General features: G+C 66.0%; 66 protein-coding genes and 2 pseudogenes. 31 read left to right on the top strand and 37 right to left on the bottom strand.

Features of this window, described 5'->3' with window-relative positions; translation table 11 throughout:
* A pseudogene (locus QOL82_RS24150) lies at nucleotides 1-291 on the top strand (hypothetical protein); the annotation flags it as partial.
* 308 nt (nucleotides 292-599) lie between these two features.
* Here QOL82_RS24150 and QOL82_RS24145 read toward each other — a convergent pair.
* The 7 genes from QOL82_RS24145 to QOL82_RS24115 all read right to left on the bottom strand — a co-directional run bounded on the left by QOL82_RS24145 (nucleotide 600) and on the right by QOL82_RS24115 (nucleotide 12,315).
* Complete coding sequence (locus QOL82_RS24145; protein ID WP_283444867.1) at nucleotides 600-2,969, bottom strand: PAS domain-containing hybrid sensor histidine kinase/response regulator; 2,370 nt, start codon at nucleotides 2,967-2,969, stop codon at nucleotides 600-602.
* Nucleotides 2,970-3,077: 108 nt separating this feature from the next.
* Nucleotides 3,078-5,054 carry a S9 family peptidase gene (locus QOL82_RS24140; RefSeq protein WP_283444866.1) on the bottom strand — a complete coding sequence of 659 codons (1,977 nt, stop codon included), beginning with the start codon at nucleotides 5,052-5,054 and terminating at the stop codon, nucleotides 3,078-3,080.
* Between the two features lie 703 nt (nucleotides 5,055-5,757).
* Nucleotides 5,758-6,288 carry a hypothetical protein gene (locus QOL82_RS24135; protein WP_283444865.1) on the bottom strand — a complete coding sequence of 177 codons (531 nt, stop codon included), beginning with the start codon at nucleotides 6,286-6,288 and terminating at the stop codon, nucleotides 5,758-5,760.
* 56 nt (nucleotides 6,289-6,344) lie between these two features.
* Entirely contained in the window at nucleotides 6,345-7,493 is a 1,149-nt protein-coding gene (locus QOL82_RS24130) for a zinc-dependent alcohol dehydrogenase (RefSeq protein ID WP_283444864.1), read from the bottom strand.
* 304 nt (nucleotides 7,494-7,797) lie between these two features.
* Nucleotides 7,798-10,098 carry a molybdopterin oxidoreductase family protein gene (locus QOL82_RS24125; protein WP_283444863.1) on the bottom strand — a complete coding sequence of 767 codons (2,301 nt, stop codon included), beginning with the start codon at nucleotides 10,096-10,098 and terminating at the stop codon, nucleotides 7,798-7,800.
* A 35-nt stretch (nucleotides 10,099-10,133) separates the two neighbouring features.
* On the bottom strand, nucleotides 10,134-11,885 hold the full coding sequence (locus QOL82_RS24120; protein ID WP_283444862.1) for a chloride channel protein: 1,752 nt from the start codon (nucleotides 11,883-11,885) through the stop codon (nucleotides 10,134-10,136).
* The gene (locus tag QOL82_RS24115; protein WP_283444861.1) at nucleotides 11,866-12,315 is read right to left on the bottom strand and encodes a MarR family winged helix-turn-helix transcriptional regulator; all 450 of its coding nucleotides are present in this window, start codon (nucleotides 12,313-12,315) and stop codon (nucleotides 11,866-11,868) included. The genes QOL82_RS24120 and QOL82_RS24115 overlap by 20 nt, the downstream gene beginning before the upstream one ends.
* Before the next feature lie 337 nt (nucleotides 12,316-12,652).
* Between QOL82_RS24115 and hmpA the strand changes: the two genes are divergently transcribed.
* Entirely contained in the window at nucleotides 12,653-13,921 is a 1,269-nt protein-coding gene (gene hmpA / locus QOL82_RS24110) for an NO-inducible flavohemoprotein (protein WP_283444860.1), read from the top strand.
* Between the two features lie 41 nt (nucleotides 13,922-13,962).
* Here the strand turns inward: hmpA and QOL82_RS24105 are convergent, their stop codons facing one another.
* The 13 genes from QOL82_RS24105 to QOL82_RS24045 all read right to left on the bottom strand — a co-directional run bounded on the left by QOL82_RS24105 (nucleotide 13,963) and on the right by QOL82_RS24045 (nucleotide 38,877).
* Nucleotides 13,963-15,018: a glycine zipper 2TM domain-containing protein gene (locus QOL82_RS24105; protein WP_283444859.1), complete on the bottom strand. Its 1,056-nt coding sequence runs from the start codon at nucleotides 15,016-15,018 to the stop codon at nucleotides 13,963-13,965.
* A gap of 306 nt (nucleotides 15,019-15,324) precedes the next feature.
* On the bottom strand, nucleotides 15,325-15,792 hold the full coding sequence (locus QOL82_RS24100) for a hypothetical protein (RefSeq protein ID WP_283444858.1): 468 nt from the start codon (nucleotides 15,790-15,792) through the stop codon (nucleotides 15,325-15,327).
* A 229-nt stretch (nucleotides 15,793-16,021) separates the two neighbouring features.
* Nucleotides 16,022-16,777, bottom strand: coding sequence for a hypothetical protein (locus QOL82_RS24095; RefSeq protein WP_283444857.1), 756 nt, complete (start codon nucleotides 16,775-16,777; stop codon nucleotides 16,022-16,024).
* Between the two features lie 82 nt (nucleotides 16,778-16,859).
* The gene (locus tag QOL82_RS24090; RefSeq protein ID WP_283444856.1) at nucleotides 16,860-19,292 is read right to left on the bottom strand and encodes a two-partner secretion domain-containing protein; all 2,433 of its coding nucleotides are present in this window, start codon (nucleotides 19,290-19,292) and stop codon (nucleotides 16,860-16,862) included.
* A 64-nt stretch (nucleotides 19,293-19,356) separates the two neighbouring features.
* Entirely contained in the window at nucleotides 19,357-21,030 is a 1,674-nt protein-coding gene (locus QOL82_RS24085; protein ID WP_283444855.1) for a ShlB/FhaC/HecB family hemolysin secretion/activation protein, read from the bottom strand.
* A gap of 457 nt (nucleotides 21,031-21,487) precedes the next feature.
* Nucleotides 21,488-23,278 (bottom strand): putative bifunctional diguanylate cyclase/phosphodiesterase, encoded by a 1,791-nt coding sequence (locus tag QOL82_RS24080; RefSeq protein ID WP_283444854.1) that lies wholly within the window; start codon nucleotides 23,276-23,278, stop codon nucleotides 21,488-21,490.
* Entirely contained in the window at nucleotides 23,275-25,866 is a 2,592-nt protein-coding gene (locus QOL82_RS24075) for a hybrid sensor histidine kinase/response regulator (protein WP_283444853.1), read from the bottom strand. Before QOL82_RS24075 ends, QOL82_RS24080 begins: the two co-directional genes overlap by 4 nt.
* Nucleotides 25,863-31,727, bottom strand: coding sequence for a tandem-95 repeat protein (locus tag QOL82_RS24070; protein WP_283444852.1), 5,865 nt, complete (start codon nucleotides 31,725-31,727; stop codon nucleotides 25,863-25,865). The genes QOL82_RS24075 and QOL82_RS24070 overlap by 4 nt, the downstream gene beginning before the upstream one ends.
* Nucleotides 31,728-31,741: 14 nt before the next feature.
* Nucleotides 31,742-32,689: an efflux RND transporter periplasmic adaptor subunit gene (locus tag QOL82_RS24065; RefSeq protein ID WP_283444851.1), complete on the bottom strand. Its 948-nt coding sequence runs from the start codon at nucleotides 32,687-32,689 to the stop codon at nucleotides 31,742-31,744.
* A 9-nt stretch (nucleotides 32,690-32,698) separates the two neighbouring features.
* Complete coding sequence (locus QOL82_RS24060) at nucleotides 32,699-34,627, bottom strand: preprotein translocase subunit SecA (protein ID WP_283444850.1); 1,929 nt, start codon at nucleotides 34,625-34,627, stop codon at nucleotides 32,699-32,701.
* A 1-nt stretch (nucleotide 34,628) separates the two neighbouring features.
* A complete protein-coding gene (locus tag QOL82_RS24055; RefSeq protein WP_283444849.1) occupies nucleotides 34,629-36,767 on the bottom strand; it encodes an efflux RND transporter periplasmic adaptor subunit in 2,139 nt (712 codons plus the stop codon).
* Nucleotides 36,764-38,137 (bottom strand): GAF domain-containing protein, encoded by a 1,374-nt coding sequence (locus QOL82_RS24050; protein WP_283444848.1) that lies wholly within the window; start codon nucleotides 38,135-38,137, stop codon nucleotides 36,764-36,766. The genes QOL82_RS24055 and QOL82_RS24050 overlap by 4 nt, the downstream gene beginning before the upstream one ends.
* A gap of 317 nt (nucleotides 38,138-38,454) precedes the next feature.
* The gene (locus tag QOL82_RS24045; RefSeq protein WP_283444847.1) at nucleotides 38,455-38,877 is read right to left on the bottom strand and encodes a hypothetical protein; all 423 of its coding nucleotides are present in this window, start codon (nucleotides 38,875-38,877) and stop codon (nucleotides 38,455-38,457) included.
* A gap of 1,231 nt (nucleotides 38,878-40,108) precedes the next feature.
* On the opposite strand from QOL82_RS24045, the gene QOL82_RS24040 reads away from it, so the two are divergent.
* The 6 genes from QOL82_RS24040 (at nucleotide 40,109) to QOL82_RS24020 (ending at nucleotide 45,144) form a co-directional block, all read left to right on the top strand.
* Nucleotides 40,109-40,510: a hypothetical protein gene (locus tag QOL82_RS24040; protein WP_283444846.1), complete on the top strand. Its 402-nt coding sequence runs from the start codon at nucleotides 40,109-40,111 to the stop codon at nucleotides 40,508-40,510.
* A 30-nt stretch (nucleotides 40,511-40,540) separates the two neighbouring features.
* On the top strand, nucleotides 40,541-40,663 hold the full coding sequence (locus QOL82_RS29325; protein ID WP_430438538.1) for a PEP-CTERM sorting domain-containing protein: 123 nt from the start codon (nucleotides 40,541-40,543) through the stop codon (nucleotides 40,661-40,663).
* A 313-nt stretch (nucleotides 40,664-40,976) separates the two neighbouring features.
* Nucleotides 40,977-41,588, top strand: a complete 612-nt coding sequence (locus QOL82_RS24035; RefSeq protein WP_283444845.1) for a PEP-CTERM sorting domain-containing protein — start codon at nucleotides 40,977-40,979, stop codon at nucleotides 41,586-41,588.
* Between the two features lie 691 nt (nucleotides 41,589-42,279).
* Nucleotides 42,280-42,846 carry a PEP-CTERM sorting domain-containing protein gene (locus tag QOL82_RS24030; protein WP_283444844.1) on the top strand — a complete coding sequence of 189 codons (567 nt, stop codon included), beginning with the start codon at nucleotides 42,280-42,282 and terminating at the stop codon, nucleotides 42,844-42,846.
* A 656-nt stretch (nucleotides 42,847-43,502) separates the two neighbouring features.
* Nucleotides 43,503-43,922, top strand: a complete 420-nt coding sequence (locus QOL82_RS24025; RefSeq protein WP_283444843.1) for a DUF2061 domain-containing protein — start codon at nucleotides 43,503-43,505, stop codon at nucleotides 43,920-43,922.
* Between the two features lie 403 nt (nucleotides 43,923-44,325).
* Complete coding sequence (locus tag QOL82_RS24020) at nucleotides 44,326-45,144, top strand: DUF3494 domain-containing protein (RefSeq protein ID WP_283444842.1); 819 nt, start codon at nucleotides 44,326-44,328, stop codon at nucleotides 45,142-45,144.
* Nucleotides 45,145-45,228: 84 nt separating this feature from the next.
* On the opposite strand, the gene QOL82_RS24015 is transcribed toward QOL82_RS24020, so the two are convergent.
* Complete coding sequence (locus QOL82_RS24015) at nucleotides 45,229-49,056, bottom strand: ATP-binding protein (protein ID WP_283444841.1); 3,828 nt, start codon at nucleotides 49,054-49,056, stop codon at nucleotides 45,229-45,231.
* Nucleotides 49,057-49,455: 399 nt separating this feature from the next.
* On the opposite strand from QOL82_RS24015, the gene QOL82_RS24010 reads away from it, so the two are divergent.
* A complete protein-coding gene (locus tag QOL82_RS24010) occupies nucleotides 49,456-49,824 on the top strand; it encodes a hypothetical protein (RefSeq protein ID WP_283444840.1) in 369 nt (122 codons plus the stop codon).
* 28 nt (nucleotides 49,825-49,852) lie between these two features.
* Here QOL82_RS24010 and QOL82_RS24005 read toward each other — a convergent pair whose 3' ends face one another.
* Nucleotides 49,853-50,923: a methyltransferase family protein gene (locus tag QOL82_RS24005; protein WP_283444839.1), complete on the bottom strand. Its 1,071-nt coding sequence runs from the start codon at nucleotides 50,921-50,923 to the stop codon at nucleotides 49,853-49,855.
* 586 nt (nucleotides 50,924-51,509) lie between these two features.
* Here QOL82_RS24005 and QOL82_RS24000 point away from each other — a divergent pair.
* The 8 genes from QOL82_RS24000 (at nucleotide 51,510) to QOL82_RS23965 (ending at nucleotide 61,836) form a co-directional block, all read left to right on the top strand.
* Entirely contained in the window at nucleotides 51,510-52,676 is a 1,167-nt protein-coding gene (locus QOL82_RS24000; protein ID WP_283444838.1) for an ABC transporter substrate-binding protein, read from the top strand.
* A 195-nt stretch (nucleotides 52,677-52,871) separates the two neighbouring features.
* Entirely contained in the window at nucleotides 52,872-53,726 is an 855-nt protein-coding gene (locus tag QOL82_RS23995; RefSeq protein ID WP_283444837.1) for a branched-chain amino acid ABC transporter permease, read from the top strand.
* Nucleotides 53,727-53,742: 16 nt separating this feature from the next.
* Nucleotides 53,743-54,777 carry a branched-chain amino acid ABC transporter permease gene (locus QOL82_RS23990; RefSeq protein WP_283444836.1) on the top strand — a complete coding sequence of 345 codons (1,035 nt, stop codon included), beginning with the start codon at nucleotides 53,743-53,745 and terminating at the stop codon, nucleotides 54,775-54,777.
* Entirely contained in the window at nucleotides 54,774-55,508 is a 735-nt protein-coding gene (locus tag QOL82_RS23985; protein WP_283444835.1) for an ABC transporter ATP-binding protein, read from the top strand. The genes QOL82_RS23990 and QOL82_RS23985 overlap by 4 nt, the downstream gene beginning before the upstream one ends.
* Nucleotides 55,498-56,205 carry an ABC transporter ATP-binding protein gene (locus QOL82_RS23980; RefSeq protein ID WP_346772312.1) on the top strand — a complete coding sequence of 236 codons (708 nt, stop codon included), beginning with the start codon at nucleotides 55,498-55,500 and terminating at the stop codon, nucleotides 56,203-56,205. Before QOL82_RS23985 ends, QOL82_RS23980 begins: the two co-directional genes overlap by 11 nt.
* Before the next feature lie 67 nt (nucleotides 56,206-56,272).
* Nucleotides 56,273-59,737 (top strand): indolepyruvate ferredoxin oxidoreductase family protein, encoded by a 3,465-nt coding sequence (locus tag QOL82_RS23975; RefSeq protein WP_283444833.1) that lies wholly within the window; start codon nucleotides 56,273-56,275, stop codon nucleotides 59,735-59,737.
* Nucleotides 59,738-59,906: 169 nt separating this feature from the next.
* Nucleotides 59,907-61,202 (top strand): sulfite dehydrogenase, encoded by a 1,296-nt coding sequence (gene soxC / locus QOL82_RS23970; RefSeq protein ID WP_283444832.1) that lies wholly within the window; start codon nucleotides 59,907-59,909, stop codon nucleotides 61,200-61,202.
* Nucleotides 61,189-61,836: a c-type cytochrome gene (locus QOL82_RS23965; RefSeq protein ID WP_283444831.1), complete on the top strand. Its 648-nt coding sequence runs from the start codon at nucleotides 61,189-61,191 to the stop codon at nucleotides 61,834-61,836. The genes soxC and QOL82_RS23965 overlap by 14 nt, the downstream gene beginning before the upstream one ends.
* A 174-nt stretch (nucleotides 61,837-62,010) precedes the next feature.
* On the opposite strand, the gene QOL82_RS23960 is transcribed toward QOL82_RS23965, so the two are convergent.
* The 3 genes from QOL82_RS23960 to QOL82_RS23950 all read right to left on the bottom strand — a co-directional run bounded on the left by QOL82_RS23960 (nucleotide 62,011) and on the right by QOL82_RS23950 (nucleotide 64,178).
* Nucleotides 62,011-62,406, bottom strand: coding sequence for a VOC family protein (locus QOL82_RS23960; RefSeq protein WP_283444830.1), 396 nt, complete (start codon nucleotides 62,404-62,406; stop codon nucleotides 62,011-62,013).
* A gap of 55 nt (nucleotides 62,407-62,461) precedes the next feature.
* On the bottom strand, nucleotides 62,462-62,932 hold the full coding sequence (locus tag QOL82_RS23955) for an AAC(3)-I family aminoglycoside N-acetyltransferase (protein ID WP_283444829.1): 471 nt from the start codon (nucleotides 62,930-62,932) through the stop codon (nucleotides 62,462-62,464).
* A gap of 262 nt (nucleotides 62,933-63,194) precedes the next feature.
* Nucleotides 63,195-64,178: a Bug family tripartite tricarboxylate transporter substrate binding protein gene (locus QOL82_RS23950; RefSeq protein WP_283444828.1), complete on the bottom strand. Its 984-nt coding sequence runs from the start codon at nucleotides 64,176-64,178 to the stop codon at nucleotides 63,195-63,197.
* A 207-nt stretch (nucleotides 64,179-64,385) separates the two neighbouring features.
* Between QOL82_RS23950 and QOL82_RS23945 the strand changes: the two genes are divergently transcribed.
* Both QOL82_RS23945 and QOL82_RS23940 read left to right on the top strand, forming a co-directional pair.
* Nucleotides 64,386-65,294, top strand: coding sequence for a LysR family transcriptional regulator (locus QOL82_RS23945; protein ID WP_283444827.1), 909 nt, complete (start codon nucleotides 64,386-64,388; stop codon nucleotides 65,292-65,294).
* A gap of 126 nt (nucleotides 65,295-65,420) precedes the next feature.
* A complete protein-coding gene (locus tag QOL82_RS23940) occupies nucleotides 65,421-66,602 on the top strand; it encodes a PhnD/SsuA/transferrin family substrate-binding protein (RefSeq protein WP_283444826.1) in 1,182 nt (393 codons plus the stop codon).
* 218 nt (nucleotides 66,603-66,820) lie between these two features.
* On the opposite strand, the gene sorU is transcribed toward QOL82_RS23940, so the two are convergent.
* From sorU to QOL82_RS23905, 7 genes are all read right to left on the bottom strand, one after another.
* Complete coding sequence (sorU, locus tag QOL82_RS23935; RefSeq protein WP_283444825.1) at nucleotides 66,821-67,141, bottom strand: SorU family sulfite dehydrogenase c-type cytochrome subunit; 321 nt, start codon at nucleotides 67,139-67,141, stop codon at nucleotides 66,821-66,823.
* A 12-nt stretch (nucleotides 67,142-67,153) separates the two neighbouring features.
* On the bottom strand, nucleotides 67,154-68,401 hold the full coding sequence (gene sorT / locus QOL82_RS23930) for a SorT family sulfite dehydrogenase catalytic subunit (RefSeq protein ID WP_283444824.1): 1,248 nt from the start codon (nucleotides 68,399-68,401) through the stop codon (nucleotides 67,154-67,156).
* Between the two features lie 220 nt (nucleotides 68,402-68,621).
* A complete protein-coding gene (locus QOL82_RS23925; RefSeq protein WP_283444868.1) occupies nucleotides 68,622-69,569 on the bottom strand; it encodes a tripartite tricarboxylate transporter substrate binding protein in 948 nt (315 codons plus the stop codon).
* A 277-nt stretch (nucleotides 69,570-69,846) separates the two neighbouring features.
* Nucleotides 69,847-70,536, bottom strand: coding sequence for a hypothetical protein (locus QOL82_RS23920; RefSeq protein ID WP_283444823.1), 690 nt, complete (start codon nucleotides 70,534-70,536; stop codon nucleotides 69,847-69,849).
* A gap of 22 nt (nucleotides 70,537-70,558) precedes the next feature.
* Nucleotides 70,559-70,939 carry a type II toxin-antitoxin system VapC family toxin gene (locus tag QOL82_RS23915; RefSeq protein WP_283444822.1) on the bottom strand — a complete coding sequence of 127 codons (381 nt, stop codon included), beginning with the start codon at nucleotides 70,937-70,939 and terminating at the stop codon, nucleotides 70,559-70,561.
* Entirely contained in the window at nucleotides 70,936-71,142 is a 207-nt protein-coding gene (locus QOL82_RS23910; RefSeq protein WP_283444821.1) for a type II toxin-antitoxin system VapB family antitoxin, read from the bottom strand. The genes QOL82_RS23915 and QOL82_RS23910 overlap by 4 nt, the downstream gene beginning before the upstream one ends.
* A 141-nt stretch (nucleotides 71,143-71,283) precedes the next feature.
* Nucleotides 71,284-72,273 (bottom strand): LysR family transcriptional regulator, encoded by a 990-nt coding sequence (locus tag QOL82_RS23905; protein ID WP_283444820.1) that lies wholly within the window; start codon nucleotides 72,271-72,273, stop codon nucleotides 71,284-71,286.
* Between the two features lie 259 nt (nucleotides 72,274-72,532).
* On the opposite strand from QOL82_RS23905, the gene QOL82_RS23900 reads away from it, so the two are divergent.
* The 6 genes from QOL82_RS23900 (at nucleotide 72,533) to QOL82_RS23875 (ending at nucleotide 81,254) form a co-directional block, all read left to right on the top strand.
* A complete protein-coding gene (locus QOL82_RS23900) occupies nucleotides 72,533-73,414 on the top strand; it encodes an alpha/beta hydrolase (RefSeq protein ID WP_283444819.1) in 882 nt (293 codons plus the stop codon).
* Nucleotides 73,415-73,570: 156 nt separating this feature from the next.
* Nucleotides 73,571-74,794 (top strand): efflux RND transporter periplasmic adaptor subunit, encoded by a 1,224-nt coding sequence (locus QOL82_RS23895; protein ID WP_283444818.1) that lies wholly within the window; start codon nucleotides 73,571-73,573, stop codon nucleotides 74,792-74,794.
* A gap of 3 nt (nucleotides 74,795-74,797) precedes the next feature.
* Nucleotides 74,798-77,989: an efflux RND transporter permease subunit gene (locus QOL82_RS23890; protein ID WP_283444817.1), complete on the top strand. Its 3,192-nt coding sequence runs from the start codon at nucleotides 74,798-74,800 to the stop codon at nucleotides 77,987-77,989.
* Nucleotides 77,990-78,003: 14 nt separating this feature from the next.
* Nucleotides 78,004-79,557: an efflux transporter outer membrane subunit gene (locus QOL82_RS23885; protein WP_283444816.1), complete on the top strand. Its 1,554-nt coding sequence runs from the start codon at nucleotides 78,004-78,006 to the stop codon at nucleotides 79,555-79,557.
* 347 nt (nucleotides 79,558-79,904) lie between these two features.
* Entirely contained in the window at nucleotides 79,905-80,852 is a 948-nt protein-coding gene (locus QOL82_RS23880) for a PhzF family phenazine biosynthesis protein (protein ID WP_283444815.1), read from the top strand.
* A gap of 18 nt (nucleotides 80,853-80,870) precedes the next feature.
* A complete protein-coding gene (locus QOL82_RS23875; protein ID WP_283444814.1) occupies nucleotides 80,871-81,254 on the top strand; it encodes a RidA family protein in 384 nt (127 codons plus the stop codon).
* Here QOL82_RS23875 and QOL82_RS23870 read toward each other — a convergent pair.
* Nucleotides 81,251-81,583: a nucleotide pyrophosphohydrolase gene (locus tag QOL82_RS23870; protein ID WP_283444813.1), complete on the bottom strand. Its 333-nt coding sequence runs from the start codon at nucleotides 81,581-81,583 to the stop codon at nucleotides 81,251-81,253. The two genes, QOL82_RS23875 and QOL82_RS23870, sit on opposite strands and share 4 nt — an antisense overlap.
* 294 nt (nucleotides 81,584-81,877) lie before the next feature.
* On the opposite strand from QOL82_RS23870, the gene QOL82_RS23865 reads away from it, so the two are divergent.
* From QOL82_RS23865 to QOL82_RS23850, 4 genes are all read left to right on the top strand, one after another.
* The gene (locus QOL82_RS23865) at nucleotides 81,878-83,413 is read left to right on the top strand and encodes an amidase (protein ID WP_283444812.1); all 1,536 of its coding nucleotides are present in this window, start codon (nucleotides 81,878-81,880) and stop codon (nucleotides 83,411-83,413) included.
* A 69-nt stretch (nucleotides 83,414-83,482) separates the two neighbouring features.
* Nucleotides 83,483-84,463, top strand: coding sequence for a Bug family tripartite tricarboxylate transporter substrate binding protein (locus QOL82_RS23860; protein ID WP_283444811.1), 981 nt, complete (start codon nucleotides 83,483-83,485; stop codon nucleotides 84,461-84,463).
* Between the two features lie 35 nt (nucleotides 84,464-84,498).
* Complete coding sequence (locus QOL82_RS23855) at nucleotides 84,499-85,677, top strand: NAD(P)/FAD-dependent oxidoreductase (protein WP_283444810.1); 1,179 nt, start codon at nucleotides 84,499-84,501, stop codon at nucleotides 85,675-85,677.
* A gap of 76 nt (nucleotides 85,678-85,753) precedes the next feature.
* A complete protein-coding gene (locus tag QOL82_RS23850; RefSeq protein ID WP_283444809.1) occupies nucleotides 85,754-86,125 on the top strand; it encodes a RidA family protein in 372 nt (123 codons plus the stop codon).
* Here the strand turns inward: QOL82_RS23850 and dsdA are convergent.
* Nucleotides 86,122-87,489, bottom strand: a complete 1,368-nt coding sequence (gene dsdA / locus QOL82_RS23845) for a D-serine ammonia-lyase (RefSeq protein ID WP_283444808.1) — start codon at nucleotides 87,487-87,489, stop codon at nucleotides 86,122-86,124. The two genes, QOL82_RS23850 and dsdA, sit on opposite strands and share 4 nt — an antisense overlap.
* A 132-nt stretch (nucleotides 87,490-87,621) precedes the next feature.
* On the opposite strand from dsdA, the gene QOL82_RS23840 reads away from it, so the two are divergent.
* Nucleotides 87,622-88,539 carry a LysR family transcriptional regulator gene (locus QOL82_RS23840; RefSeq protein WP_283444807.1) on the top strand — a complete coding sequence of 306 codons (918 nt, stop codon included), beginning with the start codon at nucleotides 87,622-87,624 and terminating at the stop codon, nucleotides 88,537-88,539.
* A 28-nt stretch (nucleotides 88,540-88,567) separates the two neighbouring features.
* On the opposite strand, the gene QOL82_RS23835 is transcribed toward QOL82_RS23840, so the two are convergent.
* From QOL82_RS23835 to QOL82_RS23825, 3 genes are all read right to left on the bottom strand, one after another.
* Nucleotides 88,568-89,353 carry a 2-keto-4-pentenoate hydratase gene (locus QOL82_RS23835; protein ID WP_283444806.1) on the bottom strand — a complete coding sequence of 262 codons (786 nt, stop codon included), beginning with the start codon at nucleotides 89,351-89,353 and terminating at the stop codon, nucleotides 88,568-88,570.
* Nucleotides 89,354-89,438: 85 nt separating this feature from the next.
* The gene (locus QOL82_RS23830; protein WP_283444805.1) at nucleotides 89,439-90,506 is read right to left on the bottom strand and encodes a cyanophycinase; all 1,068 of its coding nucleotides are present in this window, start codon (nucleotides 90,504-90,506) and stop codon (nucleotides 89,439-89,441) included.
* 197 nt (nucleotides 90,507-90,703) lie between these two features.
* Nucleotides 90,704-91,120 (bottom strand): substrate-binding domain-containing protein, encoded by a 417-nt coding sequence (locus tag QOL82_RS23825; protein WP_283444804.1) that lies wholly within the window; start codon nucleotides 91,118-91,120, stop codon nucleotides 90,704-90,706.
* A gap of 4 nt (nucleotides 91,121-91,124) precedes the next feature.
* Between QOL82_RS23825 and QOL82_RS23820 the strand changes: the two are divergent.
* Nucleotides 91,125-91,243, top strand: a pseudogene (locus tag QOL82_RS23820) (tripartite tricarboxylate transporter permease); the annotation flags it as partial.

The following is a 91,243-nucleotide window of genomic DNA, read 5'->3' as shown; positions in this document are numbered from 1 at the left end:
CAACGCCCAACGCCCAACGCCCAACGCCCAACGCCCAACGCCCAACGCCCAACGCCCAACGCCCAACGCCCAACGCCCAACGCCCGTGATTACTCTACAGTTCTCACGCAGGGGAGGGGTCATATCTTGAACGTTACAACTTATGAAAGTCGTATGTTCGGCCTTCCTTCCGCCAATTTACCGTCGCTCTTATCATGCCGATTAACGTGTTCACAAAATCAAATATCGGCTGGCAGTCATGTGGCGTCAAAACTCAATAGCAAGATGATGGGAATTGAAGATAAAAAATAATTTAGATAAATTTTACGCAATCTGTTTTCCGTTGACCACCTGCGCTAGAGTTGGGCAAACACCCCGGAGAATTCCATTGATAAGGAATACGGCCGCAACTTTCCCCCAATACGGGAAGCCAGCGGCATATCCGTCAAGTCATGTCCAACCCCGATCCCGTCGCCCGGCGATATCTATCCAACGCACACATGGCCATCGGCGCTCTCCGTTCGTCGCTTACACCGGGATCGGCCAGTTATGCAGGTAGTTTGGACTTCGCTGACTCCCGCTACAGGCTTTGCCATCCGGCACCGACTTGGTCCGGCAGGCTACGACGATTCCTGCGGCGACCCAAGCTGATTCAGGATGGCGGTGAGCTCTACCGTATCGGTTGGCTTCACAAGGTGATAGTCGAAGCCAGCCGCTTTCGAAAGCACGCGGTCATGCGCCTGGCCGTATCCGCTCAGCGCAATCATGACGGCATTGCCGGTCTCCGGCTTCGCGCGAAGACGCCTGGCCAGGCTGTAGCCATCCATGTCCGGCAAGCCGATGTCCAATATGAATGCATGCATCTGCCCGAGGCTGGCGTGCGCCAGCGCGCGATCCGCATTCCCGACGACCACGACCTGGTGCCCCTTTGCTTCGAGCAGGGAGGCGAGGGACTCGGCGGCGTCGGTATTGTCGTCCACGATCATCAGGCGCACCGGACCCGATGGCTGAACTGGTCTGGTGACCGCAGCGTCGCCGCCGGCCGGGGATTCGCCTGCCGCCTGCAGCGGGAGCCCGATGATGAACGTGCTGCCCTTGCCCAAGCCTTCGCTGCTTGCCGTGACCCATCCGCCGTGCAGCGCGGTGAGGCTCTTGACGAGTGACAGCCCCAGGCCCAGGCCGCCTTGCGCGCGGTCCGGGGTGCGTTCCCCCTGCGTGAACAGATCGAATATATGCGGGAGCAGCGATGGCGCGATGCCGCTGCCGTTGTCGCTGATGCGTATGGTCGCCGTTGGCGGCTTGGCTTCAAGCACCAGCGAAATCTGACCGCCCTGCGGCGTGTACTTCGCCGCGTTATTCAGGATGTTGGCGATGATCTGGACCAGTCGTGTCTTGTCGCCCGACACGAAAGCGGGTGTAGGCCCGATCCGCAGGCGAAGCTCATGGTTCCTCGCTTCAAGCAAGGGTCCGGCCTGTTCGATGGCGCTGTAGACGACAGCCTGCAGGTTGAGGGTCTCCTTCTGCAAGTCCGTCAGGCCCCGGGTCACCCGGGATACGTCCAGCAGATCGTCGACCAGATCGGTCATATAGCTGACCTGCCGCGAAATGATCTCGCTTGCCTGGTGCAGGCGCCGTTCATCGTTGGCAACCAGCTTGATCAGCTCGGCCGCGGTGTTGATCGGCGCCAGGGGATTGCGGAGTTCATGGGCCAGCATCGCAAGGAACTCGTCCTTGCGCCGGCTGGCTTCCCTCAGTTCATCCTCGGCTTCCTTCTGCGCATGGATGTCGGTGCAGGTACCCATCCACCGGCTTATCTTTCCGGAAGCGTCCCGCACCGGCAGTGCCCTGGCCAGTGCCCAGCGGTATTCGCTGGAGTGGTGCAGGAGCCGGTACTGGACCTCGTACGTTTCGCCGGTGGCAAGACTGTGCTGCCACTGTGCCTGAACACGGTCGCGGTCGTCCGGGTGCAGGATCCCGTCCCACATCTTCGCCGCGGTCGAGCATTCCCGCACGCCGGTAAATTCATACCACCGGCGGTTGTAGTAATCCGGTTCGCCATCCGGAAGCGTCGACCAGACCATCTGCGGCATCGCCTCGGCGATCGTCCGGAATTTTGCCTCGCTCTCCCGCAGTGCTTCCTTGGCTTTCACCTGGTGGCTGATGTCCATCTGCGCGACAACGGCGCCGACGATATTCTGGTTGCTGTCCCGGACCGGCTTCGCATTCAGGACGATCGCGCGACGCTCGCCGGCGTCGTGAAACGGCTGGATGTCCACCCTGTCGTTGAGCGCATCCTGGCCCGATAAGGCGCGGACCAGCGCCCATTCATGGGACTGGAGCGGCTGGCCGTCCTTGTCCGAGCCATCGGCCCACCAGCCTTGCCATGCGCCGTACTCGTTCGTGCTTTCCGGCGTCGGCGGTTCTCCCCATATGCGCTTGTATTCCGGGTTGCATAAGATGACTTTCCCGCCAGCCTCGGCGACGCTGATGCCGACCGGCGCCGCCTCTAGGACCGCATTGAGACGCTGCCGTTCGTTCTCCGCGGCTTCTTTCGTGATCATCGCAAACCGCGCCACCGACTCGGCAAGCGCCTGGTCGATGCCCTCGTTGAAACGGGTGACGTCGGACATGTCGGTTGGAAGCCCGAGCGTGACTTCTCCCCACAGGTGCAGCACGCTGCTGCGCAGCGCACGGTATTCGGAGACGAGCTGCTCGATCGAGTAGCCCGACGCCAGCCGCGCCATCGCATGGGTTTCCGCGGCGGTGTCGCCGGGGCCGCGTGGCGCCAGTCCCCTGGACTTGAGAGATTGCTCGAGTTCGGTCTGGGGCCGGCCTATGTCCGCCGCAATCGCCCCGAGCATGAAGGAAGCGTGATTCCTGAGCGCCTTGCTGTCCATCGTGAAAGCAGGCGGGGTAATCGTCTTGGCAAATTCTTCCCATGCGCCGAGGATCACTTCCATTCGCGAAGTGATGAAATCTGATAGGCGCATGGCTACTTTCTGGGTCATGGTGGGAATGACCGCAATGGCCAGGCGAAGAATTTTCCAGCGAATGCCGGGAGGGGAGCTATCTCCCGCGCATTTGCGATGGAGCGTGGATTAAATGGACGGGCCGGCGCCATGTGTCTCGTCCTTGCACGCGTATCGGTTGATCCAGTCGACAATCCGGCTTGCCGCATCGGCCCGGCACGACGGTTTGCCCTCTCCCAGGAATGCGTGGCCTTCGCCGGGATAAAGGACCAGCTCGGTCGGCGTATCGCCAGCCCGCATGAGGCTGACGAACATCTCCTCGGACTGGCATTTCGGACAGCGTTCGTCTTCCTTCCCCTGGACGAAGAGGGTGGGCGTTCTCGACCGTTCCACGGACTGCAGCGGCGACAGCTTGCGCGCGAACTCGCGATCGAAGCGCGGCGCCGTGCCAAGGTAGAACGGATCGGCATAATAGCCGCCGTCGGATGTGCCGTAGTGGGTCTCGATATTGCCGACCGGCGCCATCACGACCGCAGCGCCGAATTGGTCGGTATGGCCGATTGCCCATGCGCTGAGGAAGCCGCCATACGACTTTCCGGAAATGGCGACCCGGTTGTCGCAAACGCCTTCGTCCCGCAAGGACGCTACCGCCGCGAGATGCTGGGGCAGGTCGTACTCACCCCAATGCCCGGCAAGCCGGTCGCAAAACTCCCGGCCATAGCTCGAGGAGCCCACGGCGTTGAGCGCGAGCACGCTCCAGCCGCGCGAGCAGAGAGCCTGCCAGAACACATTGGTGTCGAAGTCCAGCAGCACATAGCTGGCTGGTCCGCCGTGCGCATCGTTGAGCAGGGGGCCGACGCCGTTCGCATCGGCCGGGCGGAGCAGCCAGCCTTCGATCGTTTCGGAGCTGCCTTTGCCATCCGGCACCTTGAACGTTTTGACTTCCAGCTTCAGTGCTGTCCGCTCCCGCCACCACGGGTTCATGTCGGTCAGCTGTCGTTCGGCCCGGTCACCGGGACCGAGGGTCCAAAGCTCGCTCGGAAGCACCGGGCTTTCGACGCTGTAGACCAGCCGGTCCCCGCAGCATGCATAAGCCCCGAACTGGCGGTCGCCCGCGACCAGCGTCTTCAGGGACCGGTCCTCCAGGCTCGCGCTCACCAGGCGGTGCCGCCCGCGATGCGCCTGGCTGAAAACGATGTTCCGGCCGCCATTCGTCCAATGCAGCACGGCCCCTGCGGCCACTTCGATGTTGTCCGTGCTGAAGAGCGTGGTCTCGCCGGTCGCGACTTCATGGAGCCAGAGCGTGGTCTGTCCTTCGCCTTCCTTCTCAGCGCCGGTGAACGCAATCCATCGGCCGTCGGGCGACCAGGCCGGCGTCGCGACGGTGGACAGATGCTGGACCAGCGGGCGGTGCTCCTTGCCCCGGGCGTCGCAGACCCAGAGTTCGGTGCAATGCGCGAAGCGGCCCTCACGAGTCCGGGAATAGGCGACACGCTGGCCGTCGGGCGATATGTCCACGCCGAGCACGTCGAATGCGCCGTCTGTCAGAGGGACGTGATTTCCAGTACCGATGTCGAGCCAGAACAGCCGTATTTCCCGGCCCAGCAGGAACCCGACGCCATCCGATTTATACGGTAATTTCCAGGCGACCTCGACCGCACAGGTATTGTGCGGGGGCGCAGCAGTAGAGCGGGCGCCGCGCAGATCGGCGTCGACCGAGACCCCGGATGTCACCAGCATCGATTTTCCGTCCGGCGCCCAGGCAAAGCTGGAGACGCCGCCGGCAAAGTTGCCGACCTGTGAGGCTTCGCCGCCATTGCGCGGCAGCGTATGGAGCTGGTAGCTTCCGGTGCGATTCGAGATGAATGCCAGCGACGTCCCATCCGGCGACCAGTGCGGATCCTTGTCCGTGCCGCCGGTTCCCTTGGTCAATTGGGTTGGAGGCCGGCCATCCAGAGGGACGCTCCAGATCGCATACCGGTAATCGTCATTGATCCGATCCACCGACCTGAAGGTGCAGGCGACTTCATTGCCATCGGGTGCAAAATCGATTTCGCTTGCCTTGATATGCATGTAGAGGTCATCGACCTTGAAAGGTGTGCGCATTGGCATGAGTTCCCATAGATGCTATCCATTGATGTAAAACGGCGACGACCCGATTCGTCCTTTCTCGGCTAATTCAAAGTGGTAAGACGTTCCCGCATGCTGTTGCACTCCGCGCAGAGCCCGGCACGATCGGCCAGGACCTCATAAGGAAATTGTATCGAGCGCCTCCACCTGATAACTGCGCAGGAAAGCCGGGTGCCAGAACCAATTAGGGCTGCAGAACCACCGGTTCAGAATCGAGGCCGGCAACATACGAAGCAGCCGCAACGCGAACGCGCGTTTATTGGCCGCAGAAATATTGCCACCTCTCCTACCCCATCGCAGTCATCTAATCCGTTAATTTATTGCATTATTGTCTATGGAATCCGTAGGCGGCATCAGACAAGCACGTTAAATCGTGTCAGCGGTTTCTTACCAGTTACGCAACAGACAATCGGCGGCATCCGGTGTCGGGAGGCCGACATCGGCACTGGCTATGGACTTGAATCAGGCTGGGGGAGGGTGCTGTTTGAAGGGGCAAGCGAAAAGCGCTAGAAGTTGCAGCGCTTTCAGCCTGGCCATTGCGTGGGCGCGATTCCTGCGCTGGAGATGACCCGGAAGGGACTGGCTGATGCAGTCGAAGACGGAACGTGCATTCGGCCTTCGACTGTTGAAACATCATTGCTGGCGACCGGTCGAGACCGCGGGCGCGAATTGAAAAGACTTATCTCAACTTCTTGCGCTGCCGCATGCCATAGAGGAGACCCAGGATGCCGCCGACGACCAGGACCTTCCCGGCAAAGCCGACCGGGTTGTGCCTGATCTCGGCCTTGATTCCCATCTCGCCCAGGATGTTGGGCACATGGCCTTCGCTCAGGTCTTGTCCTATGCCTTCGACAACGTTCACGCGATCCGCGAACATCAGCAGCAGCCAGTGCCGGATGTCGTTTTCGCTCAGCGTAAAGGCGTAGTCGCGTATTTTTCCAGACCAGCCGCTGGGCGGCGAACTCGTGCCGAATACCGGCGTGATGCGAGGACGTTCAATCGAATGATGCACCTTGATATTGACCGGCTGCTGCTCGGGTATGTCCCAATGCACGTTGTCCAGGCGCGGCGGCGTACGCTCCTTCGGATAGGCCGGGCGATTCTTTATGTCGAGGTCGGCGCCCCAACCCTGGATATGCGACATGTCGCGCTTGGGCCGGTGATGCGCATGTTCGCCGATTTCCGGTGTGGTCGTGATTCTGCTGTCCATGACAGTAAGCTCCTGTATCGGTAATTGCGGGCTGTTAGGCTGATGATGCGGCTGCTTCAGGCGCCTGGCGGAATCAGCACGGTCTTGATGCAATTGTCGAGCTTGCTCGAGAACATATGGTAGGCGTCCGCCACTTCTTCCAGCGGAATCCGGTGGGTGATGATCTCGCGCGGGCTGATGCGGCCAGCCTGGATATGTTCGATCAGCCGCGGCAGATGCCGCTTCACGCTGGCCTGGTTCATCCGCAGCGTGAGTCCCTTGTTGACGGCGTTACCGATCGGTATTGCATTGAATGTCGGGCCGTAGACGCCGACGATGGAAACCGTGCCTGCCTTGCGCACCGAGTTGATCGCCCAATGCAATACGGTCGCGGCGCCGCCCTGCAGCTTCATGTAGCGCCCGGTCAGCGTCTGCATTGCATTGCCGACCGCTTCGCAGCCCACGCAATCGATGCAGACGTCGGCGCCGAGGCCATCGGTCATCTTCTTGATATGGACCGCCATGTCGTCGACTTCCTTGAAGTTGACGACCTCGCACTGCGCGTAGTTCCTGACGAATTCCAGCCGGTACTCGACATGGTCCACGACGATGACCCGGCCGGCGCCCAGCAGCCAGGCGGACTTGGCCGCGAAGATGCCTACCGGTCCGGCGCCGAACACGACCACGGTGTCGCCTTCCTTGATGTCGCCCATCTCGGCCGCCTGGTAGCCGGTAGGGAAGGCATCCGTCAGCAGCACCGCATCTTCCACGTGCAGGTCCTTCGGGATGACGGTGGGGCCGACGTCTGCCATCGGCACCCGGACGAATTCCGCCTGGCCGCCGTCATATCCGCCGGCGGTATGGGAATAGCCATAGATGGCGCCCACCGCGGTGGCCTGCGAATTCACGTTGTGGCAGTTACTGTAGAGTTCCTTCTGGCAGAAGTAGCACGAACCGCAAAAAATATTGAAGGGGACCAGCACGTGGTCGCCGACTTTCAGGTTTTGCACTGACTGTCCGACCTGCTCGACGACGCCGGTGAACTCGTGGCCGAATGTCGTGCCCACATGCGTATCCGGCACCAGGCCGTGGTAGAGATGCAGGTCCGAGCCGCAGATGCAGGAACGGGTGACGCGGATGATGGCATCGTTCGGATGCTCGATCTGCGGGTCGGACTTGTGTTTGGCGCGGACCCGGTAAGGTCCCCTGAATTCCATTGCCAGCATTATTTACTCCTGTTGATTGTTTTTCCGGCTCGGGGAAGCACGCAGTTTTGCGGTTAACCCGAGACGTTCGTTTTCAGCGGGGACAATGAATGCCCGTCCTGTCAGACATGTCGAAATGGAATGGTTCTCGCTTTAGATGACGTCTTGTTGATGGTTGTCCGGTTCAATGCGAAAGAGCAGCCCGATTGGCCGCGGAACAGGCAGACAAGTGCCTGCGCCGGCATCGTGCAGGAAACCGTGCTCGGCAAGGAAACCGGTTTTCCCCCCGCCGGGGAGCCGAGAGGCTGAACGCTTGCCGGCAGCGTCAGCGCATCGCGAAGGGCGTGACCATCGTGCCGTCCAGTTCGCGCAGCCTGTCGAGCAGCCACTGCTCCGGCGCGCCGAAGCTCAGCTTGCGGAGGGCGACCGGGGCCGACTTGAACTGCGGCTGTTGGCTCACCGGGTCGCGGGCATACCAGGTGTGCTGGTTCGCCGCTTCCAGGCCCTGGCCGTAATGGAACGGGATAAACAATTCGCCCTGGCGCATGGTATCGACGACCATGGCCAGGCCTTGCCACGTCCCCCTGGGCGACGTGATTTCCACCGTGTCGCCCAGGGCAATGCCATACCGGGCGGCGTCTTCGGGATGGATCTCGACATAGGCATGGGGCGCGCGCCGGTTCAGGAAGTCCGAGCGGCCGGTCTTGGTGCGCGTATGGAAGTGATAGACCAGGCGGCCGGTATTGAGCAGGAAGGGAAAGGCTTCAGTCACCGGGTTCGGCTGACGGCGGTAGCGGACGGGTTTCAGAAACGCCTTGCCAGCGGGATCGATATGCCTGTAGTTGTCCCGGGTGTGCTTGTTACCCGTCAGGAAATCCGCGCCGTAGCTTTCGCAGTCATCGATGCCGGTCCAGAAATGCAGGTCCTCGTAAAGCCGCTCCGCGCCGCGCGAGTATCTTGCATTGCAGGGCCAGCGAACGGCGCCCATCTCGAGGATGAGTTCATAGCTCATTCCGGAGTAGTCGCACGGACGGCCCGCGGAGACGCGCCGCCATTCGTCGAAGGCGTCCCGCGGCTCGCGGAAGCGAATCAGCGGCTGGCCGTCCCTGTCCGCGAATCCCAGTCGCTGCGCGACGTCGATGAAGATATCCAGGTCGGTGCGCGCCTCGCCCGGCGGCTCGACCGCCTTCAGCAGCAGGTTGACGCTGCGCTCGGCATTGGTCACGCAGCCGGTCTTTTCTCCCCACATCGCGGTGGGAAAGTAGATGTCGGCGAGCGCGACCGATTCCGTGTCGATGAACGGGTCCTGCACGACCAGGAACAGCTTCTCCAGGATCGTCCTGCTGCGGTTCTGGTCCGGCAGGCTGACCAGCGGATTGGTGCCGATCACCCACATGAACTCGATCTCGCCGCGTTCGGCGCTTTCCATCATGGTGAGGATGTCCTTGGGCACTTCCGGGTGGAAGTCTTCGAAGGCGATGTTCCACAGTGCGCACAGGTCCTTCATGTGCTGTTCGTTGTGCGGATTGCGGTAAGCCGGGTAGGAGCCGTCAGCCCCGGCCTCGCGGTTGGACATGGCGGACGGCTGGCCGGCCATCAGCAGCGGGCCGGCGCCCGGCTTGCCGATGGCGCCGGTCAGCAGATGGACCGTGTTGACCAGCGATGACGCGCCGGTGGCCTCGACGCTCTGGTAGAAGCCCTGCAGCACGGTCGACACCATCTTCCCCGTGCCGCCAATCCAGTCGGCCGCCGTTTCGAGCACGATCTGCTCGATGCCGCAGATCTCCGCCACGCGTTCCGGCGGATAGTCGTCGGTGACCGCCTGCAGCTGCGCGAAGCCGACAGTATGGGCATTTACGAAGTCCATCCGGACTGCGCCGCGGCGGATGAGCAAATGGATCAGGCCATTCATCAGCGCCACATTGGTGCCGGCGCGCAGCTGGATATGCAGGTCCGCGCCCTGGCGTACGGTCGGGCTCCTGCGGGGATCGACGACGATAATCCGCCCGCCATTGCGCTTCTTCGCCGCGAGCATGCGTTCCCACAGGACGGTCTGGGATTCCGCCACGTTGTGGCCGTACAGGCAAAGCAGGTCCGCCTGGTCGATGTCGGCATAGGACGCCACCGGCCCGTCGGCGCCGAAGTTGGCCATCAGGCCGGTGGCGGACGTGGCTGTGCAAAGCCGGGTGTTGCCGTCGATGTTGGAAGATTGCAGCCCGCCGCGCCACAGCTTGGCCAGGGTGTAAAACTCTTCCAGCGTCAGTTGGCCGGAGTTGTAGCAGGCGAGGTTTTCATGGCCCTGGTTCCACGCTGCGCGGAAACGATCGATGAAGAAATCCATCGCCTCGGCCCAGCCGACCTGTTCCATCGGCTGTCCCTTGCGGCGCCGTATCATCGGCAGCACGCCGCGCTGACGGTGGTTGTTCGCCACCCACCCGTGCTCGCCCTTGGGCCCCAGGTGGCCGAAATTGACCGGATGGCCGGCATTGCCGCGCACCCCGGCAATCCGCCCGTCCTTGACGGCGATGTCCATGCCGCAGCCATTGGAGCACAGCAGGCAGGCGGAATGCACCCATTTGTCCGGCTCGCCTTCGATTCCCAGGCTGCTGTCTACGCGTATGTCCATGTCTTGATCCAGGTTGGGCGGCGCAGGCGCCGGCGTCAGGAAGCCGGGCGCTCGCGCCGGCCCAGCAGCCGTTCGCGAACATGCTCTTCAACGAAGCTCAGGCCGGTCGGCTTGACCAGGTCGCTGCGGCTGATCAAGCCCGCCAGCCGCCGTTCGTCTCGGCTGTAAACGACCGGCAGCCGTTCCAGGTGCAGCGACGCCATGCGCCGCGCCACGACCTGGCAAGTCTCGGTCGGCAATGCGCAGGCCGGCGGCTTGTCGAAGAGCGTCGCCAGCGTCCCGCCGGCGCCGCTCGCCAGCGCCTGCTGCAACAGCGTGCGGTCCAGCATGCCGAGCACGACGCCGTCGGCGTCGACCACCGGGAAGGCCCGGTGCAGCTGGCCGTCGCCGAAGTACTGCGCATCGGCCGCGGCCAGCGCCATGCCGGCAGCGATGGACACCGCATCGACTGTCATGACTTCTTCGACGAACACGCGTTCCTGCGGGTCGACGCTGTATTCCCGGTAGATGTGCAGGCCGCGCCGCGCGATCTTTTCCGTCATGATGGAGCGGCGCATTACCATCACCGTGAAGCCGTACGACACGCCGGTTGCCAGCAGCAGCGGCAGCAGCGCATTGAAGTCGCCGGTCAGCCCGAGCGCGAACACGGCAGCTGTCAACGGGGCGCCGAGCACGCCGGCCAGCACGGCCGCCATGCAGACCAGCGGCCATAGCGACGGGTCGCTTCCCGGGAAGATGATCGAGACCGCCGTGCCCAGCCCCGCGCCCAGCATCAGCAGCGGCGCCAGCACGCCGCCGGACGTGCCGGAACCCAGCGCAATCACCCAGATGATGGCCTTGATCGCCAGTAGCGAGCAGGCGGCGGATGCGACGATCCGGTGGTTCAGCAGGTCGGCGATGACATCGTAGCCGACGCCCAGCGCGCGCGGCTCCAGCCAACCGCCGACGCCGACCGCGACGGCGCCGAGCGCGGGCCACCACATCCAGTGCACAGGCAGATGCGCGAACAGGTCCTCGACCCGATACAGCGCCTTCGACATCACGGCCGACAGCATGCCGCTCAGCAGTCCCGCGACCAGGCAGACGCCCAGTGCGGCGAGCGACGCCGGCGCGGTCTGCAGGGGGAACAGCGGCCCGGCTTCCATCAGCAGCGGCCGGCCGAAGCCGGCGACCGCGCAGGCCAGTATTACCGGCAGCAGGCTGCGAGGGCGCCATTCAAACAGCAGCAGCTCGACCGCCAGCAGCACCGCGGCCACGGGGGTGCCGAAGACCGCGGTCATGCCGGCGGTTGCGCCGGCCACCAGCAGCGTCTTGCGCTCGGCGGCGCTCACCGAAAAATGCTGCGCGACCAGGGAGCCGATCGCGCCGCCGGTCATGATGATCGGCCCCTCGGCGCCGAAAGGACCGCCGCTGCCGATGACGATGCCGGACGCCAGCGGCTTGAGCACCGCGACCCGCGCCGACATGCGGCTCTTGCCGAACAGGATGGCTTCGATCGCTTCGGGGATGCCGTGGCCGCGGATCTTTTCGGAGCCGTAGCGGGCCATCAGGCCGACGATCAGGCTGCCCAGTACCGGGACGACGATCACCCAGGCGCCGAGCTGGTGCGTTGCCGGCGAGCGGTCCGCAAACGACACCGTCTGGAAAAAGAACAGGTTGGTGAAGAAGCGGATCAGGTTGAGCAGCGCCCAGGCCGCGCCCGTGCTCAGGCCGCCGATCACGGCAGCGATCAGGCAGAGCAGCAGGAGCCGGCCGTCGACGCTGTAGTCACGACGATGAAGTTGCACTGTCCGCTCCCTCGTCGTTGAAGGCCGAAATATGGGCGACCTGGAAAACATTGTTCAGCGACTGCAATTCCGCCCGATGCCGGTCCGCCAGGCGCCGGAGCCGCCCCTCGCCGTCGGCGGTGAGGCTCACCAGCACCTGCCGGCGGTCGTTCGCGCCTTCCTCCCGGACGACGAGTCCGGCCGCCTCGCAGCGGTTGACCAGGGCCAGCGCGCCATGCGGCAGCACCTGCAGCCGTTCCGCCAGTTCGCCGACGGTCGCAGTCTCCCTGCCGGGCATGCCCTTGATATGCAAGAGCAGCAGGTATTGCTGGGGCGTCAGTCCCTCGCTTTCGGCGGCCTGCTCGCTGAAGCGCAGGAAGCGGCGCAATTGGTATCGGAATTCGGACAGGGCTTCGAAGTCGGGCTTCGCCAGTTTTTTGGAAGAGGGCACGGTGGACAGGGGAATGGTTGAGCTGGCCCGCGACCGGGAGCGGCGCGCGGGACAAGCTGGAAACGGGGACGCAAATAATATATCATGGCGTGATATAAATGCGCCATGGCCAAGCGCCTCCGCGCGTTGTCCCCGGCGGCGGGCAGGCGATTTCGCCGGGCCGGCATTATTCTGGCGATTGCGCTGTCAAAGGAAAGGCTGCAGCGCACAGGACCGCACTCTGGTGAGACAGAGGAGACATCCGCAGTGGATGACGCCGGTCGCATCGCGCATCCGCTTCCTAAACCAACCCGCGACGCGCCATGCGCAACGCGTGACCACAAGGGACCACACCCCAATGTCAATGCTCGCTCCCACCACCATTGCAATCGTCAAGTCCACCGCGCCGATCCTGGAAGCCCACGGCGAGACGCTGACCCGCCATTTCTACAGCCGCATGTTTGCCCATAACCCGGAAGTCATGCCCCTGTTCAACCGGGCGAACCAGACCGCCGGCGCGCAGCAGCGCGCGCTCGCGGCGGCCATCACCGCCTATGCGGCCAATATCGATAACCTGGAAGTGCTGGGCGGCGCCGTCGAGCTGATCGCGCAGAAACACGCTTCGCTGATGATCAAGCCCGAGCACTATCCGATCGTCGGGGAAAACCTGCTGGCCTCCATCCGGGAAGTGCTGGGCGCCGGCGCAACCGACGAAGTCATCGATGCCTGGGCGCAGGCGTACGGATTCCTGGCCGATATCCTGACCGGGCGGGAAAAGCAGATCTACCGGGAAAACGCGCAGCGGCCGGGCGGATGGGAGGGCTTCAAGGCATTCCGCGTCGACCGCAAGGTCAGGGAAAGCGCGAATATCACGTCCTTCTACCTGGTGCCGGCCGCGGGCGACGGGACGCTCCCGCTATTCAGGCCCGGGCAATACACCACGGTGCGCGTGCCCACCGCGGACGGGTCGACCACGATGCGCAATTACAGCCTGTCCGACAAGCCCGGGCAGCCATGGCTGCGGATCAGCGTCAAGCGCGAGGAAGGGCCGGAAGCGGATCTGCCCTCCGGCTACGTCTCCAACTTCCTGCATGATCGGGTCGATGTGGGCGGGGAAATCGCGCTGGCGCCGCCGTGCGGGGAATTCTTTCTCGACGTGACCGAAAAGCACCCGCGGCAGCTGGTGCTGCTCGCGGCCGGCATCGGCATCACGCCCATCCTGAGCATGCTGCTCACGGCGCTGGAAGCGATGCCCGAGCGGGACATCGTGCTGATCCACGGCAGCCTCCACGAGGACGTGCAGGCGTTCAAGCCGACCCTGGATGAACTGGCGCGCAGCCATCCGCGGCTGAGCGTGCATTACCGGTACAGCGACCCGCAGAGGACGGACCCGGCGCGCAGCGGCAATGCCAGCACCGGGCTGATCGATGCGGCGCTGATCGAATCGTTCGTGCCGGAGCGCGATGCCGACTATTACTTCTGCGGACCGCAGCCCTTCATGATCAACATCTATCATGAATTGCTCACGTGGGGCATTCCGCCCGGACAGGTGCATTTCGAATTCTTCGGTCCGCGCCAGAGCCTGCAAAGCCGTCCGGCGCCGGCTGACGCCCCGAAAGCCGGCTGAACGCTGCGCATCCGGCCGGCCGGGACGCCGGGTCCTGACGGTCAGATGCGCGTGAGGCCGCCATCGACGATGCGGACCTTCTCGCCCTGGCGCAGGCCGGGGTCGGTTGCCGTCGACACGGTCTGGGTGCCGCCGTTGTCCAGTCGCACCAGGACTTCATAGTGCGTACTGTTGCCGACGCGTTTTTCCACTTCGCGTCCGGCCAGCGCGCCGCCGACAGCGCCAGCCACCTGCGCCACCGTGCGGCCGTTGCCGCCGCCAATCTGGCTGCCCAGCAGGACGCCGGCCAGTCCGCCGCCTATCGTGCCCAGGTAGCCGGCATCGCCTTTCACCTCGACGAGATTAACCGCCTCGACCGAGCCGCAGTTGCCGCAATACCGGTCGGCACGCTCGACCGGCCGCGAGGCGGCCACCAGCGGCTGTCGCAACGTATAGCTCGACACGCGCTGGTCCACGCGCAGGTTGGCGATGACGGTGCTCGACGGCATGATGTGATCGTTCCGGCGGATGGTATAGATGCCGGTGTACTCGCCGCTGCGGACTTCGTTCAGGAAGAAGCTGCCCTGGGCGCCATCAATCCGGATATCGACCTTGCCGCCCGGCGTGCCTTGCAGGGTAAAGGCAAGTTCGCTGCCGCGGCTGACGTCGCCTGCCGGCTGCACGTCGAACCGGCTGATCTGCGGCGCCTTCGGCGCGGCCTGGTTGCTGCGCGCCGATTTCGGCGGCACGCCGCGCTGCAGCGATTCGCTCAGCACCGCGGTCGCGACCTGGTTCCCGACCCGGAGATTGCCGGTCACCGCGCTGTTGGCGGTGATGCGGTCACGGCTGCCGATGGTGTAGATGCCGGTGTATTCGCCAGGGCTTTCCTCGACCAGGTTCAGGTTGCGCTGCGCGCCGACGATGCGCAGGCTGGCCATGCCGCCCGGACTGCCGTACAGGTCGAACTTCATTTCCGTGCCCGGCGCGAGCTTGCGTACTTCATCGACATTGAAGCCGTCGATATGCGGTGTCGCGGCATTGCGGCCGTATTGCTGGCGGCTTTGGTCCTGCGCGGCGGCAGTTCCAGGCAGGGACGCCAGCGGCAGCAGGGTGAGCATGGCGAGAAAGGCAGCCGAATACTTGGTCGGGACGTAAATAGGTTTCTCCAGGGAGGATGGTGTCGATGGTCGGGAAGAGGTGACGACAAATGTTTCCTCTAAGAACCATTGTAACCGACAACCTCGGCCATGGATGAAACAAACTTTCGCTGATTAATTACAGCCTGGTGGTAACTGGGAAATCGCGCCCGATGGCTGCGATTCCGCCGCGCAGAGAGGGTCCGGCCGTCCAGCGCCAGCTGCGATTGCCGCGGAGTCCGGGTGGGCTAATCCTGCACGGCGGCCCGTTTTACCTGGATGCCGGCTTCAGAAGACCGATAGTCCGCTGTCGGCGGGCGCGCGCCAGACGCGGGACGGCACCGCCAGGCCGACCGGGCGTGGCATGGTGTCGCAGGCATCTGCCGGGACCGGCGCGGTCTGGCCGGCCTTTTTCGCCTGCAGCAGGGCCAGCACGTCGACCGCCATCTCGAACGATTCGTCCGGCGACACGCAGAACAGGCTCAGCAGCAGGAAGGCGAGATCGGCCGGATGCTGTTTGCCGGTGGCATCGAAGCGCGCAGCGACCGCGTCCTTTTCGATTTCCATCTCCTGGCGCGCCTGGATCTCGTCGAGAAAGTCCCGGGTCAGTCCTGCACGCGCACTGGCCGACAACGCACGCCACAGCTTGCCGGATGTGCCGGGTTCGTCCCGCAGGTCGACGCCGGCATTTTTCAGGGCGGCCAGCAGGTTTTCGGCGCTCTTGCCGATGTCTTTGGGTTCTATTTTCAGGTTCATGACTGTGTGAATGATGAAGGCAGCGCAATTCGGAAGGTCGCAGAGTATACGCTGAACGGCAAACTGGCCCCATTTACCGCCAGGTCGGACGGGCGCGCAGCAGGCAAGGCAAGCGTTGCGGGGCCGGCGTCAGCGTGGAATAAAGCCGGCGTACGAACGGGCGGGCATTGCTGGGCCAACTCCGCCGCAGCGCTGCCGGCCTGGAACATCGCAGCCGGCAGCGCAGGCCTTATCGGGTCGGATATCCGTATGCCGCAAAGGTCTCGTGCGCCTTGCGCGTTTCCGGCAGAACGTAGACCACGCCTTCCGTCTTCAGGAAGGCCGGGCGGACGACTTTCTGGAAAAAGGCGGCCGGCACATTGATGCAGCCGTAGGAAATCCGCTTGTCCGCCGACGCCGGGCTTGCCAGGCGCGCCGCGCGCCGTTCCTTCGGCGTGCCGGGGACGACCGCATGCAGGGAAATCGCGGCATCGTAGTCGACCCAGAGGATGTCCTGGCCGCGGAGGTTGGTATCGAGCGAAGCGACGAAGCGCCCGGCGGGCGTGGTCCGCTCTTCCGGCCGTATCGTCGAAAGCTTGCGCTCGCCGATGCCGGGGACCGAGTCGTCGCCATGCGCGAGGCCCAGCAGCACGGATGTGGCGCCGAGGAGGTTGCCGTCCATGTCGAACGCAAACGTCCTGGCCTCCACCTTGTCGACCACGATGAACGGCAGCTTGTCATTGTTGCCGGAACCGACCACCCAGTCTGCCATTTCCCGGGCCGCAGCCGACATCGGCTCGCGCCCGGCGTTGGCCTTTCTTGGCGCGGCTGGCAGCGCCTCAGCCGGCACGGATGGCGTCGGCGACTGTGCCGACTGCACGAACCCGTCTCCGACGCCGGACGGCGGCCCGTCGGCGGCAAGCGCGGGCGACATGCCGCCAACCGCGACCGCCAGGCTGCCGACGAATCCCGCGAGACGGAGCAGGCGCGATGCCGGCTGCTTCATTCGCAGCGGAAGCGCGGCAAAACGCCTGCCGCCGTTTCGTCCCGTGCGGTGTCCTGGTCGTTTCCCCATGGCTCTCCCCCGGTCAGTTCCGGTCCTGCTTCCTCGGCCGTTTGCGTAGGGCCGGCCTTTCAACCGGGACCGGCACGGGCTGGACGAAGACCGGCGGCGCGGCGACCGGGGCCGGGACGATCTCCACCGGGGGCAGCGGCGCCGGGCCGGCGACGATGGTCAGCGGCGGACCGGCATCGAACGGCGGGAGCACCATGGTCGACGGCGGCGTGACCGAACGGTACGCAATTCCCGACACCACGCTGAACACCGCTTCCGTCGCGTCGGGGCCGGCCGCGATGGTCCACAGCGGGGTCGAGCCCGGCAGTAGCGGTAATGTGCCGGTCGATGGCGTCGACCCGGGCCGGCCCGCCGCACCAGTCGACGGCGTTGCGCCAGGACGGGCTGCACCGCCGCTGGTGGGCGATCCGATGGCCGGCGACGAACCGGCCGCGGCTGCGGTGATGGTGCCGGTCGTGCGCGCCGCGATCGGTCCGCAGCATGAGGTGGGAAGCGCATAGGCGCCGGCGTTTGGGCCGCCCAGCGTATAGCCGGTGAAGGTGATCGTCTTGCCGGCGCCTGCATCCGCGCTATCGAAACTGGCGGTGCTGCCCGGGCCTGCAAGCAGCGTGACGCCGGCAGGGTTGCCCTTCAGCGAATCGAGCGTGGTCGCGGTCGTGCCGTCGTAGCCCTTGTCGCCGCCAGATGCGAATACCAGCATGTGCTGGGTCAGCGCGGCGTCGGTCAACGTGAAATGCGGAAGGAAGTCGGTCGGCGTCGTGTACGAGGTCGGGTTGTAGTTGATCGTCACCGGCGCATTCGGGCCGGTCACCACGACCGGCGGCGCCAGCGGATCGAACACGACGGTGCCGCCGGACATGCCCGGACCGCCGCCGCCAAAGCCGGCGTTCAGCAGCAGGCCCAGGGGCAAGCCGAGGCTTTGCGCCGGAATGCTGCTGCCCCGGGTCAGCGTGATCTGCGCGCCGATGCGGATATCGTTTGCCGCGCAGATTGCGACGTTTCCATCGGTCGTCGTCAGCGCCGCGTCCAGGTTGACATCGCGCGCCGCGCTGAGCAGGACGCTGCCGTTGACCGTGGTAATGGGGGCATCGACGTTGATATCGCGCCCGCAGCACGCGACCACGTTGCCCTTCGTGGCGCTGATGGCATTGTTCAGAATGACGTCGCCGGTCGCATTCAAGGTCAGCGTCGTCGGCGTCTTGCTGGCCGTCCAGCTCACCGCGTCATTGACCGTGATGTCGCCGGTGCCCGGCGGGGCGCCAGCGGGGATGGCGGAGGTGCCGATCGTCACGCTGGTCGTCACCAGCACGTTGGACAGCGTGGCGCCGGCGATGCTGTCGCCGGCGCCGGTGCCGACGGTAAAGGTCTGCTGAGCGATCGTCCAGGTGCCGGACGTTCCCAGCGGGGCCGCGGCGGTGACCGCTGCGCTGTTCTGCACCTTCACGCGGGCTGCCGAGGTTTCGATCGTGCCGCCGTTGCCGCCACCGGGCGCGCTGGCGTCGAGCGTGCCGCCGACGTCGACTGCGCCATTGCCCGCGCCGCCAAGCAGCCTGATCGTGCCGTTGCTGCTGGAGATGGTCTGCGCCAACACCGTGCCGGTATTGTTCACCGCGCCCGAGAGCAGGCTGCCCGCTGCCTGCGTCGTCATCAGCACGAGGCCGCCGTCGGCCTGGATCATGCCGCCGTTTTGGACCAGCGCATTGACCGCGCCCTGATCGATCTGGACGTTCAGCAGCTTGTCGCCGGCAAGGTCGAGCGTCATTGCCTCGCCGCTGGCCAGCGCCACGCTGCCCAGTCTCGCCGAGATCACGCCATCGTTGGCGACCTGCTTGCCGAGCAGGGCGACGTAGCCGTTGTCGGCATTGATGTTCCCCTGGTTGGTCACGGCGCCGTTGCCCGCGCCGCTGAACTTGTAGCGGCCCGCCATGAAGTCCGCATCGCTGATGTTCAGGCTCGACGCGACCAGCCCGGCGACATTGACCGATGCGCTGGTGCCGAAGAGGATGCCGTTCGGATTGACCAGGAACACCTTGCCGTTGGCGCTCAGGTTGCCAAGGATGCTGGTCGGGTCCGGCCCGATGACCCGGTTCAGCGCCACCGCGCTGCTGCCGGGCTGGACGAAGTTCACCGACTCGCCGGCTGCGATGCTGAAACTCTGCCAGTTGATTGCCGCATTCTGGCTGGACTGCGTGACGACCATGTTGCCAGGGGTGCCGCCTACGCTGGCGCTGCCGGCGGAAACGACGCCGCCGGCCGGCAGCGCATACGCGCTGGCGCTGACGGCCAGCATCACGGAGGCGGCCAGCACCTTCAGCGTCATCGCGATGCGGTCGCCGCCATTGCGCAGGCGCAGCCGTGCCTTCTTGCCTGCGCCCGGGGCGAGTTCGGAGACGGCGGCATAGGCGCCGGCGCTTTCATTCCAGATGGATCGGTAGATACGGTTCATTGCATGCTTTCGTAATTGTCTTCCACCAGCGATTCCGCTTTCAACAGCGGCCTGCCTGCAGCGATCAGAAATATTTGACGCCCTGGATCCAGAACCGGCCCGAGCGGTCGGGCGCCGACAGCGCTTCCTCGCCGCCGAGCTTGCGCGCGTAATAGGCTTTTACCGAATAGCTGCTGTCGCCGATCAGGTTGACGCCGACGCCCGCGCCGCTCAGGGTGCGGCGGTTCGTGCCGGCCGTCCACGGGCTCTTGTTGGCGCTGACGGTGCCGGTATCGACAAAGGCAATCAGCTGCAGCTGTCCGGGGTAGGAAGGCCAGTACCGTGCGGGAACCCGGTAACGCGCTTCCAGGTTGAGCAGGTAGCCCTGGTCGGCGAATGCCTCGCCTTCCGGATAGGCGCGGACCCCGCCGATGCCGCCCAGCGCCATCTTCTCGGAAATGTCGAGGTTCTTGGACGCGACCTGGCCGCTGACGCCGGCATAGAGCGAAACATTTTCGGTCAGCGCCTGCAGCCGGCTCGCGCTGGCGCTCAGCTTGCTGTAACGGCCCGCGGTGCGCGCGTTTGCGGCGTCGAAGCTCGCTACATCCGGCGACTGGATGTCGAGCCGTCCAGTGGACAGCGTCATGGACGCGCTGCTGATGCCGCCGCCGCCGACCTGATCGCGGTGCTCGCCGTACAGGCTCGCCATCAGCACGTCTGCCCGTTTGTCGCTGCGCGCGCCGGTCGAATCGATCCTGTCCCTGAATGTCTTGTGGTCGACGCCGAGCTGCGCATACAGGTTCGTGCTGCGCGACCGGATCAGCGGATAGTTACCGTAGACCGAAGCGACGGTCGCGGTGCCGTTCGCATCGAGCGGGTCGAACTCCCGGCCGAGCGCATAGTCGAGCCGGCTGTAGGCGACGCCCACCTTCGCTTTTCCAAGCTGGACCTGGTACGACGCCCGCGCATAATTCAGGCCCGCGCCGGAAGTCAGCACGCGCAGGCTGGCAAGGTCGCCTTGCCCGAGCGGGTCGTTCAGATTGACGGTCGCGCCGATGCGGTATTCGCCGGTGTAGCGATTGCCCGCATTGTCGGCGTCGATGCTGCCCGACACGCGCGGGCCGGGGACGATATCGACGATCAGGTCGGATGTGCCCGCCGATGCGCCCGGCGCCAGCGTCGAGCGGATGCCGACGCCCGGAATGTCGGAGAGCAGCAGCAGGCGGCTTTCGAGCGGCGCGATCGCCACCACGTCGCCGGCGTTCACGCCATCGAGCACGGAATCGACCAGCGCATTGGAGAGATTGGTCTGGTTGCGGACCTGAATCTTGCCATAGCGGCCTTCGGCCACCGCGATGGTGACGACGCCGTTCCGGATTTCCTGCGCGGGCAGATAGGCCTGCGCAAGCACGTAGCCGTCGCGATGATAAGCCTCGGTAATCTTCCCGGCCATTGCCCTGAGTTCGCCGAGGGTCAGCTCCGAGCCGGGCTGGAATTCGGCGATGGCCGTCAGCGCCGCGTCCGGATACAGCTGCGCACCGGTGAAGAGCAGGCTGCGGACTGGAATCCGCGTGCTGTCGGCAAGCGCCGGCGCGGGCGCGGCGGCCGGCGCAATGCGCACATCGGGCAGTTCTTTCGGCAGGGTCGGGGTCGGCGGTATCTGCTGCAACTGGCTGCCGGCGCCGGGTGGCTGTGCGGCAAGCAGACCGGTGGTCACAGTCAGCAGGGCGAGGGGAATCAATCTTATAGATAAGGTCATTGGCGCGGGTCGACGAGATAGGTTGCAAAAATGTGAAAACTTCAAACGGCGGGGTGCTTCGGATCGATACCGTTTTCACTAACGACAGCTCGGCCAGGGCCGAGGGCATGGGCAACCAATGATCGATAACGATCAACAATCAGCGACAGTCAACGACAGTCAACGAACGGGCAGGAAATTTCTGCACGGAAACATAGTACTACTAATTGTCCAAAGTAAATAGTGGCAAGGCGCCGCGCTGACAATTAACATTGTGCGAAACGGCATCCGGCCCGAATAAGCCGGACATGGCGCGCTTCCCGCAGCACGCTTTCGTGAGGCGGGTATGATGGCCCGCCGGGCCTGGCGCCGATGCGGCAGCGGCTGCGTGAAAGCCGTGCCGAGGGAGCGGGTCGGCTTGCCGCCGACACGGCCATGCCGCGCGGCGGTGGCTCTGCAGCGCGTCAGGCGGAAGGCGTCAGCATTCCAGCAGGCGCTGGAATGCGGCGGCCGGCAGCGGCCGGCTGAACAGGTAGCCCTGGCACTGGTCGCAGCGGTGCTGCTGCAAGAACGCATGCTGGCGCTCGGTCTCGACGCCCTCGGCGACGATCGTCAGGCCCAGGCTGTGGCCGAGCGCGATGATGCCGCCGATCAGCGTGCCCTTGCCGGGGTCGGCCGGCGCATGGTCGGCGTCGATTTCCGCCAGGAAGGACTTGTCGATCTTCAGTTCGTCCAGCGGAAAACGGCGCAGGTAGCTGAGCGACGAATAGCCGGTGCCGAAGTCGTCCATCGACAGGTGCAGGCCCATGGCCTTGAAGCGGTTGAGCAGGGCGGTGCTCTCCGCGGCATTTTCCATCAGCACGCTCTCGGTGACCTCGAAGGTGATGTGCGACGGCTCGACGCCGCTGTCGGCAATGATCCGGTGGACCGCCTCGTAGAAGCCCGGCGCGCCGAACTGGCGGCTGGAGACATTGACCGAGATGCGCGGTATCGCCAGGCCGCTCGCCTGCCAGGCCCGGATGTTGCGGCAGGCTTCTTCCAGCACCCAGGCGCCGATCGGCTCGATCAGGCCGGTTTCCTCGGCCATCGGGATGAATTCGTCCGGCCCGACGAAGCCGCGCTCCGCATGCTCCCAGCGGATCAGCGCTTCGGCGCCGACGATGCGCCGGGTCCGGGTATCGATCTTGGGCTGGTAGAACAGCCGGAATTCCCTGCGCTCCAGCGCCTTGTGCAGGTCGCTCTGCAGGCCCAGGAACTGCAGCGAGCGCTCGTTCAGGTCGCTGGAATAGAAGCGGTAGGCATTGCCGCCCTGCTGCTTGGCCGCGTGCATGGCCACGCCGGCGTTCTGCAGCAGCAGGTCGAGGTCCATGCCGTCGCCGGGGAAGACCGTGATGCCGATGCTGCAGGACAGGAACAGCTCGCGCCCGGCCATCTGGAACGGCGCCTTCATCAGCTCCAGCAGGCGCGACGCGACATGGATCGCGTCCTCGGCCTGCTCGATCTCGGTCAGCAGCACCGCGAACTCGTCGCCGCCGACGCGGGACAGGTAGAGCGGTTCGCCGTCGGCATGGCCCACGATGTCGCTGGTGCGCACGCTCTGCTCCAGCCGCTTTCCGATCGCCTGCAGGAAGGCGTCGGCGACCGCCGGACCCAGGGCCTCGTTGACCTTCTTGAAGCGGTCGACGTTGATGTACAGCAGCGCGCCGATGCGGTCGTAGCGCTGCGCCTGGCGCAGCGTCCATTCGAGGTGGTCGCAGAACATGCGGCGGTTGGGCAGGCCGGTCAGGCTGTCGATGTAGGCGAGCCGGTCCAGGTAGACCTTGGCGACCAGCGTATTGCGGATGCGCAGCGCCAGTTCGCTGGGGTCCACCGGCTTGGCGAGGAAATCGGTGGCGCCAAGTTCCAGCGCCTTGAGCTTGGCGCCGGCGTTGGTGCTCGACGTGAGCACGATGACCGGGATATGCAGGAAGCGGTCGTCGGCGCGCAGCGCGGCCAGGATGTCGAAGCCGTTCACGACCGGCATCATCAGGTCGAGCAGGATCACGTCGGGCAGCCGCTCGGCCACCAGTCCCATCGCGTCTTCCGGCTCGCTGGTCTCGATGAAGTTCACATAGCCGGCTTCCTCCAGGAATTCGCGCATGACTTCGAGCGTGATCGGCTCGTCGTCGATCATCATGATGCGGGCGCGGCGCAATGACGCCAGGTCGTCGCCGTCGTTGCCGGGCGCGGGCGGCGCCGGCCGGATTGTGTCTGATTGCAGCGCTGTCACGTGCTCGCCTTGATGTCGTTAAGTTGGTCGGCCGGCGATTCCGGCTCGACGATGCGGGCCTGCAGCCCGCGCAGTGCCTGCAGCGACGCGGTGATCGCGGCGCTGTCGGCTTCGGCGATGTGTTCCTCCAGCTCTGCGGACGGCTCGGTGAACGCGTCGTAGCCGACCGTGCCGGCCGCGCCCTTGAGCCAGTGCGCCAGTGCGGCCAGTTCCGCGAGGTCGCCGGCCTGCCAGGCCGTGTCCATCGCATCGAGCTGGCTGGCCAGCCGGGACGTGAACTTGCGGATCGACGAATGCAGCCGCGGCCGGTTGGCCAGGCGGGAGACCAGCGGTGGAAGCGCCGCGTGCGGCGCTGGTCCCGGTGCTGGGACCAGCGCGGGCGCGGGCGCCAGCGCCAGCGCCGGCGTCGGGATCGGCGTGGGAGCCGCAACCGGCGCGGCCTGCGGTGTCGCCGCGGCGCGCTCCGCGTTGCTGGCAAGCCGGCCGCCGAGCGCATCGGCGACCGCGGCCAGCAGCCGGTCGATATCCACCGGCTTGGTCAGGTAGCCGCTGCAGCCGGCTTCCGCCACCTGCTGCTCGAAACCCTTCATCGCATGCGCCGTCAGCGCCAGGATCGGCCTGGCGTAGCCCTGGCTGCGCAGCAGACGGGTCGCCATATAGCCGTCCATCACGGGCATCTGCATGTCCATCAGCACGATGCCATGATCCCCGGCCAGCGCCATGTCCATGCCGACCTTGCCGTTTTCGGCCTGGTCCACCGCGACGCCGCATTCTTCCAGCACCAGGCGGATCAGTTCGCGGTTTTCCGGGCCGTCGTCCACCACCAGCACCCGCTGCCCGGCCGGGAACTGCCAGTGCGCCTGCTCGGTCGCGGCCAGGCGCGCGGTCTCGGCCTCCAGCACCTGCCCCGGGTTCAGCATCGCCACGCCGTCCAGCGGCCCGCAGGCCACGCCGATGGCGAAGGTGCTGCCCTGACCCGGCACGCTGCTGACCACGATGTCGCCGCCCAGCGCGCGGGCAAAGCGGCGGCTGATCGACAGGCCCAGGCCGGTGCCGCCGAAGCGCCGGGTCACGCTGGTGTCGGCCTGGACGAAGGCCTCGAAGATGCTGCCGAGCTTGTCGGCGGCGATGCCGATGCCGCTGTCGATGACATCGATGCGGTACAGCGGCGCGCCGCCGCCATGTTCCAGGTGCAGCATGATCCGCACGCTGCCGCGGTCGGTGAACTTGATCGCATTGCCGAGCAGGTTGGTGACGACCTGGCGCAGCCGCGCCGGATCCGAGCGGATGGTGCGCGGCACCGCGCTGCGGGCCTCGACAGTGACGGCCAGCCCCTTTTCGGCGGCGCGCGCCGACAGCACCTCGACCACTTCCTGGACGATCAGGTGCGGCTGGCAGTCGAGCAGTTCCATTTCCATCTGCCCGGCCTCGACCTTGGACAGGTCGAGGATGTCGTTGATCAGGTCCAGCAGGTGTCGTCCGCTCGAATGGATGGTGTTGAGGAATCTGGCCGAGTCCTGCTGGTCGCGGCTGTAGCCGCGCTTGAGCAGTTCGGTAAAGCCCAAAATCGCATTCATCGGCGTGCGTATCTCGTGGCTCATGTTGGCCAGGAATTCGCTCTTGGCCCGGCTCGCGGCCTCGGCGTCGTCCTTGGCCTGGTGCAGCAGCACCTTGTTGCGCTCGATCTCGGTGACGTCGTTCAGGCTGATGAAGACGCCGTTGGGCTTGCCCCGCGCGCCGTGCACCGGCGCGCAGTTGATGACGAACATGCGCTGCGCGCCGTGGCTGTCGCGCAGCATGATCATCCCGTTCGCGCCTTCCGCGCCGCGCTGCAGCTGGGCCAGCCAGGGCAGGTCGCGCTGGCCCAGCGGCTGCCCGTCCTGCGCGGTCCAGGGCAGCGCGCCTGCGCTGCGGCCCAGCAGCGAGTCGGGCTCGCAGCCCAGCAGTGCGGCGAAGGACTGGTTGGCGAGCACGATGTTCTGCTTGCGGTCGATGACCAGCAGGCCCTCGGCCAGCGTGTCGAGCGCGGCGCGCACACGCCCCGGGATCGCCTCGGACGGGTCGAGGTGGCGCAGCACCTTGCCGAGGTACAGGTAGAACATGATGCTGCATCCGAGCGACACGGCGAGCACCAGCAGGAGCAGCGGCGCCTGCAGGAAGCCGAGCGGGCCGTCACCATGCAGCGGCGCATAGCGCAGTTCGAGCCGGCCCCAGTCGGTGCTGCCGGCCATGATGGGCACATGCATCTCGGTGTCGGTCGATGCCTGCCGGCCCGGATCGGTCCACAGGAGCGCGTGGTCGCCGACCTCCAGGGCCAGCGTGCCGTCCGCGCGCCGCAGGCCGGCCGACTGCAGCTGCGCGTTGCGCTTGACGACGGTGCGCAGCGTGGACTCCGCCATCCGCGCGTCGCCGCGCGCCAGCATCGCGGTGGTGCTGATCGCCAGCGATTCGGTCAGCGCCGCGCGGCCCTCGCGCATCGCGCCGGCGCGGTCGGGAACCAGCCCGAGGAAGGAGGCGCCAAGCAGCGAGCTGGCAACCAGGAAAGCCAGGCCCATCGCGATATGGGTGCGGGCATTAAGCATCGTCATCTGTCGGTTCCTGTTGTTGGCCGCTGCCCGGCGTGCCGGCGGTCGTCGCCGGCGACCAGGCTTTCGAGCGAGTCGTCGGTGTCATCGTCATCGTCGGCGTCGGTGCGCATGCGCGCCAGCACCGGCAGCGGGTCGACGAAGCGCCAGGCCGGCAGCGACGACAGCAGGCTGGTCGCCAGCACGCCGCCGCGCAGCAGCCAGATCACGTAGCCGACCGAAAAGCCAGCGCCGACCGCCACCGACGAGCCGACGATGCGATGCTCCGCTTCCTCGGCGGCCTTGACGTCCTCGCGCATCTCGTCGAGGCTGCGGGCCAGGGTTTCGCTGCGCGTCGCGGCGCTGGCGCGTTCGATGCGGCCCTCGGCCAGCGCACTCGCCGCGCCCAGGTCGGAGCTGAACAGCGCCTCGCTGCCGGCATCGGGTGCGTCGGCTGCGGCGAGCAGTGCCGCGGCCGCCGGGGATATCCGGTCCGCGCTGCCGCGCGGGCTTGTCGCCACCGGCGTCGGCGGCGGGTTGGACTGCGGGTTCGACTGCGAAGGCAGCACCGTCTCCGGCAGCGGCGACCCGGGTTCGGGCTGCCGCGCCGGCGCGGCCACGCTGACGCTGGCAAGCTGCGTAGACGCCGGCGCAGCGGCGGCGGCCGGTTCCTCGGACCGTTCCACCACGGGCGCCGCCGCCCTGGCCGGTGTGTCGACAGCCGGCGCGGCAGTCGTCTGGGCCGCAGTGCGCAGCGCCGGCGTTATCGTGATGCTGACCGCGGCGCTGGCGCCAGCCAGCCCCTGTTTGTCGACAGGGGCGTAGGAGAAACCCGTGTCGCCGTTCCAGCCCGCTTCCGGTATGAAGTAGATCCGCGTGGCGCCGCCGTTCAGCGGCAGGCGTGCGCCCGGGAGCAGCGGCGACAGTCCGGCCGCATCGCGGTAAAGCGCGCCATGGGCCGGCGCCGCGCCGATGACTAGTGCCAGCGCATCGCCGTCGGCGTCGCTGGCCGCCAGCACCAGCGCAAGGGCCGCGCCGTCCTGCATGCCGCGGGCGCTGACGGCCAGCGCGACCGGCGCGTCATTGACGGACAGCGACGCGACGGACATGGCGCCGCCGGCGTCGAGCATGCCGTCGCTGACGCTGATCGAGAAGGTGGCCGTTTCGGATTGTCCTGGCGCGACGCGGTTTTCCTCCGGCGTGAACAGCATCGCCCTCGCCGCCGCATTGAGCTGGGCTGCGGTGCCGGTCAGGACATAGACGCCGGCAGACGCGTCATAGCTGCCGGCGGCCGCGGACAGCCGGCCCCTGGCAGGATCGTCCAGCGTGATGCGCAAGGTCAGCTGCTGCGACGGGCTGTCCGGGTCCGCCACGGTGATGCCGGCGAACGGCGCCAGGCTGTCCTTGTCGTTGATCGTCTGCACGCCGGCAGGCAGGTCGAGTACCGGCGCGTCATTGACCGACAGCACCGTGATGCGGGTGGCCGCCCGGGCGACGGCCCGGCCGTCGTCGACCGAGAGCGTCAGCAGCGCGGTCTCGCTGGCGCCGGGGGCGACCCGGTTGGCTGCCGGATTGAATACCAGCGCGCGCAGCGCTTGGCCGGCCTCTGCCGCGGTGCCGGTGAACAGGTAGACGCCGCTCGCCGGGTCGTAGCGGCCGCCCGCGCCGGACAGCGTGCCCCGTGCCGGATCGTCCAGCGTCACCCGCACGGTCAGCGGCTGCGCCGGGCTGTCAACATCGGAGACAACCGCGCCGGCGAACGGGTTCAGGCTGCCCTTGTCGTCGATGCGCTGGCCAGCCGCCACGCCGCTAATGGACGGCGCATCATTGACCGAGGTTGCGACCACGCTGATTGCCGCCGCGCTGGTCGTCGTGACGCCGTCGCTGGCGGTCAGTGTCAGCAGCGTGGTCTCGGCCAGTCCCGGCGCAACCCGGTTCGCGGTTGGCGTAAACACCAGCGCGCGCAGCGCCCCGGTGACCTGCGTCGCGGTGCCGCTCAGGGTATAGACGCCGGCCGTGGCATCGTAACTCCCGTTCGCGCCGGACAAGCTGCCACGGGCCGGATCGTCCAGCGCAACGCGCACGGTCAGCTGCTGGGCCGGGCTGTCGTCATCGGCGATGGTCACGTCGGCAAACGGGTTGATGCTGCCGGTGTCGTCGATCGCCTGGCCGGTCGCTGTGCCGGCAATTGCGGGCGCATCATTGACCGAGGTCGCCGCCACCGTCACGCTGCCGTCGCTGGTGACGGTCAGGCCGTCGTCGGCGGTGATGGTGAAGCGCGTCGTCTCGGTCGATCCCGGCGCCAGCCGGTTCGAAGCGGGCACGAAGACCAGTGCGCTCACCGCGGCGGTCGCGTCGGCCGCGCTGCCGCTGAAGGTGTAGATGCCGGTGGCCGCGTCGTAGCTGCCGCCCTGGCTGGCGACCAGCCGGCCCTTTGCGGGATCGTCCAGCGCAATGCGCACGACCAGCTGCTGCGCCGGGCTGTCGACGTCGGCGATCGTGATGCCGGCAAAGGGCTGCAGGCTGCCCTGGTCGGACACGGCCTGCGCGGCGCTCGTCCTGATACCGATCGCAGGCGCGTCGTTGACCCCGGCGATGTCGATCGATATCGATGCGGTGGCCGTGCCGCCGTTGCCGTCGGCGACCGTGTAGCTGAAGCTGTCGCCGCTGACCGCGCCCTGGCCCAGCCGCATGCTGGCCGCGCCGTTGGCCACGTAGCGGAATCCGCCATCGCTGTCGACAGAGAGCCTGCCGTACTCGGTGACCAGGATGGCGGTCGCGCCGGGCGCAAGCGGGATGACCTGGTCGCCGTACTGGATGCTGGTGACGCTGAGCAGGTCCGCCGCGTCGCGGTCGCTGTCGTTCGCAAGCATGCCCTGTGCGGCCGTGAACGCGACATTGCCGCTGGCGGTTACCGTGGCATGGTCGTCAGCGGCCAATGGGGCATGGTTGACATGCATGATCGTCAGCGTGACGGTCGCATCGGTCGAGTCGAGCGAGCCGTCGCTGGCGCGGTAGCGGAAGCTGTCGGTGCCGTAATAATTCGCGTCCGGCGTGTAGACGAAGGAGCCATCGGCGTTGAAGCCGAGCACGCCATGCAGCGGTCCGCTGACCAGATGCGCGGTCAGTGCGGTGCCGTCGGGATCGGTGTCATTTTTCAGCACGCCGGTCGCCGCGCCGACGGCAAGGCTGCCGCCCTGCTGCAGCGTGTAGTTCGCGCCGCTGTCGTCGTTGGCGACCGGCGCGAAGTTCTTGCCCAATATCGTGATGCGGATCGTGGCGCTGCTGGTGCTCGTGCCATCGGAGACTTCGTAGCTGAATGTCTCGACGACCGGGCCGAGCGCCAGCAGGCTTTGCAGCGCGGTATTCAGCGCATTCGGCACGTAGCTCAGCGTGCCGTCGGCGTCCAGCCGCAAGGTTCCATAAGTTGTCGGCAGGCTGGCGCCGACCGATGCCGTCGCGCCGTTGACGGACACGACGGTCAGCCGGTCGGCCGGATTGCGGTCGACGTCAGTATCGTTGGCCAGCACGCCGGCGGCCGGCACGTCCAGCCTGCCGGTCCGTTCCACGGCGTAATTGTCGTTGCCGGCGGCCGGCGCATCGTTCACGCCGGTGACGGTGACCGTGAGCGTGGACGACGCGTTCGCATTGTCGTTGTCGCGGATGATGTAGGTGAAGACATCGATGCCGGGCTTTTCCGCCGCCAGCGCCCTGGCCGCGTCCGTGTCGGCGGTGTAAACATAGCTGCCGTCGCTCCGGATGAGCAGCGTGCCGTAGATGCCGGCGACGCTGACGCCGCCGGCGGTGACGGCAAGCACGCTGCCGTCAACCGGCGACAGCACCGCGTCCACGACCAGCATCCCCGTGCTGTCCGGGTCGAGGTCGTTGGCCAGGACGCCCGCCGCCGCCGATGTGTCCGCTTGGCCGCCCTGCGGCAGGCTGAGCGCGTCGGGACTGGCGCCGGGGGGCGCGTTGGACGCGTTGTACAGCGCGGCGAAGACGCCGTCGCCGTCGCCCAGGCCGGCGCCTTCCCAGCCGACGACCAGGGTGCCGCCGCCATTCATCGCCGCCGCAGGAGCGGCCTGGTTTCCTGCGGTGGTGCTATTGACAAGGAAAACGCCGCCGAGCGCCGCGCCGTCGGCGCTGTAGCGCTGCGCATAGACGCCGGTGCCGGCGCCGTTGTCCTCACCCGCGCTGGTCCATGCGATGACGAAATTGCCGCCCGCGTCCATCGCGGCGGTGGCGCCCTTCTGGTCCTTGGCGGTCGTGGTATTGACGCGGAACTCGCCGCCGGCGCGAACGCCGTCCGTGCCGTAGCGCTGGGCATAGACGCCGTTGCCATCCCCGTCCTGCTTGGCGCTGGTCCAGGCGATGAGGAAGGCGCCGGCGCCGCTCATGGCGACGCTGGGCTGGGTCTGGTCGTCGGCGTCATAGGTGTTGACCCGGAAGCCTGTGCCGCGCAGCGTGTCGTCGGCATTGAAGCGCTGCGCATAGATCGACTTCGCGGTGCCGCCGCTGTCGGACTGCCAGGCGACGACGTAGCTGCCGTCGGCGGCAATTGCCACCGATGGCACCGTCTGGCTGCCGGCGCCATTGACGCCGCTGGCAAGCACTTCGCCGCGCAGCGGATTGCCCGACTTGTCGTAATGCCGGACAAAGATGTCGTTGGCGGTCGAGTTGGTCCAGGCGATCACGAACTGGCCGTCGGCCGCCACGGAGATCGACGGCTGCCACTGGTCCTTGGCCGTGGTCTGGTTGACCAGGAATTCCTCGCCTGCCTTCTGGCCCTGGTCGGTGAAGCGCTGCGCCCTGACCGACCAGCCGTCGGTGTCGCCGTCCTTCTGGCTGCGGCTGGCCCAGGCCACGACGAAGCTGCCGTCGGCGGCAATGCCGACGGTGGGCGTTTCCTGACGGTCGTTGAAAGCGGTGTTGACCTGGATCTCGCCGCCGAGCGGCGTACCCGTGGCGTCGAAGCGCCGTGCGAATACGCCGGTATTGTTGCCATCCTGGTCCTTGTCGGCCGTCCAGGTGACGACAAAGCTGCCCGTTGGCGCCACCGCGACGGCCGCCTGGTGCTGCTTGTCCCTGGTCACTGAGTTGACCGGGATTTCCAGCGCGCCGTGCCATTGCGCCTGGGCCTCTGCGGTGAACGCGGCGGCGCTGTCGATGCGCCCGGTGCTGAACTCCAGGGTCCAGTCGCCATGCAGCGCACGGTCGCCGGTCAGGTTGTCGCTGGCGGCGACGTCCGCGCCCATCAGCGCCGACAGCTGGCGCACGAAGGCCGCGCCGGCGTCGCCGGCCGCCACGTCGCAGCCATACAGCAGGATGTCGCCGCCCGCCTGCAGCGCGTCGCCCCAGCGCCCGATCTCGGCGCCCCGCGCGGCGAGGGTGGCGGCGTCCAGCGTGTCGCCGCCCGCGCCCAGCTGCAGCGCGCCGCTGGCGCCGTGCGACAGGACGTGGATGGCCGTCAGGTCATGGCGGCCGGCCAGCGCGGCGCTGATCTGGTCCAGGCTGTCTTGCGCCGGGTCCAGTTCGAGCACGTCGATTGCGCGGCCGTCGCGGGCCAGGCCGTCGAGCAGCGTCCGGCTGTCGGCGATGCCGGCCGCGACGATCAGCAGTTCGCGGCCTTGGTGCGCGACGGTCGCGGGCTCGATGAATGCGCCGCTGACATCGACCAGCCGCTGCTCGACGACCGCGCCGGCCAGCGCCAGGCCGACGCCCGCCGGGTCGGCCGAGTAGAGCAGCCGGGCCTCCAGTTCCTCGACCAGCGGCGCCGGCCGTGCGTGCCCTGGCCGCGCGCGCCATGCGGACCAGGCGCGCGCAATGCGGGCGACGGGCGCAAGCAGGCCGGCTGCTGCGGCATGGCCGTGGCGGGAGGTTTTCATCGGGGCGGTCGGCCTTACATCCGCCGGCTGCCGGGCGGCGCGGGATTCAGCATCGTCATGCCGCGGAAGTCCATCCTGAGGGCGGGCTTGGCGCTTGCGGGCGCCGAGGCGGGCAGCGCGGCCGGCTTGGTCGCCGTCAGCGCCGGCGCATTGAACTCGACCTTGCATCGCAGGCCGGCGGGGATGCGGCCGTCGGGATTCGGCAGCAGCATGCGCACGCGGAACGTGCCGCTGGCCGCATCCAGCACCTTGTCCACCAGCGACACGGTGGCCGGCACCGGCGCCATCCCCGGCAGGTCGGTCGTCACGCGGCCGCTGCTGCCGGCCCCGACGCTGCCGTACATCGAACTCGGCAGGATCACCTCGACCCGCAGCGGGTCGACCCGCGCGACCCGCACCATCGGCTTTTCCTCGACGCGTTCGCCCGACGTGAAATAGCGCTCGACGATCACGCCGTCGATCGGGCTGCGGATGGTGCGCTCGCCCAGGCGCACCCGGGCCAGCGCCGATTCCTTTTCCAGCGAGCGTTTCTGCTCCCGCGCCTGCAGCAGCTTCTCCTCGGCGACGCGGGTCTCGGCCAGGCTTTGCTCGAGCGCCTGCGCCGAGATGAAGCCGCGGCCGTGCAGGTCGTGCGAGCGGTCGCGCTTCTGCTGCGCCAGGTCGAGGCCGGCAAGCGCGGCCCGCACTTCGGCGTCGGCCTGCGCCCGGGTCTGGGCGACATCCACCGAGGCCCGTTCGATGTCGTCCTGCAGCACCGCGATCACCTGCCCGCGCCGCACGCGGTCGCCGCGCTCGACCATCATCGAGCGGATCACGCCGGCGGTCGGGGTGCCGAGGTCGGCCACCCGTTCCGGCTCGATCAGGCAGCCGACCGCGCCCGCGGCATGCGCCTGGCCGAAGGTCGCCAGCAGCGCTGCGCAGGCGGCGGCGTTCATTTGAAAGTAAGCAGTCTTGATCATCATGTCCTGTCCTTATTCGGCCGGGCCGCTGAAACTCAGCCAGCCAGCCAGTTCGGTGTCTCGTTGCAATAGCAGCCGGCGTTCGCGGCGGTCACGGCGCTGCGCAGCCGACTGGGCGGCCTGCAGCGCCAGCCGCGCCGCCCAGCGCGCATGCCAGCCGCTGGCTCCCGCCAGCCGGCGCAGCGCCGCCGCCAGCGGCTGCTTCGCCAGCAGCCTGCCGTCGAGCGCAATCGCGCGCTCTGCGCTGCCCGGTTCGCCCTGGCGGGCACAGCGGCCGATCAGCTGGCGGTCCATGCGCGGCGAGCTGTTCTGCTGGCAGCAGATCACGTGCAGGCCGCCGCGCGCCGACACGTCCGGCGGCAGCGCGATGTCGGTGCCGCGGCCGGCCATGCTGGTCGCAACCGTGATGGCGCCGGCCGCGCCGGCGGCGGCCACCACCGCGGCCTCATGCCGGTCGCAGCGGGCGTTGAGCACCGCATGCGGCAGGCCGGCCGCCGACAGCGCCTGCGACAGCGCTTCCGAATCCGCCACCGTGTCGGTGCCGATCAGCACCGGTCTCCCGGCGCTGCGCAGCGCCGCCGCTTTCGCCGCCACCGCACGCCACTGCGCATCGGCGCTCGCGAACACGCCGGGTTGCAGCAGCGTACGGCGGGCAGGGCGGTGCAGCGGCACCCGCTGCACCACCAGCCCATAGCTGGCGCACAGCTCGCCGCGGGACTCGGCCAGCGTGCCGCTCATGCCGCACAGCCACAGGTAGCGCGGGAAGAAGCGCTGGTAGGTGATCTGCATGCAGCTGGCCGCCGGCGGGGTCAGCTCGCATCCCTCTTTGAACTCCACCATCTGCTGCAGGCCGCCAGACCAGCTGCGTCCTTCCGCATTGCGCCCGGTGGTCTCGTCGATCAGGCAGACCCTGCGGTCGCGGACGTGGTAATGCACGCCCTTGAGCAGCAGGTGGCGCGCGGTCAGCGCCAGCCGCACCAGGTCTTCGCCGCGCCGCGCCGCCAGCCAGGGTGGCGCGCTGCCGGCGAGCGTTCGCAGCCGCGTACGCCCGGCGCTGCCGAGCACGATGCCGCGCGCGCCGTCCTGCCGGAAATCCCGGCCGCCTTCCAGCTCCGCAGACAGCCGCCATGCGAGCGCCAGCGCCTGCAGTTCGCGCGGGTCGGCCGGCTGCTGCTGCGACAGCACCAGCGGAATGCGCGCCTCGTCGATCAGGATCGCGTCGGCTTCGTCGACGATGGCCATGCACAGGCCGCGCAGCAGCCGGCCCGAGCCCGCGCCGCGCCGCTGCAGCAGGCCGTCGCGCAGGTAGTCGAACACCAGTTCGCGCGCGGTGCAGTAGGCAATGTCGCAGCGGTAGGCCGCCTGCCGCGCGGCCTGGTCCATCGGCTGGGTCACCGCGCCGACCGACAGGCCCAGCATGGCCGCCAGCGGGCGGAGCATCGCCGCATCGCGTCCGACCAGGTAGTCGTTGGCAGTCAGCACGTGGACCGGCACGCCGGCCAGGGCGGCAGCCAGCGCGGCGATGCCGGCGGCCAGGGTCTTGCCTTCGCCGGTCGCCATCTCGGCGAGCTGGCGGTTGAGCAGAATGTGGGCCGCCGCCAGCTGGGTGTCGTGCGGCGTCAGCCCCAGCGTGCGGGCGCAGGCCAGCGAGACCAGGGCCAGCACCGGCGCGAGCAGCGCATCGCCCAGCCCGTCGCGCGCCGTCTGTGCGCGCAGCGACTGCAGCTGCGCCGCGCGTGCGGCCTCCGCCATTGCCCCGAAGCGGGCTTCGTGACGGCGCACCGAGGCGACGAAGCTGTTCATCCGCGCCGGTCCGCCGCGCAGGCGCGCCAGTCGCGACATCAGCCACGCGCCGCCCGGCCTGGCAGCAGGCTGCGCCAGGCGCTGCGGATAGTCGCCGAAGCACAGGCCTGGCATGGGCGGCAAATGGATGGGTTTCACGTCAGCTGTCCCTTCCGAACTGGCGGACGGCCAGCTGGCGCAGCGCATGCGCCCACTGGAAGGCCAGCGGCTCGCGGCCGAAGTCGAAGTGGACTTGCGCGCGGGCGCCTGCGCGGCCGCCTGCAGTGTCGGGCAAGGCGACGTCGAACAGGAAGTAGGGCTCCAGCGCGCGCAGGTTGTCCTTGTCGGCCGGATCGGTTGCCAGCGGCCCGCCGTTGCGATCCGACAGCGCATCGGACGGCAGCGTCTGCGTCGCCGCCGGCACGTCGCGCAGCAGGCGGGCCGGGACCGCGCCGCCGCCGTCGGCCAGCCAGACCGAGACCGCATGGCTGCGCTCGCGCACCAGCGCGGCGTCGGCATGCGGCACCAGCGCGCGCACCGTGGCGTCGCCGTCGGGCAGCACATGGCCCAGCAGCGCGCCCTTCTTGAGATAGGCGCCGGGCAGGTCGTCCTGGCGCCGCAGCGCGAGGCGGCCGGCCACGCCGCTGCGGATGACGAGGCCGGCTATCTTTTCATCCAGCCGCGCCAGTTCGGCCTGCGCATGCGCAATCGCCTGCTCCAGGCCGAGCGCCTGCGCCCGCGCGCTGCGCAGCAGGCTGTACTGCTCGGCCAGCAGCGCGTCCAGGCGGCTGGCCGCTTCCACGCGGCTGTCGCCGAGGTCCGGGTCTTCCAGCACCGCCAGCACCTGGCCGGCAGTCACCGTCATGCCGTCGCGCGCCAGCACCTCGCGGATCACGCCCGCGGTGCCGGCGCGCACCTGCGCCTGCTCGGGCAGCCAGACGACGGCGCTGACCGACGTGCCGAAGGGCAGGGGCAACGCCGCCAGCGCCAGCAGCAGGCCGGCGCCGGCCACCAGCATGGCGATGCGGGCGCGCGGCCGTGCGCCGTCGCCCAGCACCTGCAGCACGATGCGGCCGGCGGTGCGCAGCGGGCCGGCCAGCAGCGCCGCCGCCAATGCGGCCGCAAGCAGCCCGGCCAGCAGCGCGGACTTGCCCGCGCCCCACAGCATGGTCTGGATGCCGAGCGCGGTCCGGTATGCCAGCGCCAGCGGCGCATACAGCACCAGCCACTTGCGCTCGCCCGGCGCCAGCGCCATCGGCGCGGCATCGGTGCCGGCCACGCGCCGGTGCAGGAAACCGGACCACCAGGCGCGGCTGCGCTGGTCCAGGTTGGGCAGGCCGGCAAGGTCGCACAGCAGGAAATAGCCGTCGAAGCGCAGCAGCGGATTGGCATTCACCGCCAGCGTGGACAGGCCCGCGGTCAGCAGCGTGACAAAGGCGATGTCCCGCACCAGTCCGGGCTGGATCGCGGTCCATAAATACAGCGCCAGCGCCGCCAGCAGCAGTTCGACCATGATGCCGACCGCGCTGACCACGACCCGGTGCGAGCGCTGCGTGAATCCCGACGCGGCCGATGCGTCGACATACGGCACCGGCACCAGCAGGAACATGGTCAGCCCGACCTGGCGCACCGCGCCGCCCCAGCGCCGCACCGCCAGCGCATGGCCGGCTTCATGCAGGCCCTTGATGAGCGGGTAGGCCAGCCAGGCAATGGCAAGGAAGCGCGGCGTGCCCGCGTGGCCCAGTGCGAACGCCTTCAGTTCGGGCCAGTGGTACGGCAGCATCAGCAACGCCGGCAGCAGCGCCGCCAGCCAGGCCAGCAGCGCGAGCCGGCTGAACAGCCGCGGCAGCGCCGGCGCGCAGCGGTCGAGCCAGCGGGTCGGGTCGAACAGAGGCAGCCGTATCGCCAGCGGATTCATCGCGAGCCAGCGCTGGCGGGTCTCCTGCTTCTGCTTCTGCCGGAACTGCGCATGGATGTCGGGCGGAAGATCGCATTGCAGCAGCTCGGCGCTGCTCAGCTGTTCCAGCACGCGGATCGCCTGGTCCTGCGTCAACGTTCGGTCGCCGTGGCGCGCCAGCACGGCGTCCCACGCCTCGGCGACCGTGACCTCGCCATCGAGGCAGCCGACGAAGCGCCACGCATCCTGGTTGATCCGGTGCCGTCGTCCGCTGGCGGCGTCGGCCAGCTGGTGCCATACCTGGCCGCGCTCGGCATGGCGCTGTACCCGCACCTGCGGACGCAGCCGCGGCTGCAGGTGCGCCACCCGGTACCAGTGCGCGCTCAGCAGCGGCTCGCTCACCACCACCCCAGCGACCAGAGCGACATGCGCAGCCAGGTTCGCAGCCGCTGTCCCAGCGCGCTGGCCAGCGGCCGTGCCGGCGCGGCGATCCGGGCAACGCCTTCGAGGCCGGGACGGAGGACGCCGGACCCGGCATCGAGCTTGCCTTCCACCTCGAAGAAATGGCGGCCCTCGCGCGTCACCGCGACCGGCGCAACGCGCTCGGTGCGGAAGCGGAACGCCTGCTCCGGCAGCGCCGTCAGCGTGATGCGGCCCGCCGCGCCGTTCGCCACATCGGCGATGTCGCGCTCGTCGACCTCGACGATCAGCCGGTAGCGGTCGAGCGGCGCCACCACCATCAGCGGGCTGCCGCGCTGCACCGGCGTGCCGAGCGACTGGGTCAGGTCGCCGCTGAGGACGACGCCGTCGAACGGCGCGCTGACGCGGGCGCGCGCGATCTGGCGCGCAATCAGGTCGAGCCGCGAGCGGGCCTGCTCGGCGCGGGCCTGGTAGGCGACCAGCATCGAACGGTCGGCCTGCGCCAGCGCCGCGCCGTAGCCGCTTTCATGCTGCGCCAGCTCGCTCTCGGTCTTGCTGCGTTCGAGCTGCAAATCCTGCTGCCCCAGTTCGGCCAGCACCTGTCCCGCCTTGACCGCATCACCGGGCCGCACATTGACCTGCTGCAGGTAGCCGTCGTCCGGCGCGGTCAGCGCGCGCTGCACCGCGCCTTCGAGGCGCACCGGCGCGGTCACGTCGTAGGACAGCGGCACGAAGAAGAAAACAGCCAGCGCGCCCGCCAGCACCGTGGCGGCAGCGGCGCGGCTGGGTCCGGTCTGGCGGATGCCGCGCACGGTGCTTTTGAGGGTGGCCAGCGCATGCGACCGCAGGCTGCGTTCGCCGTCGCGCCGGAGCAGCAGCACTGGCGCCAGCGATTGCGCCAGCGCCTCGCAGTCGGCCAGCGACAACGCGTCGGACCGGGTTTCGCCGTGGCGTTCGAAGGTGATGGCGCCCACCATGCGCTGTTCGACCGCGAGCGGAACCGTGAACACGGAGCCGCCGTGGCGGCCGGCAAGTTCGCGCTGGGCGGCGACGATGCGCGGCTGTCCTTCCGGTTGCGGCCAGGCGATGCTGGCGGCCTGGTCGATTGCCTCGTCCATGGCAGCGGCGAGCAGCGTAGGCAACTCCTGCCCGGCATCGACGGTCACGCCGTGCGACAGCGCGATCACGCGTACCTGCATGCCTTCGACCAGGCCGATCGCCACGCGGTCGGCATGCGCAATCCCGGCCAGGCGGGTCGCCAGGTCGGCAGCCGCGGCGTCCAGCCGCGGGTGGGAAAGCAGCACTGCATGCAGCGCAAGGGCGGGACCAGGATGGCTGGTAATGAATGACATCGCTTGAGAGTGGCCGGCCGGGAAATTTATTCGAGGTTGCGGACCCCGGCAAGTTGCCCACGTCCGTTTGACGCTTATTTTGCCATAAGTAAATTTCTACATGGCAATAATATTGCGGTTGATGTGGTTCCGGGACACGATTTGCGCGCTTGGGCATGCATCGGAATAACCAAATCGAGCGCGGCGCTGCACATTGCATAACAATCAAACAAGTGGCGGAGGGATGGCCGGGCAACGTTTCCACGAAAGTCCCGCCTGACACGACGGGGCAACGAGCATCACGCAGCGGGATTGCTGCAACGACTGCAATGTCGAGTTCAGGGTGCCCTGGCCTGCCAGAGGTCCGCCGCTAGCCAGCCGGATGTCGCCAGTGGTGCCGGTGCTGGTGGAGTGGCGGGCCGTTCAGACGCAGTAAAGACGGTGTCGCGGTTGGGACCTTTATAGATCGACAGGGAGCCGGTGCCAGGTACGAGGGTGAACGTGGTTGCCGAGCCGCTTTTCGATACCGTTCCGCTCGCGGTGTACAGTGCGTAGATGCCGTAGTCAACTCCCTGGCGGGTCTGGCGTGCGTCGAGTTGCGAGGTGCCGTCATTTGCAACGCAGGCTGCTGCCTTCCAGTACGTGAAGACGCTGAATGTGTTGTCTGGATTGAAGGTGGCAATATCGACATAGTTACCGGTTACCTTTTCGGCGACAAATTGATTCGCCGTGCTGGAAGTGCCAGGGATTTGGGTCGTCAAGTCAGGGGAAATAGACTGTCTGCGCAGTTTTGGTCAACGCCTCCCGCCGGCGACAAGCAGAAAGTCATAGGGAAGACGCAGGAAGCAAGTCTATCCCGGCTCCTTGGTTCATCCATAATGCCGGCTTCATTTTGAGCGGCGTAGTTACGCGTCACACATCGCCATCAAGGGTAGCGCCCTGGCGCAGTGCCCGCGTTACCCAAAGGAGCCGCGCACGCGCCTGCACCATGGAGCGGCGCAGGGCGACATGAAGTTCCAGGATTAAAAGAAGTCACTATAGAGATTAACTGTAGCGGCTCAAGTTAGTGCCGAGTATGTCCTCTCTCGCCCGGCAACCGTTCTCATGATGCGCTCCGCAAGCAGGTCGATGCAACAATGGGTTCGACCTGGGCCAAGGCCCCTGCTGGCTTCGCAATACGGGCAATGCTGAAGCGAGACACACCCTATTGCCGGTACAGTGCCCTAACGGTAATACTGGCCTGGTGCTCGGCCAGTATCTGCCTGCGCTGTGTCACGCTGGTCTTGGTCGGACGGCACAGCTTCTTGCCTTTCTTTTTCGCCCTATGTGCGCACTACGCGTAGAACAAACACGCTCCATTTCGCCGAAATGCCGCGAGCATAGCCAGCATCGCCTTGGCAGGCGAAAGGTCAGACCCAGTTTCCTGGACTACAGCGCAATCATTTGAATGTTGCGGACGCCTGGCAGCTTGCTCGTGCCGCCGACATCAAGTGCATCGCGTCCAAGACGGTCGGCTTCGAGCCTATGGGCGTCCCGCCATCAAGGATCTGGTCGAGCACTCTGGCGGACCGCAGGCGTGGACTTCCCTGATACTCCCTCATCGGCATACCAGTGATCCATCTTTTAGCGAGCGCGCCCGAGCTTGAGCCACGGCTTCCTTGTTGCCTGGTCTTCAGTGCTTACACTCGTACGCGGATAGGGATACGGGCATTTGCCTTTCCCGCATGTGCTGGTAGGCGCAAGGCTTCCAATTCAGATAGGTATGAAAGCGATATATTTTAACAAAGCCGAAAGTAACGTTTTGCATATGGTCTTAAAGGTTTCCTTTATAAATATTCTGCGGTTCAAGAGTCATGCAATGTCGAATTTATTTACAGTAATATTTTTTGCAGCAATTGATAATTGACAAATATTTGATTTACAACGACTTATTCTGTTTTGGAAACTTCGGCATGGTTATTGCTAGGTAGAAAAACTAAAGATTTCTCGCACTTGGAAACCCAAAGTGAAAAACTAAACTTGCTAGTAGCTAAGAGCGTTATTAAGTCTGGTCTTGTGGCAAGCGTGCTGCTGGTGAATGCAGCCTTTGCGGTAAATGTTGAATGGACCGGCGCTGCCGATTTCGATACATCATCATTGACGGTTGATGCTATTCAAGCAAGCCATCTTAAAGTAATTGCTTCTGATTTGTACGTTGCGTGTGGTGGTTTATGCACTGCTGAGTACCATAGCCATGATGGCAGTGCTTCCGTGGGGATGCTGGACCTTGAGTTGGATGGTATTTGGACTAAAGTCTACATCGGTACGACATTTAGCGAATTCCACGTACATGGTTTGGAAGTTGATTTTGGGACTGCATTAGTAACAGGGTTGGAATGGACTACTACACCGTAGAACAACTCATTTCATTATTTTTCAAACAGTATTTTCTATACCGGCAGTCCGGTCAAATATAAATTTACTAATTCAAATCCAGTATCAGAACCAACCTCGTTTGCCTTGCTAGGTCTCGGCCTACTCAGCGTCGCAGCAAAGCGTCGCAGGTAGAAAGAACCGGAATGCATCACTAGGCGAGTTACATCTCAAAGTTCGCTGAGCGTGTACCTTTTTATATCGATACAGTCGATATCGGAGACATGAAAGTGCCTGCAAGCAATATCTGCGGTAATAAATTTTGTCCGCCCGAGTTTATTCTAATCCGTTGAATTGGTTGAGTTTTATTATTTCAAAAGAAGTTTATATAAAAACATTTTTTGCATTCACTTATTAAAATTCTATGCTTAGAAAAATCATGACAGCGGCGTCCATTCTTGCACTTATAAGCTCGACAGCAGTGGCGCAAAGTTACTCGAGTCTCCTCGTGACTGAGGCACTCGTTTATGGCGCGCCACCCACAAGGATATCCGTTGACAAAATTACGGGTCATTCCGTTCAGAGATTTTCTAGCATTGGTGAACTAGTTGGAACCGGCGGCACTTTCAGTTCATCCTTGGTTTGGCAGGCAGAAGGGGATTACTACGGTCTTTATGGCCTCTATGAAGCTAATGGTACGTACAGTCAAACAGGCGCTTCAACGTTGTTCCATCTTATAGATGGACACAGCTTCGTTATCTATCTGGACACAAATCTCGACACCATTTTTGACCACCCAATAAACGGTTCTACCGAGTGGAACACTTTTAAATCAAGCGATGATCGTTTGATTGCGTCTGGCCAAGCGCTATATTGTAGTACCAATTGCGGAGACTTCATTGTATCGACGTCGGGTACGTCTACTTCTTTTACATTAGCTTCGCCATCAGGCGACCTTTTAACCTTTGTATCATCCGGGTCTCAGGTCATCAGCAGTTCATTCGACGTATCGTTCGTGAATGCTCTGCCTGAACCAAGTAGCTTTTTTTTAGTTGGTCTCGGCTTAGTTTATCTCGCTACTTCCCGTTGCAAATCATTAAAAGCAACAACGCCTAACTAGTCAACCTGTAGTTGGAAGCTCGCCTAGCGTGGGATTTTTTTCCTTTGTATAAATTGCATGTTTATATGGAATGCCATAAACGGTCAAATTCGGACGGGAAAGAATCGTTACGCCGTAACGGTTCTCTGCCCGCTAGGGATAGTGTCGTAACCGGAGCTAACTTGGCCTTAGGCCGAATGGCACGAGAACTTGTTAAAGCCGCTTAGCTGATTTACCGTCTGCTGATTTTCGGCGCCGACCTGATACAGCATCCAGCGCCGAGCCAGAAAAATCCCGTGCAAAGATGCAATTTTGATATTATTTATAGTATGAGACTTGTCAGATTCATTTTGGCCATTCTTCTGGTTTTGTTTTCAGTGGGATTTCTCATCCTGATTTTTTTCCCGTTCGCCCGACCAGTCTACAAGTATCTGGAATCACTTTTCAGCGCGTAACCTAGTGCACGCTCTTGGCGCCGGCTCAATACGCAACGGAGCTAAGTTGGATGTTGGGAAGCCCAATCTGTCTGTTTGCGCTAGCATCTATTTCCTATCCATCACTTTAACCCCAATAATTGCGTGTCGACAATTCTGACAGTCGAGGACGTGGGAATAGTTGTTAAAAAGTTAAGTAATTGATTTAAAAGAATTATTTCTCTATGGTATGTAAGTTGCTATTCTGAACTTATTGAATTTAAACCGAGGAGACCAAGATGAGACTTACTATCAAACTGAAAATTGTTGCCACTACATTCCTGCTTTCTGGAGCAGTGCATGCTGCTGTACTTGAGGGGCAAACTCTGGGATATGACTACAACTATCCAACGGTTGGGGTTCACTATCCTGCTACCGGCACTACGCCCTATCCTTCTAGTGTTTTGGTGCGCACCGGTGTGGAAATACCGAATATTGTGGATAACATCGCAAGCCTCGATATTTCGGATACAAATCTGCTGCTTAATTTCGGTAGCAATGGGAATTTTGGCGGCAATGTACCGTTTAATGGATTTGTCCTCACGGACGTCAATGGGACAATCCCTGACTTTAATTCGGTGACGATCAACGATTCAAGTACGCTAGCAGGTTTTGATAGCTCCAGAATATTTTTTGATGCAAATACGATTCGGATTAATTTTGTAGGGCTACCTTTCGGAACCGGCAACATTTTGTCGCTAGACGTTGCAGCCGTTCCAGAACCAGCTACCGTTGCCCTGCTTTGCCTTGGCCTGTTTGGCTTCGCCGCATCGCGCCGCAGGTTAGCAAGAAGCAAGAACGGATAAGCAGTTGAACTGCGCCATCGAAGCCCGCCGCATGCGGGCTTTTTTGCGTCCGCATTATTCGGTATCTGAAGCAGTGCCTAAAAATAAGGCAGAAGTTACACACAGAATTGGTGCGTAAGCCTGTGGATATGTATGGGGAAGTTCGATCAAGTACTTGATTTAAAGCATAAATATCATCTTGCATAAAAACCGGTCGGGCCGCATATGCACATTCCTTTCCAACGCACTGTCCACAGGAAACCCGTCCGCGCCATGCACAGGTCATTCACAGCTTTTGCCGTGGACCGCGCCATTGCAGGCTAATGAACCGTGCATTGACTTCGTTATCAAGTAAAGCGTTTACCGCCGGACTGGCTAAGAGCACGCACCGTTTCCTGGACAGGCTGCTTGGTGTACCCAGAACGCAAGTTTTGCAGATTCACCTATTTCCCAAGCGGCGCCCCAAGACCCATGAGTGGCTGTATGTGGCCTTGTTCCCCATGACGACGCCCGGCGCAGGAACAGATTCACACACTTGGCAGTGCCGGCATCCGAAATCCAGGCATTGACGATATAGAGCAACCCTATGAACTTCCTAGCATCAATCAATTAGAACTATTTAATGAGAATAATTATCATCTGTCCCAATAGTCCAGAACAATCAACGGGAGGATCAGATGGTCATTGCAGCAAGAACAGTCAGCCAGGTCGTCACGCACATGGGCATCGCCTTCGGCATCATGTATTTCCTGACCGGTTCGGTGGCCTTTGGCGGACTTGCCGCGTTGCTCGAACCGATGATCAACGTGGTGCTGCTGCCGCTCCACGCGCGCGCCTGGGCGAAGGTCCGCGCCGGACAGCCTTCCGCAAGACGGGTCACCTTCCTTGCCACCGAAAAGCTCAGCCAGGCCGGCATGCACATGGGGGTGGCTTTTGCCGTGATGTATTGGGCTACCGGCTCGGCTGCGTTCGGCGGCCTCGCCGTTGTGCTCGAGCCAGCCTGCAATATGCTTCTGCTTCCGTATCACGACCGGGCCTGGGAGCGTTTCGCCCAGCGCCTTGAAACCAGACGCGGCATGCAGCCGACGCCAGCCTGAGTCGATCCACGATCACCCGTATCTTTTGGTTACCCCAGGGGCGCCTCAGCATTAATGGCGCCCCATTTGTCTCCACGACGGCAATGGGCGCATCACGCCTGGGCAATGCCGCCAGCGCCCGCCTTGGCAGCTTAGCGCGACTCTTTGGCAGGTTCAGGGCCTAGCCGATCAGACTGTCGTCTGAGGACATCATTAAAAAGTCTTGTCAGAATAATTTACACTTCACTGGAAATTCGCGGGATTAAATTCGTAACTGTTTGATGTTTATAAGTAATTTTCCTGGGCTCAATAATTGCTAGAGGGAAGGAATTAGTAAGAAGCAGGGCTATATGTGATTAAGCGTGTAGTTAAATCGAGCTCGACGACAAGCCGGCAATAAGCCGAGCGCCAGATAAGAGATTACATGCACACCTTTGGAATGACATCAGCGGCCGCGCTCCTTGCCGCACTTGCCTTCAGCTCTGCTCCCGCGCTTGCAGACTCAATCCTCGGATCCGCCGAAAGCTTTGCGGTATCAGGCGCTTCGACCATCAGTAATACTGGTCTCACTATGATCAATGGTGATCTCGGTCTGTCACCCGGCGCCTCGATCACCGGATTGGGCAGCATTGACATCACAGGCACGGTGCACAACACCGACTCGGTCGCACAGCAAGCACAGTTCGATGCGCTTGCTGCATACAACTTCCTGGCAGCGCAGTCATCCGCCCAGTCCGTTAATTTAAGCGGACAGGACCTGGGGAGCGTGGGCGTCCTTCTGCCGGGTGTGTATCGGTTTGATTCAGACGCTTACCTGACGGGCAATCTCGTTCTTGACGCGATGAACGATCCCGGTGCGCTGTTCGTATTCCAGATCGGAACCGCATTGACGACTGCCAGCAGCGCCGTCCTTGACCTCATCAACGGCGGGACGAATGCCAGCGTCTTCTTTCAGGTTGGAAGCTCAGCCACGCTTGGGACCGGCAGCCTGTTCGAAGGCAGCATTCTTGCGAACCAGAGCATTACGCTGAACAACAGCGCTTCGATACGCTGCGGTAGGGCGCTGGCCTTAAACGGCGCCGTGACGATGGATACGAACACGATATCGACCAGTTGCGCCACCGCCCCTGATTCGGGAAATGGACAGGCCATTCCCGAGCCGGCGCCTCTGGCCCTTCTGGGGATTGGTCTCATTGGCGTTGCCGCATCGCGCCGCCAGTCAGCAAAGCGCAGGAACGCGTAAGCAGTCCAGCTACACCCTCGGAAAGCCCGCTGCGTGCGGGCTTTTTGCATTGGCAACCCCGGATGCGACTGGCGGCCTGGCCAGCTACGGGTGTCTCGCACGCCTCGCCGCCGTCAGCATGCGGTCGATGGTGGAAAACTCCACCGGCTTGGTCAGGTGCTGGTCGAACCCGGCCTCCAGCGCCCTGGCCCGGTCCGCCTCGCTTCCCCAGCCGGTCAATGCCACCAGCACCGCGTGCTCCACGCCGGCAGTCTTCCGCATGACCTTGGCGACCTCGTAACCGTTCATGCCCGGCATGCCGATATCGAGGATCACCAGGTCTGGCCGGAATGCCTGGGCTTCCTGCAGCGCGCGATGGCCGTTGTCGACCACGAGCGTCGCATGCCCGCTCAGATCGAGCAGCTCGGCAAGGCTCTGGGCGGCGTCCGTATTGTCGTCCACCACCAGCACCCGCAAGCCGGTGGCGGCGCTATCGGCGCCGGCCGCGCCCGGAACGGAGGAGAGCGGCGCCGGACCCGCATCGGCGGCAAGCGGCAGGCGCACGGTAAAGACGCTGCCGCGTCCGCTGCCGGCGCTGACCGCGGATATCGCTCCGCCATGCAGCTCGATGAGCCGGTGCGCCAGCGACAGGCCGATCCCGAGCCCGCCTTGCGAGCGCTCCATGTTGCGTCCGACCTGGGTGAACATTTCAAACACTTCCGGCAGGGATTCCGCCGGTATCCCGACCCCGGTATCGGTGACCGAGACAACTGCTTCGGACCCGACGCGATAGGCGGTTATGTCGATGCGACCGCCGTTCGGGGTGTACTTGGCGGCATTGTTCAACAGGTTGCTGAGGACCTGCGACAGCCTGACCGGGTCGCCATCGAGCGCCAGCACTTCCTCGGTCATGTCGATCGTCAGGTGGTGGCCGGCGGCTTCCATCAGCGGCAGGCTGGTCTCGACGGCATTGGCGACGATCCGGTGCAGTTCCACCCGTTCCTTGCGCAGGGCGACTTTCCCGCTGCTGATGCGCGCCACGTCGAGCAGGTCATCGACGAGGTGCACCATGTGGAAGACCTGGCGCTCCATCATGTCCCGGACCTTGTTCCATGCGGTCGTATTGCCCGCTGTCAGCCGCATCACTTCGAGCCCGTTGCGTATCGGCGCCAGCGGGTTGCGCAGCTCATGGGCGAGCGTGGCCAGGAACTCGCTCTTGCGGCGGTTGGTCTCGAACAGTTCGTCGGCGAGGAGCTGCAGCTTCTGTTCGGCGCCCTTGCGCTCGTGGACATCGATCACGCTGCCGATGTAGCCAAGGAAGCTGCCGTCCGCGTCGAAGCGCGGCGCGCCGGAATCGATCACCCAGCGGAATTCGCCGTCATGCCTCCTTGACCGGTAATCCAGCACGAACGGCGCATGTTCCGAATTTGCCGCCATGAACACGCGTGCGACCCGCTGCTGCTCCTCCGGATGAACGCTCTGCAGCCAGTTCAGGAACGGACCATCAGCTGGCTTGCGACCGGTGTACTCGAACCAGCGCTTGCTCAGGTAGGTGCACCGGCCACTGGCGTCGGTGATCCAGAGCATGGCCGGCGACGAATCGACCAGCGAGCGGAAGTAGGCTTCGCTTTCCTCCAGCGCTTTGCGGGCGCTGCGGCGCTCGCGGCTCTGGTCGATCTGTTTCTTTACCCTGGCCAATAGCTCATTGGCCGCGAACGGCTTGACCAGGTAATCGTCGGCGCCGGCCTGCAATCCCTCTATCCGCGCTTCCTCGCCGGCCCTGGCGGAAAGCAGGATCACCGGAACATGGCTGATCGCCTCGGTCGCGCGTATCTTTTTCAGCAGCCCGAAACCGTCCAGCCGGGGCATCATCACGTCGCTCAGCAGCAGGTCGGGCGGCTTGCGCAGCACCGCGGCCAGCGCGTCCTCGCCATCGGCGCAGGTCTCGACGACCATGTCGCGTTCAAGCAGCCCCTTCACGTAATTGCGCATGTCGCTGTTATCGTCGACCACCAGCACGCGCGCCCGCTGGCGACCAGCGGCAGCCGGCGCTTCGGCGACGCCAGGGTCGGCAGGCCGCGTCGCCGCGTCTTCGGGAAGCCAGCGCAACGCCTCCTCGACGAAGGCCGCGCCGATGGCGCCGCCCGCTCGCTCGTCGGCTGGCGTCGCCGCAATGTGCGCGGCGGGCAAATGGGATGTTCCGAATGGAATATCGACGTAGAAAACCGAGCCCACACCGACCCGGCTTTCGACATGGATGTGGCCGCCGTGCAGCTTCACCAGTTCCTGGAGCAGGGCCAGGCCGATGCCGGTGCCTTCGAAGCTTCGACCCTGCGCGCCCTCGACGCGGTGGAAGCGCTCGAAGACCCGCGGCAATTCCGCGTCGGGAATGCCGCTGCCGGTGTCGCGCACCGACAGGCGCGCCGCATTGCCGTGGCGTTCGAGCCTGACCTGCACGGCGCCCTGCATCGTGAATTTGAAGGCGTTCGACAACAGGTTGAAGACGATCTTTTCCCACATGTCACGGTCGACGTGGACCGGCTCCGGCAGGTCTGACACGGCCACGTCGAAATCCAGCCCGGCTTTCTCCATCGCCGAGCGAAAGACGCTCGTGAGATCCAGTGTCAACCGGGACAGGTCCAGCGGCGCATAGACTGCCTGCGCCCGTCCCGCCTCGATCTTGGAGAAATCCAGCAGGGAATTGACCAGTTTCAGCAGGCGCAGCGCGTTGCGGTGGGTCACCTCCAGCCGGGCGCGCTGGCGCGGGCCGAGCGGTTCCTCTGGATCGGTGAGCGAGTCGTCGAGAGGACCGAATATCAGCGACAGCGGCGTGCGGAATTCATGGGAGACATTCGAGAAAAACGCGGTCTTCGCGCGGTCGATCTCGGCCAGCGCTTCGGCCCGCTTCTGTTCCTGCTCGTAGGCCGTGATATTGCCGACCGCGGTGTTGACGGTATTCATCAGCAGTTCGTAGAAGCTGCGGTACTCGGCATCGAGCGCGCGGCGCGCGCTCACGCCGGCCACCACGTAGCCGTATGGCTGCTCCATGCCCGCGACGCTGATCGGCAGGATCAATGCCGAGGTCGGCGCTTCCGGATACGGCCCGCAGTCGACGCGCCCGAAGCGGCGTTCCAGGTCAGGGACTTCCTCGATGGCGCGCGAGCGGGCGGCTGCCGCGAACGGCCACCCGCCATCGGCCGACGAGTCGACCGTCGGTGGCGCAAGCGGCGCGTCGGCGGGCAGGCCGGCATTGGCACAGAGGTGCAGGACGCCATCCGGCGCGGCCTTGTAGAACAGGATGAATGGCAGGTCCGGCAGCAGGTTCGGATGTTCGCTGGAGAGCAGGCCGCCGAGTTCGCCGATGGTTTTCGCCCGGTTCAGCTGCACCGACAGGTCGCGCAGGCTCTGCGTGCGGCGGGCGCCGAGCACCTGGTCGGTGTTCTCGGTAATCGGGTGAAAGATGCCGCCCACGTTGCCGGACTCGTCCCGGATCGGCGAGAACGAGAACGTCATGAAGGCTTCTTCCAGGTAGCCGTTCCGATCCAGGAACATACGCTGGTCACGGATATAGGTGCCTTCGCCCCGGTGCGCACGGTCGAATGCGTCGCCGACGACCGGCAGGGCGGTGGCCCAGCAAATTTTGAAATTCTGTCCCATCGACTCCGGATGCTTGGCGCCGCAAATCGGACGGTAGCTGTCGTTGTAGATCTGGATATCCTCCGGACCCCAGGCGACCAGGATGGGAAAGGTCGAGGACAGGCACAGGCTGACCGACGTGCGCAGGCTTTGCGGCCAGGTTTCCACCGGGCCGAGCGGGGTGCTGGACCAATCCATCGAGCGGATCAGCGCGCCCATCTCGCCGCCGCCGGAGAGCCAGTTAAGGTCGTCGGAAGGCGACATCTGGACGCTGGCGGCCTTCGTATTTTCTTGCACCCCTAATTCTCCGGCCTGATTTCAAAAACTGTTAATTATACCAACTTTTAATGTTAATGATATGCAATTAATTGACAGAATGCATGAAATTAGGGCCGTCGTTAGCCTGTAATGGATCGCACCGGCCGGAGAGGAAGACCAGCCAGGCTCGCGCATTTTAAAGGATGACGCTCTTTGCCGTGGGCGATGTTGACCAATAGTTCATTGCGATCGCGCGACGGCTTGCCCGCCTTGCCCGATAGCGGCGTCGAACGCGGCGACTGACGCAATTGCGCAATTGCGCGTCAGCGGAACTCGAAAAGCCGGATTGCATCCAAGTTTTTCCGCTTATGTCGCCGTGAATGAACGAAAGCGGCATCTGATCCCTGTGGAGCGGACAACCTTTACCAGGAGCCTCCGATGAAGCCGCTATTCCACCCGCTGATTGCCTCGATTGTCGTGTCCGCCGCTGCGCTCGGCGCCGGGCTGAATGCCCATGCGCAGGGCGCGACCTCCGGCGATTCAGGTTCATCCTCATCCAGCAAGCCGTCGTCCCGCGCGAAGTCCAGCGATGCCGAAAAGCCGGCGGGCTCCGTTTCGCCGGGCACCGCCACCTCCGGCTCGCCCGGCGTCGGGAACATGCCGGGCGGGACCACGTCCGGCAGCGTTTCGGGAAGCTCGACCACGGCGCCCAAGACCGGCTCATCAGGCGGGCCTGGCACGACTGGCTCACCGGAAACCGGCGTGCCGGGCACCGGCGCCCAGGGCGGCGACATGAAGGCCAAATAGCAGCCTGCTGGCCTGCGCATCCGCAGGTTCAGGCAAGGCCGGGAATGAAACGGAAGCGCACTTGTTGCATGTAGCCACGGTAATCCGCGTGGCGCGACAGGTGCCGCTCTTCTGCCAGCGCCCGCAGCAGGTAGATGCAGGCCCAGCCGGCCATGCAGAAGCCGGTCCAGAAAAATTCCTTCGGCGACGTTTGCGCCAGCACGTAAAGGAGGGGGATCGCGCCGGTCCACCACGCGAGATTTTTAAACAGGTAGGCAGGGTGCCGGATCAAGCGATACAACCCGCGGCGCACGATGCCCCGGTGCATCAGGTTCGAGCACTTGAAGCCCAGCGACACGCTGGCATACGCGTACAAGGCAAAAAAGGTCAGGAGCATGCCATTGATGACGAGATGCGCGGTCATTGAAAACGCCGGGTAGGCGGGCGCAAGCTCGACCACCTGCATCGGCAGGATGGCGGCCATCGCGGCATTGAACGGCGGATAGCAGACCAGGCAGGCCATCCAGCCGCCAACGCTGGCGTCGACGCTGACGACCTCATTGCCGAGCATGCGCGACTGGACCAGGTAGCCGACGACGAAGGGAAAGAAATCGACGATGAAGATCAGGTTCAGGACCAGGTAATGCAGGCGGCTGTTATAGAACGAGAACCAGTCCGGCATCGTCCCGCCGGCCACCAGCCTGCCCAGCTGACTGAGCTGGTCGTCCGCATAGGCCAGGTAGGCGACCAGCCCGTGTATGCAGAATGGGATGAAGATGAACTTGAGTAGCAGGCACAGCATCGCCTGCCGGTCTTCCTCGCCATCCTCCGCTGCTTGCGGCGGCTGCAGCCGGGCAAGGCGCCGGCATGCATGGCGCAGCATGATGTACGCATGGCTGAACCTGCCGGGTCGCAATGCGTAGTAGGGCAGCAGGGCCAGCGCATAGACGCATGCAAAACCCTGCAGCGCCACCGGGAAGGTGACGGTCCATCCCGTGCCATGGGCAAGCCAGGAAGGCGTCCAGTGGACCCGGTAAAGGGCGATGTAATACGGACTGAGCGCGGTGTAAAAATACAGTCCGGCCACAATGACCGCCATGGACGCCAGGTAGCTGAGCATGCAGCGCCTGAACGCGGACGGCGCTTTCGCGATTCGGGGTGAAGGCAATGGGCTTGCTGCGGCCGCCAGGCCACCTGCATTCCGCCGCGATGCGGCTCCGGCTGTGTCGGTCGGTTCGGCGGACATGCAATCCCCTTCCCATCCAGTTACAGGCAATAACATCGGGCATGCCAGGCGTCCTGCGGGCCGCATGCCGCCTGGTTGCGTCTTCCTGCATAGACTGCGGCGAGGCAATCAAATTCCTGCGCGCCATCGTTATCATCGCCGCGCGGGGCGGCTTGATCCGTGCATTCCGACCCCGAAGCAAACCATCCGGTTCCGTCCGTCCACAAGACCCGCACAGCGAAATTTGGTTTTACCAGTTGACCGCAAACCGAGCAATGCAGTATGGTTATTTCAAGTGGGAGCCGCGTGAGACGGAATGACACCACCTGGTATCGACAAAGAAAAAACCAAAGGAGTGAGACATATGACCGAGTCTGTACGGGCCGGGATTTTCCGCCCTGATTCTTTACGACAGCAGCATTCTTCCACCCACCCCACGGCCCGCACGATAGGAAAGTTGCTGGCAACGGCCGCACTCATCATGGGCGCCGCAGCCGCTTCCGCCCAGAACAAGCCTATCAAGATCGGTGTGCCCACCGCAATGCAGCTGCAGGTAGGGCGCGACACCCAGGACGCCATCAAGATCGCCATGGACGAAATCAATGCCAAGGGCGGCGTGCTCGGGCGCAAGCTTGAAATGGTCGTGGCGGACGAAACCGAAAACCCGGAAACCGGCATCAGCGCCATCAAGAAGCTGACGGCCGACGAGAAGGCCGATGTGCTGATCGGCGGCTACACCAGCGGCGTGACGCTGGCCCAGCTGCCGCATATCACGACCGCCAAGACCATCTACCTCGGCGTCGGCGCCGCCTCCCCGGCCATCACCGCCAAGGTCAAGCAGGACTACGACAAGAACAAGTACATCTTCCGCGTCGGGCCGCTCAATGCCGCGCACCAGGCGCGGCAGCTGGTCGACTTCGTCTCCGGCATGCTGATCGGCGAGCTGGGCTACAAGAAGATCGCCATCATCGGCGAAAACGCGAAATGGGTGCAGGACCTCGTGCCCATACTGAAAAAGGGCGCGGGGGAAGTCGGCGCCGACGTCCGGCTCACCGAGTTCTTCGACTCCAGCACATCGGACTTTTCGCCGCTGCTCTCGAAGGTGCGCGCCAGCGAGGCGCAGTTCCTGCTGGTGATCCTGTCCCATGCGTCGAGCGACACGTTCGCCAAGCAGTGGTATGACGCCAGGGTGCCCATCCCTTACGGCGGCATCGACGTCAAGAGCATGGACGGCGACTTCTTCGAGCGCGTGGGCGGCAAGTCCATCAGCGAGGTGGCCGCCAACTTCGCCGTCCGCGCGCCGCTGACCGCCAAGACCGTTCCCTTCTTCGACGAGTTCAAGAAGCGCACCGGCAGGGTGCCGGTCTACACCGCCTTCGGCGCCTACGACGCCGTCTATGCGTATGCGCAGGCAGTCGAAACCACGAAGAGCATGGATAGCGACGGCATCATCAAGGCGCTGGAAAAGACCTCGATGACCGGGGTTCCGGGCACGCTGGAATTCGACGACAACCATGACGTCAAGGCAGGCGGCAAGAACATGAACCTGCTCTTCGTCCAATGGCAGGATGCGGGCAACCGTGTCGTCCTGTGGCCCAAGGAACTGCGCACCGGCAAGTTCATCATGCCGCCCTGGATGAACAAGTAAGCAAGTAAGCCGGCGCAAGCACCGGCCAGCCCCGGCGTGCCGCACAGGCATGCCGGGCTTGCAAGCACCATGGATTAATGAACGCCGAGGTCCGCCGCACGGCTGCGCCGCGCCGCGTCACTTGTCGCGCACTTGCGCGCGCTGCCTGCCAGCCGCCGTGCGCGGCGCCATTCCGGCTCGTTCCAGGAGATGACTTTGCTAGAGATACTGATATTCGGCGCCGTGACCGGGGCGATCTACGCGATGCTCGCGGTCGGCTTCACACTGATCTTCGGCGTCGCCAGGGTGCTCAACCTGGCGCACGGATCGTTCTACGCGCTGGGCGCCTACGGCGCCTATGCGCTTACCTCCATCGCGCACCTGCCCCTGTGGCTCGCGGCCATCCTGACCGTCGCTGGCGTGGCGCTGTTCGGCGTGATCGTCGAGCGCGTCTTCATACGGCCCATGCGGGCGTCGCAGCTGGCCGTGCTGATGATATCGCTGGCCGTGGCGCTGGTCGTGGAGCAGGCCCTGTTCCTGACGTTCGGCTCGGAATACCGGAACGTGCCGTCCTTCATCGACGCCAAGGTCAGCATCGGCGGCGTCGATATCGCCGGGCAGCGGCTGCTTGCGCTGGTCGTGAGCGGCCTGGCCATCGGCGCCCTGTACCTGTTCATCCAGACCACGCGCCTGGGAAGCGCCATTCTCGCCATTTCCCAGGACCCGGAAGCGGCCCAGTACATGGGCATCCCCAGCGACCGCGTCTTTTCCGTCGTGATGGCCCTGTCGGCCGCGCTTGCGGCGCTGGCGGGCATCATGGCCGGGCCTTTCCTGTCGGTCAATCCGTCCATGCACCTGCTGCCCATCGTGAAGGCGTTCGCCATCGTCGTGGTCGGCGGCCTGGGCTCGATACCGGGCAGCATACTGGCCGCCTTCATGCTCGGTTATGCCGAGACGCTGGTGGCTTACCTGGGCTCGAGTTCATGGACCGAAATCGTGTCGGTCCTGGCGACGCTGCTGATGCTCGTGCTGCGCCCGGCGGGATTCTTCGGCCGCCGCGCCGCCTTTTGACTTCGGGATGGCAATCATGAACAGTCTGCGATACAAGAATATCGACCGTGGCGGCGCGATCATCGCCGTCGCCATCCTGGCCGTGCTGCCGCTGGTGTTCGGCGGCCGCTACCTGGTCGGCGTGCTGACCGTGGCCGCGATCTACGGGATCTGGGCGGTGAGCTGGGATTTCATGTCCGGGCTCACCGGCCGTGAAAACTTCGGCCACTCGCTCTTCATCGGCGTGGGCGCCTATGCGGCCGGCTTCATGAACACCGTCTTCGGCTTCGGGCCGTGGTGGAGCCTGCCGGCCTCGATGGTGGTGGCGGTGATCTTCGCGCTGATCATGGGCCTGCCGACGCTGCGGCTCAAGGGACCCTACTTTGCGCTGGCGATGCTGTCCGGCGCGGTCATCATGCAGCGGCTCATGCTGATCTTCTGGGAGCACACCGGCGGCGAAGAGGGCATACAGGGCATCGAGCCGCTGCTGTCGTCGCCGCTGCATTACTACTGGTTCGTGCTTGCGATCCTGGTCGCGATAACCGTGCTGCTGGTCGCGCTGGCGCGCTCGAACTGGGGCCTGATCCTGAAGGCCATACGCGGCGACGAGGCAACCTGTCTGGCGGCCGGCCTCAACATCACGTTCTACAAGATCGCGTCGCTGATCATCAGCGCGGCCTTCGCCGGACTGGGCGGCGCGCTGTACGCGCATTACCAGCAGCAGGTGAGTCCGCAGCTGTTCGCGGTCGTGACGTCCATCACCATCATCACGATGGTCTACGTCGGCGGCATGTCGTCGATCTACGGCGCCATCGGCGGCGCGCTGCTGCTCACGCTGATGACCGAGCTGCTGCGCGACTTCGGCGAGTGGCGCCTGATGGTCTACAGCCTGGTGCTCATTGCGATCCTGTTCTTCCTGCCCACCGGCCTGGTCGCGCCGACCTGGCAGAAGTTGCGGCAGCGTATCGCCGGCAGCGCCGGCGACAGGGCGCCGCGGCCGGCGGCCCGGCCCGCGAAAGACGGATTGCATGCGGGCGACGGCAAGATCGCCGGCAATGGAGAAACGATATGACGCTGCTGTCAGTGAAGGATCTCGACAAGCATTTCGGCGGCCTGCATGCGGTCAAGCAGGTGAGCATGGAGGTCGAGCGCGGCGAGATCGTCGGCATACTGGGACCCAACGGCGCCGGCAAGACCACGCTGTACAACCTGCTGACCGGCTTCATCCCGGCCGACAGCGGCACGGTCACGCTGGGCGGGCGTTCGCTGCGCGGCGTGCCGCCCCATCGCATCGTCGGCCTCGGCGTGGCCCGCACGTTCCAGCTGTGCCGTCCATTCGTCGGCATGACGGTGCTCGAGAACGTGATCGTCGGCAGCCTCGGTCCCCGGGTGCCGCCATGCGACCTGGAGACGCGGGCGCGCGGCCTGCTTGCCGATGTGGGCCTGGCCGGCAAGGAAGAGACGCCCGCGGAACGGCTGTCGTATGGCGACCAGCGGCGCCTGGAGATTGCCCGGGCACTGGCCACCGAACCCGAGCTGCTGCTGCTCGACGAGCCGTTTGCCGGGCTGGGTTCCAGTGAAATCGAGGAGCTTTCCGTGCTGATACGCCGCCTGCACCAGGAGAAGGGGCTCACCATCCTCCTGATCGAACACAAGCTGCGCGAGTTCATGAAGCTGGTCTCGCGCGTCATCGCCATCGATTTCGGCGAAGTGATCGCCACCGGCTCGCCGGCGGAAATCGTCGCCGACCCCCGTGTCATCGAGGCCTATATCGGCCGCCAGGAGGTTGAGCATGCTGCTTGAGATCGAGCATTTGCGGGCCTCCTACGGCAAGGCGGCCGCGCTGGAAGACATCACGATGCACGTGGACAGCGGCGAACTGGTCGCCGTGCTCGGCCCGAACGGCGCCGGCAAGACCACGCTGCTCAAGGCCATCTCGCGCTCGGTTGCGGGACAGGGCAGGCTGGACTTCGACGGCGCTTCCCTGCACGGCCTGCCGGCCCATGCGGTGGTGGGCCGCGGCATCTGCCATTGTCCGGAAGGCCGCCGCCTGTTCACCGAGCTGACCGTCAAGAAAAACCTGATGCTGGGCGCCTACCTGCGCAACGACCGGGTCGCCATCGAGCGCGACTACCAGCGCGTCTGCGAGCTGTTCCCCATCCTGCGCGAGCGCGCGTCGCAGATCGTCAGCACGCTGTCCGGCGGCCAGCAGCAGATGGTGGCGATCGGCCGGGCGCTGATGGGCGCGCCCAAGCTGCTGCTGCTCGACGAGCCGTCGGTGGGCATCGCGCACCGGCTGAAGGTGGAGATCTTCAATGCGATCCGGACGATACGCGAAGGCGGCGTCGCCATCCTGATGGCCGAGCAGGACGCGCAGTCGGCGCTGCGCATTGCCGACCGTGTCTATGTGCTCGAGCATGGCCACGTGGCGCAGAGCGGCACGGCCGCGGAACTGGCCAGTGACAACCGGATCCAGCAGATCTATCTGGGCGTCGCCTGACGCCGGCGCGGCGTCGCCGGCTGCCTCCCGAAACGATAACCACGGCATTTCCGCCATCGCGACCATCATGAAAAAAGTAGTCCTCGACGACAAGTACACGCTGGAAAGCGGGCGGGTGTTCCTGACCGGCGTGCAGGCGCTGGTGCGCCTGCCCATCACCCAGAAGCTGCGCGACCGGCGCGCCGGGCTGAACACGGCAGGCTATATCTCCGGCTACCGGGGCTCGCCCCTGGGCACCTACGACGGCGAACTCGGCAAGGCCGCCAGGCACCTGGACGCCGCCGACATCCGCTTCGTGCCCGGGGTGAACGAAGACCTCGCCGCCACCGCCGCCTGGGGCACGCAGCAGGCGGAAATCGGCGGCGAAGGCAAGTTCGACGGCGTCTTTGCGATCTGGTACGGCAAGGGGCCGGGCGTGGACCGGTCCGGCGACGTGTTCCGGCATGCCAACCTGGCCGGCACCTCCCGGCATGGCGGCGTGCTGGTGCTGATGGGAGACGACCATACCTGCGAATCGTCGACCACCTGCCACCAGTCGGAATTTGCGCTGGTCGATGCAAGCATGCCGATCTTCAGCCCCTCGGGCGTGAAGGAGCTGCTCGAATACGGGCTCTACGGCTGGGCGCTGTCGCGTTACGCCGGCTGCTGGGTGGGCATGAAGTGCGTCAAGGAAAACGCGGACGCGTCCGGATCCGTCGAACTCAACCCGGCGCTGGATATCGTGCTGCCGGACGACATGGCGTTGCCGCCCGACGGCCTCAATATCCGGCTGCCCGATACGCCGCATGCGCAGGAATACCGGCTGCACAACTACAAGATGGATGCGGTGCGCGCCTTCGTCCGCGCCAACCGGCTCGACCGCGTGAGCATGGACAGCCCGGGCGCCAGGATCGGCATCATCACCCACGGCAAGAGTTACCTGGACGTGCTGCAGGCGTTCGACGACCTTGGGCTCGGCGAGGCCGAACTGGCGCAGGCCGGCGTGCGGCTTTACAAGGTGGCCTGCACCTGGCCGCTGGAACCGGAGGGCGCGAGGGCCTTTGCGGCAGGGCTGGACCTGGTGATCGTGGTCGAGGAAAAGCGCAGCCTGCTGGAAGCGCAGCTCAAGGAGATCCTGTACGGCAGCGCGGCTGCGCCGCGCATCATCGGCAAGAAGGATGAAGACGGCCGCATCCTGTTCCAGCCCGAACTCGCGCTGGACTCGGTGCAGGTCGCCATCGCCATCGGCGAGCGGATCGCGGCGCGGCAGGCGCTGCCGGACCTGCAGCAGCGGGTCGGGCTGCTGCGCCAGTTGAGGCAAGGCCACGCGCATGTCGAGCCGCTGGCGCGCACGCCGTATTTCTGCAGCGGATGCCCGCACAACTCGTCGACCGTGCTGCCAGAGGGCAGCAAGGGCTATGCCGGCATCGGCTGCAGCTGGATGGCGCAGATGATGGACCGCCAGACGCTGGGCTATACCCACATGGGCGGCGAAGGCATGGCATGGGTCGGCGAGGCGCCGTTCTCGACCCGCACGCACATGTTCCAGAACATCGGCGACGGCACGTATTTCCACTCCGGCCTGCTCGCCATCCGGGCGGCTGTCGCGGCCGGCACCAACATCACCTACAAGGTGCTGTTCAACGATGCCGTCGCGATGACCGGCGGGCAGAAGCATGACGGCACGCTGAGCCCGGCCATCATCACGCGCCAGGTGCATGCGGAAGGCGTGGGCAGGATCGTCGTCGTCACCGACGAGCCGCACAAGTACCCGCCGTCGGAACCGTGGGCGCCAGGGGTGACGGTGCACCATCGGGACGAACTCGACGCCGTGCAGCGCGAACTGCGCGAGGTGGCCGGCGTCAGCGTGCTGGTCTACGACCAGACCTGCGCCGCCGAGAAGCGGCGGCGCAGGAAGAAGAACGTGCTTGCCGATCCGCCCAAGCGCCTGGTCATCAACGAGCTGGTCTGCGAAGGCTGCGGCGACTGCGGCGTCAAGTCCAACTGCGTGTCCCTGGTGCCGCTGGAAACCGAGTTCGGCCGCAAGCGCGCGATCGACCAGTCCGCCTGCAACAAGGATTATTCCTGCAACAAGGGCTTCTGCCCGAGCTTCGTGACGGTCCACGGCGGTCAGCTGAAAAAGAAAGCCGGGCTGGGCCAGGACGTGGCGGTCTTTCCGGCGCTGCCCGAACCGGCGCTGCCGTCGCTGGAAGGCCGCGTGTACTCGATGCTGATCACCGGCGTGGGCGGCACCGGGGTCGTCACCATCGGCGCGGTGCTGGGCATGGCGGCGCACATGGAAGGCAGGGGCTGCGGCATTCTCGACATGGCGGGCATGGCGCAGAAGGGCGGCTCGGTCTGGTCGCACCTGCGTTTTGGCGCAGATCCGGACGACATCAAGGCGATCCGGGTGGCCAGCGGCGGCGCCGACCTGGTGCTGGGCTGCGACATGGTCGTCACCGGCGGCAACAAGACGCTGGCCGTGGTGCGCCACGGGCACACCCGGATGATCGTCAACGCGCACCAGATGATGACCGGCGACTTCACCCGCGACGCCGACCTGCGGTTCCCGGCGCAGTCGCTTCGGGACAACATCGAGGCCGCCGCCGGCGCGCCGCAGGCGGAGTTCATCGACGCCACCCGGCTGGCCACGGCCATCCACGGCGACACGATCGCCGCGAACATGTTCATGCTCGGCTATGCCTACCAGCGCGGGCTGATCCCCATCCCGGCGGCGGCGATCAATGACGCGATCGCGCTCAACGGCGCCGCGGTGAAGATGAACCAGGACGCTTTCCTGTGGGGCCGCCGTGCAGCGCATGACATGCAGGCGGTCGATGCGCTGATCGCGCGCAGCCAGGGAGCGGGCGCCGCCGGCCGGCTTTCCGGCACGCTGGACGAAATGGTCGCAAGGCGGCAGCAGTTCCTGAGCGCCTACCAGGATGCCGCCTATGGCGAGCGCTACGCGGCCCTGGTCGGCAGGGTACGGGCGTGGGAGTCGGAGCGCTTCAACGGCAGGACGGAAATCGCGACCGCGGTGGCCCGCTATTACTTCAAGCTGATGGCATACAAGGACGAATACGAGGTCGCGCGGCTGCAGTCTTCGCCCGAATTCCTGGACAGCATCCGGCAGCAGTTCGAAGGCGATTTCAAAGTGTCCTATAACTTCGCGCCGCCCGGCATCGGCGCAAGGAAGCCGCAATCGGGCGAGCCGAAGAAAAAGGAATTCGGCCCGTGGATGCTGCCCGCGCTGCGGGTCCTGGCCCGGCTGAAGTCCCTGCGCGGCACCGCCTTCGACATCTTCGGCTATTCAGCCGAGCGCCGCGTCGAACGCGGCCTGATCGCGCGTTATGAGCAGTCGGTGGCCCGCATCCTCGAGAAGACCACGCCCGCGCATTACGAGACGGCAGTGCGGCTGGCATCGGTGCCCGAGCTGATCCGCGGCTACGGCCATGTGAAGCAAGCCCACCTGGAACGGGCCGAGGTCGAGTGGGCCGCCGCATCGGACCAGCTTGAAAGGCCGCCTTTCATCGAACTGCATCGGGCCGCCTGATTTTTGTACGGCCTGGCTGCAGGCCGGCGATGGAGTAGAGCGCAGCTGCCAACGTTGAACTCTCCGGTCGGAAATCAATCGAACAGGTCGTCGCTGGAAGAAGCAAACCCACGTGCCGCGCCGCGATGGCTGGACCATCCGGCGCGCCGCAAAGCGGAAAGGAACCGAGATGCCGGTATCTGACGATGCAGAAGGGGCGGGACCCATAACGGGGCCGCTGGCGCAGGCGAACCGGCGGCGTTTCCTCACCCGCAGCGCCGCGGCGGCAGGCGTGCTGGCGCTGGACGGCCTGCACGGAGCGGCCGCTGCCGACAGGGCCGCCAGTGCTGGCGCCGCGGCATGGACCCATGAGCAGGGCAAACCCATCCTCTCGCCGCCGTACGGCCTGCCGTCGCCGCATGAAGCCGACGTGGTGCGCCGGCCGACCGACTTGACGCCGACGCCGCTGTCGTCCTGGAGCTTTACGCCGCTGCAGGACCTGGACGGCATCATCACGCCGAACGGGCTGTTCTTCGAGCGGCATCATGCGGGCGTGCCGGCGATCAGCCCGGATGCGCACCGGCTGGTGATCCACGGCATGGTGGACCGGCCGCTGATGCTGAGCATGGATGACATCCTGCGGCTGCCCTCGGTCTCGCGCATCCACTTCCTCGAATGCTCGGGCAACACGCTGACCGAGTGGAAGGGGCCGAAGGAGAAGACGGTGCAGGGCACGCATGGCCTGCTCAGCTGCGCCGAATGGACCGGCGTGCCGCTGTCGGTGCTGGCCGAGCAGGTCGGCCTCCGGCCGGGCGTGAAATGGATGTTGGCCGAGGGCGCCGACGCGGCGGTGATGGACCGCTCGATCCCGATTGCCAAGGTGCTGGACGATGCATTGCTGGTGTATTCGCAGAACGGCGAACGGCTGCGTCCCGAGCAGGGCTATCCGCTGCGGCTGCTGTTGCCCGGCTATGAGGGCAACATGAACATCAAGTGGCTGCGGCGCCTGAAATTCAGCGACCAGCCGTTCTATACCCGCGAGGAGACATCGAAGTATTCCGACCTGATGCCCGATGGGAAAGCCCGCCTGTTTACCTTCGACATGGAGGCGAAGTCCGTCATCACCTCGCCGTCGGGCGGCATGCGCATCGGCGCGCCCGGCTTTCGCGAGATACGCGGCCTCGCCTGGTCTGGCCGCGGGCGCATCAGCCGGGTCGATGTCTCCGTCGATGGCGGCCGGAACTGGCAGCAGGCGCGGCTGCAATCGCCGGTCCTGCCGAAATGCCTGACCCGCTTCCGGATGATGTGGAACTGGCAGGGCGGCCCGGCAATATTGCAGAGCCGGTGCATCGACGAGACCGGCTACGTGCAGCCGACGCTGGCCGAACTGGTCGCCGTGCGCGGCCTCAACTCGGTCTATCACCTGAACGCGATACAAAGCTGGGGCGTGGCGCAGAACGGCGAGGTGACCAATGTTCACGCGTGACTGCAGGACCGGCCTGGCCGCGCTGGGAATGCTGGCCCTGTCCGCTTGCGGCAACCTGGCCGGGCAAGGCGGCGCCCAGCCGTCCTCCTCCGGTGCATCGCAGGCGGTGTATGCCGGCGACCGGCCGGCGGCGGGAATCCAGTACGGCATCGGCGCGGCCGCCAGTCCGGCGCAGGTCGCTGCCTGGAATATCGACGTGCAGCCGGACGGAAGCAACCTGCCCGCCGGGTCCGGGTCGGTGGCGCAGGGACGCGCGCTCTATGCGCAGGCCTGCGCCAGCTGCCACGGCCAGCAGGGCGAAGGCAAGCCGATGGACAGGCTGGTGGGCGGTAAGGGCACGCTGAACTCGGCAGCGCCGGTGAAGACCGTGGGCAGCTACTGGCCTTATGCGACCAGCGTTTATGACTACATCCACAGGGCGATGCCCTTCAATGCGCCCGGAACGCTCAGTCCCAGCGACGTCTACGCGGCAACCGCCTACCTGCTTTACATGAACGGCATTGTCCCGGAGAACGCGGTGCTGGATGCGCGCACCTTGCCGCAGGTACGGATGCCCAACCAGGACGGGTTCATCGGCCCGGACCCGAGGCCGGATGCGCGCAATGCCGCGTGCATGAAGGACTGCGGCCGCTAGAGTGTTTGCTCGGCGCATTGCCACGAGTTGACTGCGGGACAGGCCGTTCCGCGGCATCGCCCCTCAGGGCGAAACGGAGGCGCATGGGCACGCGATGAGGCCGCGCGCCCACGGCGCACGGAACAATGCCGACTTGCGGCCGGAACGCCTGACTACCCGCGGCGTCCAGCACGGCTAGCCGCCGTACGTGTCTCCGGCAAACCGGATCAGGCAGAAGCCATTGCCGAACGGGTCCGAAAACGTCGCGCATCGCGATCCCAGCCAGTCGACAGGTTCCGATTCCTGCCTGGCGCCGGCTGCCAGCGCCCGCGCCATCGCTTCCTCGAGGTTGTCGACGACGAAATCCACATGCACTGGCGTCCAGTGCCGCGCATAGTCGCGCGTGGCGGCGCCGGTCGAACTTGCCGTCGATCCGGCTGCCTTCTCCAGCAAATAGATCACGCAGCCGGCGCCCGTCAGCTCCGCCACATCGGAATCGAGGTTCCGGCTGTGGGTCAGGCCCAGCGCCGCCTGGTAAAACGCCAGGGCTTTCTCGAGATCGGGAACATCGATGTTGACCAGCACCTTCATCGTGGACTCCTTTCAGGCAGGGCAGCGGTACGCGTACCGGACTCCCGGCGCGCCGTCAGCCGGCGATGGGACGATCCTTCACCGCGATATCGAAATGCAGCACGTCTTCGCGCAGGCCGAGCTTGGTGTAGAGCGCAATTGCGGCTTCGTCGCCGCGATCCGCCTGGACGAATATGACCCAGGCACGCCGGGATGCCGCGATGTTCCCGAGCGCGCCGATCAGCGCCGTCGCAATGCCCCGGCGCCGGTGCGTTTCGCTGACGGCGAGGTCGTAGATGTAAATCTCGCTGCGCTGCTGCTCGAATTTTTTCAGCTCGTAGGCGACGAGGCCGCCCACGCAATCGTCGCCGGCCAGTGCGACGAGCGTTATGAAGTAATCGGTGTCGAGGAGCTGGCGCAGGTAGCCGGGGCCGGGCCGGTTGCCGCCGTATGTCGCGGCATCGTCGAAAGCCTTGCCGAACAGGTCCAGCAGCGCATCCATCTGCGTGACGTTCGCGGCGGTGACGCGTTCGATGTGGAAGGACATGACCGGCTCCCGGATCGATCGTGCGTTTCGTGCCGGAGCGCATGGCGCCCCGCGCCCTGCGTCAGGCTGCCATCCATCCCAGGTCACGGCGTGCCGGATGGGATCGATGGTCTGGGCTACCCCGACGTAGGGTGTAATATGCGTAGCGCATTACACCCCACGTTGCCAACAGGCGGTGGACGTTGACTGGCCAGCGGTGTAATGCGCATTCGCTATTTACACTCTACGGAATTTCACGCCGCCCGGTGAACGGGGATCGGCATTACTCGGCCTTGATCTGTGCGTCTGCGATGACCTTGCCCCATTGCGCGATCTCGGTTTTCAGCCAGGCGCCGAACTCGTCGGGCGTGTTGGTGCGCGGCTCGGCGCCTTGCGCGGCCATCTTCTCGCGCACGTCCGGCATCTTGACGATCCTGACCAGCTCCGCATTGAGCTTGTTGATGATGGGCTTGGGCACGCCCGCCGGCGTCATCACGCCCTGCCAGCTGCCGGACACGAAGCCGGGCACGGTCTCGCTCAGCGTCGGCACGTCCGGCAGCTGCGGCAGGCGCTTGCTGCTCGACACCGCCAGCAGCTTGAGCTTTCCATCCTTAACATGCGGGTAGGTCGCGACCATGCCGTTCATGGTCAGGTCCACCTGGCCGCCGACCAGGTCGGTGATTGCCTGCGCGCCGCCCTTGTACGGGATATAGCCCCAGTCGATGCCGGTTTCCTTCGCGAACAGCACGCCGGCCAGGTGGGTCGCGCTGCCGGTGCCGGCGGCCGCGGCGAAATTGAGCTTGCCCTTCTGCGTCTTGGCGTAAGCGATCAGCTCCTTGACCGATTGCACCGGCAGTCCGGGATAGGTCACCAGCAGGTGCGGCGAATAGGCCAGCATGGTCACAGGCGCCAGGTTCGCGGTCGGGCTGAACGGCAGCTTGGGATAGAGCGACGGGCTGATCGCCAGGTTGCCGACGTCCATCAGCAACAGCGTATAGCCGTCCGCTTCCGCCTTGGCGACCAGGTCCGCGCCGATGTTGCCATTTGCGCCGCTGCGGTTTTCGACGATCACCGGCTGGCCCCAGGCTTCATTGAGCTTCTGGCCTACCATGCGGGCCAGCACGTCGGAGGTGCCGCCTGCGGGAAACGGCACGACGATCCGGATGGGTTTTTTCGGGTAGCCGGCGGCCGCGTCCTGCGCGCTTGCCAGCCCCGAGCCCAGTACGCCCAGGCAGGCGGTGGTCAGCAACGCTACGATTTTCTTCATCGATGTCTCCAGTTTTTTATGCGACGCGGCATGCGTGATTGACCCTTTGTGCGCCTTGGCCGGGCCGCAGCGGGCGGGCGCAGGCGGGAGTCGGCAACCGCCAACCCCCAGCCGCTGTCTTTGCAGCGTTTGTGTGGGGGATTATAGGCACTGGATCGATAATCGTCTAAGCTAGAAAATGGATCTATCAATACAAGGATTGAATCGATGATCGAGCTGTTCCAGATGAAGTGTTTCGCGGCCGTGGCCGAGGAACTGCATTTCGGCCGGGCCGCCGCGCGTCTCTTCATGACCCAGCCGCCGCTGAGCCGCCAGATCCAGCTGCTGGAGCAGGCGCTGGGCGTGCAGTTGCTGGAGCGCTCCAGCCGCAGCGTGCGGCTGACGGCGGCGGGCAAGGTGTTTTATGAAGACAGCAGCGCCGTGCTCGCGCTGGCCGCGCGTGCGGTGGAAACCGCGCGCCGCACCGCCAGCGGCGAGGCCGGCCGTATCGTGCTGGGCTATACGGCCGTCACCGGCTATGCGCTCATTCCCGACCTGATCACCGCCTTGCAGGCGCGTTTCCCCGGCATCGACATCGTGCTGCGCGAAATGGTGTCGTCCGAACAGCATGCTGCGCTCGCCGCGCACAACATCGACCTGGCGTTCCTGCGGCCGGTGATGAGCGAGCAGGCATTCGGCTATGTGCTGGCGTCCCGGGAACCCATGCTGCTGGCGATCCCGGACAGCCATCCGCTGGCCAGCAAGCCGCGCATCGCGATGCGGGACATGGCGAACCAGCCGTTCATCATGTATGCGCCAGTCGAGGGAAGCTATTTCCACCAGAAGATATCGGCGCTGTTTGCCGCCAGCGGCGTGTCGCCGCGCTGCGTGCAGCAGATCGCGCAGACCCATACGATCCTGGCGCTGGTGAAGGCCGGGGTGGGCATGGCCATCGTGCCGGCGTCGGCGCAGTCGCTGCGGATGGAAAACATCGTCTACCGGCCACTGTGGCGCAAGGATGTGTTTGCCGAGCTCTACCTTGCCTGGCCGCTGGCGCACCGGAACCCGGCGCTGGACACGGTCCGGGACTTCATGGTCGCGCACCTGGCGGCATCCGGCCTGATCGACCAGGGTTGACCGGACCGCGCGCCGCCAGGCCGACGATGCCTCCCATCGCTGCACTTTAGTTTCCCAAGAGAAATTAAATCGGATACACTGGTGGCAGGCGATATCCATTCCAGACCACTCATCGGAGCGCAGTCAATGAAGCTAGGCCGGACAATTCAACGGATCGTGTTGTGGTGCGCGGTGCTCGCTCCTGGCGCCGCACTGGCGGACTTCACGATCCTGGTGGGCAACGATCCCGCGGACGAGTCGGGCGGCAGCCTTGGCTTCCTGGCGTTGCCGGCGTCCTTGCAGGACGCGCTGGGCAAAAAGGTCATCTACAAGCAGACCTCGAACCTGACCGATGTGATGCGCGCTTCCCGCACGCAGGAAAACGACATCCTTGTCGGGCCGCCCCATGTGACCGCCTCGGCCATCAGCCACGGCTACCGGCTGCTGGCGCGCGACACCAGCAATACCCATTACGTGCTTGTCGCGCGCAAGGATGTGGCCAGCCTCGCCCAGATGGCCGGCAAGCGGCTTTACCTGACGCAGGAAGACTCCGCGCGCGCCTATCTTGCGAAAGGCTTGCTCACTGACGCCAATATCAACCTCAAGCAGTTCAAGCAGGTCGCTTACGGCAGGACCAGCGGCGCGGGCCTGCTGGCTGTGAAGATGAACCTGGCCGACGTCACGGTCGCCGAGCAGGCGGAAGCGGAACGCTGGATGAAGGCCAATCCCGACGTGGCCGTCATCCTGAAGTCCACGCGCCCGGTGCCGGGCGGCGCGGCGATGATGGTGCGCAAGGGCCTGCCGGAAGCCGACCGCAAGACCGTGCTGAAATGGCTGGCGTCGAATGACGCGAAGCTGAGCGGCTACGGCAAGCTGCAGCCGGCGACCGAGGCCGACGAGGACCAGTACCGCTATATCGCGTCCCTGGGCATCCTGACGCCGCAGGCGGTGCAGGGCGCCACCGTCGTCGCCGCAACCGAGGTCGCCAGGCTGATCGCGTCCGGCGTCGCGGTGGTCGACACCCGCAGCCAGAAGGAATTCGACCATGAACATATCGCCGGCGCGATCCATGCGCCGTATGTCGAGCGCAGCCTGAAGGAGCGCGACTTCGACCAGGCGCTCGATGATTATTCCGCCATCGCAAAGCTGCCGAAGGACAAGCCGCTGATTTTCCTGTGCAATGGCCCCGAGTGCTGGAAATCCTACAAGGCGTCGAAGATCGCCGCGGAAAGCGGGTTCAAGACCGTGTACTGGTATCGCAACGGCATGCCGGAATGGCGCGAGAAATCCATGCCGACCGTCGGCGGGACCCTGGCGGCGGCCAGGTAAAGGGCGCCGTATTGCGTGGCTCCGATTGGGCGGATGCGATACGGGCTCACGAGGCGCGATGAAGCGCCGTAGGGTGTAGTGAGCGCAAGCGCATTACACCGTTGGCCGCGAACAGGCGATGGTGGTTGATTGGCCAGCGTTGTAATGCGCTGCGCTTATTACACCCTACGACTCCGAACCGTCGATCCCATCCGGTGCCACATGACCTGGCATGCGTATCAGTTCGTCGCGCCGGTTACCTGCGCCACATAGTTCGCCAGCTGCCTGATCTGCGCGTCGGTGAGCGTGGTGTAGGCGGGCATCTGGCCGATGCCGTTGCGGATCGCCTTTTCGACCCGTGCGGCATTGGGCTTGAGCTCGTCGAGCACCGGCCCGATCTCGCCGGTGGCCCCGGCGTGGGCCAGAGTATGGCAGACCGCGCATGCCGGCACGGCGCCCTTGGTAAACAGCAGCTTGCCGTCCTCGACGCTGCCCTGCGCGGCGGCGCCGCCCATGGCGCCGCCGAGAACGGCTGCCAGCAGCAGCCGCCGTCCGTTCATGAAGGCCCTCATCTACGCCACCGTGACCTGCAGCGCATGGTCGCGCCAGCTGGTGTTGTTGTAGCCGCCGACGTTGTCGACCCGACCTTCTGGCTGGACATTGCCCTGCGCATCGGTGGCGCGGCTCATCAGGGTGTGTGTGCCGGCGGCGAGCCTGACCGGGAGGACGAACTGGCGCCAGGCATAACGGCCCATGTCCGGGCCGACGAAGCGGGCGGCCTGCCAGGTCTTCCCGCCGTCCACCGACACCTCGACGGACTTGACCGCATGGATGCCGCCAAAGGCCACGCCCTTGACCTGCATCGGGCCGGCCGCAAGCGGCCCCTGCTCGCCGCTGGGCGAGTTGATCCAGGACTTGACGCCCATTTCCCACACCGACGGCTGGCTCTCGTCAGCCTTCTGGTCGGGCGGCGTGATGCGGTAACCCGTCTTCTGGATTTTTGCGTCGGACTGCTCGACCGTGAACGCCAGGCGCTTGATGTACTTGACGTTGTTCACGCCGGTGTAGCCGGGCACGATCAGGCGCAGCGGCCCGCCATGCGCCAGCGGCATCGCCGCCCCGTTCATTTCCCATGCAAGCAATGCGTCGGCCATCGCGGCCAGCGGCACCGAACGCTCGACCATCACGCTCTTCGGGTCGACGCCTTCCGGCAGCTTCTCGCCGCCCGTGCCCGTCATGTAGACCGCGCCGCCGGCGACGCCGCCCAGCGCTTCGACGACCGCGCGCACCGGCACGCCGCTGAATACCACGCACCCGGCCGCGCCGACCTGCCACGGCGTGCCGCTGGGCTTGTTCGGGAACAGCCCGCGGCCGTTGCCCGAGCATTGCAGCACCATGGTGACGGTTTCAAGTCCCATGGTCTTCAATTCCCTGACCGTCAGCTTGCGCGGCGCCTTCACGCCTTCCACCATGATTTCCCAGCCGTCGCGATCGGCGACGATGGACGCGTCCGGCGCCGGCAGGTTGTTGCGGATGTAGAGCTGCTCGCTCGGCGTGATGATGCTGGTGCCGAATGCGCTGCGCCGGGTTTCCAGGGTGCCGGAAGTGTGCACGATCATCGCGGCCGGATCTTTCCACGCCACGTAGGAAGGCAGCGGTTTCGGGGCCGCGGGCGCGGCGGCGCCCACCGCCTGCGCCATCGCCGTTCTGCTGAACCCGGCGAGGCCCGCCATGGCGAGCGCGGTGCCGCCGGCGAGCAGGTTCCGGCGCGTAGGGTTGTTCAGCCTGGTCTCCGGGGTGTGGATCGATTCTTTTGTCATGACCATTCCATTCGATATAGACGGTTTTGAGTTTCGGCGGGCGCGCCGAGGTAGCACAGCGGTGAAGTGAACCTTATTATGCACACATTTCTTAAGAGAAACAATGCGCAGCCGGGCCGCATACTTGCCTGGCGTCGTCCGGACGCGCCTCGATGGGTGACAAAATCGCCTGTCCAGTGCCCGACGCCCTGCGCCGGACAATCAGGGCGGCACGCCCGGCTCAATCGCTCTTGATGCCGTTGTCGCGGATGACCTTGCCCCAGCGGTCGTAATCCTCCTGCATCCTGGCCTTCATTTTCTCGGGCGACGCATAGGCGGCGATCGTGCCGGCGCCAAGCAGCTTGGCCTGCACGTCCTTGTCGGCCAGGACTGCCTGCAGTTCCTTGTTGAGGCGGTCGATCACCGGTTTCGGCGTGCCGGCAGGCGCCATCAGGCCGCCCCAGGCGACCGCATCGAAGCCGGCGAAACCCTGCTCGGCGACCGTCTTCACGTCCGGCGTGAAGGCGACGCGCTTGGCCGAGCCGACGGCGATGGGCCGCAGCTTGCCCGCCTTGATATGCGGCAGCGCCGCGATCATATCGGAGAACATCATCGGCACCGTTCCGCCCAGCAGGTCCTGCATCGCCGGCGCGCTGCCTTTGTACGGCACGTGCCGGATGTCGAACTGGCCAAGGTTCTTCAGCAGCTCGGTGGACAGGTGGCCGAAGCTGGCATTGCCGGCGCTGGTGTAGTCGAGCATGCCGGGCTGCGCCTTCGCCTTCGCGATCAGGTCCTGCAGGCCGTTCACGTCGGGCATCTTCTGCGGGTTCACGACCATCACGATCGGCAGGTCGTAGGCGCTGCCGATCGGCGCAAGTTCCTTGAACAGGTCGGTGTTCTTCGCGTTGCTCAGGTGCGGGAACAGCAGCGCGGGCGTGGCCAGCATCATCAGCGTATAGCCGTCGGCCGGACTCTTGGCCACGGCTTCCGCTCCGATCATGCCGGACGCGCCCGGCCGGTTTTCCACGACCACCTGCTGCTTCAGGCCTTCGCTCATCTTCTGGCCGATGATGCGCGACGCGACATCGGTCGGACCGCCAGGCGGGAAGGGCACGACCAGCTTGATCATGCGGTCCGGATAGCCCTGCGCCGCGGCGGCGCCGGCCGCCGCGCACAGCAGGGCCGCCATCGCAAGGCGCTTGAGCCTGGGGTTGGCCGAGCGGGGCAGTGCCGGTTGCACGGCGATGTTCTTGATGCGGTACAGGCAGGTCATGGTCTCATCCTCTATATATATAGGTATGGGCCGCCTTGAAGGGCGGCCTTTCAAATGCGGCGTCATGCTAGCAGAGGACGGCGACCGCCTGTCCAAAAAAGGGTCCTGGCCTGGCCGCGCATGGCCGGTCCGTCAGCCATCGCAGCGCAACGCGCGATCGGAGCTGACCGGCCGGTCGCCCTCCCGCGGCATGTCAGCGCGGCTTCGGCGTGCGCTTGCGCCGCAGCGTCGCGCCATGGCGCAGCAGCGCGGTTTCGAATTCCGGGAAGGTCTCCGGTGTCATGCCGTCTTCCCGCCAGAGCGTCATCAGCGCCTGCCGGACTTCGGCCTTGTCCAGTGTGCCGGCGTCGACCAGGCCCAATGTCCCCGCCGCCAGGACCGCCAGCGCCGACGGCAGCGGCTGCGCCTTGCTCCAGACGCCGCGCAGTTCGCGCAGGAAGATGCCGGCAGTGACCTCGCCAATGCCCTTGCCTAGCTGCCTGATGCGTCGCACCAGGTCCGTTTCGTCGGCGGCGGCCAGGTGCAGCGCATTCGCATCGTCCCCGTAGTCGAGCGAAAGCCGGTCGGCGACCTCGATCAGCTTGGTCGCCGTCTTGAAGTCGTAGCGGGCATAGCCGCCCCGGCCGAGCGTCCTGACCAGCGCATGCCAGCCGGCTTGCCGGATGCGATCGAAGCGGACCAGCCCGGCCCGCTCGAATTCCCGGTAGGTTTTCACCGCGGTGCCGACCGGGATCGGCGCCCCGAAGAGCACGGCGGCCAGCAGCCATTTCTGGATCTCGGCCGGGTCGCCGCCGGACAGGTCGATGCCGAGTTCCCGCGCATAGCTGCCGCCGGTCTCCCGGACGAAGGCGGACGGCGAAAATGGGGCTTGTGTGGAGGGCAAACCGTGCCTGCCTGTGCGCCGGCTAGTGCAGCTGGCTGTGGAAGGCCATGCCGAAGCGCTCCGCCAGTTCCGCCAGCCGCCGGTCCAGCGTCCACAGGCGGGCCGCCGGCGTGATCAGCGTCGACCCGAGCAGGCAGATGTCCACCAGTCCGCAGCCGAGGCCGTACAGTTTTTCACGCTCGATCAGGTTCATCGTCTCGTCCAGCGTGACCTGGTTGCATGCTCGCAACAGCCCGATCTGGCCCAGCGTGCGTGCGCGCGGCGCGGGCGGCGTGCCGCAGGCCAGTTCGGCAAGCACCATCGGGTGCGTCAGCACGAGGTCAGCCTGGAGCAGGCTGACGAGCACGTCGTTGCCGTTGCGGAAATGATCGATCCAGACCGAACTGTCGATGATCACGCTCATCGCGCGGCGGTTTCTTCCCGGCGCCGGGGCACATCCTGCATGGCGGGCGCCGCGCCGCCCAGGGCGGCCAGCCGCTTGGCGGCCTGCACGCGTACGAAGGTCTTCATCGCTTCGCGAAAGATGTCCGACTTGTCCATGTCCGGGTCGGCCAGTTCGAGCGCTTTCTCGTAGAGCGCATCGTCCACGGTGACAGTGGTTCGCATGACAGCCTCCGCATCATAAAAGATGTTAGTCTGCATCAAAATCATCATCAATGCAATGTCGCCAGCGATGCGGCGCCAGGAACGCCGCGTCCCAGCGCAGGCGGCTAGCCGACGATACTGCCTGTCTCGGCCGCAAGCGTCCTAGACCGCCGTGGCCGGCGCAGCCGCGGATGCGACGCCCGTCGCCGCAGGGGCCGCGGCGACGGGCTGGCCGGCGGCGCGCAGGCGCATCTGGGGGTGGCTCGAAAACAGCTCGGCCACCCATTCGACGAACACCCGCACCTTGGCCGACAGGTTGCGGCTTTGCGGGAAGACGATGTGGACCGGCAGCGGGTCGCTGGTCCAGTCGGGCAGCAGCTGCACCATGCGTCCGGCGGCGACATGCTGCATCAGCAGGTAGTCCGTCATCTGGACCACGCCCAGGCCGGCCAGGCCCGCGTGCACGTAGGCATTCGAGTCGTTCAGCGCGATCACGCCGTGCATCGCGATATCGATGCGCTCGTCGCCGCGCCGGAAATCCCAGTCGTAGGTCTTGCCGGTCTTGGCCGAGAAATAGTTCACGCAGCGATGCCGCTCGAGGTCGCGCGGGTGCTTCGGCACGCCATAGCGTTCGAGGTAGGACGGCGCAGCGGCCGTCAGGAAATTGATGACGCCGACGCGGCGCGCAATCAGGCTGGTGTCCCACAGCTCGCCGCCGCGGATGGCGCAGTCGACGCCTTCCTCCACCAGGTCGACCGGCCGATCGGTGCTGCCCAGCTCCATCACGATGTCCGGGTAGCGCTCGAAGAAGGCGGGCAGGGCCGGGATCAGGATCTCGCTGGCCAGGCCTGACGGCACATCCACGCGCAGCCGGCCGCTGGGCGACAGGCGGGCGCGCGACAGCGACTCGTCGGCATCCCGCACGTCCGACAGGATGCGCACGCAGCGCTCGTAGTAGGCCGCGCCGTCGGTGGTGACCGTGACCAGGCGGGTGGTCCGGTGCAGCAGCTTGGTCGACAGCGCGCTTTCCAGCGACTGCACCAGGGTCGAGACGGTGGCCTTGGGCAGCTGCAGGATCTCGGCGGCGCGCGTGAAGCTCCCGACGTCGACGACCTGCACGAATACGGCCATGGCCTGTAGCTTGTTGTTCATAGGGGCGATTGTTCAGCAGACTGAATAATGGATTCGCGATTAGCGCGTTTATCGGATTCTAGTTCATGTCTATAGTGCGAGTACGGTGCTGCCAATGCAGGCAGCGGCAGTGGAAACGGGAGTGGGTCATGGAACATCACGGGAGAATTCTTGCAGGCGCGGCATCTGCGCGCAGCGCGGCGGACCGCGCCGGAATGTCAGGCGGCCGGGACCACGCGCCTGCCGGCGCGACGCGCGTCGCTTCCCGCAAGGTGCGCCAATGAATGCGCCGCTCGCGCAGCACGGCAGCGGGAATCCCGCCGCGTCCGGCCAGCATGAACTGGCGGTGCGCGAACTGGAGATAGCGGGCTTCGAAGGCCCGCTCGCCGGCCGCCTGTACCGCGCCGCGGCCGATGGCCGGCGCGACCTGCTGATCGTGTTCTTCCATGGCGGCGGATTCGTCGACGGCAATCTGGACGAGGCGGACGGTTTCCTGCGCCGCCTGGCCGACGCCAGCGGCTATCCGGTGGTGCTGTCGTCGACCTATACGCTGGCGCCGGTGAAGCCCTTCCCGGCCGCCGTCGAGGATGCCCACGCGGTGCTGGAGTGGGCGGCAAGGAACAAGGCGGCGCTCGGCTGGACCGGCAAGCGCATGCTGGTGGCCGGCATCGAGGCCGGCGGCAACCTGGCCGCCGTCGTCGCCATGATGGCGCGCGACCGCGGCGCGCCGCGGGTCGCCGGCCAGGTCCTGATCATGCCGATGCTGGACCCCGGCCTGTCCACCTGCTCGATGCGCGAACTGCCGACCTGCGTCGACAAGGCCAGGGTCGTCGACGACTGCGTGGCTGCCTACCGCGGCTACCTGCCGCATGTCGCCGACCGCAGCCATCCGTACGCGTCGCCGCTGCAGTCGAGCCGCCTGAAGAACCTGCCGCCGGCCCTGATCCTGTCGACCGACGACGACCCGCTGCGGGACGAGGCCGAAGCCTATGGCAAGAAGCTGATCAGCGCCGGCGTGCGGACCACGGTGCGGCGGCTGCCGCCGGCCCGGCTGCAGGAGCCGAACGCCCGCAACGAATGCGCCTGCACCGGCGATGTGCTCGACGAAATCGCCAACTTCATTGCCGGCCTCGACGGTGCGCCGGCGCCGCCCGGCGGCTGAGCCGCGCGCGGCCGCAACGCCGTAAAACCCAATAGAAACCGTGCCGTCCAGGCACGGCGGACCTGGCTGTGCATGAAAGCCCGGGAAGCACACTGTTCGCCTAAAAATTAGTTATTTATCAACAAAACCAACGCGCTGCCGGAATGGAACGATCACATGAAACCCCTTGAAACCCTGAAGACGGCCGCAAGGCCACTCGTGCTGGCGCTCGCTGCGGCCGCGCTGGCCTCCACCCTTGCCAGCTGCTCCGACGCCACCGGCAAGGCGGCGCCCGCGCAAGCCGCTCCCGCCGCCGCGCCGGTGTCGGCCGCCGCGGTGCTGGAACGGCAGATCGCCGAGACCCAGGAATTTTCCGGCCGGCTGGAAGCCATCGAGCGCGTCGAGATCCGGCCGCGCGTGTCCGGCTTCATCACCGCCGTGAACTTCAGGCCGGGCGCCGAGGTGAAGAAAGGCGACGTGCTGTTCGTGATCGACCCGCGCCCTTACCAGGCCGAGGCCGACCGCGCCGAGGCCGCCGCCGCGTCGGCCCGCGCCAAGGCGGACCTGGCGCGCCTGGAGCTGGCCCGCGCCGAGCGACTGCTGGCCGACAAGGCGATCCCGCAGCGCGAATACGACGAGCGCGCCTCCGGCTTGAAAGAGCTCGACGCCAACGCCCGCGCCGCGCAGGCCCAGTACGAGTCGGCCAGGCTGAACCTGGCTTATACCCGCGTCGCGTCGCCGATCGATGGCCGCGTGTCCAAGGCCGAGATCACGCTGGGCAACCTGGTCGACGCCAGCGCCGTGCTGACCTCGGTCGTGTCGCTCGACCGCATCTATGCCAGCTTCGACGGCGACGAGGCGACCTACCTGCGCGTCGGCGCGCAAAGCCACAAGGGCCAGCCGGTCGCCGTGAAGATCGGGCTGGCCAACGAGGACGGCTTTCCGCACGAAGGCAGGCTTGAATTCGTCGACAACCGGCTCGATGCGCAGACCGGCTCGGTGCGCATGCGCGCCACCTTCGAGAACCGCGACCGCGCGCTGGTCCCCGGCCTGTTCGCCCGGGTCCAGCTCGGCGGCGGCAGCGCCACCGCGAACGCCATGCTGATCGACGACCGCGCCGTGGGCACCGACCAGGACCGCAAGTTCGTCTTCGTCGTCGACAAGGACAGCAAGGCGGAATACCGCCCGGTCAAGCTCGGGCCGAGCGTCGACGGCCTGCGGGTCGTCAAGGAAGGACTCAACGCCGGCGAACGGATCGTCGTCAACGGGCTGCAGCGCGTGCGCCCCGGCGCGCCGCTCGCGCCGGAGATCGTGCCGATGCATGCCGAGAACCGCAAGGGCGCCACGGTCGCCGCGCTCGACCAGCCGGGCAAGGCCGCCGCCACCGCCGCGAAGGAATAAGCCATGAACTTCTCCCGTTTCTTTGTCGATAAGCCCATCTTCGCGGCCGTGCTGTCGGTGATCGTGTTCGTCGCCGGCCTGATCGCCATCTTCAAGCTCCCGATCTCCGAATACCCGGATGTCGTGCCGCCGTCGGTCGTCGTGCGCGCCCAGTATCCGGGCGCGAATCCGAAGGTGATCGCCGAGACGGTCGCCGCGCCGCTCGAGGAGCAGATCAACGGCGTCGAGAACATGCTCTACATGTCCTCGCAGAACACCTCCGACGGCGCATTGCAGCTGACCGTGACCTTCGCCATCGGCACCAATGTCGAGCAGGCCGAGACCGCGGTCCAGAACCGGGTCCAGCGGGCGCTGCCGCGGCTGCCGGAAGAGGTGCGCCAGATCGGCGTGACCACTGTCAAGAGCTCGCCCAACCTGACCATGGTGGTCCACCTGAATTCGCCGGACGGCCGCTATGACGACCTCTACCTGCGCAACTACGCGGTGCTCAACATCAAGGACCAGCTGGCGCGGCTGCACGGCATGGGCGAGGTGCAGCTGTTCGGCTCGGGCGACTATGCGATGCGCGTCTGGCTCGACCCGCAGAAAGTGGCGGCGCGCGGCCTGACCGCCGGCGACGTGGTCGACGCCATCCGCGAGCAGAACGTGCAGGTGGCCGCCGGCGTGATCGGCCAGGGGCCGAGCCGGGGCGCGGAGTTCCAGCTGACGGTGAACACCCAGGGCCGGCTGCAGAGCGTGGAGCAGTTCGGCGACATCGTGGTCAAGACCAATGCCGGCGGCGCAACCACGCTGCTGAAAGACGTGGCGCGCCTGGAGATGGGCTCGAACTCGTACGCGCTGCGCTCGCTGCTGAACAACCGCTCGGCGGTGGCGATCCCGATCTTCGAGGCGCCGAACGCGAATGCGCTGCAGCTGTCGACCGACGTGCGCGCCACGATGGAGCGGCTGTCGAAGGATTTCCCGCAGGGCGTCGAATACAGCATCGTCTACGACCCGACCCAGTTCGTGCGCGAGTCGATCAATTCCGTCATCCACACGCTGCTGGAAGCGGTGATCCTGGTCGCGCTGGTCGTGATCGTGTTCCTGCAGACCTGGCGCGCTTCCATCATCCCGCTGCTGGCCGTGCCGGTGTCGATCGTCGGCACCTTCGCCGTCATGCTCGGCTTCGGCTTCTCGATCAACACGCTGTCGCTGTTCGGCCTTGTGCTGGCGATCGGCATCGTCGTCGACGACGCGATCGTGGTGGTGGAAAACGTCGAGCGCAACATCGAGAACGGCCTGTCGCCGCGCGACGCCACGATCCAGGCGATGAAGGAAGTCTCCGGCCCGATCATCGCCATCGCGCTGGTGCTGTGCGCGGTGTTCGTGCCGATTGCATTCGTGTCCGGCCTGATCGGGCAGTTCTACCGCCAGTTTGCGCTCACCATCGCGATCTCGACCGTGATCTCGGCGCTGGTGTCGCTGACGCTGGCGCCGGCGCTGTCGGCCGTGCTGCTGCGCGGCCACGGCGCGCCGAAGGATGCGCTGAGCCGCGGCATGGAAAAGGTGTTCGGCCGCTTCTTCGCCGGCTTCAACCGTTTCTTCGGCCGCTCGGCGCACCGCTACGAAGGCGGCGTCCGGGGCGTGCTGCGGCACAAGGGCGCGTCGCTGGTGGTCTATGCGATGCTGGGCGTGGCCGGCCTGTTCATGTTCAAGGCCGTGCCGCCGGGCTTCGTGCCGCAGCAGGACAAGCAGTACCTGATCGGTTTCGCGCAGCTGCCGGACGCGGCCTCGCTGGATCGCACCGATGCGGTGATCCGCAGGATGTCCGACATCGCCAAGGACATCCCGGGCGTCGAGAACTCGATCTCCTTCCCGGGCCTGTCGATCAACGGCTTCACCAATGCGCCGAACGCCGGCATCGTATTCGTCGGCCTCCAGCCGTTCGAGGCGCGCCGGGACAAGTCGATGTCGGCCGAGGCCATCGCCGCAGAGATCAACAAGCGCATGGGCGCGGTGCAGGACGCGTTCGTGATGGTGCTGCCGCCGCCGCCGGTCAACGGGCTGGGCACCACCGGCGGCTTCAAGCTGATGATCGAGGACCGCGGCAACGTCGGTTATGACGCGCTGTACAAGGCGGTGCAGGCGGTGCAGGCGAAGGCCTGGCAGAACCCGAAGCTGGCCGGCGTGTTCTCGGGCTACCAGATCAATGTGCCGCAGCTGTTCGCCGACGTCGACCGGGTGAAGGCAAAGCAGCTGGGCGTGCCGCTGCAGACCATCTACCAGACCCTGCAGATCAACCTGGGCTCGCTGTACGTGAACGACTTCAACCAGTTCGGCCGGACCTACCAGGTGCGGGTACAGGCCGACGCCCAGTTCCGCTCGCAGCCCGAGCAGATGACGCAGCTGAAGGTGCGCAGCAGCAAGGGCGAGATGATCCCGCTGTCGTCGCTGATGCAGGTCAGGGACACCCATGGCCCGGACCGCGTCCAGCGCTACAACAACTACGTGTCGGCGGACCTGAACGGCGGCGCCGCGCCCGGCGTGTCCTCGGGACAGGCGCAGGCCGAGATGGAGAAGATCCTGGAAGAGACGCTGCCCAAGGGGATCGCCTACGAGTGGACCGACCTGACCTACCAGGACATTTTGGCCGGCAACACCATGGTGATCGTGTTCCCGCTGTGCGTGCTGCTGGTGTTCCTGGTGCTGGCCGCGCAGTACGAGAGCTGGACCCTGCCGCTGGCGGTGATCCTGATCGTGCCGATGTCCATCCTGTGCGCGCTGATCGGCGTGAAGCTGACCGGCGGCGACAACAACATCTTTACCCAGATCGCGCTGTTCGTGCTGGTCGGGCTGGCGTCGAAGAATGCGATCCTGATCGTGGAATTTGCGCGCGAGCTCGAAGACCACGGCCGCAGCATCGTCGAGGCCGCGCTGGAAGCCTGCCGCCTGCGGCTGCGGCCCATCCTGATGACATCGATCGCTTTCATCATGGGCGTGCTGCCGCTGGTGTTCTCGAGCGGGGCTGGCGCCGAGATGCGCCACGCGATGGGCGTGGCCGTGTTCGCCGGCATGCTGGGCGTGACCTTCTTCGGGCTGTTCCTGACGCCGGTGTTCTACGTGCTGCTGCGCACGCTCGCCAGGCGCATGGGCAAGCCGGCTGCCGCACCCGAACCGGCGGCGCATGGCGCCGAACTGGAAGGAGCCGCGAAATGAATAACAGGAAAACGATGCAAGCAAATCCGACCCCCACCTTTCCCGCACTGCCTGCCATTGCGAAGGCGACCGCGCCCTTCCGGCCGGCATTTGCGGCCCTGCTTGGCGCACTGCTGCTCAGCGCCTGCGCCGCCCCGGATTTCCGGCAGCCGGCGGTCGCGGTGCCGGCGGCATTCAAGGAGCCGCAGCAGGCGCCGGCCGGCGACGTGCGCAATGCGCCCGACGGCACGACATGGAAAGCGGCGCAGGCGGCGGAAAGCCAGCCGCGCGGCGAATGGTGGCGCGCCTTCAACGACGCCCGGCTCGACAGCCTGATCGCGCAGGCGACGGCGAACAACCAGAACCTGGCGGTGGCGGCGGCGCGGGTGAGGCAGGCGCGGGCCATCGCCGGCATCGCCGAGAGCGAGCGCGTGCCGCGGGTCGACGCCGGCGCCGGCGCGCAGCGCGCCCGGCCGGCGCCGCCCGAAGTGAACCAGCCGGCGGGAACCTCGATCCCCGCCGTCACCAGCTACCGCGCCAGCCTGAGCGCAAGCTACGAGGTCGACCTGTTCGGCCGGGTTTCCGGCAGCGTGGCGGCGGCGCGCAGCGACGCCGGCGCCGTCGAGGCGACCTACCGCTCGGTGCTGCTGTCGCTGCAGGCCGACGTTGCGCAGACCTACTTCCGGCTGCGCGCGCTCGATGCCGAACTGGCCACCGTCGCACGGACCGTGGGGCTGCGCGAGGAGAACGTGCGCATCAACGGCCGCCGCTTCGAACTCGGCGACATCGGCGAATTCGACCTGGCGCGCGCCCGCACCGAGCTGTCGACGGTGCGCGCCGACGCGATCGGCCTGCAGCGCCAGCGCAGCAACGCCGAACATGCGCTGGCCGTGCTGCTGGGCGAGCCGGCGTCGAACTTCGGCGCGGCCACCGATCCGCTGGAAGCGACGGCGGCGCTGCCGCTGATCCCGCCCGGCCTGCCGTCCGCGCTGCTGGAGCGCCGGCCCGACGTCGCCAGCGCCCAGCGCGCGATGGAAGCGGCGAATGCGCGCATCGGCGTCGCACGCTCGGCCATGTTCCCGGCCCTGACCATCGGCGCCGACGCGGGCGGCGTGGCCGGCACCGTGGCCGACGTGTTCAAGTGGAGCAGCCGCTCCTGGCTGCTGGGCGCGGCGCTGTCGATGCCGCTGATCGACGGCGGCCGCAACCGCAACAACATCGTGCGCAGCGAGGCCGCGCTGGAGGAGGCGGTGGGCAGCTACCGCCAGAGCGTGCTGGCCGCCTTTGCCGACGTCGAGGACCAGCTTGCCGGCCTGCGCATCCTGGCGCAGCAGGGCGCGGAACTGGACCAGGCGCTGGCCTCGGCGCGCCGCTCGGCCGACCTGGCGCGGAAGCTGTACGACGCCGGCCGTTCCGGCTACCTCGAGCTGCTGGACGCCCAGCGCAACCTGGCGGCGGTGGAGCGCAGCGCGGTGCAGCTGCGCGGCGACCGGGCGCTCACGACCGTGGCCCTGATCCGCGCGCTGGGCGGCGGCTGGGAGGCGCAGCCGGCTGCCGGCGTCGTCAAGGCCAGCCTGGCGGCGCGGTGATTTTTACCGGGCCGGCGATAGCAGATTCGAGCCGGCGGTTTGCCCTACCGTGGCGGGCGTCATCCCGTGCCGCTTCATCAGCATGCGCGACAGACAGGAGCCTGGACTCCAGCCGACTTGGCTTGCGATCGCGAGCACCGTAACGGCGGATAGCTCACCGCGCGTCGCCACGTTCGAATCGAAGGGGCTGGCGAATTTCAGACCCGCGCTCTGGTACGGGATAATGGGTCCCGCGGCGCTTCCGCCGAAAGCGGCGGCGCGCTGGGCAAGGCAATACCAGGCAAGGTGGCGGCAGGCGACGCGGCCGCCTGGGGCGATATTGCGAAATCCGTCGATGCGAGGGCTGAATGACACCAGATCTAACAGGCTTGCCGGCCGACCCCCAGGTCGTCCGTGTGTTCTGCGCGCCGACAGGCGAGGCCGGCGGCAACCCCGCGCCCATCGTGCTGCAGGCGCACGGCATGTCGGGCGAGGACATGCGGCGCGTCGCCGAGCGCTTCGGTCACGAGGCCGGCTTCGTGTTGCCGGGTTCCGGCGACGACCATGACGTCGGCATGCGCTATTTCGTCCCCAGCCATGAGATGGAAATGTGCGGGCATGCGACTGTGGGCGCGCTGTGGCTGCTGAGGGAGCAGGGCGGCTGGGACGGCAGCCCGATCCGCATCCGCACCCCGAGCGGCGTGATCGCCGCCCGGTTCCGTGACGGGCTCGTGCAGATTTCCCAGCCGGGCGCCACGCTGGCCATACTCGATGAGCCGCAGGTCCTGTCCATTGCCGCGGTGCTGCGCGTCCCGCCGGAAGCGATCGTCAGGCCGGTCATCAATGCGTCGACGAGCCGGGTCAAGACGCTGGTGCGGATGCGCACGATCGCGGAACTGCGATCGCTGCAGCCGCGGTTCAACGACATGGAGAAGGTATGCGGCGACCTCGGATCGACCGGGCTTTATCCATTCGCGCCGGTCGACGCCGCTGCCCTTGTGTTCGAGGCCAGGCAGTTTCCGAAGTCGTCCGGCTACCCGGAGGATGCGGCAACCGGCATCGCGGCCACCGCGCTGGCCTTCGGCTTGCGCAGTCTCGGCCTGGCGTCGGCCGGCGCGGAGCTTGTCACCGTGCGCCAGGGCGTGTCGATGGGATTCCCTTCCGAGATACGGGTGCAGCTTCCCGGGGTCGACGACCCGGCTGGGGCATGCTGGCTGAGCGGCCGCGTCGAGCACGAGGCTGCCGCCAGCAGGACAGGTAGCGCCGCATTGGCCGGCGCCGCCGCGTCCGGGCCTGATGCGAGGCTGGCGCAATGAATACAGTCCGGTTCGGACGTGGCGCTGCCGTCCGGCCTGTACAGCGCATTCACCCGGGCCGACCGCCTGCTGTTCTCCAGCGGCGTCGTGGCCCGCGCACACGGCCATGTCCTGGCCGGCGACATCGCGGAGGACGACATTGCATCGGGCCGGAAGGCTGCCCGGCTGGCCGCAGGCAGGATACTCCTGAACCTGCAGGCCGGGCTGGGCTCCCTGCAGCATGTCGAAAAGGTCGTCTCGCTGACAGGCCACCTGCGCACCTCGCCGGCGTTCGGTACGCAGGCCGGGCGCGCCGCGACTCCTGACGCCAGGAGCGACCGGGAGCGGGTCGGCGCAGATGATGAACGTGTCGCAAGTCACCGCCGGCGCGGGACACAGCCGTCTCCGCGCACCATCGGCTAGGCGTTGGGCGGATACTTTCTGGCATTGGACAGGAGTTTTTCCTGGACCGCCGCGTCGAGGTCTAGCCGCAGCACGCTGGCCAGGCGGACCAGGTACATGGTCACATCGGCCATTTCTTCCCTGATGCGCTGCGCGGTCTCCGGGTTTCGCATTGCATCGGCGGCTTCCGCCTCGGTCATCCACTGGAAGATTTCCGCCAGTTCGCCGACCTCGCCCACCAGCGCCATCAGCAGGTTCCTGGGCGCGTAATACTGCTCCCAGTCGCGGTCGCGGGCGAACTGCAGCAGCTTGTCTTCCAGTCCTTGCGTGACCAGCAGTTTTGTCGTCATGAACATCCGTTCTCCAGTAAGGTCCGAATTGCGTCGCGTTGCGCCGTGTTCCGGCCGGGACGCCCTGCCCGCGCCGCGGCCGCCGGCCAGCTTACACCCGTTGTTGGCGGCTGAGCCAGGCGGTGCGCGCCGCGCGCATGTCGCTCCAGCTTTGCCGATTCGGCAACGCAGCACTCTAAACAATATGCTGGTGGCAAGGTGGCGGCGCGCCTATATTGGACGCATCCGCTGCCGGCACGGCCCGCGCAGCGCCTGCACCGGGCCGGCGACACCGCAATTTTTCCGAGGGAGTGTATGAGCGAGCACCATCTGACAAGCAAGAGCGCAACCGAGCTGCGGCGCCTGATCGGCAGCAAGGCGATCTCGCCGGTAGAGCTGCTGGAGGCCTGCATCGGCCGGATCGAGGAATTCAATCCGCGCATCAATGCGGTGACCGCCACCTGCTTCGAGCGCGCCAGGAAGGAAGCGGCGGCGGCGGAAGCGGCAGTGCTGGCAGGCCAGGCGCTTGGCCCCTTGCACGGGCTGCCTGTCGGCATCAAGGACCTCGAGGAAACCGAGGGGCTGCTGACGACCTACGGCTCCGCGATCTATCGGAACAATGTGCCGGCCCAGGACAACAGGCTGGTCGCCCGGCTGCGCTCGGCCGGCGCCATCGTGGTCGGCAAGACCAACGTGCCGGAGATGGGCGCCGGCGCGAACACGCGCAACACGGTTTGGGGCGCGACCGGCAATCCGTTCAATCCGGCATTGAATGCCGGCGGCTCGTCCGGCGGGTCGGCGGCCGCGCTCGCCGTGGACATGCTGCCGCTATGCAGCGGCTCCGACACCGGCGGTTCGCTGCGTATTCCCGCCGCGAAGTGCGGCGTCTATGGATTCAGGCCGTCGCCCGGCCTGGTGCCCAGCCAGCGCAAGCTGCTGGGCTGGACGCCGATTTCCGTGGTCGGCCCGATGGGACGCTCGATGGAAGACATCGTGCTGCAGCTCGGCGCCACGGTCGGCCTGGACATGTCCGACCCGCTCAGCTACCCGGTCTGCGCCGCGGACTTCGGCATGCTTGGGCAAGCGGACCTGTCGACGCTGCGCGTGGGTTACACCGAGGACTTCGGCGTGTGCGAGGTGGATGACGGCATCCGTAGGGTGTTCAGGGAAAAGATCGAGGCGATGCGTCCGTTCTTCAGGGAATGCGAACCGATCAGCTTCGACGCCGGCGAGGCGCACCGCTGTTTCGACGTGATACGGGCCGAGAGTTTCGTCGCCGGCTTCGAGGCGGCGTATCGTCGCGACCCGCAGTCGTTGGGCCCGAACACGCGGGGCAATTACGAACTCGGCGCGGCGATGAAGCTGGCCGATACGGCCTGGGCGCATGCGGAGCAGACGCGCTTCTTCCGCCGCTTCCAGGCCCTGTACGAGCAATACGACCTGATCCTGTCGCCGACGACGCCCGTCTCGCCCTTTGCCTGGAGCGAGCTGTACCTGAAGGAAGTCAATGGCGTCCCGCTGGAAAATTACTACCGCTGGCTGGCGCTGACCTATGTCGTCACGCTGGCCACCAATCCCGCGCTGACGATGCCATGCGGCGTGGACCACAAGGGCATGCCATTCGGGCTGCAGGTGGTCGGCAGTTTCCGCGGCGACGCCCGCCTGCTGGCCTGCGCGGGCGCGCTCGAACGGGCCTTTGCCGCGCAGCCGGCGCTGGCGCGGCCGCTGCCCGACCTCGAACGGCTCAGGACGAGCCGGGTCGACCTGACATCGATCGCGGTCGATGCGCCGGAGCGCGGCGCGGCCGCTGCTTCGCCGCCGGCAGCATCCGGCAGCGCGCCGGCCGTCTGACCGGACTGCCCGCGTTTCGGCCCGCGCCTGCCGCACCGTCTTTCAAACCTTCCCCGTTGGAGCATCGTGATGAAGACCCGATCTGACCGCCTGACCCGTATTGCCATCCTCTGCGTCGCGGCCGCCAGCTGCGCAGGCGCTTTCGCGCAGGACTATCCCAGCAAGCCCCTGACCCTGGTCGTGCCGTTTCCGCCCGGCGGCGCGACCGACACCATCGGGCGGCAGATCGGCAAGACGCTGGGCGAACGCCTGGGACAGACGGTGATCATCGAGAACAAGCCCGGCGCCGGCACCATGGTAGGCGCCGGCGCGGTGGCCAGGGCCGCGCCGGACGGCTACACCCTGCTCATCAGTTCGGGCACCACCTTCACCGTCAATCCGGCGATCTATCCGAAGGTGCCTTACGACACCGTGAAGAGCTTCGAGCCGATCGGCCTGATCGGCAGGAGCCCGATGGTCATACTGGCCAATGCGGCGGTGCCGATCAACAATTTCAAGGAACTTGTCGCTGCCGCCAGGGCCGAGCCCGAAAAATATGCGTACGGCTCCTACGGCAACGGCACGACCGCGCATTTCGCCGGCGAGATGGTCCAGCAGGCCGCCGGCATCAAGCTGCGCCATCTGCCCTACAAGGGAAGCGCGCCGGCGATGAACGACCTCATGGGCGGGCATATCTCGTTCACGGTGGACACGCTGACCGCCGCCCTGCCGCAGCTGAAGTCGGGAAAGGTCAAGGCCATCGCCGTGACCACCGCGCAGCGCTCGAGCATGGCGCCGGATATTCCCAGCGTCGCCGAAAGCGGTTATGCAGGCGTCAATGCCGACACCTGGATCGCCATCGTCGCGCCGCGCGGCCTGCCGCCCGCGGTGAAGATTAGGCTGGTCAAGGCGCTGGCCGATTCCGTCGCCAGCGAGGAAACCCGCAGCAAGCTGTTCGCCATCGGCACCGAGCCGACCTATGGCTCGCCCGATGAGCTCGCCAGGCTGATCGCCACCGAGATGCCGGCGATGAAGGAGATCGCGCAGCGCGCCGCGATCAAGCTTGACTAGCCCGGCCGGCCCGTCAAGGGCCTGCTTCGTGATGCATGCATCGCCCAGGAGACCCAGTGGAATTCGACTTCATCATTATCGGCGCCGGCATTGCCGGCGCTTCGCTCGCCTATGAACTGGCGCCCCATGCCAGGGTGGCCGTGCTGGAACAGGAGTCCCAGCCCGGCTACCACTCCACCGGGCGCTCGGCCGCGCTGTTCAGCGAGACCTACGGCACGCCAACCACCCGCGCCCTGACCTGCGCCAGCCGTGCCTTCCTGTCCGGTCCGCCGCCGGGCTTCGCCGGGAATCCGATCCTGACCGGGCGCGGCGTGATGCATGTGGCCATGCGCGGCCAGGAACGGGAACTGGCGGACAGCATGGCGCTTGCCCGCCAGACCTCGGTCGGCGCGCGCCAGCTGGATGCATCGGAAACGATCGCGCGCTGCCCGGTGCTCCGCCGCGAGGCCGTGATCGGCGCGGTGTATGAGCACGATGCGATGGACATCGACGTCCATGCGTTGCACAACGGCTATCTGAAGGGCATGCGCGCCCGGGGTGGCAAGCTGTTCAACGACGCCCGCCTGGCGTCGGCGGAGTACGCCGCGGGCAAGTGGACCGTCACGCTCGACGACGGCCGCACCGTGGCCGGCGGCAGCCTGGTCAATGCGGCCGGCGCCTGGGCCGACCTGGTCGCCGCGCGCTGCGGCGTGCCGCCCATCGGCCTGCAGCCAAGACGGCGCACCGCCTTCACCTTCGATCCGCCCGCCGGCATGGACACTGCCGGATGGCCCATGGTGATCGGCATCGACGAATCGTATTACTTCAAACCCGACGCCGGCCAGCTGCTCGGTTCGCCGGCCAATGCCGATCCGGTCGATCCGCATGACGTGCAGGCCGAGGAAATCGATGTGGCGACCGGCATCTTCCATATCGAGGAAGCGTCGACCCTGCAGATACGCCGGCCCCGGCATGTATGGGCCGGATTGCGGTCCTTCGTCGGCGACGGCGACCTGGTGGTGGGCCAGGACGAGGCCGCACCGCATTTCTTCTGGGTGGCTGCACAGGGCGGCTACGGCATCCAGAGCGCACCGGCCGTGGCGCGGCTGGCGGCAGCGTCGCTGCTGGGACAGCCGTTTCCCGAAGACCTGGCCGCTTTCGCAGTGCGCAGCGCTGCGCTGTCGCCGCAGCGGCTGCGACGGCCGCTGCCGGCCGAATCGACGGCCTGCGCCTGACGGCAGGCTTGCCGCAGCGCCTTCCGACGGCGCAGCCCGCGCCGCGACTTTCTCCATCATTCGACCGAGGATCACCATGCCCGGCATCAAGCGCCATCCAGGCACATTGCCCTTTCCGTTTTCCCGCGCCGTGCAGGCCGGTGACATGCTGTTCCTGTCCGGCCAGATACCGCTGGACCGTGACGGCACGGTCGTCACCGGCGATATCACGGTCCAGGCGCAGGCCGTCATGGAGCGCATCGCCGAGACGCTGCAGGCGGCCGGCGCCGGCTTCGACGACGTCGTCAGGGTGACGGTCTGGCTGGCCGACATCGGCGACCTCGCGCCATTCAACGCGGTCTACCGGCGCTTCTTTCCCGACGGCTTGCCGGCGCGCTCCGCGGTGCAGGCCAGGCTTGCATTCGATGTCGCGGTCGAGGTGGAAATGCAGGCGTGGACGGGCGGCTAGGCGGCCGGTCGACCAGAAGCCTGGCCGCCCGGCCGCGCATCCAGGCCGGCGCCGCGCTCCAGGAAATTGCGGTACTCGGCGTCCGGCACGAACAGGCCGCCGGTGGTCCACGCGATATGGGTGGCCGCATTCATCACCGGCAGCAGGCCGTGCCGCTCCAGGTAGGCCCGGCCGGCGGCGGTTTGGCCCAGCATGGCCGGCCCTGAAAAGCCGGCCGCGGCCGACGGCTCGATCTGCAGCCCGGCATGCCGGCGGGCCAGGTAGAGATGCCGGAACAGCGTGTCATCGCCGACGGTGTATACGCCGGACAGGTCGTCGCCGATGGTGTCGGCCGCCAGGTCCGATGCCCGCGGCACGGCCAGGCCGTCCGCCTCGGTCTGGTTGCTCAGCCCGATGTCGTACACCGATGGCGCCGCCCCGCGCCGGTCCAGCATGCGCAGCAGGAAGCAGGGCGACTGGGTCGGCTCGGCAAAGAAGCAGTGGACATGCGGCCCGTAGAGCTGCTTGAGTCCGAAGGTGATGCCGCCGGGCGCGCCGCCGACGCCGCAGGGCAGGTAGACGAACAGCGGGTGCTGCGCGTCGACGCGGATGCCATGCGCCGCGAGCTGCCGGGCCAGGTTGGGCGCGGCGGCGCTGTAGCCGAGAAACAGCGACAGCGAACGCTCGTCGTCGATGAAATGGATGGTCGGGTCCTGCGCCGCCTGCGCGCGGCCGGCCGCCACTGCTTGCTCGTAATCGCCGGCATGCTCGACCACGCTGACGCCGCGCGCGCGCAGCCTTTCCTTCTTCCATGCCTTGGCGTCGGCCGACATGTGAACCGTGGCCCGGAAGCCCAGCGCCGAGGCCATCACGCCGATGGACAGGCCAAGGTTGCCGGTCGAGCCGACCGCCACCTCATAGCGGCCGAAGCAGGCCCTGGCGGCGGGGCTGGCCAGCACGCGGTAGTCGTCGTCGGGCCGCAGCAGGCCATGGTCAAAGGCGAGCCGCTCGGCGAACTCCAGCACTTCGTGGATGCCGCCGCGTGCCTTGATCGAGCCGGCCACGGGCAGGCCGTGGTCCGCCTTGACCCACAGCGCGCCGAAAACTTCCGGCAGGCCGAGCGCCGCGCCCAGTTCCGCAACCGGCAGCAGCGGCGATTCGATGCGGCCGGCGGACGGCTGCAATTCCGGGAACAGGTCCGACAGCAGGGGCGCAAACCGGACAAGGCGCGCTTCGGCCGCCAGCATGTCGGATCGGCCCGGCCCTGCCCCGGGCGCTACCGTCCGCGCCCGGGGCAGGGCCGGATTGGCCCACAGGATGGGATGGCCCAGCGCGAGCTGCTGCAGGCATTGCGTCTGGTCGTCGTCGGTGCGGGCGTCGGTCATGAACTTCCTTGTGCTGCGGCCTGGAAAGGGGCTGCCATCGCACCGATGGTAAGGGTCCGCCTGCGATCCCACCAGCATATTGTTTCGAATGTTCATTTGCCGAATCGGCATGGCTTGGGCAGAATGCCCCGCATGGCCAATACACGCGTCCTGCAGGAAACCGCCGTCCGCTACTTCCTCGAAGTCGTGCGCTGCGGATCGATCACCAAGGCATCGGAAAAGCTCAACGTGGCCTCGTCGGCGGTGAGCCGGCAGATCGCCAGGCTGGAGGAGGAACTCGGCACGCCGCTGTTCGACCGGCATGCGCGCGGCACGGTGCCCAATGCGGCCGGCGAATTGCTCGCCGCGTATGCGCTGCGCATGCAGCTCGAAACCGAGCGCATCGGCAACGAGCTGCTGGCCCTGAAGGGCCTGCGCCGGGGCGACGTGAAAATCGCCTGCAACAGCGGCTTCGCCGTGCATTTCGTGCCCACGCTCGTGGAGTCCTTCAGGCGGCAGCATCCAGGCATCCATTTCGGCCTGTCAGTCGGGCCGAGTTCCGAAGTGGTCAACCGGCTGCTCGGCGGGGAAGCCGATATCGGGCTGCTGTTCACGCTCAGCGCGACCCGGGGCGTCAAGGTGCATCATGCGCAGCGGGCGCCGATCTACGCGGTCATGAAGCCGTCGCATCCGCTTGCCGCGTCGAACCAGGTGACCCTGTCCGATGTCGCCGCCTATCCGCTGGCGATGTCGGCCAGGAAGATCGCGATGCGCCAGCTCATCGACGCCTGCTGCGCCCGCAAGCAGCTGGTGATCGATCCGGTCTTCACCAGCGATTCGCTGGAAGCGACCATCAGCTTCGTGCTGGCCGAAGGCGGCATCGCCTTTTCCGCCGAGCTGCCGGTGCGGCACCTGCTCGCGGAAGGCCGGCTCAGGGCCATTCCGCTGCGCGAGCGCGACCTCAGTTCCTTCCAGCTGGAAGTGCAGACCCTGGCGGGCCGCATCCTGCCGCGCGCGGTGCAATCCTTTCTCGACAGCCTGATCGCCGCCATCCCCGGGCCGCCGGCCTGAGCGCCGGCGCGGAATGCCGCCGCGCGCCTCAGCCGATGCGCACGCTGGCCGTGCCGAGGCTGCCGAAATCCACGGTGACCAGGTCGCCGGGCGCGATCTCGAAAGGCGTAACGCAGGTGCCGGTGGTGACCATCTGGCCCTGCTTCAGGGTGATGCCCAGGCCGGACAGTTCATTGGCAAGCCAGGCCAGCGCAACGCGCGGGTCGCCCAGCACGTTTGCGCCCGAGCCTTCCCGCTCGAACTTGCCCTCGACGCGCGCCCGCACGCGGTGCGCGATCAGGTCCATGGATCGCCAGTCGTCGCTGCATGCCGCGCCGGCCACGAAGTAATGGGCGCAGGCATTGTCGGCAATGAGCTGGGCAGCGCCGACGCGCGTGAAGTCCTCGTAGCGCGAATCGGGGATCTCGATGGCCGGATGCAGCGTCGCCACCGCGGCCAGCACCTCGTCGACGGTGTAGGCGTCAGCGCGCGGCGGCAGGTCGCGTCCCATGCGGAAGGCGAACTCCGCTTCGGCGACGCCCATGTGATTCGGACCGGCCGGCGCCATGCCGCCGTCGGGAATCACGCGCTCGGCGAGTATGCGCCCGGCGATCGGTCCGTCGACATTGATGTGCGCCTGGCCGGCGCCGCTGGTGGCGGCGATCTTCCAGCCGTGGAGCGGGCTGCCGGAATGCGCTTCGAGGCAGGCCTGCACCGCATAGCCTTCCTCGCGGCTGTGCGGCCTGACACCGGCGGGCAACTCCTGGATCAGGCTGCCCCGCATCCAGTGTTGTTGGAGAAGCGCCGATGCGGCCTGTGCTGAACGATGGTCCATGTTTTCTGCCTTGATCAGGTGGATGAGCGCGGGACCGGGCATGCCGCGCTAACGGAAATGGCGCCGCAGCGCCGGTGACTGCATGTCATTGGCTGCGCTCGCCGGCGTCATGGGGATCGAGCATGCCATTGACCACCGATACCGAATACTGGTTCAGCTGCGCGTCCTTGCCGGCCCAGCGCTGCATGTCGAATCGGCCGCTTTCCAGGCGCTGTATCCGAATGCCGCGGTGCGTGAGCGGAAGCCTGGGCTGCAGCACTTCCGGCGCCGTGCTGGTCTCCAGGAAATACACCGGGCCGCCGCCCACGCGCTCCGCCCAGCCGTCTTCGACCAGCAGCGCAGCGCCGCTGCCCACGCCGATGCCGCGCACGGTATCCGTGCGGCCTTCACTGACCAGGCGGGACATGAAGGTAATCAGGCGGCCCATCCGGTCGCGAGTGTCGAAATGGCTGTCGGTGATCACGTTGCGCAGTGCGGGCAGGGCCAGGAAATCATGGCTCAGCGTAATCGCCTGGTCGAACGGGTCCGCCATCGCGGCGGCCGAGCGGATCGCCCCGCGCTCGGCGGTGAACGCATATTCGCCGAGGATGGCCAGGCCCGCGCTGAAGCCGGCGACGGGCACGTTATGGTCCGCCAGTTCATGGATGGCCCGATCGAGCGGCGTATCTTTCCAGTACCGCACGTAGTCGCCCTGGTTGCCGCCGGCGATGAACAGCGCGTCGGCCTGGCGCACCCGGCTCAGCACGAACGGATGGCTGGCGGCTTCCCGGCTCGGGATGACCAGGGTCTCGACGGAAGACAGCCCGCCCAGCGCATACAGGTAATCGTTATAGGCATCGTTTCCGGCGGCGCGCAGCACCACGAAATTGCCGCCGCCGCTCCGCTCTATCATCCAGCGAAACGCATCCGGCACCGACCTGCCGCCGCCCATCAGCACCAGCGACGGAAGGGACATGCGGAGAGGGACCACATCGGCCGGGTCGCCGACCAGAAAGTGCTGGAACGGCAGCGCCGGCTCCTCGGCCGCCTGCGCGGCGGCAGGCCCTGCCGCTGCCAGCGCAAGCGTGAGCGCGGCAAGCAGGCGGCCGTGTCGCGCCGTGATGATGGAAAGGAAGGCGGCGAATGCCATTCCCGGTAGCTCTGCCCATGCCATGTCTGTCCCTTCGAAACCGGATGCGGCGCGGTCCCGGCCGCGCTGTCGGATTGAGTCCGCCATGGTGCCATTGATTGCCGGCGTTTGCCTGGCTTCCGGTCGCGCCCGCAGCGTATCGATGAGCCTGGACAAGCTGCAGTCCGCGACCAGGCGCCGCATGCGCCATGCCTGGCCCGGCTTCGCCCGAACGGCGCGGCCTATGCGCTGACCCGCTCGATCAGCCTGAAACCGACATCCTTGACCTTGCCGGCGACTTTACGGTCTTCGATCCGGTCGATCAGCATCGACGCGGCCAGGGTGCCGATCAGCGTGCCGTCGATGCGCATGGTCGACAGCGGCGGGTCGGTGTGCGCCGCAAAATTGAGGTCGCCGTAGCCGAGGATGCGCAATTGGCCCGGCACCGCGATCCCTCTCGCCCGCGCCTCGATCAGCGCGTGCATCGTGTCGGCAAATGCCTGGCTGCGCGTGCGCGCCCGGCGGTCGGTTGGCGTGATGACGGCGGCATGGCGCGCCCCGCGGCCATGCATGAAGCGCGCCGCCTCCTCGCCGACCTTGCGGTGCGAGAAGCCGACGAGCATGTCGATCGGGGCGTCGGTCAGGTCCCAGGCCTCCACGACGGGGGGCGCAATGACGATCCACAATATCCAGCCGGGCCCGCAGGTCATGACCAGCAACCCGACGCTGTTCTGGGGCCTGATCGTGTCGATGTGGCTGGGCAATGCGATGCTGGTGATCCT

Origin of the sequence: Noviherbaspirillum suwonense (genome assembly GCF_900182955.1) — a bacterium.
Lineage (GTDB): Bacteria > Pseudomonadota > Gammaproteobacteria > Burkholderiales > Burkholderiaceae_D > Noviherbaspirillum_A > Noviherbaspirillum_A suwonense.
This window is presented reverse-complemented; position numbering and strand designations above follow the sequence as displayed.

What these genes read in the sequence shown, in the direction of transcription:
- QOL82_RS23860 (WP_283444811.1), top strand. Translation starts at nt 83,483, where the DNA reads ATGAAGACCCGATCTGACCGCCTGACCCGTATTGCCATCCTCTGCGTC.
- QOL82_RS24000 (WP_283444838.1), top strand. Translation starts at nt 51,510, where the DNA reads ATGGGCGCCGCAGCCGCTTCCGCCCAGAACAAGCCTATCAAGATCGGT.
- QOL82_RS23865 (WP_283444812.1), top strand. Translation starts at nt 81,878, where the DNA reads ATGAGCGAGCACCATCTGACAAGCAAGAGCGCAACCGAGCTGCGGCGC.
- QOL82_RS23910 (WP_283444821.1), bottom strand. Translation starts at nt 71,142, where the DNA reads ATGCGAACCACTGTCACCGTGGACGATGCGCTCTACGAGAAAGCGCTC.
- QOL82_RS24005 (WP_283444839.1), bottom strand. Translation starts at nt 50,923, where the DNA reads ATGCTCAGCTACCTGGCGTCCATGGCGGTCATTGTGGCCGGACTGTAT.
- QOL82_RS24020 (WP_283444842.1), top strand. Translation starts at nt 44,326, where the DNA reads ATGCACACCTTTGGAATGACATCAGCGGCCGCGCTCCTTGCCGCACTT.
- QOL82_RS24105 (WP_283444859.1), bottom strand. Translation starts at nt 15,018, where the DNA reads ATGCTCACCCTGCTGCCGCTGGCGTCCCTGCCTGGAACTGCCGCCGCG.
- QOL82_RS24140 (WP_283444866.1), bottom strand. Translation starts at nt 5,054, where the DNA reads ATGCGCACACCTTTCAAGGTCGATGACCTCTACATGCATATCAAGGCA.
- QOL82_RS23880 (WP_283444815.1), top strand. Translation starts at nt 79,905, where the DNA reads ATGACACCAGATCTAACAGGCTTGCCGGCCGACCCCCAGGTCGTCCGT.
- QOL82_RS23850 (WP_283444809.1), top strand. Translation starts at nt 85,754, where the DNA reads ATGCCCGGCATCAAGCGCCATCCAGGCACATTGCCCTTTCCGTTTTCC.
- QOL82_RS23980 (WP_346772312.1), top strand. Translation starts at nt 55,498, where the DNA reads ATGCTGCTTGAGATCGAGCATTTGCGGGCCTCCTACGGCAAGGCGGCC.
- QOL82_RS23950 (WP_283444828.1), bottom strand. Translation starts at nt 64,178, where the DNA reads ATGAAGAAAATCGTAGCGTTGCTGACCACCGCCTGCCTGGGCGTACTG.
- QOL82_RS23840 (WP_283444807.1), top strand. Translation starts at nt 87,622, where the DNA reads ATGGCCAATACACGCGTCCTGCAGGAAACCGCCGTCCGCTACTTCCTC.
- QOL82_RS24125 (WP_283444863.1), bottom strand. Translation starts at nt 10,098, where the DNA reads ATGGACATACGCGTAGACAGCAGCCTGGGAATCGAAGGCGAGCCGGAC.
- dsdA (WP_283444808.1), bottom strand. Translation starts at nt 87,489, where the DNA reads ATGACCGACGCCCGCACCGACGACGACCAGACGCAATGCCTGCAGCAG.
- QOL82_RS24090 (WP_283444856.1), bottom strand. Translation starts at nt 19,292, where the DNA reads ATGAACCGTATCTACCGATCCATCTGGAATGAAAGCGCCGGCGCCTAT.
- QOL82_RS23890 (WP_283444817.1), top strand. Translation starts at nt 74,798, where the DNA reads ATGAACTTCTCCCGTTTCTTTGTCGATAAGCCCATCTTCGCGGCCGTG.
- QOL82_RS23900 (WP_283444819.1), top strand. Translation starts at nt 72,533, where the DNA reads ATGAATGCGCCGCTCGCGCAGCACGGCAGCGGGAATCCCGCCGCGTCC.
- QOL82_RS24145 (WP_283444867.1), bottom strand. Translation starts at nt 2,969, where the DNA reads ATGCGCCTATCAGATTTCATCACTTCGCGAATGGAAGTGATCCTCGGC.
- QOL82_RS24030 (WP_283444844.1), top strand. Translation starts at nt 42,280, where the DNA reads ATGAGACTTACTATCAAACTGAAAATTGTTGCCACTACATTCCTGCTT.
- QOL82_RS23990 (WP_283444836.1), top strand. Translation starts at nt 53,743, where the DNA reads ATGAACAGTCTGCGATACAAGAATATCGACCGTGGCGGCGCGATCATC.
- QOL82_RS23965 (WP_283444831.1), top strand. Translation starts at nt 61,189, where the DNA reads ATGTTCACGCGTGACTGCAGGACCGGCCTGGCCGCGCTGGGAATGCTG.
- sorT (WP_283444824.1), bottom strand. Translation starts at nt 68,401, where the DNA reads ATGACAAAAGAATCGATCCACACCCCGGAGACCAGGCTGAACAACCCT.
- QOL82_RS24085 (WP_283444855.1), bottom strand. Translation starts at nt 21,030, where the DNA reads ATGACCTTATCTATAAGATTGATTCCCCTCGCCCTGCTGACTGTGACC.
- QOL82_RS23835 (WP_283444806.1), bottom strand. Translation starts at nt 89,353, where the DNA reads ATGGACCATCGTTCAGCACAGGCCGCATCGGCGCTTCTCCAACAACAC.
- QOL82_RS23975 (WP_283444833.1), top strand. Translation starts at nt 56,273, where the DNA reads ATGAAAAAAGTAGTCCTCGACGACAAGTACACGCTGGAAAGCGGGCGG.
- QOL82_RS23885 (WP_283444816.1), top strand. Translation starts at nt 78,004, where the DNA reads ATGCAAGCAAATCCGACCCCCACCTTTCCCGCACTGCCTGCCATTGCG.
- QOL82_RS24135 (WP_283444865.1), bottom strand. Translation starts at nt 6,288, where the DNA reads ATGGACAGCAGAATCACGACCACACCGGAAATCGGCGAACATGCGCAT.
- hmpA (WP_283444860.1), top strand. Translation starts at nt 12,653, where the DNA reads ATGTCAATGCTCGCTCCCACCACCATTGCAATCGTCAAGTCCACCGCG.
- QOL82_RS24065 (WP_283444851.1), bottom strand. Translation starts at nt 32,689, where the DNA reads ATGATGATCAAGACTGCTTACTTTCAAATGAACGCCGCCGCCTGCGCA.
- QOL82_RS23870 (WP_283444813.1), bottom strand. Translation starts at nt 81,583, where the DNA reads ATGACGACAAAACTGCTGGTCACGCAAGGACTGGAAGACAAGCTGCTG.
- QOL82_RS23985 (WP_283444835.1), top strand. Translation starts at nt 54,774, where the DNA reads ATGACGCTGCTGTCAGTGAAGGATCTCGACAAGCATTTCGGCGGCCTG.
- QOL82_RS24025 (WP_283444843.1), top strand. Translation starts at nt 43,503, where the DNA reads ATGGTCATTGCAGCAAGAACAGTCAGCCAGGTCGTCACGCACATGGGC.
- QOL82_RS23945 (WP_283444827.1), top strand. Translation starts at nt 64,386, where the DNA reads ATGATCGAGCTGTTCCAGATGAAGTGTTTCGCGGCCGTGGCCGAGGAA.
- QOL82_RS23925 (WP_283444868.1), bottom strand. Translation starts at nt 69,569, where the DNA reads ATGGCGGCCCTGCTGTGCGCGGCGGCCGGCGCCGCCGCGGCGCAGGGC.
- QOL82_RS23915 (WP_283444822.1), bottom strand. Translation starts at nt 70,939, where the DNA reads ATGAGCGTGATCATCGACAGTTCGGTCTGGATCGATCATTTCCGCAAC.
- QOL82_RS23955 (WP_283444829.1), bottom strand. Translation starts at nt 62,932, where the DNA reads ATGTCCTTCCACATCGAACGCGTCACCGCCGCGAACGTCACGCAGATG.
- QOL82_RS24050 (WP_283444848.1), bottom strand. Translation starts at nt 38,137, where the DNA reads ATGTCATTCATTACCAGCCATCCTGGTCCCGCCCTTGCGCTGCATGCA.
- QOL82_RS23960 (WP_283444830.1), bottom strand. Translation starts at nt 62,406, where the DNA reads ATGAAGGTGCTGGTCAACATCGATGTTCCCGATCTCGAGAAAGCCCTG.
- QOL82_RS24100 (WP_283444858.1), bottom strand. Translation starts at nt 15,792, where the DNA reads ATGAACCTGAAAATAGAACCCAAAGACATCGGCAAGAGCGCCGAAAAC.
- QOL82_RS24010 (WP_283444840.1), top strand. Translation starts at nt 49,456, where the DNA reads ATGAAGCCGCTATTCCACCCGCTGATTGCCTCGATTGTCGTGTCCGCC.
- QOL82_RS23940 (WP_283444826.1), top strand. Translation starts at nt 65,421, where the DNA reads ATGAAGCTAGGCCGGACAATTCAACGGATCGTGTTGTGGTGCGCGGTG.
- sorU (WP_283444825.1), bottom strand. Translation starts at nt 67,141, where the DNA reads ATGAACGGACGGCGGCTGCTGCTGGCAGCCGTTCTCGGCGGCGCCATG.
- QOL82_RS24070 (WP_283444852.1), bottom strand. Translation starts at nt 31,727, where the DNA reads ATGAAAACCTCCCGCCACGGCCATGCCGCAGCAGCCGGCCTGCTTGCG.
- QOL82_RS24075 (WP_283444853.1), bottom strand. Translation starts at nt 25,866, where the DNA reads ATGACGATGCTTAATGCCCGCACCCATATCGCGATGGGCCTGGCTTTC.
- soxC (WP_283444832.1), top strand. Translation starts at nt 59,907, where the DNA reads ATGCCGGTATCTGACGATGCAGAAGGGGCGGGACCCATAACGGGGCCG.
- QOL82_RS24095 (WP_283444857.1), bottom strand. Translation starts at nt 16,777, where the DNA reads ATGAAGCAGCCGGCATCGCGCCTGCTCCGTCTCGCGGGATTCGTCGGC.
- QOL82_RS23830 (WP_283444805.1), bottom strand. Translation starts at nt 90,506, where the DNA reads ATGGCATGGGCAGAGCTACCGGGAATGGCATTCGCCGCCTTCCTTTCC.
- QOL82_RS23855 (WP_283444810.1), top strand. Translation starts at nt 84,499, where the DNA reads ATGCATCGCCCAGGAGACCCAGTGGAATTCGACTTCATCATTATCGGC.
- QOL82_RS23905 (WP_283444820.1), bottom strand. Translation starts at nt 72,273, where the DNA reads ATGAACAACAAGCTACAGGCCATGGCCGTATTCGTGCAGGTCGTCGAC.
- QOL82_RS23895 (WP_283444818.1), top strand. Translation starts at nt 73,571, where the DNA reads ATGAAACCCCTTGAAACCCTGAAGACGGCCGCAAGGCCACTCGTGCTG.
- QOL82_RS24130 (WP_283444864.1), bottom strand. Translation starts at nt 7,493, where the DNA reads ATGCTGGCAATGGAATTCAGGGGACCTTACCGGGTCCGCGCCAAACAC.